Raw genomic sequence first — 115,343 nt, 5'->3', positions numbered from 1 at the left:
TCCGGCTCCGCCTCCGCCGGTGCGTCCAGCACCTCGGCGATGCGCTGCATGGCACTCAGCCCCCGCTGCAAGTTTCCGAGCGTCCACCCCAGTGCCACGGTGGGCCAGGCCAGGTATGCGAGATAGCCGTTGAAGGCGACGAAGGCCCCGAGCGTGATCCGGCCATCCACGACGGCCTTGCCGCCGAGCCAGAGGATGATGAGCGTGCCCATCCCCGAGATGAGCCCCATGAGCGGCCAGAAGCCCGCCTGCGTCCGCGCCAGGCGGGCGCTCCGGGTCAGGTACTCGCCGTTGAGCCGGCCGAAGCCCGCGATCTCGCGCTGCTCCATGGTATAGGCGCGGACCACGGCGATGCCCGCGAGGTTCTCCTGGACCTTGGCCGAGAGGGCGCCCAGCTGCTCCTGCACAGCCGTCGACTGCCGCTCCACGCTCCGGCTGAAGCGGCGGGCGGCCAGGATGAGCACCGGCGAGGGGGCCAGCGCGTACAGCGTGAGCCGGGGATCGATGCTCCACATGGCGACGAGCGTGCCCGCGAAGGCCAGTGACGTGGAGGTGAGCATGGTTGTGCCGAAGCCCGCCAGCGTGCGCACCGCCGAGATGTCGCTGGAGGCCCGCGACATCAGGTCTCCCGTGCGGTGGGAGTGGTAGAAGGTCGCCGGCAGCCGCAGCAGCCGGGCGTAGAGGTCGCGGCGAAGGTCATGCTCCACCCACTGCCCGGCGCCGATCATGGTGAAGCGCGACCCAAGCCGCGCCGCCCCATGGGCCACCGCCAGCGCGACGATGATGGCGGCGTAAGTCACCATGGCGTGAAGATCCCGGCTCGCCCCGAGCGCGTCCACGGCCGCCTTCACCGTCCAGGGGATGCCCAGCGAGAACACGGTGGCCAGCAGGAGACACACGGCGCCGCAGGCGTAGCGGAGCCGATAGCGGCGCAGGTAGCGGAGCAGCCGTCGAGCGGGCGACACGCCCCTCAGTATATCGCCCGCCGCTCCTCCACTACGGGGTCAGGTCTTGCAATCCGACACGCCGCCCGGCCCCACTTCGGTTGCGTTTCCGGCGGCACCGATCGCCAAGGCGCTGACCCCGATCCTATGGAGGTTCCCACGCCTGCCGATGTCGCAATGCAAGACCTGACCCCCGCTAGGGGGGGCCGTCGAGGTGGGGCCGGAGGGCGGCGTAGACGGCGAACAGCGTCGGCGTCGGCACCCCCAGCTGCTCGCCGAGCCGCACGGCATGGCCCTGCAGCGCCTCGAGCTCCAGCCGCTTGCCGCGGGTCAGATCGTGGTGGAGCGAGGAATAGAAGCCGCCCGGCTGGCTGTCCAGGAGACCCAGCACCGTGTCGACGATCCCGCTCTCGACCCCGGCGCCGGCCGCCCCGGCCACCCCCACCATCTCCTCCAGCAGCAGCCGGTACATGCGGCGTGTCTCGGGCAGCGCCCGGATGATGCCGGCGGGACAGCGCGTGACCGCCGTCATGCCCGAGTGGGCGACGATCATCACGTACTTCTCCCAGAGCGCCCGCCTGATGTTCGCGGAGATCTCCGCCGGGATGGAGGCGCGCCGGCACGCCTCGAGGAACGCGCGGGCCCGGGGTGTCTCGCGCCCGTCCATCTCGCCGAAGACGATGCGCCCCATCACCGTGTGGGCGATGACGCCGGGGGCCTCGATGGTCGCCAGCACCTGGGCGGCGCCGCCGAGCACGTGCCCCGGCCCGAGGATCCGCACCAGCCTCCCCTCGCTCTCCATCCCGTTCTGGATGGACAGCACGCCGGTCTCCGGCCCCACCACCGGCCGGATCGCCGCCGCCGCGGGCTCGGTGTCGAAGGCCTTCACGCAGAAGAGCACGAGGTCCGCCGGCGGCAACCCCTCCAGCCGCTCCACCGCGGGCGCCGTCACGGTCCACTCCCCCTCCATCGCCGAGCGGACCCGCAGGCCGCTGATCTGGATCGCCTCCAGGTGCTTCCCGCGGGCCACGAACGTGACGTCCTCCCCCGCGCGCGCCAGCTTGGCGCCGAAGTAGCCGCCGGTCCCGCCGCTGCCCATGACGACGATCCGCATCCGCGCCGGCGCCTCCCGGGGCGTCAGAGCCACTCGACCCGCTTGAAGTGGCGGTAGAGGCCGATGCAGGTCCCCAGCATGACGGCCATGATCGCCGGGTAGCCGAGCGTCCAGCCGAGCTCGGGCATGTGCTGGAAGTTCATCCCGTAGACGCCCGCGATCATGGTCGGCACTGCCAGGATCGCGGCCCACGCAGCCAGCTTCTTCATGGACTCGTTTTGCGCCACCGAGATCAGCGAGAGGTTGGCCTCGAAGGCCGTCGTCAGGAGCTCGCGCGCGGTATCCACCATCTCGTTGATCCGGATGCTGTGGTCGTACACATCGCGGAAGTACAGCCGCGTATCGTCCGGGACCAGCTCGTCCTCGAACCGCGTCAGGCGGTTGCAGACATCCACCAGCGGCGAGACCGCCCGCTTCACCTCCAGCAAATCGCGCTTCAGCCGATAGATCCGCGCAGTGGTGTCACGGTCGAACGGCCGACCGAAGATCCCCTCCTCGAGCCCGTCGAGGTCCTCCTCGAGCGCCTCCACGACGGGGAAGTACTGGTCCACGATGAAGTCCATGAGCGCGTAGAGGACGTAGCCGGGGCCCTTGCGGAGCTGCTGGGGGGCGGCCTCGCAGCGGCCCCGCACCTCCTCGTACGACAGCGACGCCCCGTGGCGCACCGACACCACGTAGCGGGGCCCCACGAAGATGTGCGTCTCGCCGAAGTCGGCCCGCCGGGACGCCGGGTTCATCCGGGCCGTCCGGAGCGCCACGAACAGCGAGTCGCCGTAGCGCTCGAGCTTGGGCCGCTGATGGGCCCGGTGGGCGTCCTCCACCGCCAGGTCATGCAGGCCGAACTCCTGCTGGACCTCCCGCAGCAGCGCCTCGTCGGGCTCGTGCAGGCCGATCCAGACGAAGCGGTCGGGCTGCTCGAGCGCCTCGCTGATGTCCGCGATCGCGACATCCGCCACCCGCTGTCCGTCGGCGTACGCCGCGCAGTCCTCCACGCCCTTCACACGACCTCCTTGATCTGGCGCGGGCACCCTGGCCGGGGCCGGCCCGCGCCCGCCGGATCTTCGCGCTGTCCGACGTCCATCGCCCGATCTCAGCCGCCGTCACTCTGCGGGGCGCGCGCGGTGGTTGTCAAGCCGCAGCCGTGTTAGGCTCAGCGCGATATGAGAGCATCGTTCCTCGGGGTCGCCGTCGAGGCGGCCAGGCGCGCGGGGGCCTTTCTCCTCGAGCACCGCGGCGCCGCCCTCAGCGTCACCACCAAGTCGAGTCCCATCAACCTCGTCACCGACATCGACCGCGGCGCCGAGGCCCTGGTGGTCGAGACGATCCATCAGCACTTTCCTGACCACTCGATCCTGGCCGAGGAGGGCGGCGCCGTGACGCGCTCGCGCAGCCACCGCTGGGTCATCGACCCGCTCGACGGCACCACCAACTTCGTCCATGGCCTGCCGCTCTTCGGCGTCTCCATCGCCCTCGAAGTGGACGGGCGGGCGCTGGTGGGCGTCGTCTTCGATCCGAACCGCGGCGAGTGCTTCACCGCCGAGCGCGGGCGAGGCGCCCGCGTCAACGGTGTGCCGCTCCGCGTCTCGCCCACGGCGGCGCTCGGCGAGAGTCTGCTGGCCACGGGCTTCCCCTACGACGTCCGCGCCGCCGCCGACAACAATCTCGCCGAGCACGCAGCCTTGACCCGCAGGAGCCGCATCGTGCGGGAGCTGGGCTCCGCGGCCCTGAGCCTCGCCTCGGTGGCGGCCGGCCGTCTCGACGGCTTCTGGGAGCTCGTCCTGGGCCCCTGGGATGTGGCCGCCGGCGCCCTACTCGTGGAGGAGGCCGGGGGGCGCGTCACGGATCTCGAGGGCGGCCCGCTGGACCCCGCCGCCCCCGCCGTGGTCGCGTCCAACGGGACGATCCACGACGAGATCATCCGAACCCTCAAGGAGGTCAGAGCCCAGTGAGTGACAAGACGCTGCCGCTCCAGGTGCGCACCATCCGGATGGAAGCCGTCGAGTCCGGTGACGACGAGCTCGTCGTCACCGGCTCGTTGCTGGACGAGCGCCCGCGGGGCGGCCCGAAGTGGTTCGGCGTTCCAGGACCGCGGGTGGTGCACGACATGCGGGTCGCTCTGCGCGTCCGCCATCCCGAGCTGGTGATCACATCCGTGGAAGGCGCCATGCACACCCAGCCGTACACGATCTGCCCCGAGGCCCTGCCGGCCCTCCAGCGGCTGGTCGGCGTCTCCGTCGCCCAGGGTTTCACCCGCGCCGTCAACGAGCGGCTCGGCCGCCAGCAGGGCTGCTCCCACCTGACCGCCCTCATCCAGGGCATGGGACCCGTGATCCGCCAGGCGGCGGGCGTCGCCTTCAGGGACCGGAACAGCGAGGCGGTCATGGGCGGCGACGGCGACCGCTGGTTCGTCAACACCTGCCGGTCGTGGCGGGAGCACGGGCCCTTGCACAACCTGCTCAAGCGGGGCGACGAGGCGGGGCTTCGCGCGATGTCCACGTACAAGGAGCACCGCGAGCCGGTCTCGTAGCGCGCCGTCTCGGAAAGGCGGAGACGAAGCGCCGGCCCATCCGGCGCCGCGTGTCCACGCATTGCTCAGCCAGGCCACTGGCCGACCCGCTCGCGAGGCGGCGGGCGCGCCGGCCCCGGAAAGATCCGGCTAGCCGGAGGCGACGCGGGGGATGATGTGGCGGCGCCCCCGGAGCAGGAGCGCGGCCTCGCCGGTGGTCTCGTCGGTCTCCATCGCCTGCAGGAGCTGCCAGGCGGCGGCGCGGCCCAGCCTGGCCTCGAAGCGCCCGCCCTTGACGCGGCAATAGGGCACCTCTCCCGGGCCGAGACGCAGGGTGTCGAGGGCCAGGGGCTCACGGCTGCCGTCGCTCAGCACCACCCCCGCCGGGTCCTGGTCGAGCTCGACTCGCACCACGACGAACGGGGCGTCCTCCACCTCCACTGGCACCCGGAGCGAGCCCACCAGGAGGTAATACCCGGCCGCATCCATCTGGAGGCGCGTCCACAGATCGTCCAGGATCCGCGCGTGGGTGATCGTCTCTCCCTCGTGGCGCCATTCGCCGTCACGGGTGATGGACAGGCGCGGCAGCCCCGGATGGGCGGGATGCCCCGCGGCCGTCATGAGAACGCGGCGGCGCAGAAGCTCACCGCCCCCTCGGGATCGGGCCACTGGCTGTAGCGGAGCAGCCGCCCCCGGGCCCCGGGCAGCGCCCGGAGGAAGGCGTAGATGGGCGACAGCCCGCAGATCCGCCGCGCGTCGCCGTCCCGCGCCACCTCCTCGAAGAAGGCGCCAGCGTCTCCCGCCGTCACGGTCGCGAGCATCGCGCGGTCCTGGGCCTCTACGTGGCGGAGGAACTCATCGGTGTTGAGCTCGGGATCGCCGAAGCGCGGCCCCACGTGGGCCAGGTCCACGCCCGCCACCAGACAGACCCGGCGTCCCGAGACGGCCAGCGTCTCGCCCAGCGCCTCGAGGAAGCGGGGCACGCGCGCGTCCGACTCGGGCGCGCTTGCGCGCCACACCGCCTCGTGAAGGAAGGAGGCGAGCAGCGGCACGATGGTGAAGGGCCGCCGCTCCCCGAGGAGATGCTGGAGCATCACGACCTGGAACTCCACGGAGTGCTCGACGCGGTGCGCACCCTCGGAGGCCAGGAGATCGTGGCCGTATCTCCGGCCCAGGGCATCCAGAAAGTCGCCATCGGCGGCCGCCCGACCAAGCGGCGTCTCATAGGCCTTGCCCGTAGCGGCGAAGGGATCTGCCATGCCGGCATGACAGGTGCCGAGGATCACGAAGAGGTCGGCGTCGGAGTGGGCCAGCTCGCGGTAGGCCCAGGCATAGGTCGGCCCGCCGCGGTGGAAGTCGATGTGCGGCGCGATCAGCCCGCGGATGCCGGGCGCGCCGCCGGCGGCACCGTCCAGCCCGAGACTCACGGGGCCCGGCGTGCCCGGACCGTCCGCGTGGGTGAAGAACGAGCGGATCTGTTCCTGGAGTGTCCCGGGCTCGCCCGCGTAGGCCGCTCCGGCGTGAGCCGGCGGACGCACCGGGCTCAGCCGGAAGCCCTCCTCGATGCGTCGCCGCCGCTCGGCGAAGCGCGGGCTGTCCAGGAAGCCCGCCGAATCCATCTGCTCCACGATGCCGCGGATCTGCTCGGCGCTGGGGGCTTGGCCGTGGCGGGCGAGGAAGATCTCCCGCATCTCTCCGATGGAGTGCTCCCCGTCGAAGAGCGACACCAGATCCAGCAACGGCAGCGCCAGCACCGCAACCTGATCGGTGAAGCCGGCAGGGTCCCTCAAGCCCACCGCACGATCGCCCTCCTGCTGCACCGGGAAGGCCTCGAGGGCCCTGAGCCTCGGCCGCTCGCTGCTCTCGCTCATCGCGTGCCCCTCCGCGCCCGCCCGCAGCTCATGGCGCCGCTTCGGCGGCCGGGGAGCCGATCGCCCCGAACGGCCGGCGGCGAACGCCACCAGCAACCCGGGGCCCCTCGTCCGCCCACCGGGCCCTGCCCCGATCCATCCGGCGATGACACACCAACCCATGCGGAATCGCAAGGTCCGGTTGGGGGTGCGCCTGTGACGCCGAGCGGACGCCCCGTCCCCGGCGGCGCCGCCCCCGGGCTCGCGAAGGCGCCGAGCCCGCCGGGACACCTCCCGGCCCCCCAGCCAAGTCTACCAAGTGGCATTGCTGGGCGCGTCGCCCCGCTGTCGGCTCTTCTTACAACGCCCACAATTCGCCAAGCCGGTCCATGCGAATCTGGCCGAAACCCCCGCGGAATGGCGTCGGGCATCTCGCTTGCAGCCAAGAACAGGGAATGCATGCGGAAGGATCTGTGCGGGACTCTGTCCGACATACTTGACCAGGAGGGCTTCAGCATGATCCGCCGTATCATGATAGCCGTCTTAGCGGTCCTAAGCGTGCTTCTCGGGGATCCGGTCTACGCGATCACCCTCGGCGGCGACTTCTCCGCGGATTACACGGCGACGAGCCTCGGGTCCGTCCCCGGCCTGCCCCCCCTGTACGGCGGGCTGACCTTCCTCGACGGCGACACCGTGATCATCGGGGGCAACGCCAACACCGCGGCAGGGCGGATCTACCAGGTCGACGTGGTCCGCGGAGGGAGCGGGCATGTCACCGGCTTCTCGGGGGCGGCGACGCTCTACCCGGGTGCCGGCTCCACGATGGGCGCCTTCAACGATGGCGGCGTCGTCTTCGGCCCCGGGGGCGTGCTCTTCCTCTCCCGCTGGCCCGTGAACGCCCTCGGGCAGGTGAAGCCAGGCAGCCTCTCGGAGGACAAGATCATCGATCTCGCAGCGGCCGGGGTGGCCAGCTCCCACGCGGCGATCAATTTCGTGCCCGCCGGCTTCGGGGGTGCCGGGGAGGTCAAGCTCGTTTCCTGGTCCGGCGGACAGTGGTACTCGGCGACCCTCACCCCCGACGGCTCGGGCACCTTCGATCTGGCGGGGCTGGCCCAGGTGGACCTCGACCCGGCGCTGGGCGGCATCCAGAACGTCCCGGGTGGCCCCGAGGGCTTCGTCTACATCGCCTCAGGCAACCCCGGGTTCGCGGTCGACAGCCTGCTGATCTCCGAGTTCAGCGCCGGCATGGTCGGCGCCTATGATCTCGACGCCGACGGCAACCCGCTCGTGGCGACGCGACGCACCTTCCTGTCGGATCTCTCGGGGGCCGAGGGGGCGGCCATCGATCCCCTCACCGGAGACTTCCTCTTCTCGACCTTCGGCGGGGGAAATCAGGTGGTGGTGGTGCAGGGCTTCCTCGCCCCGCCCCCTCCGCCTCCTCCGCCGCCACCGCCAACCGGAGTGGCAGAGCCCGCGTCGCTGATCCTGCTCGGCGGTGGAGTTGCGGGCTGGGCAGTGATGGCGTGGAGACGTCGCCGGCCATAGCCTGAGGATCCCGTTCCCTCGCCTCGGGGCGCCGGGCGGATCATGGCTCGGCGCCCTTGGTGTCTTGCGCGCGGGCGGCGCGCGGGAAAAAGGTGATCAGGCTTGAAGGTATCTGAGAGCCGAGGCAGCGTAAATCCTCGCCGCCTCGAGTAACTCTGCGACTTCGACGTATTCGTCCACCTGGTGGGGGATGAGCCGGTTCCCGGGACCGCAGGTGACGATGGGCAGGCCCAGCTCCATCCTGAGGATGGTGCCGTCGGTGGAACCAGGCACCCCGCCCCAGCGGGGAGGCCGCCCGGTGGCCTGCCTCACCGCCAGCGCCATGGCCCGGACGATGGCCTCGTCTCTGTCCACCCTGGTCGCCAGCCTGAACTCGTTGACGGGCTCCCACTCGACCTTCAAGCCCGGCTGGTCCGCCTCGGCGGCGCGGCACAGCGAGTCCAGCTCAGCGCCGAGCTCGGAGGCACCGATCCCCGGGGTGACCCGCACGTCGAGCGTCAACTCGCCCAGGGCCGGGATCACGTTGGACTGCGGCACGCCCACGCCCCTGGGCGGGGCCTGGACAATGGTCGGCGTCACGGTGGGGGGGCGCAGGTAGCGGCTCCGCTCGCAGCGCCTCCGCAGGCGCCTCTCCAGGGCCGGCGCCTGGCGGAGCAGCCTGCCGAGCGCGGCGATCGGATTGATCCCCGCCTCGGGCATCGCGCCGTGAGCCATGCGGCCGCGCACGCGAAAGCGCGCCCACACCACGCCCCGCTGCACCAGGCACAGCTCGTTCTCCTCCGGCTCGCAGATGATGGCGGCGTCCAGCTCCCGCCCCACCTGGGTGGTCACGAGGTGGCGGACGCCGAGCATCCTGTCCTCCTCGTCCACCAAGGCCCCCAGCACGAGCTTGCCTGCCGGCTCCACCGAGGCGCGCACAAAGGCCGCGGCGGCCACCATCGCCGCGGCCAGTCCCCCCTTCATGTCGGCGGCCCCGCGCCCGTAGATCCTCCCGCCCGAGAGCTCGGCACCGAAGGGCGGGAAGGACCACTGGCCCGGATCGCCTTCCGTCACCACATCCATGTGGCCCTCCAGGAGCAGGCTCCGCTGCCCCGTCCGCTTCTCCCCGAGCGAGCCGATGACGTTCGGGCGCCCCGGCGCCACGGACTGCACCGTGACCTCGAACCCCTCGCGCCTCAGCCAGGTCTCCACGAAGTCCGCCACCTGCTGCTCGGTGGCGCCGGGATCGTCGGGGCGGTAGACGCTGGGGATGCGGACCAGGGCCCGGGTGAGCGCCACGACCTCGTCCCCGTCGATGCGGGAGAGGAGGGCGTCGAGAGCCTTGCGGAAGGACGACAGGGGCGGCGGGGACAACCCGCGGGGCTCGCCGTTACTCCAGGGGAAAGGACAGGATCACGGCGTCCAGCCGGATGACCCGATGCTCCTCACCCCCGATGTAGAAGTAGTGCCCTTCCACCTCCTCGGGGTTTTCCTCGAAGGCGACGACGGAACGGATCGGCGGCATCTCGCGGAAGGCGTTGGCGCCCTCGTCGAACCCGTCGCCCCGGCCGACGACCTCGCCGTAGCGGATCGGCGAGCCCTTGGGGCAGTGTACCCGGACATCCGCGGGAGCCTCGGCCAGGAGTCGGACCAAGAGATTGATCCCGTAGACCTGGAACTGGATGTCTGTCATGCGGCTATCCTATCACACTCACTCGATGGGCTCGGGCTCGGAGTGCCTCACGATCCACACGGTGAGCGCGAGGGCCGCGCCGACGAGCGTGAGGCCGCGCCACGGGCGTCCGAGCAGAAGCGATCCCGTGCCGAAGAGCCCCAGATACACCACGGCGCAGCCGAGCAGCCACCTGCCGAGCCCGCCCCAGCCCGGCCCCTCCTCGTCCGCGCGACCCGCCACCTCCACCCAGCCGCGTCCGCCGGGACGCACGCGTTCGTAGAAGCGCCGCAGGTGCTCCACGGGCTCGGGCGGCGTGAGGTGGGTGACGGCGAGCCATACCAGCGTCGTGCCCGCCACGGTGAGGAGCATCAGCCAGGCGAAGCTCCGCGGCGTGGCAGGATCCAGCCCGGCGCCGAACTGGAGCGACAGCGAGAGCACCAGCGCCGCCGCCATGGCCGCCACCTCGCTCCACGCGTTGATCCGCCACCAGTACCAGCGGAGCAGATAGACGAGCCCGGTGCCGGCGCCGATGGCGAGGAGGAACTTCCACGCCCCTTCCACGGACTTGAGGTAGTAGGTGATGATCCCCGAGATCACCATCAGGCCGAGGGTGGCCCAGCGCCCCACCGCCACGTAGTGGCCCGGCGAGGCGTCGGGCCGGAGGTGGCGGCGGTAGACGTCGTTCAGGAGGTAGGAGGCGCCCCAGTTGAGGTGAGTCGAGATGGTGGACATGTACGCGGCGAAGAAGGCGGCCAGGAGAAAGCCGCGCCAGACGGGAGGCAGCTGGTCCACCATCACGCGCACGTAGCCTTCCTCAGGATTCGCGAGCCCCGGATACAGCAGCATCGAGCAGAGCGCCACCAGGATCCACGGCCACGGCCGCAGCACGTAGTGGGCCACGTTGAACCAGAGTGCGGCGAGGAAGGCGTGACGCTCGTCCTTCGTGGCGAGGATGCGCTGGGCGACATAGCCGCCGCCGCCAGGCTCGGCGCCGGGGTACCACGAGGCCCACCAGTTCACGGCGATGTACACGAAGAAGGTCAGCGCCGGCATCCACGCCTCGCCGAGATCCGGCAGGAGCGCCGTGGGCCCGGGGGCCGCGAACCTGGCCGCGAGCCCCGCCTGGAGCCCGCCCAGTCCACCCACGGCTCCCAGCGCGAACACCGCCAGCGCCACCGAGCCCGCCATGGCGAGGATGAACTGGAAGAAATCGGTGGCGACGACACCCCAGAGCCCGGAGAGCGTCGAGTACAGGGCCGTGATGGCGAGGAGCGCCACCGTGGCCTGCCACTTGTCGAGCCCCACGGAGAGCCCGAGGATCGTCGCCATGGCGTGGGTGACCCAGCCCATGATGATGCAGTTGATGGGGATCGCCAGGTAGCAGGCGCGGAAGGCCCGCAGGAAGGCCGCGGGCCGCCCGGCGTAGCGCAGCTCCGTGAGCTCGGCGTCCGTCATGACCCCGGCGCGGCGCCAGAGCCGCGCGTAGAAGAAGACCGTGAGCATGCCGCTCATCACGAAGGACCACCAGAACCAGTTCCCGGCGATCCCGTGCTTCACCGTGAGGCCCGTGACCGCCAGCGGCGTGTCGGCCGCGAAGGTCGTGGCCACCATCGAGGTGCCGGCCAGCCACCACGGCAGCTTGCGGCCCGAGAGGAAGAACTCCTCGGCGCTCTTCCCCGCCCGCCGCGCGAAGAGGAGCCCCACCGCGAGAGAGAGCGCGAAGTACAGCGCGATGACGACCCAGTCGAGCGCCGTGAGGATCACGCGGCCGGCTCCGGCAGCCCCGCCTGCTCCCCCTTGCGCTCGATGCCCTCGAGCTTGGCCTCGAAGCGGGAGAGGTCGCGGTCGGCGTCCGCGAACTGCTTCTGCGCATTGCCCAGATGCCCGCCCAGTTTCTGCATGTGCTCCCGCACCCGCTCGAGATCTCCCCCGAGGCGGATCAGGTCATTCTGGATCTCGCGGGCATTGGCCTCGATCCGCAAGCCCCGGAGCCCCAGCACGATCACCTGGAGATAGGCATACAGGCTATTGGGTGACACCGGGATCACGCGCCGGCCCAGCGCATAGGTCGCAATGGGCTCCTCCTCCGCGTCGTCTCCCTTGATGATGATCTCGTAGTAGACGTTCTCCGCGGGCACGTACATGAGGGCGAAGTCGAAGGTCTCCTCGTCCGGCAGGATGTACTTCTTCGCGATCTCGTCCACGCGCAGCTTCACGTCGCGGACGAAGGCGCGGCGGAAGGGTCGCCGGCGCTCCTCGTCCGGCTCCTGCAGCAGGCGGCGGAAGTTCTCCAGCGGGAACTTGGCGTCCACGGGGACCAGCCGCCCGCTGATGCGGATGGCGGCGTCCACCCGATCACCGCTCTTGAAGCCGTGCTGCAGGTCGTAGTGCTCGCGCGGCAGCATCTGCGCCAGGAGCTGCTCCAGCAGCGTCTCGCCGAGCCCCCCGCGGATCTTCGGCGACTTGAGCACCTGCTCGAGGCCGTGGATCTCCCGGCCCACCTCCACCACCCGCTGGGTGGCCTCGCCGAGCCTGCCGAGGCTGCCCTGGACGTCGCCGACCACCTTCGCCGCCCGGTCCAGCCGCTCCCCCATGGCGCCCTGGGCATCCTGGGCGAGCCGCATGCCCTCCTGAAGCTGACGGGTGACCTCTGCCGTGACCCCCTTGAGCTCCCCCGCCACGGCGAGCCTCAGCGCGGCGACCTCGTCCCGCACGTGCGCGCCGAGGTCCCCGACCTCCTGCCTGAGCCCTTCCTGCTGGCGACGCGTCGTCACGAGTCCCCAGGCGACGGCGGCCAGCACCACGAGCAGCGCCCCTGCGGCGACCAGCGCCAGCTCGCTCATCTATCCGCTCGGCTCGCCTGCGGCTGCGCCTCGCCCCCTCGCTCCGCGCGGGGGATCTCCGTATGCGCTCGGCTCGCCTGCGGCTGCGCCTCGCCAACCTTGCCAGTGGCGGCAGACGGGCTTGAGGTCGCACGGAGCGCAGACGACGGCGTCCCGCCGGTCGAGGCAGTCGCCGGACATGCGCTTGTGGCAGAGGGCGAAGTCGTACTTCACCGGATCCTCCGGGTCCAGCACGCGCAGGCGCGCCGTGATCTCCTCGACCATCTTCCAGTTGCGGCTCCGCCGCCGCGTGAGCCTCAGCGCGCGCGCCATGTGCTCCACGTGGGTGTCCACGGGCATGAGGAGCGCCGAGGGCGGGATGGCCGTCCAGAGGCCGAAGTCGGGGGCCTGGCGCCTCACCATCCAGCGGAGGAAGAGGTGCAGGCGCTTGCATGGGCCTCCGGTCGACGGCCGCGGGAAGAGATGGCGGAAGCCGCGGGAGAGCCGGTTGCGCGGGAACACCGCGGAGAGGTCCTGACCGAGGAAGCCGTCCACGAAGCGCTGCAGCGCCGGTCCCACGTCAGGATCCCCCGGCGAGTATCCCCTGGCGAAGAAGGCCCCCAGCGAGTCGTGAGCGAGGAGGATGCGCTGGGTCGCGAGGCAGAAGGCCGCGAGATCCCGCGGGCGGTTGAAGCGGTAGCGGAAGCCGTCGAAGCGGGCGCCGTCCTTCCTCGGGTCGAAGCCGAGGACGAAGCGCCGCGGCGACTCTCCCATCTGGCCGAGCGCCCAGTCCACCTGCGGGCCGAAGAGGTCCACCCGTCCGTATGCCAGGCATGCCGCGAGGAGCCCCGCCACCTCCCGGTCGCCCGGATCCGCGTAGCGGAGGGGATGGCGAATGGCGTCCTGCGGGGTGCGGCCGGCCCAGTCGAAGCCGCGGTGGAGCCGGTCCAGCGCCGCCTCGAGCGGCGGCGGCGACCGCACCAAGCGGCCTCTCGCGTCACTGCGTCTCGCGCGGCGGCGTCTCACCCGGGGGCCTCTGGCCCGGATTCTAGCACGGCGGTTGCCCGCTCACCCTCCGGTTGCTATGATGTGGCCGCTCTCGCAGTGAACGCCAACTCCTCGGAGGAGTCCCCATGCGCAAGGTCGTCTCCCTCGGCCTCCTGCTCGCCCTCGTGCTCGTCGCCGCGGCGTCTCTGCCCGCGGCCTATCCCGATCGGCCGGTGAAGCTCATCGTGCCGTGGGCTGCCGGCGGCGACACCGACAACATCTTCCGCCCCTTCGTGCCGGGGTTGCAGAAGGCGCTGGGCGGCACGGTGGTCATCGCCAACGTCGGCGGCGCCTCCGGGACCGTGGGCGCGCGCGAGGCGAAGAACTCGCCCCCGGACGGCTACACGATCTACGCCGTCCACGACTACATCCACTCCACCTACTACACCGGCGTCTCGGACGTGAAGTACACGGACTTCGAGCCGGTGTGCCTGCTGTCGTCGACTCCGTCCGTCCTCACGGCCAGCCCCAAGACCAAGTGGACCTCCTGGCAGGAGCTCCTGGGTGATGCCAAGGCGCGCCCCGGCCAGATCTCCGTCGGCGCGACTCTCGGCTCCACCAGCCACTTCTTCCCGGCGCTCGTCGAGAAGGCCGCGGGCATCAAGTTCAAGTACGTCTCCTACGAGGGGCTGGCGCCGCGCATGAACGCCATCCTGGGCGGCCACATCGACCTCACCGACTCCAACCTGACCCAGAAGGGCAAGGTGGACGCGGGGCAGCTCAAGTTCCTCGCCATCGCCACGGAGAAGCGCAGCCCCGAGATCCCGAGCGTGCCCACGCTCAAGGAGCTGGGGGTCAACGTGGTGTTCTCCGTGGAGCGCGGGCTCATGGTGCCCAAGGGCACCCCCGCCGACGTCGTGGCCAAGCTCGACTCGGCCTGCGCCCAGGCGAGCAAGGAGCCCGCCTTCGCCGAGTCCATGAAGAAGCAGGGCACCGAGGTGCGCTACCTCGGCCGGAAGGCGTACGCCGAGTACCAGAAGAAGCTCGACGACCTGAACCGGGACCTCGCCAAGGACCTCGGGCTGCTCAAGCGGTAGCGCCTCCGTGCTCGGGCGCGACGGCTGGGCGGGGCTCGTCTGCCTCGGGGGGAGCCTCGGGCTCCTGGCCCTCACCCGCGGCCTCCCCCAGCCCGCGCTCGTGCCCATCGGCCCTGGCTTCTACCCCCGCCTCGTCCTGGGCTCCACCGCCCTCCTGAGCGCGATGCTCGTCATCGCCGATCTCCTCGCCCGGCGGCGCGAAGGACGCACGCGACGGGGCAGGGCCCCTGGCCCCGGACCCGCCGCGCGCTCGCTCGTCCCGGCGGGCTGGGCGCTCGTCCTCACGACCTTCGGTCTCTTCGCCGCCTATGTCCTGCTCCTCCCCGGTCTCGGCTACCGACTCGGGACCTTCCTCTTCGTCGGCGCGCTCCAGACCGCGCTGGAGCCGCCCGGCAGGCGGCGCTGGCTCCTCATCGTCGTCGTGGCGGCGGCCACGGCCTGGGTGACACACCTGGTCTTCGAGAGCTATCTCTCCGTGCTCCTGCCGCGCGGGCGCTGGACCGCCTTCTAGCCATGCTGGAGCTCCTCGGCGCTGGCCTCCTCAACATCCTCCAGGCGAAGTACCTCCTCTCGCTCGTGATCGGGACGCTGGCCGGCGTGGTGGGCGGGGCGCTGCCCGGTGTCACGATCACCATGACCATCATCCTGATCCTGCCCTTCACCTTCGGGCTCGATCCGCTCCAGGGGCTGGCGGCCATGACCGGCGTCTACGTGGGAGGGTCGGCGGGCGGACTCGTCACCGCCTGCCTCATCGGGATCCCGGGCACGCCGTCGGCCATCGCCACCACCTTCGACGGTTTCCCCATGGCGAGGAAGGGCCAGCCCGGCCGCGCCGTGTGGCTCGGGGTCTGGGCCTCGTTCTGGGGCGGGCTCCTCGGCGGCGTCTTCCTCATCGCCACCACGGGCCCGCTGGCCGCCTTCGCGCTCGAGTTCGGCCCGTGGGAGTTCTTCTCCCTCTTCCTCTTCGCCCTGGCCATGGTGGCCGGGCTCACGGAGGCCTCGCTCCTCAAGGGCCTCATCTCGGGCGCCATCGGGCTCATGGCCACCATCATCGGCGCCGACCCGATCATGGGCGTGCCGCGCCTGACCCTGGGCTCGGAGTTCCTGCAGGGCGGCTTCCAGTTCCTGCCCATCCTCATCGGCGTCTTCGCCTTCGCCCAGATCATGACCGACATCGAGAAGATGGGCGGTCCGGCGCCGGCGGGCACGGTGGCCCGCGTCGCGCCGAGCCTGTCGGTCTCGCACCTCAAGGTCATCGCCGAGATCCTGGGCCGGCCCTTTCTCCTGCTCCGATCCACCGTGATCGGCATCCTCATCGGAGTGCTCCCCGCCATCGGCGGCAGCGCGGCGAACATCATGGCCTACGATCAGGCCAAGAAGTTCTCCCGGCACCCCGAGCGCTTCGGGACCGGCACCCCCGAGGGGATCATCGCCTCCGAGGCCTCGAACAACGCCAACGTGGGCGGCTCGCTCGTGACCATCATGGCCTTCGGCATCCCCGGCGATGCCGTCACCGCGGTGATGCTGGGCGCCATGATCATCCACGGCATCCAGCCGGGGCCGCTGTTCGTCAGCCAGGAGCCCCGTCTCGCCTACGGGATCTTCGCGGCCTATCTGCTCGCCCATCTGATCATGGTGCTCCTCGTGGGCGCCGGGGCGCGGCTCTTCCTGCGCATCGTCACGGTGCCCAAGCCCGTGCTGATCCCCGTGGTGCTCGTCTTCTGCGTCATCGGCGCCTACGCGCTCAACAACATCATCGAGAACGTCTACGTGCTCCTGCTCTTCGGGGTGCTCGGCTACGCCATGGTCAAGCTCGGATTCCCGCTGGCTCCGCTCATCCTCGGCGTCGTCCTGGGCGACCAGATCGAGGTCAACCTCGTGCGGGCCATCATGACCGACGCCAACCCGTGGCTCTTCCTCACCCGCCCCATCTCGGGCACGCTCATCGGGCTGTCGGTGGTCTCGGTGGCCTTCGCCGTCTGGCAGCACTACCGGACCCGGGCACGCCTGGCGGAGACCGCCGAGCCCGACGTCGACTTCTGAGGCGTCTTTCGCCGTATCCTGCTTCGGGGGGCCGTGTGATCAGGGTCGGGGTCGTGGGCATGGGAGTGATCGGGCGGGCGGTCGCCCGCGCCGTGACGGCGGGCATCCCGGGCATCGCGCTGGCCGGGGTCAGCGTGCGCGATCCGGCGAAGGCCGCCGGGTACCCCGCCCTGCCGCTGCCCGAGCTGATCCGCCGCGCCGATCTCGTCGTGGAGGCGGCCACTCAGGCGGCGCTGCGCGACTTCGGTCCCGACGTGCTCCGGGCTGGCAAGGATCTCATGATCCTCTCCGTCGGCGGCCTCGTCGGCGTGCTGGACGAGTGGGCCCGGCTCGCCTCCGCGCACCGGTGCCGGATCCTCGTGCCCTCCGGGGCCATCGCCGGCCTCGACGGAATGAAGGGCGCCCGCGAGGGCGCCATCACGTCGGTCACCATGGAGACCCGCAAGCCGCCCCGGGGGCTCGCGGGGGCGCCCTATGTCGAGCAGCACGGGATCGACCTCGACGCCATCACCCGCGAGACGCTCCTCTTCGAGGGATCGGCCACGGAGGCCGTGCGCGCCTTCCCCGCCAACGTCAACGTGGTGGCCGCGCTCTCGCTGGCCGGCGTGGGGCCCGAGCGCACCCGGATCAGGATCTTCGCCGTGCCCGGGCAGGAGCACAACCGGCACCGGGTCGTCATCGAGGGGGAGTTCGGGCGCCTCGCCGTCGAGATCGAGAACGTCCCCTCGGAGAACCCGCGCACCGGCAAGCTCTCCTATCTGTCCGCCATTGCCATGCTGAGGGAACTGGGTGCCTCCGTCCGCGTCGGGACCTGAGGAGCCAGGTGGAGGCAGCACCCCCCGGGCCGACGCCTGACGGCCGTCGCGCTAACGTCCCAGGCGCCCCGGGCCGGGAGGCCCGGATGGCGGACATCCACCGCGAGGCTCACACGAGCAGGAGCAGCGTCGGGCACGCCCTCCAGTATCCGGCCCGCTTGGCGGCCACGTCGAAGTGGGGAGAGCCCCAGTCCTCGACCAGCGCGGATCGAGCGTTCCAGCGGACTCTGCGGTCCAGTTCCTTGAGGTAGGCCTTGCAGCGCCGGCAGGCGACGATCGCGTAGCCCTGGTCGCGCTCCTCCAGCCCGAGACGGACCAAGTCCGCGCTCTCCTCGGTCCCGCAGTGCGGGCAGCGCAGCCTCCCGAACGTCCAGCCACCCCCGCACAGGTGGCATGCGAGCCGTCGCTTGCCGTCCTCGAGCACGTCGGAGAAGCCCGGAGGGCCTCCGCAGAACGGGCAGATGCCGAGAGCCCAGATGTGCTCGTCCAGGTGCGGCCGGCACCCCGCGAAGTAGGGCTCGAGCGCCGGCCGCAGGCTCCCGTAGGCGAGGAACGACAGCAGGTCAGCGGGCAGCCCCGACACTTCCTCGAGCGCGGGCGCCCCCACCCTCCCGGGTCCCGGGAACAGGGCGGCCGGGCCGATCTCCCCCCGGTCCCACGCCGCCGCCACCCGCCGCAAGCCCGGGGTCGCATCCTCCCTGGCCGCCGCGAGCCGCTCCATCACGCCGCCGAGAAGCTCCTCGAGGTCGTCGGCGCGGATCGTCGGGGGGGCCTCGGCGAGCAGGGGGACACCACGCTCCCACCGGGCGCGGCACTCCGCTGATCCCCAGCCGAGCCGCGCCGGGCGCTCCGCCGACCACTGTGCCCACTGGTCGACGATCTCCCCGTACGCTGTGAGCGCCGCGCCGAGCTCGGTGCGGCGCGCGAGCAGGTCCGCCCACTCTTCCCGGAGATCGATGGCCACGCGCGCAGGCTCCCCGGCCTCGGGACGCGACGCGAGGGGCCCGACGCCGGGCCCCTCGCCGGTCGGCACCGGGCGACCCGGTCAGGTCTGGACGGACATCACCACGACGTAACGCAGCACGAAGCCACCGACGAGCACCAGGACAGCCGCGATCGCCGCCACGGCCTTCACGCGCCGGCCGACCAGCTCGAGCAGGAGCGGGATGACGAGTCCCACCCCCACGAGCCCCCCCCAGAAGAGCGGCGCAAGGCGGCCCGTCGTGATCGGCTGGGCGGCGGACCCGAGCAGGCCCAGGAAGACCGCCAGCAGGACGAGCTCGATGATCATCGAGTACCGATCGGCCCGCTTCACCTTGGCCAAGCCCTCGCCGCCGGAGCCGCTGCCGAGCCACATCAGGAGCGAGATGGCCGCCAGGCCGGTCGACGCGCCGGAGGCCAGGAAGAGCGCGCCCATCAGCCGCGCGTCACTCCAGAACGGCAGCGCGGTGTTGCTGAGGAGCACGCCCGTGTAGGCGGCCAGGAAGAACCCGAAGATGCTGCCGACGAGGCTGCCCTTCCGGCGGAGCGCCAGCGCCCGCGCCGAGCTCGAGAAGCTCAGAACGGACGACCCGAGCGAGAAGAGCCCGAAGATGCCGATGCCCCACGCCCCGATGGACATCGGGTCCCAGAACTTGAACGTGCCCAGCATGTTGAGGAACCGCGTCGGCACCCCGAGGTCCACGATGAGCAGGATGCCGCAGGCGGCGGCCAGCGGGAGCGACAGGAGGTAGCCCACCTTGGCCACCGCCCGGTCACGGGCGCTCCCGAAGTTGTCGGCGATCGCCGCCGTGAAGTACGCCCCGCCGGCGATCCCGCCGAGGAAGAAGTACCAGACGATCAGCATCTCCCAGTGCGGGGCCTTAAGCATCGCCGCCTCCCTGCCCGCGGCCGCGGAACGCGAGCAACGCACCGAGCCCGACCAGGACCCCCGAGGCGATGGACAGGAGGGAGTCCGCGACGACATTCCGCTGCGGCACCTTCGGGCTGTCGGGCAGGTTGTAGGTAGAGGGCTTCGACAGGAGCAAGAAGAACGCGTTCAGGCCGCCGAGGAAGCCCTTCGAGTCGGCGCCGTAGAGCTGGGCGTCCCTGAAGCCCATGCCCTTGAGCGCCTCGACACGCTTCTGCGCCTTCGCGACGAGGTCGTCCCGGAAGCCGAACTGGATCGACTCGGTGGGGCACGCCTTCGCGCACGCCGGGCCAAGCCCGTTCTGGATCCGGTCGTTGCAGAACGTACACTTCTTCGCCGTGCCCGCGGTCTTGTCGAACGCCACCACGCCGAACGGGCACGAGGAGACGCAGTAGCGGCAGCCGTTGCAGACGTCCTGCTTGATGTCCACCGTTCCGTACTGCGTCCGGTAGATCGCGCCGGTCGGACAGGCCTCGAGACAGCCGGCCTGGGCGCAGTGCTTGCAGACGTCCGACATGAGCAGCCAGGCCAGCTCGCCCGTCGGCCGCGCCTCCTCGACGAAGCGCACGAGGCGGTAGGTCTGGTCGGTGAAGTGCGGCTGGTTCTGATAGGTGCCGGTCCACTGCGGCGTCTCCATGCCGAGCTCGTTCCACTGCTTGCACGCGACCTGGCAGGCGCGACAGCCGATGCACAGGGAGGTGTCCGTGAACATCGCCAGCGTGCGGGCCATGGCTAGACCACCCCCTTCTTCACGTTGCAGAGGAAGGCCTTGGACTCCTGGATGAAGACGTTGGGGTCTCCCACGTTGGCCGACAGGTCGTTGGTGATGTCTCCCTTGCTCCCGGGGAGTGCCGGGACGCCATTGTAGCCCCAGTGCCACGGGATGCCGATCTGGTGGACGGTCCTGCCGTCGATCGTGAAGGGCTTGAGCCGCTGGGTCACCATCGCCTTCACGTGGATCTTGCCCCGCGGCGTCATGACGGTCACCTTCTCGCCGTTCTGGATGCCGAGCTCCTTCGCGAGCTCCTGGCTCATCTCGACGAAGTGCGACTCGTACAGCTCCGCGAGCAAGGGCAGGTTGCGCGACATGACGCCCGAGAGGTGATGCTCGGTCAGCCGGTACGTCGTGATCACGTACGGGTACTCGGTCGACCCGACCCCCGCCAGCTCGTTCCGCTTCTCGCCCACCGTCCAGCGCTTGGCCGTCGGGTTGTTCTGCGTCTTGGAGAGGAGGTTCTTGACCGGCGACTCCATCGGCTCGTAGTGCTCGGGGAACGGCCCGTCGACCAGCGGGCCGAAGAACGCCCCCTTGCCGTCCGCCCGCATGATGTACGGGTTGTCGCCCCCCTTGGCGTCGGGCGCCAGGAAGGCGTTGAAGTCGGGCACGTCGAAGCCGACCCATCGGCCCTTCTTGTCGGGCACGTTGGACGGCGCCTCCGGGTCCCACCAGAGGAACTTCTTCTTCTCGCTCCACGGCCGGCCGTCGGGTGCCGCCGCGGCGCGGTTGTAGAGGATGCGCCGGTTGGCCGGCCACGCCCAGCCCCAGCCGTGGGCGAGGTAGTCCTTCTCGTCGGCCTTCTTCCTGCTCGCGGCGCGGTTGACGATCTTGCCCTCCGCGTCGGCGACCGTGACGCCCGTGTAGATCCAGATCCCCGACGCCGTGGTGCCGTCGTCCCGGAGGTCGGCGAAGGTCTTGAGCGGTTCGCCCTTCTTGTAGAGGACCTTTCCGTCCTTGTCCTTCAGCTCCTCGAGCGCGACGCCGTTCATCTCGACGAGCACCTTGAGGATGCTGGGATGCGTGTCGCCGTACTCCCAGGTCAGCGCGAGGATCCCCTGGTCACGCTTGGCCTTCGAGCCGGCATAGAGCGCCTTCAGCCGCCGCCCGAGCTGGTAGATGTGCTCGGCATCCGAGCGCACGTCCCCCGGCGGGTCGACGGCCTTGTCATGCCACTGGATGAGGCGCATCGTGTTGGTGAGGGTCCCGTCCTTCTCCGCCGCTGGCGCCGCCGGCAGGAAGAAGACCTCCGTCTTCACGTCCTTCGGGCTCACGGCCGCTCGCGAGGACGAGGCCGGGGCCTTCCAGACCTCGGCCGTCTCGGTCAGGAAGATGTCCTGGACGACCAGCCAGTCGAGCTTGTGCAGCGCCTCACGCACCACGCGGGTGTTCGAGCCGCCCACCGCGGGATTCTGGCCGATCACGAAGAACCCCTTGAGCTTGCCGTTGTACATGTCCACGAAGGTGTGCTGCTGGCTGTAGGCGTCCGCGGCCGCGCGCTTGGGGATCCAGTCGAAGCCGTAGTCGTTCTCCTTGGTGGCCCTATCCCCGTACCACGCCTTCAGCAACGAGACCACCCACTTCGGGCGGTTGACCACGAAGCCGGACTTCGGCGTGGTCTTCTCGAGGTAGGTCTTGAGGTCGGGGTGCGCGTCGCGGAGCGGCGTGGGGTGGTAGCCCGGCAAGTCCTGGTAGAGCACCGCCAGGTCGGTGGCGCCCTGGACGTTCGCGTGGCCGCGGAGGGCGACGACGCCGCCGCCGGGCCGTCCGGCGTTGCCGAGCAGGAGCTGGAGCATGCAGAGAGAACGGATGTTCTCGACCCCGTTCGTGTGCTGCGTGAGGTTGAGCGCGTAGGTGATGGTCCCCGTCTTCTCGGGGCCGCTCGCCTCGCAGAAGAGCTTGGCGGCCGCGATGAACTTCTCCTTCGGGATGCCGCACACACGCTCCACCATCTCGACGGTGTAGCGGTCGTACTGGCGCCGCATGAGCTGGAAGACGCTGTGCGGGTCCCGGAGCGTCAGGTCGCGCTTCGGGTTGCCCTCGGCGTCGAGCTGGTACTTCCAGGACTTCTGGTCGTAGGCCCGCTTCGCCTCGTCGAAGCCCGCGAAGAGCCCGGCGAGGTCCGTCGCCGTCTTGAACTCCGGGTCGATCAGGAACGACGCGTTCGTGTAGTGGACGACGTAGTCCTTGAAGTAGAGGTTGTTGTCGATCGCGTACTTGATCAGCCCCCCGAAGAACGCGATGTTCGTGCCGGAGCGGATCGCCAGGTGCATGTCGGCGGCGGCGCTCGTCCGGGTGAAGCGCGGGTCGACGTGGATGAGCTTGGCGCCGCGCTCCTTGGCCTTCATCACGAACTGGAAGCCGACCGGGTGGTTCTCCGCCATGTTGGACGTCGCGATGATGACATCCGCGTTCTGGATGTCGATGAGGTTCGTCGTCATCGCCCCGCGGCCGAACGTGGTCCCCAAAGCTGGGACCGTGGCGGAGTGTCAGACGCGGGACTGGTGCTCGAGGTAGACCACCCCCAGGGTCCGCATGAGCTTGGTGACGAGGTAGCACTCCTCGTTGTCGATGCACGCGGAGCCGAGGTTCGCGAGGCCCTCGGTCCGGTTCACGACGACGTCCTTGCCGTCCTTGCCCTTCTCGACCTCGACGAACGTCGCGTCCCGCGTGGCCTTGACGCGCTTGGCGATCTCGTCCCACATCCACTCGAGCGGCTTCTCCTCCCACCGGTCGGATCCCGGCGCGCGGTAGAGCGCCTTCGTCGGGCGGAGGGGGTTGTTGGACAGCTGGATGGTCGCAGCACCTTTCGGGCAAAGCCGCCCCAGCGTGTGGGGCGTATCCGGGTCGCCCTCGATGTCGATGATCCGGTTGTCCTTCGTGTAGATCAGCTGGGCGCAGCCGACGGCGCAGTACGGACAGACGCCGTGGACAGCCTTCGCCTCCGTGATCTTCAGCGTGGTTGCCGCGGCCTCGACCGGCGCCAGGTCGAGCCCGCGGCCGCCGCCGACGACGCCGGCGGTGGCGGCGCTCCCGACCTTCAGGAAGTCACGTCGCGACAGACTCATCGGGAACCTCCTTGCCGCCGACGGCGGCGTGGGAGCGCGCGGCCGGGTAAGGTCAGGGGCCCGCGCGCGGCCTGTCTAGAGCTCCGGACTCGTCAGCTCTTCCCAGACTCGACGGAGGACCACGACGCGCTGGGGCTGGCCGGGCGCCGACTCGACTCTGACGATGTCGCCCGGGTTCAGGGTGTGGAGGGTGGCGGCGGCCTCATCGTCGGCCACCACGACGGTCGCCTCGGAGCATGCGATGTCGGAGCAGGCCTCTGCCTCTCCCTTCACCCGGAGGCGCCCCGTGCGCGTGTCGACCTCGACGACCATCAGGCGGCTCTGCTGAAGCCAGTCGGTCAGGCTCTGCGTCATCGCGGGCCTCCTATGGGATGGGGCTTGCCGCACCGAGCCACCCGAGCACACCAGCCATTTCGCGCGCTTGCGCGTGGCCGGCCTGTTCGGGGCTCGTTAGAGGTCGCGGACGGGGTCTTGATGAGCGCGGATCGTATGGTGGTCGGACCAGCTTGTCAAGACGCGGCGCGCGAGAACACCCGGGGCAGCACGCGCGGCCGGCAGCCGCCTCCCGCGCCGGCCCCGCCCCTCAGTGACCGAGGCCCTGTGCCTCCAGCCAGCGCTCCGCCTCGAGGGCGGCCATGCAGCCCGTGCCGGCCGCGGTGACGGCCTGGCGATAGGTGAAGTCCTGCACGTCGCCGGCGGCGAAGACGCCGGGCACCGAGGTCTGGGTCGTGCCGGGCGTGACCTTGACGTACTCGTTCGCGTGCAGCTCGAGCTGGCCCTTGAACAGCGCCGTGTTGGGCTGGTGCCCGATGGCGACGAAGAGGCCGTCCACCGGCGTCTCCCACACCGCGCCGGTCTTGAGGTTGCGCAGCCGGACGGCTGTGACCTTGCCCTGGGCGGGATCCAGCACCTCGCTCACCGTGGCATCCCAGATGAACTTGATCTTGGAGTTCTTGAAGGCGCGCTCCTGCATGATCTTCGAGGCGCGCAGCGCGTCCCGGCGGTGCACCATCTCGACCTGCCGGCCGAGCCGGGCCAGGTACAGCGCCTCCTCGACGGCCGAGTCACCCCCGCCCACCACCATGATGTTCTGGTCCTTGAAGAAGAAGCCGTCACAGGTCGCGCAGGTCGAGACGCCGCGCCCCATGAGCGCGGATTCGCTCGGGAGCCCGAGGAGCTTCGCCGAGGCGCCCGTGGCGACGATGACCGTGTGGCCCTCGAGCTTGACGTCCCCTCCGGTGACCCTGAAGGGGCGCTGGCCGAAGTCCACCGCCGTCACGTCCTCCTCGATCATCTCCGTGCCGAAGCGCTCGGCCTGCTTCCGGAAGTTGTCCATGAGGGGCGGCCCATCGATCCCCTCGATGAAGCCCGGGTAGTTCTCCACCAACGTCGTCAGCATGAGCTGGCCGCCGGACTGCACGCCCGTGAACATCACCGGGGCGAGGTTGGCGCGGGCGGCGTAGATGGCGGCGGTGTAACCGGCCGGCCCGGACCCGATGATGATCACCTTGCGCGTCGCTCCCATGGCGCTCCTCTCCTCCCCGTCGTTCACAGCTCAGTATGCACGACCCCGCGCCCGGAGTCCGCGAGCGGCCCGCGGGGCGGCTCCCGGCGGGGCGGTTCAGCCGCCGACGATCCGACCCAGCTCCGCCAGATCCTGGATCTCGAACTCGGCCCGCGGGGCCCCCGCGGGCAGCGCCTCACGGGCGCGGTTGATCCACACCGCCTGCATCCCCACGCCGTGGGCTCCCGCCACGTCGATATCCGCCCGGTCTCCCACGAAGAGGGCGCGCCCCGGCGGCACGCCGAGCGCGCCGAGCGCGCTCTCGAAGATCACGGGCGTGGGCTTTCGCCAGCCCACCGCGTCCGAGATGACGATGGCCGCGAAGAGGGACGCGATGCCCTCGCGCTCGAGGACCAATCGCGTCGTGGGCGTGTAGTCGAAGTTGGAGACGACCGCGAGCCGGTGCCGCGCCCCCAGCGTGACGAGCACCTCGCGATGGTGGCCGGGGAACACTACGGCCTTCGCCAGGGCCTCCATGTGGGTCGCGAGGAGGATGGGCAGCGCCTCCCGCGCCATCGCCGCCGGGTCCAGGCCCAGACGGCCGAAGAGCAGGGCGAAGCGCTCCGCCGCCGGCACCTCCCGGTGGCTCTCGCCGCGGACACGCTCGGCCTCCTGCCAGCTCCAGAAGAGCGCCGAGACGAACTCCTCCAGCGACACGCCGGGGGCGAAGGGGCGAAAGACCTCGTGCATCTGCCCGGCGGTGGAGCGCAGCGCGCGCCCGTTCACGTGGATCTCGGGCAGCCGCTCCCGGTCGAAGAGCACCAGCGTGTCGAAGAGATCGAAGAGGAGCGCGTCCCACCTCCCGTACCTCATGGCAAGGGCTTCCGCTGGGCGTAGCCGTCGCTCATCCGATGCCAGAAGCGCACGGCGTCCTCGCCGTGCTTCCAGCAGAGGTTGACGGGCTCCTCCCCCGCCGCCTCGCGCACGAGCCCCGGGAAGTCCACGAGCCCCAGGTCGAGATCCTTCACCACGCCGCCCAGCTCGGTGATCGCCGTCACCGCCTCCCGTACCTCGATCGTGAGGCCGTCGAGCCGCTCGGCGCGCGCCTTCCACTCGCGCCGGTTCACCACTCCGCCGCCGGAGCGCCCGATCCGCTCCCGCTCGTCCTGCAGCATCCCGGCGAGCGCCGTCGCCTGGCGGTGGCGCTCCATCGCGGCACCCATGAGCTCGGTGAGCCGCGGGATGAGGGCGTCCACCTCGGCCGCGGTGAAGTGACGCTCCGTCACAGCGCCTCCACGAAGACGGCGTGCACGTCCTTCGGGCCGTGGACGCCGCGGGTCAGCGTCAGCTCGATGTCCGCCGTGCGCGAGGGGCCGGTGATGAAGTTGATCATCGCCCCGGTCATGTGGCGCGCCGGGTCGGCGTGCAGCGCCTCCAGCATGATGCCGACCTGCTCCAGCCGCTCGAGGAGCTGCCGCCTGCCGAACACGGCCACGTGGGTGTCCGGCAGGAGCGAGGTCGAGCGCGGCCGCCCCGCGCCCGAGACCAGGATCAGCGTGCCGGTCTCGGCCAGCGCCCAGTCCACGCCGGTCACCCCGATCTGGGCGCGCGCGGCGGCCTCGCGGTGGGCGAGCCGCGCCGCCTCCCCGCCCCCGGCCGGCGCCGCGGTCACGGCGAGGCCCGCCGCGCCGAGCGCCGGCCCGAGGTCGACACCGAGGGCGGCCGGCGCCCACGTCACCAGCTCCCGCGCGCCCATCGTCCGCGCCAGATCGGCGACGAGCCCGCTCACCGCCTCCAGGGCCGGCACGCGGTGGAAGACACCCGCCACGCCCTCGAGCTCCCGCTGGAAGCGCGCCAGCGCCCCGGGCCAGCGCTCGGCCAGCCCCCGCCGCAGGGCGGCCGCGGCCTCCTCGGGGCGCGCCGGCCGCGGCGCCGGCTCCGCCTCGAACAGCGCGGGGGCCCGCCGCACCTCACGGCGGACGCGATCGAGGAACTCGGCGCGCGTCGCCATCAGCGCCCCAGATCCGTCCAGCGCTCGCTGAAGGGGCTCGCGGCCACCGGCGGCAGGTCGCGGCTCCGCGTCCACCGTCCGAAGAGGAAGGGCAGGCGCCGCATGCGGCCGTTGCTGACGAAGGGCCGCTGCGCCAGACGCCCGATCCGCCCCGCAAGCCTGAAGAGCGTCGGCGAGCCGAGCACGCGGCCGAGCGCGCCGAAGAGCACCCGCTCGCCCCACGAGGCAATGCGGGCGCGATCCAGCTCTTCCCGCAGTCCGATCAGCATCCGGGGAATGTCGATGCGCACCGGGCACACCTCGTGGCAGGCCCCGCACAGCGACGAGGCATGCGCCAGCTCCTTCACGGACCGGTCGCCCTTGAGCATGGCCGTGAGCAGGATGCCGATCGGCCCCGGATAGGTGTGCCCGTAGGCGTGGCCCCCGATCTGCCGGTACACCGGACAGACGTTGAGGCAGGCGCCGCAGCGCAGGCAGTACAGCGCCTCGCGCAGGGGTCCGGCGATCTGCGCCGAGCGGCCGCTGTCCATGAGGACCAGGTGGAACTCCTCGGGCCCCTCGAGCTCTCCCGCATGTCGCGGGCCGCGGACCAGCGTCGTGTACACGGAGAGCTTCTGCCCGGTGGCGCTGCGCGCCAGGATCGCCAGGAACAGCATCAGGTCCGTCATCGAGGGGATGACCTTGTCGATCCCCATCACCGCCACGTGGATGCGCGGCAGCGAGGTCACCATGCGCCCGTTGCCCTCGTTGGTGACGAGCACGACGGTCCCCGTCTCGGCCACGGCGAAGTTGGCGCCCGTGATCCCCATGTCGGCCGCGAGGAACTTCTGGCGCAGCTCCTTCCGGGCCGCGGCGGTGAGCGCCTCCGGCTCGGCCGGGAAGCGCTGGCGCAGCTCGCGCGAGAAGAGGTCGGCCACCTGCGCCTTGGTCTTGTGAATCGCCGGGGCGATGATGTGGGAGGGCTTCTCGTGCGCGAGCTGGATGATGTACTCGCCGAGATCTGTCTCCACGGGCGTGACGCCGGCGGCCTCCAGCGCCGCGTTCAGCTCGATCTCCTCCGTCGCCATGGACTTGGACTTGACGGCGGTGCGCACGCCGCGCTCCCGGCAGAGACGGAGGATGATCTCGCGCGCCTCCTCCCCGCTGGCCGCCCAGTGCACGTGCCCGCCGAGACGCTCCACGCTGTCGGCGAGCTGCTCGAGATGAGCGTCGAGCCGCTGGAGCGTGGCCTCCTTCACGGCGCGCGCGCGGTCGCGCAGCGCCTCGCCCTCGGGGAAGCCGGCGAAGGACTCGCGCCTCAGCGCCATGAACTTGCTCGTCGCGATCGTGAGCGCTTCCTGCAGGTGCGCGTCGCCGAGCGCGGCGCCGGCCCGGGCTGCGAAGGGGGTGCGGAGCGCCTCGTCGCTCATCTGACCATGTTGCCTGAATGTGGATGACATCGGGCCGCGGTTAGGCCTCTTCGCCCTGACGGGCCTCTCTCCATCTCGCCTGAATGTGGATGACATCGGGCCGCGGTTGGGCCTCTTCGCCCTGACGGGCTCATCGGGACGTGCCGTCAGGGGAGAGGACCTGGGCCAGGTGCAGGGGCTGGACGCGCGAGCCCGCGCGGGAGAGGGCGCCCCCCATCTGCATGAGGCAGCCGGCGTCACAGGCCACGACACACCCGGCGCCGGTCTGCTCGAGGCACCGGACCTTCTTGCCGAGGATGGCGGCCGACACCTCGGGGAGTCGCACCGAGAAGGCGCCGCCGAATCCGCAGCACTCCTCCGCGCCATCGAGCTCCACCAGCTCGAGGCCTCTGACCCCGCGGAGCAGGCTCCGCGGCGCGGCGGCCTCCCCGAGCCCCCGGAGCAGGTGGCAGGAGTCGTGGTAGGTCACCCGGCCCTGGAAGCGCGAGCCGACATCCGTGACGCCCAGCACCTTCACCAGGAACTGCGACAGCTCCCATGTCCGCGCCGCGAGCGCCCGCGCCGCCTCCGCGGGGCCGCCGTGGCGCGCGAGCAGCGCCGGGTACTCCTGCTTGACGAGCCACGCGCAGGAGCCCGAGGGCACCACCACGTGCTCGGAGCCTTCGAAGAGGGACACGGTCCGCGCCGCGACCCGCGCGGCGGCTCGATGGTAGCCCGAGTTGAAGAGCGGGAGCCCGCAGCAGGTCTGTCTCGGCGGGAAGTCCACCGTCACGCCGAGCCGGCGCAGGAGCGTCACGATCGCGACCCCGACCTCGGGGAAGAGCATCTCCCCGAGGCAGGTGATCATGAGCGAGGCCTTCACCGGACCCTTCACCGCGCGCCTCCATGGCTGTCGAGCGCGCGGGCGAGGAGCGTCACGGGGTGCAGCACCTCCACCGGGAGCCCCAGGCCGCGGCACGCCTGCTCGATCTGCATGATGCAGCCCGGGTTCCCCGCGGCGACCAGGGAGACGCCGCTCTCGCGGATGCGCTCGACCTTGCGCCGGCCCAGCTCCGCCGCCATGCCGGGCTCCAGCAGGTTGTAGACGCCGGCGCTCCCGCAGCAGAGGTCGCTGTCGGCCATCTCCACGAGCCTCAGCCCGGGGATGCGCCCGAGCAGCAGCCGAGGCTCCGCGCGCACCTTCTGGCCATGGGCCAGGTGGCAGGCGTCCTGATAGGTGACCGTCACCGGCAGCGGACCCAGCGGCAGCTCGGCGTCCACGAGCACCTCGGAGATGTCCTTCACCTTCTGCGAGAAGGCTTCCGCCTCGGACCCCTCGAGCCAGCGGCCGTACTCCTTGAGCGCCGACCCGCACCCGGCGGCATTGGTCACGATCACGTCGACGTCGGCCGGGAAGGCGCGCATGAGCTGCCGCGCCAGCACGCGGAAGTCATCGAGGCGCCCGGAGTGAAGGTGCAGCGCCCCGCAGCACCCCTGCTCACGCGGCGCGACCACGTCGTACCCCGCCGCGGCGAGGAGACGCGCGGTCTGCGCATTGACGTCGGGGAAGAAGTGGCGCTGGACGCAGCCCACGAGGAGCCCCGCCCGCCCCCGCGCCTTGCCCCGGGCCGGCGTCACCTCCGGAAGCGCCACCGCGGCTGGCAGGCGCGGCAGCAGCGCCTCCATCGCGCGAAGACGCCTGAAGGGGGCAAGGAGGCCGAGGCCGCGTACCAGCCGCTGGAGCCCCGACGACTGGTAGAGACGGAGCCACGGCAGCAGGGCGCCCAGCCGGCCCGGGTACGGGAACCACTGCAGCAGCATGGAGAGGCCGCCGTGATCGCTCCCTGGGGCCCGGACGCCCTGCCGCTCGAGCTGGCTCCGGGTCGCCTCGAGCAGGGTGCCGAAGGGGACTCCCGAGGGACAGGCGCTCTCGCAGCCCCGGCAGCCGAGGCAGAGGTCCAGGTGGCGCGCAAGCGTCGGCGTGAGGCCGATGCGCCCCTCCGCCGCCGCGCGCATGAGATAGAGGCGCCCCCGGGGTGAGTCCATCTCCTCGCCCAGCACGCGGTAGGTCGGGCATTGCGGCAGGCAGATGCCGCAGTGTACGCAGGCCCGGAGCCCGTCCAGGGACGGGGCATCCGCGATGAAGGGAGCCGTGGCCCCGGGGCTCACGCCCCCCCCACGAAGCGGCCGGAGTTGAGGATGCCGGTGGGGTCGAACTCCCGCTTGATCCGCTTCATGATCGCAAGGGAATCCGCTTGGATAGGCCCCCATACATCGAGATGATCCTTAAGGCTGCGGGGCGCGCGCTCCACCACCAGGTTTCCGCCCTCACCCGAGAGCGCCTCGCGCAAGGTGCCGACGGCGCCGGCAAGCCAGCCGCCGTCAGCCGCGGCCCTGCCCAGCGACAGCCACAGCACACCGCTCCCCGCATCGCCAAGCGCCGAGACGGGCACCGAGGCCTCGCCCGCCAGACGCTCCACCTCCGCCAGCCAGTGGCATAGCCGCGCGGGCTCCCCCGAGAGCTTGAGCCTCACCGGGCCGGCGAGCGCCGCACCCAGCTCGAGCCACACATCCTCCGGGACATCGCTTACCATGGCTCCGTGCTCCCGCCCCATGCGGACGAGCTCGCTCCCCTGACTCCGCACTGCCTCGGCGATGCTCCCCACCGACACCGCCACCGCGGCCGGCGCCGCGGGCCGCGCGGCCGCCCTGAGCGCGCCCGCGTTGGCCACGACCAGCCGCTCCGGCTGGAGGGTGGAATCGAGCATCGCCCCGACGAAGGCCGCCGCCGCGCCGGGGGTGCGGAAGGACAGGAGCCAGGAGCCCGAGGCCGGCGGCATCGGATGCAGCCTGAGCGTCGCCTCGGCGATCACCCCCAGCGTGCCGAGCGAGCCCGCCAGGAGCTTGGGGACATCGTATCCTGTCACTGACTTGACCACCTTCGATCCGCCCCACGTGATGCTCCCATCGGCCTGGACGAAGCGCACCCCGAGCAGCAGGTCGCGGGCCTGGCCGTAGCGGAAACGCAGCGGGCCGCTGGCCCCGGTGGCCAGGACGCCGCCAACGCTGCGCGAGGCCCCACCCACGGGATCCACCGGGAAGCGCTGGCGGTGACGCCCCAGCGCCGCGCCGAGGGCCGCCAGCGAGAGGCCCGCTCCGACGCTGGCCACCATGTCCGCGGGGGTGTGCTCCACGATGGCGTCGAGCCGCCGGCAGTCGAGGAGCAGGTCCACGCGGGCCGGCGGCGCGCCGAGATCGAGGCAGGAGCCGCTGCCCCGCGGCACCACGCTCCACCGCTCGCTCGAGGCCAGCGCCAGGAGTCGGCTCATCTCCTCCACCGAGCCGGGGCGCGCGGCCCAGCGCGGCGTCGCGCCGTCCACCGCGAGCCCTTCCAGCGCCGCCGGCTCACTCACGACATGGGCGCTCCCGACGATCTCGGCCAGGGCGCCGCGAGCCGCCTGAACCGACACCACCACGGGCTAGACCCAGCTCCCGCCGGGCAGGGCCGCGGCCGGTCTGAATCCCTCTGCGCAAGCCGGGTGATCGGGCAGGAGCTTGCCGGGGTTCATGAGCGTGTCGGGGTCGAAGACGCGCCGCAGCCGCGCCATGAAGTTGAGATCCGCCGCGGCGAACTGGTAGGGCAGCTTCTCGGCCTTGTCCAGTCCCACGCCGTGCTCGCCGGTGACGCTGCCCCCCATGGCGAGGCAGGCGTGCATGAGCGCCTCGTTCGCCTGCTTGGCGCGCTCGAGCTCCCCCGGCACGCGGTCGTCGTAGCAGATGATGGGATGCAGGTTGCCGTCACCGGCGTGGAAGACATTGGCGAACACGAGCCGATGCCGGGCGGAGATGGCGAGCATCTCACGCATGATCTCCGGCAGCCGTGAGCGCGGCACGACGGCGTCCTGGAGCAGCCAGTTGGGGGTGAGCCGGCCGATGACGCCGGCGGCCTCCTTGCGCCCCTTCCAGAGCAGCGCGCGCTCGGCGTCGTTCTGCGACACGCGCAGCTCCAGCGCCAGGTGCGCGCGACAGATCTCCTCGATGCGCCGGGCCTGGGCCTCGATCTCGGCCCGGGGGCCGTCCAGCTCGATGAGGAGCACGGCGCTGGCCCCCTTCGGGTAGCCGGCGTGGATCCCCTCCTCGATGGCGCGGACCATCGCCTCGTCCAGCATCTCCAGCGCGGCGGGGATGATGCCGTCGGCGATGATGGCTGACACGGTCTCGGAGGCGTCCTCGATGCTGGAAAAGGAGGCGAGCAGCGTCTTCACCCCCTCCGGCACGTGGAAGAGCCGCACCATCACGGCCGTCACCACGCCGAAGGTGCCCTCGGCCCCCACCATCACTCCGGGGAGGTCATAGCCGGGCCGGTCGTGGGCCTTGCCGCCCACCCAGACGAGCTCCCCCGCCCCCGTGGCCATCTGCAACCCCAGCACGTGATTGACCGTGATGCCGTACTTGAGGCAATGCGGCCCGCCGGCATTGGTCGAGGCGTTGCCGCCGATGGAGGAGACCATCTGGCTCGACGGGTCGGGGGCGAAGAAGTAGCCGTGGGCGCGTGTGGCGTCGCTCAGCCACAGGTTGATGAGCCCGGGCTCCACCGTGGCGCAGCGGTTCGGGAGGTCCACCTCGAGGATGCGGTTCATGCGCGTCATGGCCACCATGACGCCGCCCCGCGGGGCCATCGCACCGCCGATGAGCCCCGTGCCCGAGCCGCGGGGCACGACGGGGACGCGCGCCTGACGGCAGAGCCGGACCACGGCCGCCGTCTCGGCCGCGGAGGTGGGAAGCACCACGACGTCGGGCGCCCCCTTGTAGAAGGTGTGCATGTCGCACTCGTAGGTGAGCCGGCCCTCGGGCGTGGCGACCACGCCGGCCCGCCCCACGATGCCCTCCAGCGCCGCGATCAGCCCCGCGTCCACACTCACGCCTCGAACTCCTCCCTGGGCACCCGGCTCTGACGGATGATCGAGACGAGGGTCCCGAGGGCAAGCTCCCGGTGATCCGGGACCGGCACCGTCACGGTTCCCTCCGGGGTCCTGCGCTGCATCACCATGTGACTTCCCCGCCCGCGGACTTCCGAGAACCCATGCCCTTCGAGAACGCGGCGAACTTCGCGTCCCGAGAGGATACGAAGCCTACCCATGCGTTGCTTCAAACCGCGTGACGAAGACCTCGCTGTGCAACCGCTGCTTGATCTCCTCGGGATCGGCGCACTCGAGGAAGAGCTCCACCGCCTCCTTCAGATTCGCCGTGGCCTCTTCCACGGTCGCGCCCTGACTCGCGACGTCGAGCTCGGGGCATAGCGCGACGTAGAGGCCGCCTTCCTTCTCCAGGATCGCAGTATAAGAACTCTTGGGCATTCGGTTACCTCCATCGCTACGGTATCAAAGAACCGCCGGCTCCTGGCTGGGAGCCGGCGGTCTCCACGCCGTCGGTCACACCCCTCACCCTGCACCCTCTCCCCGTGGACAGAGGGAGGGGTGAGGGGGCAGGACATCGGCGGCTACTTGATGGTCCAGGTCTCGCCGGAGCCGAGCAGGGCCGCGATGTCCCCGGGGCCCCGGTCGGCGACGGCCTTGCGCTCCTGGGCGAGCAGCGTGTCCTCGTAGACGGGCACCGTCTCGTCGCTGGTCATGACGCCCAGCGGGACGGGGTACTCCGGCGCCCAGAGCTGGGCCAGGACGAGGCCCGTGGCCCGGTCCCGCTCGTCGTGGACCCACAGCGCGCTCTCCGGCACGTCCTTGACGCGCACCACGCGGGGTTTCACGCCGTCCAGCACGAGCCCGCGCCGGTCGTCGGCCGGGCCGAAGACGAGGCGCTGGCCGTGCTCGAGGCGCAACTCGGCCAGCACCTTCGACTCACGGTCGTAGAGCACGTTCCACGCCAGGTCGTTGTAGACGTTGCAGTTCTGGAGGATCTCCACGAAGGCGGCGCCCCGGTGCCGGGCCGCGCGCCGGAGCACCTCCTCCATGTGGCCAACGTTCCGGTCCACGACGCGCGCCACGAAGGTGGCGCCCACGGCCAGCGCGAAGGAGCACGGGCTCACCGGGCGCTCGGCCGAGCCGAGCGGCGTCGACTTGGTCACCTTCCCCTGCTCGCTGGTGGGCGAGTACTGCCCCTTGGTGAGGCCGTAGATCCGGTTGTTGAAGAGCAGTACCGTCACGTCCACGTTGCGCCTGAGCACGTGCATCAGGTGGTTACCGCCGATGCTCAGCCCGTCCCCGTCGCCCGTGACGACGAAGACCTTGAGCTCGGGCCGGGCCAGCTTGAGCCCGGTGGCGATCGCCGGCGCCCGCCCGTGGATGGTGTGGAAGCCATACGTGTTCATGTAGTAGGGGAAGCGGCTCGAGCAGCCGATCCCCGAGATGAACACGATGTTCTCCCGCGGGATGCCGAGATCCGGCATGGTCTTCTGCACCGCGGCGAGGATCGCGTAGTCCCCGCAGCCGGGGCACCAGCGGACGTCCTGGTCCGACTCGAAATCCTTCTTCGTGTAGTGCGGACCGCCCTGGGCCGCCTTGCTCGCGCCCGCCATCGCGGTCACGGCCGGGCCTCCAGCAGCTGCGTGATGGCCTCGTAGATCTCCTGCGTCTGCAGCGGCATCCCGCGGACGCGGTGGAAGCCCACGGCGTCCACGAGGTACTCGGCGCGCAGGATGCGGATCAGCTGGCCGCTGTTGATCTCCGGCACGAGCACCCGGCGGTACTGGCGCAGGATCTGCCCGAGGTCGGGCGGCAGCGGGTTGAGGTGGCGGAGGTGGATGGAGGCCACGGCCTTGCCGGCGAGCTGCGCCTCCTCGGCGGCCGCCGTGATGGCTCCGTAGGTCCCGCCCCAGCCCACCACCAGCACATCGCCGCCGTGCGGGCCGTTGATGGAGGTCGGCGGGATCTCCTGGGCGACGCGCCGCACCTTCTCGGCGCGCATCCTCACCATGTGGTCGTGGTTCTCGGGCTCGTAGGAGATGTTGCCGGTCACGTCCTCCTTCTCGATGCCGCCGATCCGGTGCTCGAGCCCCGGCGTGCCCGGACGCACCCACGGCCGCGCCAGGGTCGCCGGGTCCCGCAGGTACGGGAAGAAACCCGCCGTCTCCGTCCGGAACTTGACGGGGATGTCCGGCAGGGTCGCCGGGTCCGGGATCAGCCAGGGCTCCGAGCCGTTGGCGAGGTACCCGTCGGAGAGCACGATCACCGGCACCATGTACCTCACGGCGATGCGGATCGCCTCGTAGGCGACGAAGAAGCAGTCGCCGGGGCTCGCCGGCGCCAGCACCACCACCGGCGCCTCGCTGTGGCGCCCGTACATGGCCTGCATGAGGTCGGCCTGCTCGGTCTTCGTCGGCAGCCCCGTGCTCGGCCCGCCGCGCTGCACGTCGAAGACCACCACCGGCAACTCGGCCATCACCGCCAGCCCGATGGCCTCGCCCTTGAGCGCGATGCCCGGGCCGCTACTGGCGGTGACCCCGATGGCTCCCCCGAAGGCCGCGCCGATGATCGCGCCCATGGCCGCGATCTCGTCCTCGGCCTGGAAGGTGCGGATGCGGAAGCGCTTGTGCAGCGCCAGCTCGTGGAGGACATCGCTGGCCGGCGTGATCGGGTAGGCGCCGAACACGACGGGCAGCTGGGTGCGCTGCGCCGCCGCCAGCACGCCCCAGGCGAGCGCGCGGTTTCCGGTCATGCTCCGGTAGACGCCCGGCGCCATCTCGGCCGGCTCGATCCCGTAGTGCTCGCCGAACATCTCGGCCGTCTCGCCGAAGGCATGCCCGGCCTTGAGCACCCGGATGTTGGCCTCGACGAATTGCGGGTTCCTCGCGAAACGCTTCCGGATGGCGTCCAGCGTGGGCTCCAGCGGGCGCGTGTAGATCCAGGACACCAGCCCCAGCGCGAAGAAGTTCCGGCAGCGGTCCTTCTCCTTCGCGTTGAGCGGCAGGTCCTCCAGCGCCTTCTTGGTGAGCCCCGTGATGTCCACCTGGTGGACGCGGTACTTCTCGGCGAGCCCCGGGTCCCCGAGCGCGCTCTTCTCGTAGCCGGCCTTGGCCAGGTTCCGCTCCTCGAAGGCCGCCGCGTTGACGACGAGGATGCCGCCGGGCTTGAGGTCGCCGAGGTGCACCTTGAGGGCCGCCGGGTTCATGGCCACCAGGGCGTCCAGCTGGTCCCCGGGGGTGTACACGCGCTGGCTGCCGAACTGGAGCTGGAAGGAGGAGACGCCGAAGAGGGTCCCGGCCGGGGCGCGGATCTCGGCCGGGAAGTTGGGCAGGGTCGCGATGTCGTTGCCCGCCCACGCCGCCTCGGTCGTGAACTGCTCGCCCGTGACCTGCATGCCGTCCCCCGAGTCCCCGGCGAAGCGGATCACCGCCCGCGTCAGCGTCCGTCGCGGCTTGGCCGCGACGGGGGCCGAGGCCGTCGTCTCGCTCATGCAGTCTGTCCTTTCCTGCTCTCCCGCTGCGCGCACTCCCTCGGGTCGCGCCGCGACCGGTCACACTCCGGGCAGGGGGAGCCGCGGATCAGTTTGCCATCGGAGAGCCCTGCGGGAGGCCACGAGAGCCCAAGGGCCATGCTACCCAAGCGGACCTGGATTCGCAACTTGGGGGTCAGGTCTTGCAATCCGACACGTGGCCCCGGCCGCGCCGCTGCAGCATGACCCATGCCCTGACGCATGTCGTAATGCAAGACCTGACCCCTAGGCGCCCCGCCGGGCCTCGTAGTGGATCACGGGGTTCGGCTCGCGGGCCACCTCGTCGAGATTGGCAATGCGTAGCTCGCCCCGCTCGAACAGATACTCGACGTGCGCCCCCGCCTCCTCCAGTGCCAGGATGCGGCTGTAGCCGGCCTGGTCGCCGAAGAGCGTCCGGGACACGCCCGCCAGCGAGCGGGGCTCGCCACAGATGTCGAGCACCCGGTCGAGCCGGCGACGGTGATGCGCCACGATCTCCTCGATGCGCCCGGCGAGGTCCTCGATGGGCGCCTCGTGGCCCGGGAGCGCCACCGTGACGCCCTCGATGCGCCGGATCCGCTCCAGCGAGCGGAGGTAGAGCTCGAGCCCGCAGAAGGGCGTGATGGAGGCGGGCGACTGGTGCGGCGTGATGCGCGCCAGCACGTGATCGGCGGTGAAGAGCAAGTCCTCCACCTCGAGGCAGATCTGCCCCGGGCAGTGTCCCGGGACGTGGTGCACCCGGTAGCCGTTGATGATCCGGTCGCCGTCACGCACCGGGTGTCGGATCTCCACCGACTTGAAGAAGTCCTTGGAGAAGCGGTACATCTCCTCCAGCGCCGCCCGCGCCTCGGGCTTGACGCCCGCCCGCTCCATGAACACGCGCAGGTCCTTGGAGGCCAGGACCAGCCGCTCCTCGAAGTTGTTGAGCACGCGGGCATCCAGCTCGTGCACGTACACCTCGGCCCCGCCCGGCCGGGCAAAGCGCCCCGCCCAGCCGAAGTGGTCCATGTGCGCGTGGCTGATGACCACGTGCTGCACCTGCTCGAGCGTCACGTCCTCGCGGAAGCGCTCCCGCACCTCGCCGATGCGGCGCTCGAGCCCCTCGTTGGACATCTCCAGGCCCGAGCCCACGTCGAGGAGCGTGACCTGGCCACCGTCCAGGATCAGGTAGATGTTGTTGACGTGGCCCGGAAAGGTCTCCACGGGCAAGAGGTAGGCGCGGATCCCCGAGGCGGAGACGAAGCGGGTGACGTCCATGCCCCTACGCTACCACGACCCATCGGCGGCGCGCTGCCCCGGAAGGCAGCACGCGTGCCCGTTCCCCTCGAGAGCCCGGGTACCGATCACGCGGAGGCAGAGACGTCGCCGGCCCGCTGCAGGGCCTCGATGAAGCGCGCCACGGCCGGCGTCAGCCGCCGGCCCCGCCGGTGGATGATGGCGATGGGGCGCACGAGCTCCGGGATGCCCAGCCGCACGGCGGCCAGGGTACGGATCTCCACCTCCTTGAGCACGGTGGGGCGCGGGAGGATGCTGAGCCCGGCGGCAATGCCGATGGCCTGCTTGATCGTCTCGACGTTGTCGAACTCCATGACGACGCGCACCCGGACCCCGTGCTGCTTCAGGGCGCGGTCGATGGCCCGGCGCACAGCCAGGTCGTGGTCAAAGGCGACGAAGGCCTCGCCGGTGAGGTCGGCCGGCGCCACGAGCCGCTTGCGCGCGAGGCGGTGGCTCGGGTGCGTGACCACCACCATGGGCTCCGAGCGCAGCGGCAGCACCTCCAGGGCGCGGGTCGCCGCCGGATAGGAGAGGACGCCCACATCCGCCTCGTCGTTGAGCACGGCCTCCACCACCTTGTGCGGGTGCAGGCACTCGAGCAGCACACGCGCCTGCGGGTGCGCGGCCATGAAGGGCTGCAGGTGGCGGCTCATGTCGTGGAGCCCCACCGAGTAGATCGCCGCCACCCGTACCGTCCCCTCCACCCGCTGGCGCGAGGCCGCCAGGTCGGCGCGCGCCTTGTCGAAGCCCTGGAGCAGCGTCCGGCAGGCCTCGTGGAACCCCCGTCCCTCCTCGGTGGGCAGCAGCGGCCGGCGCGAGCGGTCCACCAGCACGGCGCCCAGCTCCGCCTCCAGCTGCTGGATCGCCTGGCTGGCGGCCGACTGGGAGACGCCGTTGGTGGCGGCGCCCCGGGAGAAGGAGCGGAGCCGGACCACGTCGCAGAAGAGGCGCAGACCATCCAGGTTCATCGCCGTCAGGATACACTATCAGCATGCCTTATGGAATGTTGTCGTATATTGAGCCTTGGCTAATGCCCGGATCTGGTGTACCGTCTCTGCTCAACATGATGGAGGCGGCGCGATGACAACTCCCGGCTGGCCCGAGGCCCAGGGCCTCTACGACCCGCGCCACGAGCACGAGGCCTGCGGCGTCGGCTTCGTCGTGGACATGAAGGGGCGCCGCTCCCACGCCGTGGTGAGCCAGGCGCTCACGGTCCTCAAGAACCTGCTCCACCGCGGCGCCTGTGGCTGCGAGGTCAACACGGGCGATGGCGCCGGCATCCTGATCCAGATGCCGCATGCCTTCCTCGCGCGCGAGACGGAGCGCGCCGGCTTTCCCCTTCCCGAGCCCGGGCACTACGGCGCGGGGCTCGTCTTCCTGCCGCGCGATCCGGCCCAGGCCGACGCGTGCCGTCAGCTCCTCGCCGAGGTCGTCCGGGAGGAAGGGCAAACCCTGCTGGGCTGGCGCGAGGTGCCGACGGACTCCTCCCCGATGGGACCCTCGGCCCGCGCCGTGGAGCCTGTCTTCCAGCAGGTGTTCATCGCCCGCGCCGCCGGGGTGCCGGACCGGGCGGCCTTCGAGCGCAAGCTCTACGTGATCCGCAAGCGCGCCGAGCATGCCGTCCGGCGCTCGGGCCTCTCCGAGCGCGCCTTCTTCTACCTGCCGAGCCTCTCCGCCAACACGCTCATCTACAAGGGCATGCTCTCGGCCGACCAGATCGAGCCCATGTTCCCCGACGTGACGGACCCGCTGGTGGACTCGGCGCTGGCGCTGGTCCACCAGCGCTTCTCCACCAACACCTTCCCGTCCTGGCCGCTGGCGCACCCGTACCGGATGATCGCCCACAACGGCGAGATCAACACGCTGCGCGGCAACATCAACTGGATGCATGCCCGCGAGGCGCTCTGCCGCTCCACCGTCCTCGGGGACGACCTCGCCAGGATCCTCCCCGTCGTCGTGGAGGGCGGCAGCGACTCGGCCACCTTCGACAACGTCCTGGAGTTCCTCGTCATGGCCGGCCGCCCCCTGCCGCACGCCATCCTCATGATGATCCCCGAGGCGTGGAGCGGGCACGAGTCCATGAGCGAGGAGCGGAAGGCCTTCTACGAGTACCACGGCTGCCTCATGGAGCCCTGGGACGGCCCCGCCTCCATCGCCTTCACCGACGGCACCGTGATCGGCGCGGTGCTCGATCGCAACGGCCTCCGCCCCTCACGCTACTACGTGACCAAGGACGATCTGGTCGTCATGGCCTCCGAGGTCGGCGTGCTCGACATCCCGGCCGAGCGCGTGCTCCTCAAGGAGCGGCTGCACCCGGGCCGCATCTTCCTCGTGGACACAGCAGAAGGCCGCATCATCGATGACGCCGAGCTCAAGCACGCCTTCGCCAGCCAGCACCCCTACGGCGAGTGGCTCAAGACCCATCTCCGCCCGCTCGAGAGCCTGCCCGAACCGCCCCACGTCCATGAGCCGGACCACGACACGGTGCTGCACCGGCAGCTGGCCTTCGGCTACACCCACGAGGATCTGCGCATGCTGCTGGCCCCCATGGCCACAGCCGGCGAGGAGCCCATCGGCTCGATGGGCACGGACACCGCGCTGGCCGTGCTCTCGAACCGGCCGCGGCTCCTCTACGACTACTTCAAGCAGCTCTTCGCCCAGGTGACGAACCCGCCGCTGGACGGCATCCGCGAGGAGCTCGTCACCCAGATCGCCACCAGCATCGGCCCCGAGGGCAATCTGCTGGAGCCCACGCCCGAAGCCTGCCGTCAGATCAAGCTCAGGAGCCCGATCCTCGACAACGAGGAACTGGCGCGGATCCGGCACGTGGACCTCCCCGGCCTGCGGACGGCCACCGTGCCGATGCTCTTCCCCGTGGCGGAAGGGGTGGCGGGGCTGGCGCGGGCCGTGGAGGCCCTTTGCCGTCGGGCGAGCCAGGCCATCGCGGAGGGGCACAGCTACCTGATCCTCTCCGACCGCGGCGTCAACGTGGAGCTGGCGCCCATCCCGTCGCTCCTGGCCACCGCGGGGGTGCACCACCACCTGGTGCGCGAGGGCACTCGCTGCAAGGTGGGGCTCATCATCGAGTCGGGGGACGCGCGCGAGGTGCACCACGCCGCCCTCTTGCTCGGCTACGGCGCGGGCGCCATCAACCCCTACGTGGCCTTCGAGACGCTGGACGACATGGTCCGCCAGGGGATGCTCCCGGGGCTCGACCACAAGACGGCCGTCAAGAACTACATCAAGGCGCTGAACAAGGGGGTGCTCAAGGTCATCTCCAAGATGGGCATCTCCACCATCCAGTCCTATCGCGGGGCCCAGATCTTCGAGGCCATCGGGCTCGACCAGCCGCTCGTGGACCGCCACTTCACCTGGACTGCCTCGCGGATCGGCGGCGTCGGCATCGAGGTGATCGCCGAGGAGGCGCTCCGGCGCCACCGCCGCGCCTTCCCCGAGCGCCCCGTGGGCGAGCCCGAGCTGGACTGGGGCGGCGAGTACCAGTGGCGCCGCGACGGCGAGTATCACCTCTTCAACCCCGAGACGGTCGCCAAGCTCCAGCACGCCACGCGCGCCGGCGACTACCGGATCTTCAAGGAGTACACGGCGGCGGTGGACGACCAGAGCCGTCACCTGGCCACGCTGCGCGGCCTCTTCGAGTTCAAGGAGGCGGCGACGCCCCTCCCCCTCGAGGAGGTCGAGCCGGTGGAGTCGATCGTGCGGCGCTTCGCCACAGGAGCCATGTCCTACGGCTCGATCAGCCAGGAGGCGCACGAGACGCTGGCCATCGCCATGAACCGCCTGGGTGGCCGCTCCAACACGGGCGAGGGCGGAGAGGACCCGGCGCGCTTCGTGCGCGACCCCAGCGGCGACTGGCGCCGCAGCGCGGTCAAGCAGGTCGCGTCGGGCCGCTTCGGCGTCACCAGCGAGTACCTGGTCAACGCCGAGGAGCTACAGATCAAGATGGCCCAGGGCGCCAAGCCAGGCGAGGGCGGCCAGCTCCCCGGCCACAAGGTCTACCCCTGGATCGCCCGCGTGCGCTACGCGACCCCCGGCGTGGGGCTCATCTCCCCGCCGCCGCATCACGACATCTACTCCATCGAGGATCTCGCCCAGCTCATCCACGATCTCAAGAACGCCAACCCCCGGGCGCGGATCAGCGTGAAGCTCGTGGCCGAGGTGGGCGTGGGGACGGTGGCTGCCGGCGTCTCCAAGGCCCACGCCGACGTGGTCCTCATCTCGGGGCACGATGGCGGCACCGGCGCCTCCCCGCTCACCTCCATCAAGCACGGGGGGGTCCCCTGGGAGCTCGGGCTGGCCGAGACCCAGCAGGTGCTCGTGCTCAACAAGCTCCGCGACCGCATCATCGTGCAGGCCGACGGGCAGCTGAAGACCGGTCGCGACGTGGTGATCGCGGCCCTGCTGGGCGCCGAGGAGTACGGCTTCTCCACCGCTCCGCTGGTGGTGCTGGGTTGCGTGATGATGCGCGTCTGCCATCTCAACACCTGCCCCGTGGGCATCGCCACCCAGGACCCGAAGCTCCGCGCGCGGTTCACGGGTCGGCCGGAGCACGTGGAGACCTTCTTCCGCTTCCTCGCCCAGGAGGTGCGGGAGCACATGGCGCGCCTCGGCTTCCGCAGCGTGGAGGAGATGATCGGCCGCGTGGACCGGCTCGATGTCAGGCATGCGGTGGACCACTGGAAGGCGCGCGGGCTCGACTTCTCCTCGGTCCTCCACCGCGCGCCGGTGGGGCCCGAGGTCGCGGTCCGCAAAGTGGTGGAGCAGGAGCACGGACTCGACCGCTCGCTGGACCTGACGACCCTCCTGCCCCTGTGCCGCCCGGCGCTGGAGCGGGGCGAGACGGTGGACGTGCGCCTGCCCATCCGCAACGTGAACCGCACCGTGGGCACCATCCTCGGCTCCGAGATCACGCGGCGGCGCGGCGGCGAGGGGCTCCCCGACGACACCATCCGCCTGCACTTCACGGGGTCGGCGGGGCAATCCTTCGGCGCCTTCGTCCCGCGCGGCGTCACGCTGACGCTCGAGGGTGACAGCAACGACTACCTGGGCAAGGGGCTCTCCGGGGGCAAGATCGTCGTCTACCCGCCGCGCGAGGCCACCTTCGTCCCCGAGGCGAACATCCTCGTGGGCAACGTGGTGCTCTACGGCGCCACAGGCGGTGAAGCCTACTTCCGCGGCGTGGCCGGGGAGCGATTCGCGGTGCGCAACAGCGGCGCGCTGGCCGTGGTGGAAGGCGTCGGCGACCACGGCTGCGAGTACATGACGGGCGGGCGCGTGGTGGTGATCGGCGGCACCGGGCGCAACTTCGCCGCCGGCATGTCGGGGGGCATCGCCTACGTGCTGGACGGGGCCGGCGACTTCAAGCGGCGCTGCAACACCGGCATGGTGGACCTCGAGCCGCTCGTGGACGTGGAGGACGTCGAGACGGTCAAGGACCTCCTGGCCCGCCACATCCGCTACACGCAGAGCCCCGTCGCGGCCCGCTTCCTCGTCAACTGGGAGCAGAGCCAGCAGAAGTTCGTCAAGGTCATGCCGCGCGACTACAAGCGCGTGCTGGCGGCCATCAAGAAGGCGCAGGAAACCGGCATCCCGGTGGACGAGGCCGTGATGGCCAGCGCGCACAGCTAGGGGTCAGGTCTTGCAATCCAACATTTCCGGGATTGTGTCGTAATGCAAGACCTGACCCCGGCGTAGCATGGGCAAGGCGACCGGGTTTCTGGAGTTCACGCGGGACAAGCAGCCGTACCGCCCCGTGGCGGAGCGGGTGCGCGACTTCCGGCAGGTCATCCTCCCCTACCCCGAGGCGGCGCTCCGGAAGCAGGGCGCCCGCTGCATGGACTGCGGCATCCCCTTCTGCCATCAGGGCTGCCCGCTCGGCAACCTCATCCCCGACTGGAACGACCTCGTCTACCGGGAGCGCTGGCGGGAGGCCATCGACCGCCTCCACGCCACAAACAACTTCCCGGAGTTCACCGGTACCCTCTGCCCCGCCCCCTGCGAGGGGGCCTGCGTCCTCGGCGTCAACGACGACCCCGTGACCATCAAAGCCGTCGAGCTGGCCATCGTGGACCGGGCGTGGGAGGAAGGCTGGATCAGGCCCGAGCCCCCGGTGGTCCGCACCGGCAAGACCGTCGCCATCGTGGGCTCGGGTCCCGCCGGCCTGGCCGCCGCGCAGCAGCTGGCCCGGTCGGGTCATGCCGTCACCGTCTTCGAGCGCGACGACCGCCCCGGCGGCCTCCTCCGTTACGGCATCCCGGAGTTCAAGCTCGAGAAGCGCGTGCTCGACCGGAGGCTCCGCCAGCTGGAGGCCGAGGGCGTGGCCTTCGTCACGGGCGCGCACGTGGGCGTGACCGTGGAGGTGGCGCGGCTGCGCGCCGACTTCGACGCCCTCGTGCTCACGGGCGGGGCCTGCGCGCCGCGCGATCTGCCGGTTCCCGGCCGCGAGCTCGCGGGCATCCACGTCGCCATGGAGTACCTCACGCTCCAGAACCGGCGCTGCCAGGGCGAGGCCATCTCCGACGAGCGCTTCATCAGCGCGCGCGGCAAGCGCGTCGTCATCATCGGCGGCGGCGACACCGGCGCCGACTGTCTCGGCACCGCCCACCGGCAGGGCGCCCGATCGGTCCACCAGCTCGAGATCCTGCCGCGCCCGCCGGAGCACCGCGCCGCCGACAACCCCTGGCCGCAGTGGCCCAACGTCTTCCGCGTCTCCTCGGCCCATGCCGAGGGCGGCGAACGCCTCTTCGCCGTCTCCACCAAGCGCTTCCTGGGTGACGAGCAGGGGCACGTGGGCTCCCTCGAGGCCGTGGAGGTGGAGCTGGTCCGCGACGGCGGCCGCCTGACCTTCAAGGAGAGGAACGGCACCGAGTTCACGCTGGCCTGCGAGCTGGTGCTGCTGGCCATGGGCTTCGTCGGCCCCGAGCGCCCCGGCATGCTGGAGGCCCTCGGCGTGCGCCTCACCGAGCGCGGCACCGTGTGGCGCGACGCCCGCTGGATGACCAGCCTGCCCGGCATCTTCACGGCGGGCGACATGCAGCGCGGCCAGTCGCTCATCGTCTGGGCCATCGCGGAAGGGCGCAGCCTCGCCCGGGGCGTGGACCTCTACCTCATGGGCCGCTCCGACCTTCCCTCCCCCCTCTAGGGGGTCAGGTCTTGCAATCCAGCACGCCCGCCACGCGCCGCGATCCCCGACGGCTCCCGGCGGACCCTCCGGAGGTCGCCCCCGGGACTACAGCCGGTGATGCGCGGTGCTCGCCATGTTGGTGAACCAGAAGTAGGGGAACCAGTTCGTCTGCGGCCACGGCATCCCCTTGGCGCCGTACGCCTGGATGACCGCGTTGGTCTCGTCCATGCAGTTCTTGATGACCACGATGTAGCCCGAGCCCACGAAGGAGTCCGCCTTCGCGCGGGCGCCCTCGTAGTCCGGATCCAGCACCGCGATGCGCTTGACCTCGGTATACTGTGCGTCCTTGGTCCCTTCGCCCCAGCGCCGGAAGTAATCCGTCATCGCCTTCTCGGTGGGGAATTTCTCGATCCAGTGGTACCCGCGGTCGTCCTGCGAGGCGATGTAAGGCGCGATCCCTGTGCCGTCCACCGCGCCCGCGCGGAAGCTGCCGTCGGCCTGCTGATAGCCCCAGCCGACGTGGCCGGCGACCAGCGGCATGTTGGGGCGGAAGAAGGCGTAGGCGAACCCGAGCCGCCGGCCGACGAACCACTGCTGGTGCCGGGCCGCCGGCCACTTGCAATCCCAGAGCACGAGCCTCGCGCCGGCCGCCATATTTTCCTTCTCCACGTCGAGGCACCGGCCGTTGATCCCCTTGATGCGTCCGTCGCCGTCCGCCGCCCACCGCTGGTTGGCTCCTCCGGTGCAGTCCCAGAGCAAGATGGCGTCCCCGTTCCGGCCCTGGCCGCCGCGGGCGTCGACGCACTTCCCCTGGAACTTGAGCGCGCCGTCGACGAGCTCGAAGCGCTGGTCCGCCTGACCCGTGCACTCCACCAGCTGCAGCGCCGCGCCGCTGGTGGACCCCATCGGTCTCACGCACTTGTTGCTCGCCGCCCCGAGCAGGACGACGCCCTGGCCCAGGGTCTCCCGCGCGCCCTGGAGCACGGCCTGGGCGGTCTCGCGGGCGGCGAGCTCCACGGCCTTCCGCCCGATGCCGAGGGTATTCCAGTAGTACTGGCGGACCCCGGGCTTCCCCAGGTAGGTCGCGATCCCTTCTGCGCCGCCTCCTTCGCGCCCTGCCCGCAGATCCACCAGCGCCGTGCGGTAGGGCGGCTGCCCCTCGTCCACGAGATAGGCGACCAGCGCGGGCCGCGAGCGCACCTCGCTGGCGAAGGCCGCCGTCAGCGCCTCACGGACCGCCTCCCGCTCCTGCAGCGCGTACTGCTGCACGATGCCCAGCGCGCTCCAGTAGTAGTCGCGGACCCCGGGCTTCCGCAGATAGGCGGCGATCCCCGCGGCCCCGCCCCCCTCGCGCCCCGCCCGCAGATCCACCAGCGCCGTGCGGTAGGGCGGCTGGCTCGGGTCCAGCAGGTAGCCCATGAGGCCAGGGAACAACCTCACCTCGCGGTCGAATGCCCCCTGTAGCCCCGTCACCACCGCGTCGCGCTCGAGTGTGGCGACGCGGCTGCCCACGCCATGAGTCTGCCAGTAGCGCGCGCGCACCTCCTGGCGCGCGAGCCAGCGCCGGATCCCGTCCGGTCCGCCGCCCTCCTGGCCCGCCCGAAGGTCGGCCAGCGCTGCCTTGAGCGGCGGCCGCCGATCCTCGCGAAGATAGCTCGCCAGCGCCGGCCAGCGCGTCACCTCGGCCGCGAAGCTCGCCTCCAGCGCCGCGGCAGCCGCCTCCCGCTCGAGTCGCGGAAGATCGGCCACGTCCTGGCGCACCTGCGGGTGGGTCTTCAGCCACGTCGCCAGCCCGTTGATGCCCTGCACGGTGCCGCGGTCGACCTGCCCCCGGGCGAGCTTCCACGTCCGGCTCCCAGGATCCAGGAGGAAGGGGCCCAGCGACCCCTGTGACTTCAGCTCGGCCTCGAATGCCCTCTGGATGGCCCAGGTCACGGTGCGATCCCGCAGCTGCGCCCGCAACGATGACTCGTCCAGCTCCCCCCGCGCCATGGCCTCGGCATGCCGCTTGACCCAGACGTCGTCCGGCAGCCACTGCGGGATCTCCGCCCAGCCCTTGAAGACGATGCGGCCGTGACGGGGGTATCGCTTGTCGACCCGGTCGAACAGCTGCACGCTGGCGCGGACCGCGCCGTCGGTGCCAGCCCCGATGCTCCACGGTCCCCCCAACCCCACGTGGAAGTTGATCTCGTCCTGAGTGGGCTCCCGGTTGAGGACCTGCCGGTAGGTCGTCCGAACGCGCGCGGCGGCCTGCGTGGCCTTGCCCTGCAGTCGCTCGCGCCGCGCGCATTGCTCGACGCTCTCACCCTCGCGGCACTGCCGGGAGGGGCGGCCCGCCTCCGGCCGGGGCACCTCCGCCAGCAGCACCCCCACGGTCAGGACGGCAGCGGCGATCCTGGCGGCCGACAGTAGACCTGTCATGACTTCCTCCTCGGCGACCTTCCGCCCGTCACTCTGTGCATCCCTTCTGCGCGTACCGGGGCAGCCGCGGGTCGCAGGGCTTCCCGGCGGCGGCTCCCGCTGGCTCGGCGCGTGCGGGCGCGACGGCGTCTCTGGGCGCGGGCGCGCCACTGTCCCGGCGCGCGGCCGGGGCGGGCGCGTTCACCGTCAGCGCCACCGGCCCCGCTGGCGCGCGCAGATCGATCGTGCCCACCGGCCAGCGGTGCAGCCCGCTCGACACGTGCACCGTGTAGACATGCCCCGCCTCCACCGACCGGAACGAGGCAGCCACTGACCGCTTGCCATCCGTTCGTCCCAGCGCCTCGGGGCCCGTCGTCCCGCCGGCCGGGATCAGCGCGACGCTGTTGATCCAGCCCACCGACCCGTCCGACGCGGCGAAGCGGATCGTGAGCTCCACCGGCACCCGCGACGGGGCCGCCGCCGGCGGGGCCGGCGTCGCGGGGGGCGCCGCGACGGTCCGGGCCGGCGCGCCGGCCGGCGCATCGGCGCCGGTGCCGTCCTGACGGAGATAGGTGACGCGATGAGGCTGGCCGTTGTAGACGTACTCGAAGACGATCTGGTTGCCGGACTCCAGCCGCCCCGCGCCGCGGACGGTGGAGCCCGCGAGCAACACCTGGCTCCCGCGCAGCGTCCAGCTGCCCCGCGTGCTCGATTCCTCGTAGGTGCCGTCGGCGCGGAGGATGATCGGAGGGGAGGTGCGACAGCGCCCGCCGGCCCCACCCACGTTGAACATCCAGCAGCGGTAGGTCCCCGCCGCCGCGGCCAGCCCCGCCGGCGGTGCCGCCGGCCTCGGAGTCGCCACGGGCGGCCTCTCCGGCCTCGCGGCCAGCGGCGCCCCCTGGTCCGGAGAGGAGAACTCGGAGGCCGCCGGGACCACGATCTCCCCCGCGGCGCTCCCGCGAACCACAGCGAGGCGGCTGCGCTCGCCGCGCATCCGGTGGGCGAGCGCTGCGAGCATCTCCTCCGACGATCGGACACTCTGGCCGTTGATCCGCGTCACCACATCCCCGGGGCGCAGCCCGGCAACCGCGGCCGCACTGTCCGGAAACACCTCGCGCAGCACCGCACCCTCGCTGGCGCCCGTGCCCAGCGACCGCGCCGCCTCGGCGGTGAGGGTCTCGACCCGCACGCCCAGCCGGCCGGTCCGCGGCGCGAACTGCCTCGGGTCCGGCGCGCTTCCTGCCGAGGGCGATACCGGAGGGGTCGCGGGGACGGGTTCCGGCGGCATTGGCGAGGGGCCCTCAGCGGCCGGAGCCGGCGGGACCTCGGGCAGCGCTGGCGGCGCCGGGCTGCCGAGGATGGGCTCGGGTGGCGGACCGACCTCGCCGCCCGCGTCTTGCCGTCGTTCCGCCTTGCTGCCGGTGCTCGCGACGAGATCGGCGATGCTCTTGAGCGCGCCCAGCAGTGCGCCCAGACCATCCTGCGCGTCGGCGGCCTGCGGAGCCGCGCTGCCCGCGGCCCACGCTGGCGGCGGGGCCATCGGCGGCGCCTCTCCAGCTCCGGACGGCGGCAGGAGCGCCTCGCTGCCCGGGAGCTGCGACATGGGCCCAGGCAGACGCGGGCCCGCCGGGGGGTCCCCGAGGTGCGAGGACGGTCCCGCAGGAGCGGGCGCGCTCGAGCCTGCGTCCGGCGCAGCGCTGCCCGTCGCCACCATGGCTTCCAGGATCCGATCCGAGACGCCAGCCTGCTTCAGCGCGATCAGCGCGTCGGCGCGCAGGTCCAGCGCCGAATGCCCCGAGCGGAGCTTGGCGACGATCACCGACTCGGGAAGCCCGGCTCTTGTCATGGCCACCACCGACTCGTTGGTGATCACCTCCTGCGCCCGGGCCGGTCCTGCGCACAGCCCCGCCGCCAGGACCAGGACGGCCGCCATCAGCACCAGACGAGAGGCGAGCCTGCTTCCGCGTCGCAGCCGGATCGTCATCGGCGATTCCTCCCCGAAGCCATGGATCGTCACGGTGTCCCCCGCAGCCACCTCGGGACCATGAGGACCTGCACAGCAACCGCCTTGCCAAACCTCAGGCACCGTCCAAGTTGGCTTCAGAATTCACCGGAGCTTCGTCATCGTCGCCGGCGGTACCCGCATCTGTCGTGACAGCCTGGCACGGGCGTGGCACAACGCGGCCGCGTCCAAGGCGTGTCCGAGATCCCGCGGGCTCAGGCTCCGATCGGGAGCGGGCTGGTGGCCGCCCCGTCACTCCAGGTGCTCGCCACCCGTGACGCCGCGCGGTGTCCTGAGGAAGCTCGCCGCCACGGCGCAGGCGATCGGCAGGAGCGCCAGCAGCCGCAGCGTGGCCGCGGCGCTGCCCGTGAGGTCGAAGGCGAGCCCCACGGGTAAGGGCCCCAGCGCGGCCCCGAGGGCGCCGATCATCTGGCCCATGCCCTGGATGCTGCCGAGGTGCCGGCGGCCGAAGTAGCGCGGCCACATGTAGCCGAACATCGTCATCGTCGAGGCATTGTTGATCCCGAAGAGCATGCCGTAGAGCACGGCCGTGGCGACGTCGTGGACGAGCGTCACGCCGACGAGCGCGCCGGCGCTGACGAGCAGGCCCCCGGCGAAGACGTGCCGCGTGCGCCACCGATCGAAGAGGCGGCCGACGAAGGGCATGGCCAGCACCATCGTCAACGCCGACACCGGGAAGACCCGCGCGGCGATCTCCGCGGCCACCCCCTGCGCCCCCAGGATCGAGACCTGATAGAAGTGCAGGGTCGTCGCCATCATCGTGGTGGTGAAGAAGCCGGCCCCGACGATGTAGAAGGCGGGCGTCCCGAGCGCCGCGCGCAAGGTCAGTCCATTCGGGGCGGTCGTGGCGGGGCTGTCGGCCCCGGCGACTGCGGGCTCGGGCGGATCGCCGTCCGGTCGAAGCCCCTTGTCCTCCGGCCTGTCGTGCACGAGCAGGACGATCGGCGGCAGCAGCAGCACCCAGGTGAGAAGACCCAGGATGACCCAGGCCCGCCGCCATCCCAGCGTCTCGGCCAGGTACTGGCCCAGCGGCGGGTGAATCGCCATCGAGGCGGCGAAGCCGAGCGCCATCAGGCTCAGCGCGAGGCCACGGCGGCGGCTGAACCACTGCGAGACCAGGTTCGTGCAGGCGAGCATCAGCGCGCCCATGCCGAGGCACCGGAGCGCCGCGAAGCCGGCGGCGAGCCAGACGATGTTCGCGGCGCCGCCCAGAGCCAGGCAGGCGGCGCCGAACAGCAGCACCACCACGGCAATCGTACGGCGGGGCCCGAAGCGGTCCAGCAGCCGGCCCATGTACGGCAGACAGAGGGCCGCCACGAGGGTGGCGAGGCCGTACGCCGATCCGATCGCAGCCTTGGACAGGCCGAGGTCCCCGCCGATGGGCCCGCTGAAGACGCTGAAGATATGCGACTGGCCGGCGCCGCTGGCGAAGATGCCGAGACCGGCCACGGCCAGGACAGTCCAGCCGTAGAAGCACCGCCTGCTGATGGCGGCGAACAGCGCCGTCCTCACCCCGCCATCGGCCACGTCGGGCTCCCCGGGAAGCCGGTGCAACCTGCGCCTCTTCCCGGCCGCCAGTCTACCCGCGATGCGCCCCCGGGCGAAATGCCGAACGGAGGTCTTGCTCGTTCCTGTGCCATGTGGCTACAATGGCCACCAGGGAGGGGCGGCCATGGGCAGCGTCGGCGTCCGGGAGCTTAAGAACCGCCTCGCGGAGTACCTCCGTCGGACCAAGCGCGGCGAAGAGGTTATCGTCACCGAGAGGGGAAAGCCGATCGCCCTGCTCCAGCCCATCCTGTCGGCAGAGACCCCCGTGAGCCTGGAGGCGCGACTGGCGAAGCTGGCCGCACGGGGTGTGGTGACCTTGCCCACCCGGAAGTTGTTGAGGCGCGTCCGGCTGGTCCGGGTTCGCGGCAAGCCGCTCTCCAGGACGATCCTCGAAGACCGGAGATGAACTATCTCGATACCAGCGCGCTCATCAAGCGCTTCGTCGACGAGAGGGGAACCCCGCTCGTCCAGGCCATCCTGGCCCGAGAGGGACTGTTCGCGACGGCGAACATCGCCTACGCCGAGGTGTACGCCGGACTCACACGCCGTCACCGGGAGCGCGACCTCTCGCCTGCCGAGTACGCCGGGTCCTGTCGCCAGTTCGAGCACGACTGGCAGGGCTGTCTCCGCGTCGACCTCTCTGGCCCCGTCCTCGATGTCGCCCGCCAGCTCATCCAGCGTCACCCGCTGAAGGGGTTCGACGCCATTCACCTCGCCTCGGCGTGCCGCCTTCACACGGAGCTGGGCGAGCCCATCACCTTCGTCGCCGCCGACAATCGGCTCCTCCGGGCGGCGGAGGCCGAGGGCCTCACGGTCATCAACCCCGAAAGCCCAGCCGCGCACCGGCGTTAGCCGACACCCCCGCCGCGCAAAGGAGGACTCATGGACTTCGGCGCACACATCTTCGGCGTGGGACCCCTCGCCGAGCCCGAGACGCTGGCGCGCGTCGCGCGCCGGGCCGAGGAGCTGGGCTATCACTCGGTGTTCCTGGCCGATCACATCATCGTCCCGCGGCGCCTGGCCTCGACCTACCCGTATTCCCGGGACGGCAGCTTCCCGTACGACCCGGACCTGGACTGGCTCGATCCCATGGTCGCCCTCGGCTACCTCGCCGCCCACACCACGACGATCCGCCTCGGCACCAGCATCACGGTGGTGCCCATGCGGCACCCCATCGTCACCGCCAAGCAGATCGCCAGCGCCGACCACCTCTCGCGGGGGCGCGTCATCTTCGGGGCCGGCGTGGGCTGGATGGAAGAGGAGTTCACCCTCCTCGGGGCCTCGTTCCACGACCGTGGCCGCCGCATGGACGAGTACCTGCGGCTCATGAAGGTCCTCTGGACCGAGGAGCACCCGCGCTTCTCGGGTCAGTACTTCCAGGTCGAGGACTGTGGCTTCGCCCCCAAGCCCGCGCAGAAGCCGCACGTGCCTCTCTGGATCGGCGGCGAGAGTCCAGCGGCGCTCGGCCGCGCGGCGCGGCTCGGGGACGGATGGCACTCGGCCGCCACCTCGGCGGCCGACCTGCCCGGCAAGCTCCGCCTCCTCCGCGAGGCGCTGGACCGGGCCGGACGCACGGAGGCGGAGTTCGTCATCAGCGCCTCGCCCACGGATCGGCTCACGCTGGATCTTGCCCACCACTTCGCCGCCCAGGGCGTGCGGCACCTGCTCGCGCCGGTGTTCAGCCTCGATCGCGACAAGGTGCTCCAGCGCCTGGAGTCCATCGCCACCCACGTCATCGCGCCGTACCGGCGCGACGCCGGATGAGCCCGGGCTCCGCCGGCGGCGACCGTCGCTCATGCCCCGCGCATAGGATCGATAAGGATTTTTCGTTGGTGAGCTTTGCCTGCACGACCACGGACGACCGGAGATTCGGATGCGGCAGCAATACCCCGAGCACGGGGATTACGCTCGACTTGGCTACAGTGCCGGAGCCTTCGACGCTGATGTTGCTCATTTTGGGGTCCGGAGTGGTGCTCGGGTTCAGCGTGCACGCGCGGTGGCGCCGTGCGGGCATCTGACACAGGTGGGCCGTACGAGAATCCGCGGGCGTGAAGGTCCAGAGCTTGCTGGCCAGAGGACCGATCGGCTCGAAGCCCTCGAGGCTCAGCCCCAGACTGTCCCGGTCGGCAAGAGGACGGCGGAGGAGGTTCCATAGGAAGTGGTCCCGACTGGGACCGGTACAAGGGCAACCAGCCGTCCCTGCTCTGAGACCGCTACGCCGGCCGAAGGAGGGGCTGGAACACCCGCTCAAGGGCGACGCCCGTGATCGGCTTCGTCGCCTGCCAATCGAAGCGGGTTTCGCTCTGGGAACCCGTCGGGAATCCTTACAAGGTGACGAGCCCGGCATGCCGGCGATTCAGCCGTGGGTGGGATTCCATTCGTTGTTTCAACTGGATGGGTGACAGTGCCCGTGTCTGGCACGGCGTATGCTCGGTGGCCAGGTCGCGACAGATCTGCAGGTTGAATGTCGCTTGGCCCGCTTTGGGTTCGCTTGGGGAAACATCCTTCCCCGGGAGACCAGCCATGCAAGGACCACTGTCATTTCATCGCGCGGCGTTTTTCGCCACGGTGCTTTTCGCCTGCGCGCAAGTCGCGCCGGCGTCCGCCACGTCAGTGCCCGTTCCCGGCGGCAGCCGCGACTGTTCCAAAGACGTCTCCCTCGTGGAGCAGAATTTCGGCGGCGCGGCGAAAGAGTTCACCGTTCACATCACGGATGAGAAAGGCCGGGACATCGGGCAACGTGATCTTGGCGTCATCCCGGCCGGCGGCTCAAGGACGCTGTACATCAAGGCCGGCGAATTCAACAGAACGAATTGCGACGCCTTCAACACGACCAAGGCGCCGAACGCCGGCGGCGGCCCCGGGCCGAATCCGTTTGGCGGCGGGGGCGGCGGACCGCTGCCGGGCGGCGGCGGCAATCAGCCAGGCAACGGCGCCGGCGCGCTCCTGTGGATCGAATCCTTCTATTTCGACACGGGCAGCGCGGAATGGACTATCGAGAGCAATTCCGATTTCATTCACCAGAGCGTCGGCAATGACGTGCCCGTCCTCATCCCGGATTTGTGGGCGGTGGACAGTTTCTTCGACATCTTCACCGACGTGACGCTCTACAGCCTCGTCAATCTGGAGGAATTCATGGCCGCGCCGGGCGGCATCCCAAGCTTTGCCCCGAACCAGGTCTTCACCGTCCTCAATGGCCAGGTCGCCGCGCTGCCGGGCATGACCTTCAGCTGGGCGCCCTTTGCCTTCGACCCGTCCACGGGCTGGACGACGACCGGGCCGCTCTACGGCAGCGCCGAAGACGGCGCGCCGGAGGGACGGCTGGCGATGGCGCAGACGGATCATGAATTCACCGCGGTGCCCGAACCGGCGAGTCTCTTGCTGCTCGGGGCGGGTCTTGGCGGCCTGTTCGGGCTGCACCGGGCGCGCAGGCGCGGGTAACGAACACCGAAACGCCGGCTCGACGAGGCCGGAGGCTTTCAGGGCGTTCTGGAGGCCCGCTGCATGCGGCCGCGTGATGCGAACCGGCGTTAATCTTTCCTAGCGCGGCCTCGCGGCCGCAACCAGGCCGGGCGGCTCGGCTGCGCCGCTTCGCCTCGGACCGACCGGGCATCTCAGAACGTCCTCTGGGCCGAAGAGCACCCGCGGTCGCGGGTCAGTACTTCCAGGTCGAGGACTGTGGCGTCGCCCCCGAAGCCCACGCAGAAGCCGCACGTGCCTCTCTGGATCGGCGGCGGGAGCCCCGCGGCGCCTGGCCGCACGGCGCGGGCTTGGGGACGGATGGCACTCGGCCGCGACCTCGACAACCAGCCTGCCCGACAAGCCTCGCCTCCTCCGCGAGGCGCAGCGCCCCTCGGGATCTTGGGGAATCGAGCCGTCCATCATCCGGCTGTTCAGCTCCACGGAGCTCCTCCTGTCCGGTCGCGCCGCCGAGCGGCGCCCGGAAGTCCAGGGGCCACTCCCCCCGGCGTGCTCCGCAGTCTGGCACTCGGCGCCCCTCCATGGCATGCCCGTCCCGGGTGCAGCCTCCTCAGCCCCCTCAGCGCGGGGCACTTCCCCGCGACAGCCTCGCATGTCACGCTCCGCGGCGCACTGGACCCTGGCCGTCACCGTGATCACGATGTCACTCGTCTACGGCACCTGGTACGCCTACACGGTGTTCCTCGTGGCCTGGCTGCGCGACTTCGGCTGGAGCCGCTCTGCCCTGGCGGGCGCCTTCTCGGTGTTCACCCTGGTTCACGGCGCCATGAACCCCGTGCTCGGCGGGCTCTGCGACCGCCTCGGGCCCCGTCGCATCATCGCGGCCGGCGGCCTCCTCCTCGCCATCGGGCTCTGGGCCGACAGTCTGGTCAATACCCCCTGGCAGCTCTACCTGGCCTTCGGCGGTCTCACCGCCGCCGGCGTGGCCACGGCCGGCTGGACCCCGACGGTGGTGCTCGTGCAGCGCCACTTCAGCGAGCGGCTGGGGCTGGCGCTGGGCATCGCCGGCGCCGGGATCGGCCTCGGCATCTTCCTCGTCGTGCCGCTCTGCCAGGCGCTGATCGGCTCCTTCGGCTGGCGCTGGGCGTTTCGCGTGCTGAGCGCGCTCTCTGCGGTGTGGATCCTGCCCGCGACCTGGCTGCTCGTGCGGGAGGCGGCCGCCCCGCCCCTCGCCGAGCCACCCGCGGAACTGGCGAGCGCCCCTGGGGCGCCGGTGCCGGCCGCCGCCCCGTCGCTGGCGGCCGCCATGCTCACGCGGCCCTTCTGGGTATTGGCCTCCGCCACCTTCATGGGGAACCTCTGCTCCCAGAGCCTGCATGTCCACCAGGCCGCCTTCCTCGTCGATCACGACGCGACCCCGATGGTGGCCGCATCGGTGGTGAGCGTGGTCGGCGCATCGAGCATCATCGGGAAGACCGGCGGCGGCTGGCTCTCTGACTTCTTCCCGCGGGAGGCGGTGTACGTACTGGGCATGGCCTTGATGCTCGCCGGCGTCGGCGTGCTCCTGGGCATGACCGCGAGCCCGACTCCCTGGCTGCCGTACGCCTACGCCGTGCTGTTCGGCTCCGGCTACTCGGTCACCGCCTCCCTCATGCCCGCGATGGTCAGCGATCGGTTCCGGGGCCGGAACTTCGGCGCCATCTTCGGCGTCACCCAGATCGGCGGGGCCGCCGGCAGCGCCCTCGGGGCCTGGCAGGCGGGGCATCTCTTCGACGTCACGGGCAGCTACGTCCTGGCCTTCACCCTCGCCGGCGCCTCCGCCCTGGTCGCCACCATCGCCGTGTGGGCCGGGCGACTGCCCCGGCGTCCCCATCCCTGAGTGGAGGAGCATGCGCATGCGCGGCAAGCAGGTCCTCATGGACACCCTGGTGGCGCAAGGGGTGGAGTACATCTTCGGCAACCCGGGTACCACCGAGAGCCCGCTCATGGATGGCCTGGCCGGCCATCCCCGGCTCCGGTACATCGTCGCCCTGCACGAGGGCGTCGCCCTCGGAGCCGCCGCCTACTACGCCCATGCCAGCGGCCGCACCGCCTTCGTCAACCTGCACGTCGCGCCGGGCCTGGGCAATGCGCTGGGCATGCTCTACGCCGCCGCGAAGGCGGGGGCCCCGCTGGTGGTGACGGCCGGCCAGCAGGACACCCGCATGCGGCTGCGCGAGCCCCTGCTGGGCCATGACCTCGTCGCCATGGCCGCGCCCCTCACCAAGTGGAGCGTGCAGGCCGAGCGCGCCGACGAGCTCGCCCTCTGCCTCCACCGCGCCTTCAAGATCGCCAGCGACCCGCCGTCGGGCCCGGTGTTCGTGGCGCTGCCCATCGACGTCCTCGAGCAGGAGACGGAGCACGCGGCGATTCCGCCCGGCGGACTCTACCGCGCGACCCTGCCCGACCCGGCCGGCGTCGAGGAGGCCGCGGCACTCCTCGCCGGCAGCCGGAGCCCCGCCATCGTCCTCGGCGACATCGCGGGCAACGCCCGGGCGCAGGCCGAGCTGCTCGGGCTGGCCGAGGCCCTCGGCGCCGCCGTCTGGTACGAGGGGGTGCACCTCGGGATCGCCTTCCCCACCTCGCACCCGAACTGCCGGCTGCGCCTCGGCTTCGACGCCGCCTCCATCCGCCGGGCCCTCGACGGGTCCGACATCGTGCTGCTCGTCGGCGGCCGCTGCCTCGAGGAGGTGTGGTTCGCGCCGGGCTCACCCTTCCCCGACGGCGCGGCGCTGATCCAGATCGCCGATGCCCCCGAGCGGCTGGCCCGCAACTTCCCGGTGCAGGTCGGTCTCCTCGCGCACCCGGCCCAGGCCCTCGCCGCCCTGCGCGCGGCCATCGAGCGCGTCGCCGGGGCGGCCGGCCGGGAAGAGGCGGCGCGGCGCAACGCCGCGCTGCGCGCCCTCAAGGAGCAGGACGCGGAAAGCCAGCGCGCTCGCGCGGCCAGGCGCTGGGATCGCGAGCCCCTCTCCATGCCCCGCGTAATGGCCGAGCTGGCCGCGGCGCTGCCTGCCGACGCCATCGTCATCGACGAGGCCATCACGGCCGGACCCGACCTGGCGCGGACGATCCCGTTCACTCGACCGGGCGACTACTGGGGCGCCCGCGGGGGCGGCATCGGCCAGGCTCTGCCCGGCGGCCTCGGCGTCAAGCTCGCCGAGCCGCATCGGCCGGTCGTCGTGGTCTCGGGGGACGGCTCCGCCATGTACAGCATCCAGGCGCTCTGGACGGCGGCCCATCACGATCTCGCGGTGGTGTTCGTCATCCTCGACAACCGCGAGTACCGCATCCTCAAGCACAACATGGACACCTATCGCCAGCGCTTCGGCCTCGGCGCCGAGGGCCCGTACCTGCACATGGACCTGGAGCAGCCGCCGCTCGGCTTCACCGAGCTGGCCCAGGGCATGGGCGTCACCGCCGCCCGTGTCAGCCGTGGCGCCGACCTCCGCCCCGCCCTCGACGCCGCCCTCCGGGCGAAGCGCCCCTACCTCCTCGACGTCGCCGTAGAGGGCCGCCCCTGACTGGGGTCAGGTCTTGCAATCCAACACGGCCGCTGTGGTGCGCGGCGCCTCGCCCCGCGCCAACGCGCGGCTGACCGTCGCACAGTGGACGCCGAGAAACGCCGCGACCGCGTTCATCGTCTAGCCGTGGTCGCGGACCGCGCGGGCGCAGCGGGCATCTCGCTCGTCCCTCGTGATAGCGGGCGACCACGGAGGTGAGCGCGGCCAGCAAGCGCTCATGGTCGGTGTCATCGGCGAAGATGGGCTGGCGCCCGTTCCCACGGGCTGTCACGTGATAGAGCGCGCCCGGGAACTGCACGCGAAGCGGCCGTGCCATGCGCCGACGCTACCGCGGGCGCCACCTCCCACTCAAGACGTACGCTGGCAGATACACCCGGTCACTGACCGATGTCGGATTGCAAGACCTGACCCCCCTGCCAGAGGGCGTGACCGACGAAGAAGGGGCCCAGGCTCTGGATGTACTCTGAGGTCTGCGCCGTCTTCCGCATGGTCTGCACGAGGTGAGAGAGCGGGTGGAGGGCGCGCCCCACGAGCCCGATGAGGAAGTCATTGTCGTGGGTGTCGAGCCCGTGGCAGGCGAGGCGGATGTCGTGGCCGAGATCGGCCTCGCCATAGGCGCGGCCGAGCACGGCGTGCTCGCGCAGGATCGCGCTCTGCTCCTCCGGCGACAGCCGCGCGAAGGCCCCCACCCGGCGCAGCGGGTACCAGATGGCCCACGGCCAGGCGGGGTTGAGCACGGTGCGCCGCGGCCGGTGCAGGAGCCAGTCCTCGAGGTCTGCCTCGAATCCCGAGGAGTAGGATCGCCCGATCATGGTGAGGGCTGGCTTGAGCTCGAGCGCCGCGAAGGGCTCGCCGCCGAGCGTCTCGCGCAGGCGCGTCACGAAGAAGGCCGGGTCCTCGGCGAAGGCCAGCAGCCCTACCCCCCGCGGATCGCCCACCTCGGCGTACAGCACGGCCTCGATGCCGCCGGCCTCCAAGGCCCGCGCCAGCGGCTTGGGGTCGGCGCAGCCGCCGAATACCTGGAGCTGCATGAAGAGCCGGCGGCTCGAGGTCTGCCCGCGGGCGCCCCGCTCGAGGACGTCCACGCTCACCTCTCCCGGAGGCTTCCGTTCCTGCCCGTCAGGTCGTGTCGTCATGGCCCAAGCCTATCAGCGCCGCCCAGCGTTGACAACGCGCCCCGCCTGGCTGGCCGCGCACCCAGCGGGGGGGATGAGGCTCATCGCCCGCTCGGCCAGTGCGCAGATGGTGAGCGCCGGGTTGACGCCGGGATTGGCGGAGACGGCCGAGCCGTCGACGACGTAGAGCCCGTCGTAGCCGAAGACGCGGTGGCGGGCGTCGATGACTCCCGCCTCCGGGTTCTCGCCCATGCCGCAGCCACCGAGAAGATGGGGTGTGGTGGGAATACCCATGACGGTCTCGGTGACGAGGCTCATGGGCAGCCCGCCGATCTTCCGCGCCACGCGCTGCGCCAGCGCGGTGGCCTCGGGCCTGAAGGCGGTGGGGACGCGCCCCGCGCCCGGCACCGTGGTGAGCTCCCGGCGAAAGCCCCGCGCGGCGCGGCGGCCGAGACGGAGCCTCAGATACTCCTCGAGCGTGCGCATGTAGATGAGGACGATCGTCTGCCTGGCCTTTCGACCGACGGTCCGACCCCCCGTGAACCTCGCCCGCTTCGGCGGCGGGCGCCTTCAGCTCGCGCCGCGCACGCGAAATCCCTCGCGCTCGGCGGCCACGGCCTGCCGCTCGTCGAATGTGACGAACTCCAGCGCAGCGGGGTCGTCGCCGGCGGCGACGAGCGCCGCGCCGATCTGCAGCGCGTCGGCGGCCTGGATCGCATGGGTGTCCACCACCCGCTCCGCGTGGCGCCGAACGACCTCCACCGCGGTCACCTCGGACCAGCGCGGCCAGGCCGCCAGGATCTCGCGCTTGGCCCCCAGGAGCCGCCGCGCGGCGGCTGGCTCCTCGCGCCGCCGGCGCGCCAGCGCTGACAGCAGCTCGACACGGGTCAGGGCCCAGACCACAACGGCGGGGTCCTCACGGAGGAGGCGCTCCGCCAGCGTGGTGCCGCGCTCGGCCACCACCAGCGGGATGAGGGCCGAGGTGTCCCAGAACCTCACCAGCCGGCCCGTCGCTCGGCCAGCAGATCCCTGAGCACGCTGCCCCGCAGGCGGGGGGGCTTGCGCTTCCCGAGCCACTCGGGGAGACCTCCGGACCCGCGCCGGATCAGGCCCCGCCGCTCCAGCCGCGCCAGCCGCTCGTCGTGGCCGCGCGGCCCCCCGCTCGGGCCCACGAGGGGAACGATCTGCGCAACGGGCTGGTCCCGGTCCAGCACCAGCACCGACTCCCCGCTCCGGACGTGATCGAGGTAGCGGGACAGGTGGTTCTTGAGCTCGGCGATCTTGGCCTTCTTCATGTGGCCATGTTAGCCATGTCGGGAGCGCCGGTCAAGCGGACCCTGGCGCTTGGGAGCGATCTCCCTGAAGCTTGCACCGCCCTTGGATCCCCTCGTCGATCGGCTCCGCGCCATCGACAACCGGCACCTCGTCGAGGGGCCTCTCACCCGCCTGCCCCGGCACCTCATGACGCGCGTCGCCGAGGCCGTCCGCGACGTCCTCGGCCTGCCCGAGGCGTGGCCGAGCGCGAGCGACGCGGAGCGAGAAGGAGCACCCCCGCGCGCTTCCCCGGAATACGCCTCCTATCTGCCGAGCACCACGTCGATCCCGCCCAGCACCTGCGCGACGTGCTTTGGTGGCAGCCTCGCCACCCGCTCGGCGAGGAAGGCTCTATCGAGAGCAATGATCTGTGATGGATTGGCCACCGAATCCTTCGGGAGGCCCGCGACGTTGGCTGGGAGGAGGACGTTCCCGGGCGCCCGCGCCCAGGTCAGATTGCTCGTCAACGGAACACAGACCACCGTGGCGATCCGGCTTCGGTTCAGGGGATTGCCTTGCACGATCACCACGGGCCGTCGGAAACCGGGGCCAGAGCGAGCGGGGTCAGGCAGATCGGCCCACCAGATCTCGCCCTGCGACACCTCTACCACTCGCTGCGCTCCAGGATTCGCCGGGCAGCGGCCGTGACGAACGGGTCGGTGGTCTCATTCAGCTGGTCGACGACATGGTTCATCGCCTCGGTGACCTCGTCGGGCGCATGCCGCAGGAGGTACTCCGAGAGCGCCTCCGCGTAGAGCTGGCTTCGTGACTTCCGCGCCCGGCGCGCCTGCCGTTCGGCGGCCCGGAATACGTCCTCTGGAAGAGACACGGCTGTCTTCATACTCTTAGTATAACCGGTATCGTCTCCCGGGCGACCTTCGGTGCCGGCCCCCGGTTCAGGCTCGCCGCCGAGAGAGCCGCCGTGGACGCCCTCGGCGGCGGGCGAAGGCGTGGCTCAGGCGACGGTCGAGAGGCCCTCCCCGCCGCCCCGCTGCAATGCGGTCCGTCCTTGACCAATGTTGGAATGCAAGACCTGACCCCGTGCGACCTCGTGGGGAGAGCCCACGGCGGTGAAGAGGTCGCGGGCGCGGGCGAGATGCGTGGCGGCCTCGTCGAGCCGGCCGGCGGCCAGCGCCACCTCACCCAGCGCGCGCTCGCCCAGGCCCGTGCCGTAGGCGAACCGGGTGGTGCGGCACATCTCGAGGCCGGCAGCCACCGACCGCCTCGCCTCGTCCAGCCGGCCCAGCCCGAGGTAAGCCTGCCCGCGGAAGACCAGGAAGCGCCCCTCGACCCGCCTGTTCGTGAAGCGGCGGGCCTGCTCCACCGCCCCCTCGAGCCAGGGAATGGCGCCAGCCGGGTCATGGCGCTCGAGAAAGGCCAGCCCCAGCGTGCCCATGGCGCTGGCCCGCGTGAAGGGATCGCGCGCGCACTGAAGCGCCCGCTGGCAGGCGGCGCTGGCCGCCTCCCCGTCGCCGCGGGTGGCGAGGATCCACCCGGCGGCGGAGGCGGCAATGCTCTGGGTCCAGGCATCGCCCGAGGCGGCGCCCAGCGCCTCGGCCGCGCCAACCGCCTCCAGCGCTCCGTCGAAATCGCCGGCCCCGAACCGCGCGAGCCCCAATATGCGGCGGCTCCGGGCGAGCCAGTGAGTGTCGCCGACGCGCGTCAAGCACAGCACCGCGTGCCGCGCGTTCTCCATGGCCGCCCGGTACTGCCCCAGGGCCCAGTCGGCCACCGCCGACACGAATTGCGCCCGGCCGATGATCGGCTCGTCGCCGCAGCGCGCCGCCTCGTCCACGGCTCGCCGCCCGGCGGCGCGCGCGGCCTCAGGCTCGCCGAGGTAGGAGTGGGCAAGCGCGAGCTGGCAGTGGTAGAGGCCCGTGAGATGTGGCTCGTGCAGCCGCTCCACGCGCTCGCGCTCCGTGCCGAGCAGAGCCCGGGCCTCCCCGGCCTGGCCCAGCCACGCCAGCACGCCCGTCAGCCGGAGGAGCAGCTCCACGTGAGAGCGGTCCCGCTGCGAGCCAGGCAATCGCTGGGCGTGGCCGAGCGCCTCCGAAAGCGTCTCGGCGGCCTCGGACAGACCTGAGGCGCCCAGCAAGACCTCGGCGAAGCCCGTCAGGTGCTCGATGGCCTTCCGGGGGTCCCCCGCCCTCGCGTAGTGATAGGCGAGCTGCTCGCAGCCCCCCCCGCGCCGCGCCCCATAATGTGCCTCGAGTGCCTGACCGGCGGCCGCATGCAAGGCCTCGCGCTCGGGGAGGGGCAGGCCCTGATAGACCACCTCGCGGGCCAGGGAATGGCTGACGGCGTACTCGGGCGGCTCGGTGCCCGGCTCCTCCCGCGCGAAATCGAGCCTCTCCAGGGCGTCGAGCCGCTCCGCGAGTTCCGGGGTGTCGCCCGCCACCGCGGCCAGCACCGGCAGCGGCACGGAGCCCCTGAACACCGACAGGCACTGCAGGAGCCGCCTCGGCCCTTCGGCCAGTCTGTCCATGCGACCGACGATCACCTCGCGGATCGTCTGCGGAATGGACGCTCCGGGCTCGTCGGGACCGGACTGGCCCGCCGCCTGGGCCAGCTGCTGGAGGAAGAGCGGATTGCCCTGGGCCTGCTCGATGATCCGCTCCCTCAGGGGCTCGCCACGTGCCGGCGGCAGGATCGAGCCGAGCATGGCCAGGCTCTCCGCCCGCTCCAGCGGGGGCAGGGCGAGCTGGCTGGCGGAGTGAGCCGCAAGCCAGGCTGGCCGGTAGTCTGGCCTGTAGGTGCAGAGGAGCAGCACGCGCGAGGCGGGCAGGCCCCGGACGAGGAACTCCAGGAACTCCTCCGAGGTCTTGCCGAGCCAGTGGGCGTCGTCGAGGGCGAGGACGAAGGGCTGGCGACGGCTCCGCTCGACTGTGAGCCGGCGGAGGCTGTCGAAGATGCGCGCCTTGCGGGCCTCGGGCGACAGCGCCGCGAGCCCGCCGTCCCCTCCGGACATCCCCAGCAGCAGCAGAAGACTCGGCGCCCACTCCTGCGCAGACAGCCCCTTCGCGCCCAGCCCCTCCCGCACCTTCCCGACAACCGCCTCCGCGTCGTCCCCCTCGCCGATGCCATAGGCCTGCCGCAGCAGCTCGAGCATCGTGGACTGCAGCGTGGCCCGCCCGCCGGGGGCGCAGCGGCCCTCGTAGACGGGGATCCCGCAGGCGCTGAGACGCCGGCGCAACTCGTGCAGCAGCCGCGACTTGCCGATGCCTGGCTCGCCCATGACGCCGACCACCTGGCCGCGCCCCGCCTCGGCGCGCGCGACGAGATCGAGGAGCGTGTCCAGCTCCCGCCCCCGCCCCACGAAGGGGATCAGCCCTCCCGACTCGGGATCGCCCGCCTGCCGGCGCCCGAGGACGCGATGGGCGGCGCCTGGCGCAGCCTCGCCTCCACCCGCCACGGCAGGCTCGAGCCTGAAGTGCCGGGAGAGGAGCGGGGCCATCGCCCCGGAGACAACGATGGAGTTGGGGCCGGCAGCCTCGAGCAGGCCGCCCAGCACGGCCTCCATCCCCGGCCCGTCCTGGGCGCCGATCCGGGCCTCGCCGTTGTCACGCCTGACCATGGCCTCGGCCGTGTGCGCGGCGATCCTCACCGTGACACGCGCGCCCGCGTCGGCCCCCGCGGACTCGCCGAGCTTGACGATGGCGAGCCCGGCCAGGAGCGCCCGCAGAGCCGCGTGCTCGGCCGACCGAAGGCCGAAGGCTGCCACGAGCGTGGCGCCCTCGACCGACTCGACCCGGCCGCCGAAGGCGCGGGTCTTCTCCGCGACGATCTCCATCGCCCCCGCCAGCAGTCCCGGCTCGGAGGGCCCGGCGGCCGGGGAGAGGACGACGCCGAGCATGGTGACGGGGCGCAGCTCCCACTCCGGCGCCGAGGCCGGCCCCTGGCCGCCTGCCGCCGCAGCCCCGCCCGCAGGCCTACGGGCGGACCCCCGTCTCGGCCGGGACACCGGCCCCGGCGTCCTGGCCGCCGGAGCTTTGGCGGAGGCGGCGGGCTCCGCGGTCGAGGAGGTCGAGGAGGTCGAAGAGGACGAGACGTCGCGAATCGGCCGCGGCCTCCCCTGGGCGCCGGCGTCAGCCGGCGGGCGCAAGCGGAGCCTCCCGATGCGGTACCGGAGGGTGTTCCGCGGCACCCCGAGGCGCAAGGCCGCCAGGCTGACATTCCACCCCGACTCGCCCAGGGCTGAAAGCAGGCGATCGCGCTCGAAAAGATCCACCGAGGCTCGCAGAAGGTCCGGCCGGGTTCCGGCACCGCCTGCGGAGCCGGCCGGGACCCCTGCCGGAAGCCCGAGCCGATCCGCCGTGACGGCCGACCCCTCGGACAGGAGGATCACGCGCTCCATCAGGTTGGCCAGCTCGCGGACATTGCCCGGCCAGCCGTAGCCCAGCAGGGCCTCGCGCGCATCCGGCGCTAGGGTCCGCGCCGTCAGGCCATACTCGTGGCAGGCCCGCGCGAGGAAGTGCTCGGCCAGGAGCAGGATGTCCTCCCCCCGCTCCCTCAGGGGCGGCAGGCTCAGGGTGACCGCCGCCAGCCGGTGATAGAGGTCCTCCCTGAACCGACCCTCGTGGGTGGCCCGCGCGAGGTCCTCGTTGGTGGCGGCGATGATCCACACGTCCACCAGCTCGCTCCGCGTGCTTCCCAGCCGCCGGACGCCTCGCTGCTCCACCACTTTCAGGAGCTTGGCCTGCAGCGGCCGCGTCAGGAGCCCCACCTCGTCCAGGAGCACCGTGCCGCGATGAGCGGTCTGGAAGAGGCCCGCCTTGGCGTGGCGGGCATCCGTGAAGGCCCCGCGCTCGAAGCCGAACAGTTCTGATTCGAGGAGAGTCTCAGGAATGGCCGCGCAATCCACGTCCACGAATGGCTCGCTGGCCCTCAGACTCCCCGCGTGGATAGCCCGGGCGAGAAGCCCCTTCCCCGTGCCGGTCTCCCCCTGGATGAGGAGCGGTGGCAGGCGACTCCCCGGCACCTGATGCTCGAGGAGGCGCCCGACCTGCTGCTTGAGCCCGAGAAGCGCCGGGCTCTGCCCGACCAGACCAGTTCCGGCGTCGTCCAATCCATTTCCCTCCGCGACGAATCAGGGACGGGAACTCGCCATCGGCGCCAGCTCTCCGGCGACCGCAGCATAGAGCCTGGCACGCGGCGTGCCATCGGGGCGATGCGCCCGGTCCCGGCACTCAGTAGTTATTCCTAGGCGGGCGCCGGCGCTGGCAATTCATCGCTCTGCGGCATCACCGCTATCCCCGGCGATGTCGCAGCAGCTTGCGCATGTGTAAATCGTCGCGACAAGCTCCTAGTGCATCGCGGACCAACGGCTCAGCTCCTAACCCGCCGAGATCGCAGGACCACGCTTCCCCGCCGTCGAGGAACTTGACAGAATGTCGGTGGAAACACCTTTCGCGGCTGTCTTCAATCGGTCTCCGGCCGCGCGTTGCCTTCCCGCGAACCGTCCACCGCAACCAATTGCAGCGTCACGGCACCGGTCAATCACCCGGGTCACCATCCCTGAACATCCTGATATCCCCGCTGGGGCGAACCTGGCATGTCGCCGTAACTCCCACTCACATCGAACGCCCCGGGGCGGGACGATGCGCAAGCGCGACATCCCTCCGGGGTAAACCACGCACGCGCCGGGACTCCACCGCCGTGGCCCGCGGGCGATGCGAAGCGGGGCAAGTTCCCCGGCGGTCCAGTCGGCAAACTTTACGTTTCCAGGAGCATGCGCCGCGTCGCGGAGGGGCGCGCCCGGGCGGGGGGCTGGAACCGGACTTGCGTGGCTGATCACTCGCCTGCACCTCGGCACGCAAGCGCGATCACAGTGAAGGCCACATTCCGGTGAAGCGAAGGTCACAGGACGAGGGAGGACCGCCGCCGGCCCCGGAGCCCCGAGCCATGCCCGACGAGAGTGCCAAAACCCGGCTGGTCCTCATGGTCGAGGCCGATCCGGTCACGCAGCGCCATCTCGCGAGCCTCCTCGTCAACCGTGGCTACGAGCCCGTGCTCGCCGGCAGCGTGGACGAGGCTCTCGCCGCCCTGGCCCACAACCAATTCATCTTCAGCCTCCTCGACCTCAACCTCGACGGCGCCGACGGGGCCGAGCTGCTGCGCCGGCTCAGGATCCAGGGGGGCGCCCCGGGCCCCATCATCCTGCTGGCCAACGGCAATGGCGGCAGCGGCATGCAGCGCATGGCTGAGGCCACGGCGCTCGGGGCCGACGACTTCGTCCAGAAGCCCTTCACCCCAGAGGAGCTGGAGAACGCCATCAAGAGCGCGCTGGCCCGCCCGCGGCGCTCCTGGGGCCGGGCCCCGGAGGAGGAGCCGCGGGCCCGTCTGGCCCAGGAGCTCGACCTCTGGCGCAGCGCGCGGATGAAGGAGGCGCGGGACATCATCGACCAGGCCGCCCGCGTGGACGTCACCGTCCTCATCTCCGGCGAGACGGGGGCCGGCAAGGACCTGGTGGCCCGTGCCATTCACGACCACTCGGCGCGTCAGTCGGGGCCCTTCGTCAAGGTCAACTGCGCCGCGGTGCCGCGCGAGCTACTCGAATCCGAGCTCTTCGGCCACGAGCGCGGGGCCTTCACGGGGGCGCATGCCCTCAAGATGGGCAAGTTCGAGTCCGCCAACCACGGCACGATCTTCCTCGACGAGATCGGCGACCTCCACCCGGCGCTCCAGGGCAAGCTGCTCCACGTGCTCCAGGACGGCCAGTTCTCCCGCGTCGGCGGCCGCAACACCGTCAAGGTGGACGTGCGGGTGCTGGCCGCCACGAACCAGAACATCGAGCAGGCCGTGGCCGCCGGGCGCTTTCGCGAGGACCTCTTCTACCGCCTCAACGTGATCCAGATCGAGGTGCCGCCGCTCCGGGAGCGTCCGGAGGAGATCCCGCTCCTCGCCGAGTACTTCGTCCAGCGCTACGCCAAGCTCTATCAGCGGGATGGCTTCACGCTGCCGCCCGAGACCGTCGAGCGGCTCCACCACCACCGCTACCCCGGCAATGTCCGTGAGCTGGAGAACGTCATCAAGCGGATGATCGTGCTGGGCGATCCCGGGCTGACGCGAAGCCCCTTCCCCGGCGGCATGCCCAATGGCGAGGACCGCCCCGCCCCGCGCCCGGCCGCCCCCGCGCGCGTGTCGCTGAAGGACATCGGCAGGAAGGCCGCCCAGGCCGCCGAGCGCGAGGCCATCGTCCGCATGCTCGAGGAGACGCGCTGGAACCGGGTGAAGGCCGCGAGGGCGCTCAGCATCTCCTACCGGGCCCTCCTCTACAAGCTCAAGGACGCCGGGCTCCAGCCCGGGCGCCCGGCCAGCCAGCAGCCATGAGCGCCGAGCCGCGATCTCTCATGGAGGGCGAGGAGCCCGCCCAGCAGAAGGGCGCCGGTCTCGACCGGCTGCGCGCGGCCTGGAGCCGGCGCAAGTGGCTGGCCATCCTGGTCTTTGCGCTCCCCGCCACGGCAGCGGTGAGCGTCATCGCCGCGCTACCTGTCCTCCACCGCTCGACGGCCACCGTGCTCGTGGAGCGCCAGCAGGTGCCTGAAGCCTTCGTCCGCCCCACGGTGACGAGCGAGCTGGAGACCAGGCTTCACACCATCAGCCAGGAGATCCTGAGCCGCTCGCGGCTCGAAGGGCTCATCGCCCGCTTCGGCCTCTACCCCGATCTCCGCTCCCGGATGTCGGGCGAGGAGGTCATCGAGAGCATGCGCAAGGACATCCGCCTCGATCTGAGATCCACCGAGACCCGGGGCCGGGCCGGCGCCACCACGGCCTTCGCGCTGTCCTACCAGGGGCGGGACCCCCAGACGGTGGCGCTCGTCACCAACACGCTTGCCTCCTTCTATATCGAGGAGAACCTGAAGGTCCGCGAGCGGCAGGCCACGGGCACCGCCGAGTTCCTCAAGTCGCAGCTCGGCGAGACCAAGAAGCGGCTCGACGAGCAGGAGCAGCGGGTGAGCGACTTCCGCAAGCGCCACATGGGGGAACTGCCCCAGCAGATGCAGGCCAATCTGGCCACGCTGGAGGCGCTCCACACCCAGCTCCGCCTCAACAGCGACAACCAGGTGCGCGCCGCCGAGCGCCGCGAGGCCCTGCAGGGCCAGATGGCCGAGGCGGCCTCGCTGGTCCGCCTCCCCGCTCTGGGGGCGCCGCCCGGCATGGGCCCCGACGGCTTCACCGCGCGCGAGCACCCTGCGGCCCGGATGCTGAGGCTCCGCCAGGAGCTGGCCGCCGCCCGCGCCCGCTACACCGAGGAGCATCCCTTCGTGGCCCGGGTGCGCCAGGAGATCGCCGCGCTGAAGGAAGAGGTGCCGGAAGCGCTCGCCGACTACGAGTCGACATCGACCCAGGCCCAGCCGGCCAAACCGGGCCAGCCGGCCGCGCCACCCCCTCCGCCCAACCCCTATGCCCTCCGTGTGCGCGAGGCGCTCCAGGCCACGGAGGCGGAAGTCAAGATCCTCCAGGCCGAGGACAAGCGGCTCCGCGGCGCCGTCGCCGCCTACCAGGCGCGCGTCGAGAACACGCCACGTCGCGAGCAGGAATTCCTCGAGATGTCGCGCGACTACGACTCGACCAAGGAGCTCTACCACTCGCTGGTCAAGCGTCACGAGGAGGCACAGCTCGCCGAGAGCATGGAGCAGCGCCAGAAGGGCGAGCAGTTCCGCATCCTCGACCCGGCGGTGCCCTCGGCGACCCCGGTGGCGCCGAACCGGCTCCGGCTCCTCCTCGTGAGCCTCGGGCTCGCGGCCGGCCTCGCCGCCGGCGCCATCGTGCTGGCGGAGATGCTCGACACCTCCTTCCACTCGGTGGGCGAGCTGCGCGCCTTCACCAGCATGCCCGTGCTGGTCAGCATCCCCCGCATCGCCAGCGAGGACGACAGGCGGCGCCGGCGCCTCCGCTTCCGGCTCGCCGCCGCCTCCGCCACACTCGGCCTCGTCCTCGTGGCCGGCAGCTCCTATGTCGTCGCCCACGGCAATGAGTCCCTGGTGCGCCTCCTCGCGCAGGACGCCGCGACGAGGGCCACGCGGTGACCCTCGACTTCTTCGGCCTCGCCGAAAAGCCCTTCGGCCCCACGCCCGACCCCCGCTTCCTCCACCTCACGCCGGGGCACCGCGAGGCTCTGGCCCAGCTCGTCTATGGCGTCCAGGAGCGGAAGGGCTTCGTCCTCCTCACGGGAGAGGTGGGCACGGGCAAGACCACTCTGGTCCAGGCACTCCTGAGACGCCTCGACGGCACCACCGCTGTCGCCTATGTCGCCAACTCGCTCCTGCCCTTCGAGGGCATCCTCGAGTACGCCCTCGGAGACCTCGGCATCGCCAAGCCCGCGGAGTCCCATGCCCAGCGGCTCTTCGCGCTCCAGAACTTCCTCGTCGAGCGCAGCCGCGCCGGACAGAACACCGCCCTCATCCTGGACGAGGCCCAGAACCTCCAGCCCACGACCCTGGAGCAGATCCGGCTCCTCTCCAACTTCGAGACCACCTCGGAGAAAATTCTCCAGATCGTCCTCATCGGCCAGCCCGAGCTGCGCGACAGGCTGGACCTGCCGGAGCTCCGCCAGCTCAAGCAGCGCATCGGGCTGCGCACGACCCTGCCGCTCCTCACCGCCGAGGACACCGGGAGCTACATCCGCACCCGCCTCCGCGTGGCCGGCTGCCCCGACCTCGACCTCTTCTCCGCGGGCGCCGTCGCCGCCATCGCCGGGTACGCCGGCGGCATCCCGCGCATCATCAACATGGTGTGCGACCACTGCCTGGTCACGGCCTACGCCGACCAGCAGCGCCGGATCAGCCGGGAGGTCGCCGAGGAGGCCATCACCTATCTCGAGGGCGGCCCGCGGACCCGCCGCCCCGTCACACGACGGCGCCCCGTCGCGAGCGCGCCCCCCGTCTCGGCGTTGCCGCGCGGCCGGGCGCCCGTGCGGGGCGCCCAGACCCGCCCGCTGGCCCCGAGCGCCTGGGGGCTGGCCGCGATCGCCGGCCTGGCGGGAGTGGCGGGCCTCGCCTTCCTCGACCCCGGCCTCCTGCTCCATCTCCTCGATCAGGGCGCCGACCTCATCGAGCAGGCCATGCGCTCGGCCCGGGGGCTCCTCGGGCGATGAAGATCCTCATGCTCGCCCGCTGGCTGCCCGTCCCGCGCCGCGCCGAGGAGGCGCGGAGGGAGTACCGCTTCGCGCGGTGCCTCCTCCCGAGCCACCGCCTCACCCTCGCCTTCGTGACAGACCAGACCGACATCGCGGGCCCCGTGGCCGCGCTCCGGACCGAGTTCGGCGACATCGAGTTCGCCGTCCTGCCGCGGGGATGGCGGAACCTCTCCGCCGCGGTGCGCGTCGTCACCGGCCAGTCCCGATCCGTCACCTACTTTCGCTCCGAGGCTCTCCGCGCCCGGGTGGCCCAGCGGCTGACCGCGGAGCCCTTCGATCTCGTCTACGTCTCCTCCTCGAGCATGATGCCGTACGCGGCCGAGCTCGACCCGCGGATCCCCGTGGTGGCCGACTTCGGCCACGTGGACTCCGACTGGTGGGAGCGCCAGGCGGCGGCCCATGCCTTCCCCGCCGCCAACTTCTGCCGCACCGAGGCCGCGCGCCTGCGCCTCGCGGAGACGGCAGCCGTCAGGCGCGCTGCCCACTGCATCGCGGCGAGCCCGGCGGCGGCGCGCGCGTTGCTGGCCCGCGCCCCCGGGGCGGCCGTCACGGTCATCCTGGACGGCGTTGACGAGGCGCACTTCGCGCCTGTCACGCGCCTCTCCTCGAACGGTACCGTCGCCATCGTCGGGCGGCTCGACGACGCGGCGGGCGTCGAGGCCCTGGCCCGCTTCTGCCTGACCACGGTTCCCGCGGTCAAGGCCGCCCGCCCCGACGCCGGCTTCCTGGTCGCCAGCCTGAACCCGCCCGTCTCGGCGCGGCGCCTGGCCGACATCGCGGGGATCGAGTTCGTGACGCCTCCCGAGGACCTCCGCGGCGCGCTCCATCGCGCCACCCTGGCCGTGGCCCCGCTGCCGCCCGCACGCGGGCCAGCGGCGGGCATCGTCGAGGCGATGCTCACCGGCCTGCCGGTCGTCGCCACGTCCAGCGCCGCCGCCGGGCTCGGTGCCGTCCCCGACTGCGACCTCGTCATCGAGGACAACCCCACGGTGCTCGCCCGCCAGTTGCTCCATCTGCTGGCGAGCCCGATCCCCCGCGCGCAGCTCGCGGCCCGGGGGCTCGCCTTCGCCCGGACCCGTCACTCCTGGGAAGCCTCCGCCGGCCGCCTGGCGGCCCTGATCGAGGCGACGGTGCCCCTGCGCAAGCCCTCTCGGGCCATCGCGATACGACCCGCCGCCGTGGAACTGGCCCTCACCGCCAGCGGCGAGCCCCGGGCGATGCCGAGATGAGCAAGTTCTTCGAGGCCCTCGAGCAGGCGCAGCGCGACCGCCAGGCGCGAGGCGACGCCGCTGGCCACCGCCCGGACCCCGCGCCCGCTCAGACACAGGGCCAGGAGCCCCTGGATGCCGCCGAGAAGTCGAGCCACCCGCGGGCCGCCCCGGCGCCGGCCGAGATCCCGCAGGGCGTGGACGAGCATCTCGTGAGCCTCCTCACCCCCGCCGCATTCGAGGCCGAGCAGTACCGCGCCCTCCGCCACATCGTGGAGCAGCGCCACAGGGCGGGGGGCGTCCAGGTCCTCGCCGTGACCAGCGCCGCCGTCGGCGACGGCAAGACCACCACCGCCATCAACCTCGCCGGGGCGCTGGCCCAGGCCCCGGAGGCGCGCGTCCTCCTGGTGGACGCCGACCTGCGCCGTCCCGCCCTCGGCCACCTCCTCGGCCTCGAGGGCGTGCACGGCCGGTGCCTCGTCAACGCCATCGTGGACCCCGCCGTGGGGCTCGCCGAGGTCATCGAGGACCGGCCTCCGTTCAACCTCAGCGTGATCCGCGCCGGCCAGACCCCGCCGAGCCCCTACGAGCTGCTCAAGTCCCCGCGGCTCGGCGCCCTCCTGGACGAGGCGCGCAGCCGCTTCGACTACATCGTGGTGGACGCCCCGCCCCTGGTCCCGGTGCAGGATTGCCGCGTCATCGGCCGCTGGGTGGACGGCTTCCTCCTCGTGGTCCAGGCCCATCGGACGCCGCGCCGACTGGTAGAGGAGGCCCTCAACGTCATCGACCCCGCCAGGATGATCGGTCTCGTCTTCAACGGCGACGACCACGCGCTGTCGGGTTACTACTCCGGCTACTACGCAGGCTACACGTACAGCCCCGAGGCCGTTCCCAACGGGAATGGCGCAGGTCCCTGGAGGCGCACCGTCAAGCGCGTCAAGACGATTGCGGCCGCGCTCCGGCCGGGGCGGCCCAGGAGGCGCCGGCGATGACACCTGCCGCCTCCATCTTCTGGCTCTCCGGCTTTCTGGTGGTCTACACGTATCTCCTGTACCCCATCCTCCTCTTCGTCGCCTCGGCCCTCGTCCAGGCGGCGCGCGACTGGCGCTACATCAACTCCCGCCGCGACCGGCGCCGCGCGGCCCTCGCGCGCGAGGGAGCCCCCACGATCACCCTCATCGTCCCCGCCCACAACGAGGAGCGGCGGCTGCCCGACAAGATCGCCAATATCCGGGCGCTGGACTACCCCGCCCACAAGCTCCAGGTCGTCTTCGTCTCCGACGGCTCCACGGATGACACCAACGACATCCTCAGCGCAGCCAAGGACGAGAACATCCAGGTCATCCTGCTGCCCGACCGGAAAGGCAAGGCCAATGCGCTCAACGAGGCGGTGGCCCGCGCCAACTCCGACATCCTCGTCTTCTCGGACGCCGCCACCCTCTTCGCCCCCGCCGCCCTCCGGAACCTCGTCCGCCACTTCGCCCACCCCCGCGTCGGCGTCGTGTGCGGGGCCCTCCAGTTCCAGAGCAGCAGGGAATCGGACCAGACCGAGGGCATCTACTGGAAGTACGAGTGCATGCTCCGGCTCCTGGAATCCCGCCTCGACATCAACCTGCAGGCGAGCGGCGCCATCTATGCCCTGCGTCGCGAGTGCTACACGGTGCTCGACCCGACGGTGCTCCTGGACGACTTCGTCATCCCCATGCGGGCGCGCAGCCTCGGCTACCGCATCGTCCACGACCCGGAGGCCGTGGCCATCGACTTCGCCGCGCCCTCCGTCGAGGGCGAGTTCACCCGCCGCGTGCGCCTGGCCGTGGGGTCCTTCCGCGAGCTACGCCACTTCCTCGGCATGCGGCTGGATGCGGCCACTCACCTCGCCTTCTTCTCCCACAAGATCCTGCGTTGGGTGTTGCCGTTTTCCATGATCGGCCTCCTGGCCAGCAACTGGGCCCTCTCGGACAGCCCGTTCTACCAGGCCGCCCTGGTGGGCCAGCTCGCCTTTTACACCTGGGCGGCCGCTGGCCTCCTCCTCCACGACCAGGTGCGCGGCATCCGCTTCGCCCTCCTCGGCTACTACCTGGTGGCCATGCACCTGGCCTTCCTCGTGGGGCTCCTCAAGTACCTCTTCGCCCGCCAGGACGGCACATGGCAGCGAGTTGATGTGTCCTCCGCACCGCAACGAAGGGCATGAGCCCCACGTGGTAGACGAGGGCGACAGACAGATCCGCCTGATGGCACACAGCCGTGGCTTCGTCGTCTGGTTCACCGGCCTCCCCAGCGCCGGCAAGAGCACCCTCGCGCGGGCCCTGGAAAAGGAGCTGCTGCGTCGCGACCGTCCGGTGGAAGTGCTCGATGGCGACGAGGTTCGGCTCCGGCTCACGCGGGGCTTGGGTTTCAGCAAGGCCGACCGCGACGAGAACATTCGGCGGATCGCGTACGTGGCCAAGCTCCTCGCTGGTCACGGGGTCGTCGCGATAACGGCCGCCATCTCCCCCTATCGCGAGATCCGGAACGAGGCGCGCGCAGAGATCGGTGATTTCGTCGAGGTCTACGTCGACTGCCCGCTGGAGGAATGCATCCGCCGCGACGTGAAAGGGCTGTACAGGAAAGCCCTCTCGGGAGGCTTGCCGAACTTCACCGGCGTCTCCGACCCGTACGAGCCGCCGGTATCCCCCGAGGTCGCGGTCGAGACCGGACAGGAGAGCCTCGACGAGAGCGTCCAGAAGATCCTGGCCGCGCTGGACCGGCTCGGATACCTCGCACTGTAGCTTGGTTCAGAGAGGCAGATACTGCTGGTGACTCACGCGAAGAAGGTCCTCGTCCTCGGTCTGGATTGCGCCACGCCGCAGCTCGTGTTCGACCGCTGGCGCGATCGGCTTCCCACGCTCGGCAAGCTCATGCGCGAGGGCGTCTGGGGCGAACTCCGAAGCTGCGATCCACCGATCACCGTGCCCGCATGGTCTTCGATGATGACGAGCAAGAGCCCCGGCCGGCTCGGTTTCTATGGGTTCCGTAATCGCACCGACCACTCCTACAAGGGCCTGGCCCTCGCGAACTCGCTCGCCGTGAAGGAGCCGACGGTGTGGGATCACTGCTCGACGGCCGGGCGGCCCGTTGTCCTGATCGGTGTCCCCCAGACCTACCCGCCAAAGCCCGTTCACGGCCACATGGTGACGTGCTTCCTGACACCGAGCGACCAGGTCCAGTACACGTATCCCGCCTCGTTCAAGAGCGAGGTCGAGGGGCTAGTCGGCACGTACCGTTTCGATGTCGAGGGCTTCCGGAGCGACGACAAGCCGAACATCCTCCGCCAGATCTACGACATGACGGAGAAGAGGTTCCGACTCGCGCGTCACGCGCTCCGCACGAAACCTTGGGACTTCTTCATGATGGTCGAGATGGGCATCGACCGCATCCACCACGGCTTCTGGAAGTACATGGACCCCGACCATCCCAAGCACGTGCCGGGCAACCCGCTCGAGCACGCCATCCGTGACTACTACGTGTATCTCGACAGTCAGATCGCCGAGCTCCTCGCGCTGCTGGACGAGGACACCGCCGTGCTCGTGGTCTCCGACCACGGTGCGAAGGGCATGGCGGGCGGCATCTGTCTCAACGAGTGGCTTATCCGGGAGGGGTACCTCGTGCTCCGCGACCGTCCGGCCCAGCCGGCGCCGCTCAAGCCCGAGATGGTCGACTGGCCGCGGACCACCGCGTGGGGCGAGGGCGGCTATTACGGCCGGCTCTCGCTCAACGTGCGGGGGCGCGAGCCCGAGGGGCTCGTCCCGCCCGAGCGCTACGAGGCGGTCAGGGACGAGCTGCGCGCGAGACTCGGGGCGATTCCCGATCACCTGGGCCGGCCGCTCGAGACCCGCGTCGTGCGGCCGGAGGACGTGTACGCCGAGGTCAACGGCATCGCGCCGGACCTCATGATCTACTTCGACGATCTCCGCTGGCGCTCGGTGGGCAGCGTCGGGATCGGGCGGGTTCACACGTTCGACAACGACACCGGGCCCGACGACGCCAACCACGCGCAGCACGGCATCTTCATCCTCTGGAATGCCAACGGCCGGCAGGGGGGAAGGCGGATGGACGGACGCCAACTCATGGACGTCGCACCGACGCTGCTGACGCTGATGGGGCTCGAGGTGCCCGGAGAGATGGAAGGCGGGGTCTTCACGGGATGAGCCGCGGAGCCACTGTCGGGCAGTGAAGTCGCGAGCCACCGAGTTCCTTGTCTGTCCCCGTTGCACCGGCCAGCTCGACCTGGCCGAGGCGACGACGAACGGAACCGAGATCATGGATGGCATGCTCACGTGCCCGCCGTGTGACGCCCGGTATCCCATCCGCGGTGGTGTTCCCCGATTCGTCCAGAACGGCCGCTATGCGGAGAGCTTCGGCTACGAATGGAGCCTATTCAAGGCCGTCCAGCTCGACGCCGCTAACCGCACCTCGGAGTCGGAGGACGCGTTCCGCGAGCAGACCGGCTGGACGCGGCCCGACATCGAGGGCGCGCTGGTGCTGGATGCCGGTGTCGGCGCTGGAAGATACGCGGATGTGGTATCGCACTGGGGCGGCGAGGTCGTCGGCGTGGACCTTACGAGCGCGGTGGACAGCGCGTTCGAGAACGTCGGCCGCCGGGAGCGCGTTCACCTCGTCCAGGCGGACCTGTTCGCGATGCCGTTCCGCCCTGGGACGTTCCAGGTCGCCTTTTCAATCGGTGTCCTGCACCATACGCCCGATCCCGCGTTGGCCTTCAACAAGGTCGCCCAGACGATCAGGCGGGGCGGGCAGATGGCGATCTATGTGTACCCCGCGATCGGCCTGGCGCGCCACTCCTCGGACGTCATCCGGCGCGTGGCGACGCGGCTTCCGTTGCCCGTCATGTACTGGATGTCGGCGCTCGCGATACCCCTCTATTACCCCTATCGTCTGCCGGTCCTGGGCCGGGTCCTGCAGACGCTCCTGCCGGTCAGCCCGCATCCGAACTGGCGGTGGCGCTGGCTGAACACCTTCGACTGGTACACGCCGAAGTACCAGTTCAAGCTCACGTATCCCGAAGTCTTCCGCTGGTTCAAGACTGCCGGGTTCGTCGACATCGACGTTCTCGAGATCGCGATCTGCATGCGGGGGGTCAAGGCCTAGCGCCATGAACACATGGCTGCTTCCCCTCGCTGCCGCCGGCTTGCGCCCGCTGTCGCGCTGCGCGGGCTCCATCGCCGCGCAGGCTCCATGATGTGGCCCGGCAAGCACGTCGGCCGGTGGCTCGCTCCGTGCCTGCTCCAGGCGGTCACCCGCCGACCGCCCCGACCTCGAGATGGTCGCGCTGTCCACGTGCTCTTCTGCTTCGTCGATCACTTCGAGCCGACCCGACCGGAGCAGGTGGAGGCCTGGCTCGAGCGCTATCCAAAGCTAACCGCGCGCCACAGGGACTCTGACGGGGTGCCGCCCCAGCACACGTGGTTCTTCCCGGGCGAGCAATACCGGGCGGAGTATCTCGAGGCTCTGACGACGTTCGCCCGGCAGGGGCTCGGCGAGGTGGAGCTGCACCTGCATCACCACTACGACACCTCGGCGACGCTACGGGAGCGCATCCAGACGGCGGTCGAGAACTTCGGCAGACACGGGGCGCTCGTCACCCGCGGCGAGCCCGGCCTGGTCACCTACGGCTTCATCCACGGGAACATGGCGCTCGACAACTCCATGGGGGATCCGCGCTGGTGCGGCGTCGACAACGAGCTGGACGTCCTCCGGGAGACCGGGTGCTTCGCGGATTTCAGCATGCCGACGGCACCTGCGGTGAGCCAGACCCGCACGATCAATGCCATCTACTACGCCGTCGACGATCCCACGGCGCCCAGGTCACACGACCGGGGCGTGAGAGCCCGCGTAGGCATGACCGACCGGGAGGGCCTCCTGATCATCCAGGGACCACTAGCGCTCGACTGGCGGCGGAGAAGGTTCGGTCTCCTGCCCGGCGTCGACAACGCCGAAATCATGAGGCGCTACCCCGGCACGCCGGAGCGCGTGCGGCGCTGGGTCCGCCAGCACGTGCACGTGGCCGGGCGGCCGGAGTGGATCGTCGTGAAGGTCTCGTGTCACGGCGCCGAGGAGCGGCATTTCGGCGCGCTGCTCGGCGATGACGCCGAGCAGCTCCACGCCCACATCGAGGCGCGATTCCGCGACCGGCCAGGCTACCGCCTCCACTACGTCACCGCCCGCGAGCTCTACAACGTCGTCAAGGCGGCCGAGGCAGGCCACGACGGCGACCCGGGCCGGTTCAGGGACTTCCGGATCCCGCCGTACCTGAACCGCGAGGCGGTCGTGGTGCCAGGGCACGGTCATGACCGGTAGCGCTCCCGCCGCCGCGCACGCCGTCCGGGCGCCGGTGTCCCCGCAGACCGGCGGGGAGTTCGCCTTCCGCTGCCTGATGTTCTTCACCTTCGTCCTGCTCGTCACCCCGCAGGCCATCGTTCCCCAACTGGGGGAGCTGCGGCTGGCGTGGGTGTCCGGCGCGCTCGCGATCGTCTCCTACCGCGGCAATCGAGGGCCGCGGCAGCCGATCACGATCGTCACGCCGGAGATCCGCCTGGTGCTGTGGCTCGTCGCCCTGGCCGTGCTGTCGGTCCCCCTCTCCACGTGGCCGGGTGGCAGCCTCGCTCACGTCCTGGACAAGTACTCGAAGTCGGTGATCATCTTCCTGCTCTTGGCCAACACCCTCACCACGCCGTCGCGGCTCGGCCGGATCCTCCGGCTCATGATCGGCTGCTCGGTCGTCATCTCGATCACCGGCATCTACGCGTTCCTGTCCGGCCAGTTCCTGGAGGGCACGACCCGCATCGTCGGCTACACCTCTGGCCTCACCATGAACCCGAACGACTTCGCGCTGACGCTCAACCTGCTGCTGCCGCTCGCCCTCGGCCTCTTCCTGTGGTCGCGCTCGGTGGTCGCCCGGATCGTCCTGCTGCCGACGATGCTGCTGATGCTGTTCGGGATCATGGTCAGCTTCTCTCGCGCCGGGTTCCTCGATCTGGCGGCGATGGCGCTCGTGGCGACGGCGCGGCTCGTGAAGAGGGCGGGCGTCGGCGCAATGTTCGCGGTTGCCGCCGTCGCCGGCGTCGTGTTCGCCATCGCGCCCGCCGGGTACGCGAGCCGGATCTACGCGATCTTCGACGCGAGCGCCGACCTCAGCGGCTCGTCGACAGCGCGCTGGGAGGGGATGCAGAACGCGTTCCTGCTGATGTTCCAGCACCCTCTCCTCGGCGTCGGCGTCGGGATGAACGAGGTGGCCCTCGCGGAAGGGGGTTTCGGCTGGTCGCCCGTCCACGACATGTACCTGCAGGTCGGCTCCGAGTTGGGCGTCGCTGGCTTCGTCGTCTTCGTGCTCCTGTGCTGGAAGGTGGTGACCGGCCTCCGGCGCGCGCTCCGCGAGCTCGCCGGGATCCCCGAGGCGCGGGCGCTCGTCGGCCTCGGGTTGGGCATCGAGCTGTCCCTCTACGGCTTCCTCGTCGGTGGCATCTTCGCCCCGGTCGCCTACAACTTCTACCTCTACTACGTCGCCGGCTTCGCGGTGGCGTTCCAGCGCATCGCCCGGCGCGTCGTCGCGGCGACGGCGGCATCGGTATGAGCCGAGGCGCGTCGATCCGGGAGATGGTCCGGCACTGGGCCGTCTATAGCGCGGGGGCAATGGCCAGCCGCGTCGTCGGCTTCCTGTTGGTGCCCGTGTACACGCGCTACCTGACACCGGCGGACTACGGGGTCCTCGAGATGGTGACGACCACCATCCACCTCGTGGGCATCTTCGTGGGCTTTGGAATGAGCACGGCCGTCATCCGCCATTACCGGGACGAAGCCGGCGAGGCGCATCCCGAGGTCATCAGCACGGGCCTGTTCTTCTCCGCGGGGGTGACCGCGCTCGGCGCCGGCCTCGCCTTCACGGCGGCGGGACCGCTGGCGGCACTGACGTTCGGCAGCGGGGAGTTCGCGCACTACGTCAGGCTCGGCCTGGTCGGGCTCTTCCTGTCGAACTGCCTGGAGATCCCCCTGGCGTACTTCCGTGCCGTGAAGGCCCCTGCGGTCGTGGTGAAGGCTTCCCTCGTCGAGCTGGTCCTCACGGTCGTCTTGAACGTGGTGTTCATCGTCGGGCTCGGATGGGGCGTCGACGGTGTCCTCTGGGGCAACATCATCATCCGGGGGCTGCTCTTTGCCGTGCTCGGGGGCCGCACACTGCGCGCCGTCGGCGCCACCCTCGCGAGGGACGCTCTCGCCCGACTGGTACGTTATGGGGCGCCAACGCTGCCGGCGCTGGCGGGCTGGTTCGTCGTCAACCTCGCCGACCGGCTGTTCGTGGCGTGGTACGGCTCGCTCGCCGACGTTGGCATCTACTCGCTCGCCAGCCGTTTCGGGACCGTCATCCTGCTCCTTGTCGTCCAGCCACTGCGCCAGGTGTGGGAGCCGCTGCAGTTCGAGGTGGGCCGCGACGCACGCGCCGCCCGGCTCTTCCCGCGGATGTTCGAGGCGGTCGTCATCGTGCTGGTGCTCGCGGGCTTCACGCTCTGCCTCTTCGTCGGCGACGCGATCCGCGTGCTCACGCCTCCGGCGTTCTGGCCCGCCGCCGACATCGTTCCCCTCCTGGTGCTGTGCTACGTCCTCGCCGGCGTCGTCGAGCCGTTCAAGACAGCGATCCTCGTGACGAACCGAACCTGGCTCATGGGTCTGATCGCGGCCGCGCTCTGCGGACTGAACGTCGGCGCGAACCTCCTCCTCGTGCCGCGGCTCGGCGCCTCTGGCGCCGCGCTCGCCCGCGCGGCCACCGCCGCCGTCGAGGTGATCATGACCTACTGGGTATCGCAGCGCGTCCACAGGATCGACTTCAAGGCCCGGCGCCCACTGCGGCTCCTGGTGTACGCGGCTGCACTGCTCGTGGTCGCGCAGTGGGTTCCCAGGGAGCCCGCCATCGTCTCCCTGGCGCTCCGGATGGCGTTGCTCGCGGCCCTCGGTTTACTCGCGCTCCGCTCTCTCTCGCTTCCCGGCGGGTACGGGGACCGGATCGCGGCGCTCCGAGCGAGCATCGCCGGCCTGCGCGGGGCGTCGCGGGCCGCTACGCGAGGCGTGCCCGTCGTCGAGGGCCGCGCACTGGCTGCGGGGGCAGCGGAGGACCACTAGCCGTGCATTGGACAGACACCTGGTACGGTTACCTGGTGGCCAACTACGATCACACGGTGTTCGCGCGGGGCGCGCGCGTGCTGGATCTCGGCCTCGGCTCGGGCGACCAGATGCGGGCGCTGCGAACCCGGGGATGTTGGACGGTCGGCGTGGACATAGACCGGCGGGCGGTCGCGGCCGCCGCCGCCGCCGGCCTCGGCGCACTGGTCGCCCGCGGCGAGGAGCTCCCCTTCCGGACGGGCGCCTTCGACGGTGTCGTCAGCAAGGTAGTGCTCCCGTACACCGACGAGGCCCGGGCCGTAGCCGAGATCGCGCGCGTCCTGCGACCAGGCGGCGAGTGCGAGCTGTCGGTGCATGGGGCGGGGTACTACCTGGCGTACCTGGTCACGTCACCTTCACTTCGGCGGCGGATCTACGCGCTCCGCACTCTGCTCAACACCTGGCTGTACGCGTTGACGGGCACGCGCCGCGTGGGGGACACTATCTACCAGACACTGCCGCGCCTCCGGCGGTACTTCGCGTGCCAGGGCCTCGCCGTGGCCCGCGCGGTGCACGGGCCCCCGTTCCTGGGCGTGCCCGTGTTCGTGCACGTGCGGCTCCGGCGAACCTGATCATGTGCGGGATCTTCGGCGTCCTCATGGCCGACCGTACGCGCACACCCGACGCCGCCGTGCTCCGCGCGATGGGCGACGTCATCCGTCACCGCGGTCCCGACGACGAGGGCTTCTTCGTCAGCCGTGGCATCGGGCTCGGCATGCGGCGCCTCAGCATCATCGACCTCAAGACGGGCCACCAGCCGATCGGAAGCGAGGACGGCCGCCTGCAGGTGGTGTTCAACGGCGAGATCTACAACTACCGCCAGCTGACCCACGAGCTGCTCGACCGCGGCCACAGCTTCGCGACGACGTCGGACACGGAGGTCCTCGTCCACCTCTTCGAGGATCGCGGACGGCACTGTGTCGAGCGGCTTCGTGGGATGTTCGCCTTCGCGCTGTGGGATGCGCGGGCCGGACGCTTGGTCCTCGCCCGCGACCGCCTCGGGATCAAGCCCCTCTACTACGCCGAGACGCCCGCCGGCCTCGTGTTCGGCTCCGAGCTGAAGTCCATCCTCCGCGTTCCGGGCTTCGAGCGGACGGTCGACGTCGAGGCGCTCTGCGCCTACCTGCGCTACGGCTACGTGCCCGACCCGCTCTCGATCTTCCGGCGTGTCAGGAAGCTGCCGCCTGGCCACGTGCTCGTGGCGGCGCCGGGGACCGCGCCGGAGGTCCACGCTTACTGGGACCCGGTGCCGTTCTTCGAGGCCTCACGTCAAGCGCCTGGAGCCTGGCGGCCCGAAGAGCTGCGCGAGCGCCTGGCCGACAGCGTGCGGAGCCATCTCGTCAGCGACGTGCCTCTTGGCGCCTTCCTCTCGGGCGGCATCGACTCGAGCGCCGTCGTCGCGCTGATGGCCGCCGAGCTGGGCCGGTCCGTCAAGACCTTCTCGATCGGCTTCGCGGAACCGTCATTCAACGAGCTTCCGTGGGCTCGTCTCGTCTCGGCGCGCTTCGCCACCGAGCATCACGAGCTCGTCGTCGAGCCGCAGAGCCTCGACCTGCTGGCGCGCATCGTCGAGCACTTCGACGAGCCGTTCGCCGACCCCTCCGCCATCCCGACCTACTTCGTCTCGCGGCTCGCCCGCGAGCACGTCAAGGTCGTGCTCTCGGGTGACGGCGGCGACGAGCTGTTCGCGGGCTACGACCGCTACGTTGTTGATCGCCGCCGTCGCGGCTGGGATGCCCTCTCCCGCGTTGGCGCGGGCAGCCTCGTGCGGCGGCTGAGCGATACCCTCCCCGAGGGGACGCGCGGCAAGAACTACCTCTTTAACGTCTCGCTGCCGCGGACCGAGCGCTACCTGGACAGCGTGTCCCATTTCCGTCCGGCGGCCGTGCGCCGGCTCGTGTCGACGGACGTCCTCGGCGGGCTCCCCGAGGTCGAGGACGCGCTCGCGCCCCACGTCGCGCGCGGCGCCACCCTCGGCTTCCCGTCGCGCCTGCAGTATCTCGATCTCAAGAGCTACCTTCCCGGAGACATCCTCACCAAGGTCGACCGGATGAGCATGGCGCATTCGATCGAGGCTCGCGTGCCCCTGCTCGACCACGAGCTGGTCGAGTTCGCGGCGGCACTGCCTCCGGGCCAGCGCCTGCGCGGGACCGCGACGAAGTACCTCCTGAAGCGTGCCCTCACCGATCTCGTGCCCCGCGAGGTGCTGTTCCGCAGCAAGCAGGGGTTCGCCGTGCCGATCGCCGCGTGGTTCCGCGATGGGCTCGGCGGCTACCTTCACGACCACCTTCTCGCCGACGGCGCGCTCGCGCACGGTCTCCTCCGCCGTCCCGCGGTGGAGTCGCTGTTCGCGCTCTACCGTGAGACCGCGCGGCCCGAGTACCTGCAGCGGCTCTGGTGCCTGCTCGTCTTCGAGCTGTGGCACCGCGCCTTCGTGGCGACGCGACCCTAGCATGCGGGTGGTCCACGTCATTGACAACCTAGCGCCGGGGGGGACCGAGAAGCAGTGTCTGGAGCTGGCGCGGGGGCTGGTCGCCCTCGGCGCGGACAGCCGTGTCCTGTACCTACAGGGGGGACCGTTGCTAGCTGAGCTCGAGGCCTCGGGCCTGGCCGCCCATGCCGTGCCGGTCGGGAGCTTTCGGTCCCCCCGATTCCCGCGGAATCTCGCGCGCCTGGCCGGCGCGATCCGCCATCTCGGTCCCGACGTCGTCCAGACGTACGGCTTCTACAGCAACCTGCCCGGACTCCTGGCCGCATGGCTCGCCCGCGTGCCGGTGCGCGTCGGCGGCCGGCGCGACCTCGGTGCGCACCTGCGTCCCGTGCAGCGGCGTGCCGACCGCGCGGGCTGGCGGCTCGCGGACCGCGTCGTGGTCAACTCCGAGTCCGTCCGGCGGGACCTCGTCGTGCACGGGGTGACGCCCGCGAAGCTCGTCGTCGTGCGGAACGGGGTGAATCTCGCCCTCTGGCCGGCGCCCGTACCACCCGCCGTCGAGGGTGACGCCACCGTCGGGATGGTGGCGCACTTCCGCGAGCAGAAGGATCACGTGACGTTCCTGCGCGCGGCGGCCGAGGTGATCCGGCGCGTCCCAGCGATCCGCTTCGTCCTGGTCGGCTCCGGCCCCCTGGAGGCGGCGATGCGGAAGCGCGCGCGCGAGATGGGGATCGCCGACCGCGTGGAGTTCCTCGGGCGCCTCGAGGGCGAGGCGCTGCGGGCCGCGGTCAGGCGGCTGCGGGTGTCCGTCCTCACGTCGAAGAACAACGAGGGACTGCCGAACGCGGTGCTCGAGTCCATGGCGGCAGGACTGCCGGTCGTCGCCACGCCGATCGGGGGGACGCCCGAGGTGGTCGAGGACGGCCTGACGGGGTTCCTCGTCCCGCCGGGCGACCCGGCCGCGCTCGCCGAGCGCATCGTGCTTCTCCTCAAGGATCCGTCAATGGCGCGGGCCATGGGGGAGAAGGGACGGCGGCGGATCGCGCGTGAGTTCCCCGTCCAGCGAATGGTCAGCGAGTTCCACGTGCTCTACCAGCAGCTTCTCCAGCGAAAGCGGGGTTGAACGGCGCATGGCGAACGGTACCCACGGAGCATCCAGGCCGGACGTCGTCCTCCTGACGATCGACTGCCTCCGGGCCGACCGGCTCGGCTCGGCCGGCTACCGCCGGCCGACGACCCCGAACCTCGATCGGCTGGCCGGGCGCGCGCTGAGCCTGCGCCAGGCCATCTCCTGCGGCCCGGACACGCAGGCGTCCTTCCCGGCGATCCACACCTCGAGCTATCCGCTGATGTACTGTGACCCTCAGGGCTACGACTGGGTGTCGGCCCGGCGCACGACGCTGGCCGAGGTGCTCTCGCGGGCGGGCTACGCGACGTGCGGCATCACCGCCAACCCGTTCCTGTCCCGGGTCTTCGGCTACGACCGCGGCTTCGATCGGTTCGTGGACTTCCAGGCGGCGGCCGGTGCGGGCCCCGAGGAACGCTTGGTCGGCTCGATCAAGCGTGTCGTGTCCCCGAAGAGGTTCGGGTACGCCTACCTCCGCCGGCTCCGCCACATGGTCCAGGTGTTCGGCGGGCGGCGACCCTATCAACCGGCCGACCTCCTGATCGCGCGCGCGCTGGAATGGATGAGGGCCGCGCCCCGCCCGTTCTTCCTCTGGATCCACTTCATGGACCTCCACTACCCCCAGCTCCCGCGGCCCGCGTCGCTCCGGCGATTCCGCCCGGACGGGCTCCGCCGAACGGCGCACGTGGCGCTGCTCTCGCGGTTGCTCGACCGGAGCACGGAGCTGGGCCCTGCGGATGCCGAGCTCGTGTCCAACCTGTACGACGCGCAGATCCATTTCATTGACCAGCAGCTCGAGCCGCTCCTCAGCGCGCTTGGACGGTCGCGCGCGGTCGTCGCCGTCACGTCGGATCACGGCGAGCTGCTCGGTGAGAAGGGGCGCTTCGGCCACGGGTTCACGGACCTGCCGGAGGCGCTGCTGCGCGTGCCGATGCTCCTCGCCCATCCCGATCACAAGACGGCCCGCGAGTCGGCCTCGCTCGTGAGCCTCCTCGACCTCGCGCCGACGCTCGCCTCACTGGCAGGCGCCGCGCCGCCCGACAACTGGCACGGGGTGAGCTTCGCCAGGCTCCTCGGGGACCCGGCCGCGACGGTGCGGACCGACGCCATCGCCCAGCGGGGGCTCTCGAGAAGTTTCGTCTGCGCGCGGCGAAACACGCGATGGAAGTTCGTGGCCAACTACGACGCCGGCGCGCGCGCGCTTTACGACATCGTCGTGGACCCGGCAGAGGCCCGCAACCTCGTGGAGGAGCGGCCGGACGTCGCCAGGGAGCACGAGCTCGAGCTGCGGGCGCATTTCCAGCAGCACGGCGAGCTGTACGCGCTGCGGCTCGAGCAGCGGGGCGACCTCGAGACGCGCCTCAAGACGGGACTGGAGACCCGCGGGTACACGGAGGAGGAGGAGCGCCGGATGCTCGAGCACCTGAGTGACCTCGGCTATGTCGACTAGGGCGCCGATGTCCACCAGCGACGTGGCGCAATGGGCGCCGGAACGGGCGGCGGATCGTGCCGCTGCCCCGGCCGCGACCCCTGCGGTGGTGCTCGCCGGCTACTATCCGCCGCCGTTCGGCGGCGAGTCGGTTCACGTCAGCAGCCTGGTGCACTGCCTCCGCGACGCTGGGTTCCGCGTGGAAGTCCTCAACCTCAGACGCGGGGCACCGCCGAGCCCGGAGTACCGCACGACGTCCGTGCCGTTCGACCTCCTGCGCGCGCTCGCCGCGTGCCTAGATCGCGGCACCGTCCTCCACCTGCACACCAACGGTCACAGCGCCCGGAGCTGGGGGGTCGTCCTGCTGGCCGCATGCGCGGTCCGCGCCAGGCGCGCCACCGGAATCCTGACGCTCCACTCCGGCATGGCGCCCGATTACCTTGCCGGGCTCGGTGCCGCCGGCCGCGCCGCCGCTCGCGTCGCCGCCGGCGCCTTCGCCGAGATCGTCTGTGTCAACGAAAGGATCCGGGAGGCGCTGTCCGCCCTCGGCGTGGACGCCGCGCGCCTGTCGGTGATCCCGGCCTACCTCGGACTCGACGATCCCGCGCCCCTCTCCGCCGAGGACCGCGAGCGCGTCGCGGGCTGTGCGCCGCTCGTCGTCACGGCTGGCGGCCCCGACCCAGAATACGGCTTGCCGGTGCTCGTGCAGGCGCTGCCGGCGCTCCGGTCCGGGTTCCCGCGGCTGGGCTGCGTGGTGGTGGGCTCCGGCGGCAACGAGGACCTCACGCGGCTTGTCGATCGGCTCGGTCTCCGCGACTGCGTGCACTGCGTCGGCGAGGTGGCGCGCGAGCGCTACCTGGCGCTCCTGGCCCGCGCCGACGTATTCGTGCGACCCACCTACGCCGACGGCGACGCGCTCTCGGTCCGCGAGGCGCTCGCCCTCGGCGTCCCTGTCCTGGCCAGCGACACCGACTGCCGGCCCCCGGGCGTCACGCTCTTCCGCCGGGGTGCCGCCGCCGACCTCGCCGCCAAGCTCTCCTCCATGCTCGCCGGCAGCGCGCGAGGTGCGCCCCGTTCAGCGGCGGCGCCCCCGGCAGCCGCGGCCAAGCTGCTCGCCCTCTACGCGCGGCTCGGACGCAGCGGGCCGTCAAGGAGAGGCTCCGCATGAGGATCCTGGGGATCAACGACGGACACAACGCCGCCGCCTGTGTGTACGAGGACGGCCAGGTGCTCGCGGCCATCCAGGAGGAGCGCCTGCGCCGGGTGAAGAACTGGGCGGGCATGCCCACCGAGGCGATCGCCACCGTGCTCCGCGTCGCCGGGCTCTCGGCCGGCGACATCGACCGCGTGGCGATGAACGGCCACCACGCGGCGTTCCCGATGACGCGCGAGCAGCTCATGGAGGACTACCGGACGATCAACGATCCGGGCGTCACCCTGCGGCGCTCGCTGCAGCGGACGGTCCGGGCGGCCGTGCGCCCGACGCCGCTGTTCCGCCTTCACCGCGAGCGCCGCCAGCGCGCGCGTGTGCGACCGCTGGTCGAGATGGGCGTCTCGCCGTCTCGCATCGTGTTCGTCGAGCACCACACCGCTCACGCCGCGGCCGCGTACTACGGCTGGGGCAGGTTCGATGAGGACATCCTCGTCCTCACGTGCGACGGCGCCGGCGACGGCGTGTGCGCGACCGTGAGCATCGGCCGCAACGGCCGCCTCGAGCGACTCTGCCACGTCCCGCAGTCCGAGTCCCTCGGCAACGTGTACGCCATGATCACGTTCCTGCTGGGCATGGTGCCGCTCGAGCACGAGTACAAGCTCATGGGCCTCGCCCCCTACGCCGATTCGCAGGGCACGGAGCGCGTCTTCGAGGAGCTCAGGGCCCTGGTCCGGTTCCGTCCGGCCGAGCCGCTGACCTGGGAGCGCGTCGGCGCCTGCCCCGAGACCTACTGCTCCTATCGCTTCTTCAAGAGGCTCCTCGAGCGCAGACGGTTCGACTGGGTGGCGGGCGGGGTCCAGAAGTTCGTCGAGGTGGTGCTCGCGGAGTGGGTGCGACGCTGCGTGACGCAGACCAGCATCCGCCGCGTGGCGCTGGGCGGCGGCATCTTCATGAACGTGAAGGCGAACAAGGTCATCATGGACCTCCCCGAGGTCGAGGAGTTGTTCGTCTACCCGTCCTGCGGTGACGAGACGAACGCCATCGGCGCGGCCTACTCCACCTACGCGGACACGGCCGGGGTCGCGAAGATCGCGCCTCTCCGCGACGTCTACTGGGGCCCGCGGTTCACGGACGAGGAGGTCGGGCAGATCCTGCGGCGGCACCACTTCGCGCACCCGGTCCGCTTCGAGCGGGTGACGCCGATAGAGCCGCTGGTGGCCCGCCTGCTCGCGGCCGGCACGGTGGTGGCACGCTTCAAGGGGCGCGAGGAGTTCGGGGCGCGCGCACTCGGCAACCGCTCGATCCTCGCCAACCCCTCCGACCCCGCCCTGGTGCGGGTCATCAACGAGGCGATCAAGGCGCGCGACTTCTGGATGCCCTTCTGCCCCTCGATCCTGGGCGACCGGACCGCCGACTACCTCGTCAACCCGAAGGGGGTGCGCTCGCCGTACATGATCCTGTCATTCGACACCACGGCGCGCTGGAAGAACATCGCGGCGGCGGTACACCCCTTCGACCACACAGCCCGCCCCCAGGAGGTGTACCGGGAGTGGAACCCGGCGTACCACGCGCTGCTCGGGGAGTTCGAGCGGCTGACGGGCGTGGGCGCACTCCTCAACACCTCCTTCAACCTCCACGGCTACCCGGTCGTGAGCCGCCCCGAAGACGCGCTCGACGTCCTCGACCGCTCCGGTCTCACGCACCTCGCCATCGAGAACTGGCTGGTGGAGAAGCGGTGACGGCGCCATCCCGAACGACGCAGCGTCCCGCCCGTGCGGCGTTCCGGTGGGCGGCCGACGCGCTCCGGCGCGAGCTCGTCGCCTTTCGCTTCGACTATCCCGTCGAGGTCGTCCCGGGCGCTGCGCACGCCGGCTCGCTCCACTACCACGTGCGCAGCGCCGGCCTCTTCGCCGACGCCATGCAGCTCGACTCGGCCGGCGTTCCCCTCCACCGCGCCCGGACCTTCACGACGTACAACGCCGCATACGTCGCGTGGTATGGCCTCGCCCGCCTCGACCGCTTCCTTGCCGGCCACGAGCCCGATGGACGGGAGGCGTTCCTCCGGCAGGTGCGATGGCTGGCCGCCCACGCCGTCCGACGCGACGACGGCGCGGTCATGTGGCCGCTCACGATCGACTGGCAGGAGGGCGCCTGCCGGCTGGTGCCCCCGTGGATCTCCGCGATGTCCCAGGGGCTGGCGATCAGCGCGCTCGTGCGCGCGCACCGGCTCAGCGGCGATCCCCTCCTCCTCACCGTCGCGCGGGATGCCAGCGCCGTCTTCGACAAGAGCGTCGAGGACGGTGGGCTCCGCACCCTCGTGGCCGGCCACGCGCTCTACGAGGAGTATCCCGCCTATCCGCTGCCGCGCGTCCTCGACGGCTTCCTGTTCGGGCTGCTCGGCCTGTACGACCTCTCGGTGTCCGGCGACGCCCGCGCTGGCCAGCTCTTCGCCGACGGCGTCGCCGGGCTCGTCCGCACGGTACCGTTCTGGGACTACCGCGGCGCGTGGAGCTGGTACGGCGCCCACGGCTACCTGTGCCCGCCCCACTACCACCGGCTCAACACCGCCCTGCTCGCCGTGGTCGGAGCGCTCGCGGGCGAGTCTGCGCTCCTGCGGCGGGCGCGGGCGTGGGGGGCGGCGCCCCGGTCAGCCCGCGAGCGCGCGGAGATCTTCCTGGTGTTCGTGCTCACCAAGAACTGGGCGCGGCTGCGCTTCGCCTGGCAGAGGACGCGGGGACGATGAAGACCCGCACGCTCCGGATCACCGTCTGCCCCGCGTGCTTGGGCCCCCTCCGGCTGGCCGCCAGCGAGGTGGTGGAGGATGAGATCCGTGCGGGAACGCTGACGTGCGCCCGCTGTGGGGCCGTCTTCCTCATCGTGCGCGGCGTCCCGCGCTTCGTCACCCAGCTCGGCGACCGTCAGCAGATCGCCGAGAGCTTCGGCTTTCAGTGGCACGTCCGCGGGCAGGGGCGGTTCGAGACCGGCACGCTCTACGGCCTGTCCGAGGACGACGAGCGCGACGGCTTCTTCCACGCCCTCGACCGCGGCCCCCTCGACCTCGAGGGCAAGACGATCCTCGAGGCGGGCTGCGGTGACGGCTTCCTCCTCCGCATCCTGTCGAAGCTCCCCGTCGACATCGTCGGCATCGACATCAACACGTCCATCGATCGGACTGCGGATGCCTGTCGTGGCTTCGCCAACGTCTCGGTCCTCCAAGCGGACCTCCTCCGGGCGCCCTTCGCCCCGGGGACCTTCGACATCGTCTGGTCGGAGGGGGTGATCGTCTGCACGGCCGACCCGCGCGAGGCGTTCGGGTCACTCGCGAGCCTCGTGAAGCCTGGCGGGACGCTGTACGTCTGGGTTTATCCGTCCGAGCGGCTCAGCGTCTACCAGCGGATGCGGGACCTGCTCGTCGCCCCCTATCGACTGCCGAGGCCGGTCCTCCTCTACCTCTGTTATCTGCTTGCCGTGCCAATCTACCTCCTCGCCCGGCCGTACGCGGCTTGGCAGCGGCGGCGGGGTGTGCCCGTCGACGCCAAGCCCTCGATCGGGAGCGTGGCTTTCAGCCTCTTCGACAACCTCTCGCCGCGCTACCAGTCGCGGCACACCACCGCCGAGGTGCGGGGCTGGTTCGAGGCGTTTGGCTTCGCCGACGTGAAGCAGACCGGACTCATCGGCATGACCGGGAGGAAGGCGGGCTAGCGATGTGCGGGATCTGCGGCGTCGTGCGGCTGCGAACGCCCGAGCAGGTGGACGTGACGCTGCTCAGGCGGATGCGGGACGCGATGCGTCACCGCGGCCCCGACGACGAGGGCCTGTTCGTCGACGACAACGTGGGGCTCGGCCACCGCCGGCTGGCCATCATCGACCTTGCGAGCGGCCACCAGCCGATGGCGAGCGACGACGGCCGCGTGCGCATCGTCTACAACGGAGAGATTTACAACTTTGACAACGTCCGGGCCGAGCTCGAAGCCCACGGGTGGACGTTCAGGACAAAGTCGGACACCGAGGTCATTCTCCGCGCCTACGAGGCGTTCGGACCCGCGTGCGTCGAGCGGCTGCGCGGCATGTTCGCCTTCGCCATCTGGGACGCGGGCCGGCGTCGCCTCCTCCTGGCGCGTGACCGTCTCGGCATCAAGCCGCTCTACTACACGTTCGCCGGTGCGAGCCTGCTCTTCGCCTCGGAGATCAAGGCCCTGCTCCACTGGCCCGGCGTCGCGCGCGAGCTTGATCCGGCCGCCCTCGGCCAGTACTTGCGGCTCCGCTACGTTCCCGCGCCCCGTACGATGTTCCGCGGCATCTCCAAGCTGCCGCCGGGTCACGTGTTGCTGGTCGAGAGGGGGGCGGTGACGGTGCGGCGGTACTGGGACTTGCCCCTCGACGTGGAGCCCGTCGACGAGCCTGGGGCGGCCGAGGAGCTCCGGGACCTCCTGGCGGAGTGCGTCCGGGCGCATCTCGTGAGCGACGTTCCACTCGGCGCCTTCCTGAGCGGCGGCATCGACTCGACGGCGGTGACGGGCATCATGGCGGGGCTCCTGCCCGACGCGGTCCGGACCTTCACGGTCGGCTACCCTGACGGCACCGGGAGCGACGAGACCGCGTATGCGCGCCTCGCGGCGGAACGCTTTCACACCGAGCATCGGGAGCTCATCCTCGACCGCGCGCGGTTCTGGGAGTTCCTCCCGCGGCTCGTGTGGTTCCTCGACGAGCCCGTGGCGGATCCGGCCGCCGTGCCGCTCCATTTCCTCTCGCGGTTCGCGCGCGACTTCGTCACCGTGGCGATATCGGGCGAAGGTGCCGACGAGGCGCTCGGCGGCTATGCGATCTACGCGACAATGCTGCGCCTCGAGCCGCTGCGTCGCCTGCCGGGGATCGGGCTGCTGCGGCCGCTCGCCCGGGGCCGCAGGTTCGCGCGTTACCTGGAGCGCGCCGCCCATCCGATCGAGCGGAGCTATCGCGGCGTCTCGGCGGTGTTCGGCGAGGGCGAGGGCGAGCGCATGCTTGTCCCGGGCCTGACGGCGCCCGACGATGAGTTCGCCGCCGCCTGCTTCGACCGCACACGACACCTCGACCCTCTGCGCCGCATGCTCTACTTCGACCTGAAGGTGTGGCTGCCCGACGATCTCCTCGTGAAGGCCGACAAGATGACGATGGCGTCGTCGCTGGAGCTGCGGGTGCCGTTCCTCGACCACCGACTGGTCGAGTGGGCGTGGCGGGTGCCATCGCACCTCAAGGTTCAGGGTGGCAGGGGCAAGCGCGTGCTGGGAGAGGCGATGCGAGGGCTCGTGCCGCGCGAGATCGTCGAGCGCCCGAAGCAGGGCTTCACGATCCCCGTGCGGGAGTGGTTCCGCACGGGGCTCGGTGAGGCGGCGCGCGAGCTCTTCGCCGGTTGCCCCCTCCTGGACCGCGGCACGGTCGAGGGCCTGATCGCGCGCCATGCGCGGGGGCGGGAGGACCTGAGCGAGCCCCTGTTCACCCTCGCCGTCCTGGCCGCCTGGCACCGAGTCTTCATCGAGGCCCGGGCGACCGAGGCCCCCGCCGTTCCCGGGAGCCGCCAAGATGCTTGAGGGCCGCTCCATCATCTGCTTCGCGCACGACTGGAGCGGCGACCCCACGAGCAAGACGCACATCATGCGTATCCTCGCCGAGAGGAACCGCATCCTGTGGGTGAACTCCATCGGGATGCGTCGCCCGGCGCCTTCCGGGCGCGACCTCCGCCGCCTCGGGACGAAGCTCAGGCGCGGGCTCGAGGGGTGCATGCGCGTCGGCGAGCACCTGCACGCGTGGAGCCCGCTCGTGCTGCCCCTGCCCGGTGTCGCGGGGATCGATCGCCTCAACACGCTGATCCTGACGATGTCCCTCCGCTCGCTCGCCCGGCGGCTCGGGCTCGTCGAACCGATTCTCTGGACCTTCCTGCCCAACGTCAACCGCCTGGTTGGACGGCTCGGCGAGCGCCTGGTGATCTACCACTGTGTCGACGAGTACACGGCCTTCTCGGGCGTGCCGCGCGAGGCCCTCGCGCGCATGGAGCGCGACCTCCTCGCGAAGGCGGACCTCGTCTTCACGTCGTCCGAGCAGCTCTGCCGCGAGCGGCAGCGCCACAACCCGCGGACCTTCTTCGTCTCGCACGGCGTGGAGGTCGATCACTTCGCGCGCGCCCTGGAACCCGCGACCGTCGTGCCCGACGACGTCAAGGGCCTGCCGCCGCCGGTGGTCGGCTTCTTCGGCCTGATTGCAGACTGGGTGGATCTCGCACTGATCCGCGAGCTGGCGCTAGCCCGCCCGCAGTGGTCCTTCGTGCTCGTCGGCAAGGCGACCACCGCCCTCGATCCCGTTGCGGGACTCCTGAACGTCCACGTGCTCGGCCAGAAGCCGTACGCGGCGCTCCCCGGCTACTGCAAGGGCTTCGACGTCGGCCTCGTGCCCTTCCGGATCAACGAGCTCACGCTCAAGGCCAACCCGCTCAAGCTGCGTGAGTACCTCGCCGCCGGACTCCCGGTGGTGGCGACGGACCTGCCCGAGGTCAACCGCTACCGGGGCGTCGTGCGCGTGGCGTCGGATGCGGCCGGCTTCCTGGCCGGCATCGAGGCCGCCTGCGCCGACCGCTCGCCGGTCACCGACCGCCGGCGTGTCGACGCGATGGCGCGCGAGAGCTGGCACGCGCGCGTCGAGGAGCTCTCCCGGCTCATCGAGTCCGCAGAACGCCCCCGATGCTGATTCTCGCTCCGCTGCTCTGTACGGCGACTGATCGTCGCCCACGACGAGGAGCGCGTCATAGCGTGCAGGCTCAAGCCGGAGATCGAGGAGCTAGGTGGAACACAAAGATTATGAAGCCCTGAAGCGGAAGATCGTCCCCGGGCTGCGCTTCAACCAGGCGATCTACGAAGAGGTCGTGACCGAGCACGTCACCGAGCAGACGGTGTGGCTCGATGCTGGCTGTGGCTGGCATGTCTTTCCGGCCTGGCGTGCCGAGACGGAGAAGGAAGTCGCGATGGGGGCGCGCCTCGCGATCGGCTGCGATGTCGACCTGGCGTCTCTGCGCCAGCACCGCACCCTCTCCCGCCTGGTCCTGGCGAGTCTCGAGGCCCTACCGTTCCGATCGGAGTCCGTGAGCCTGATTACCTGCAACATGGTGGCCGAGCACCTCGATCGCCCGCTCGAGGTCTTCGCGGAGTTCGCGCGCATTCTCCCCCCCGGCGGGCGCGTGATCGTGCATACGCCGAATATCTACTCGCTGTTCGTCATCGCCTCGCGCTTGATGCCCCGCTCCCTCAAGCTCCGTCTCGTCGAGCGGCTGGACGGCCGCTCGGCGGGGGATGTCTTCCCCACCAGATACCGCGCGAACACGCCGAGAACGCTCCGGTGCCTGATGGCGCGCGTCGGTCTCGAGCAGGAGCGATGCTCGATGCTCACGAGTGACGCGGCGCTCGCCACCGCCCACCCGCTGCTCGCGGCCGCGAACCTCCTCTACATCCGGCTCACGCTTACCCGGGCACTCAGATACCTGCGCTCGACGATGCTCGGGTGCTTCGTGAAGCCCGCGCGGAGAGCCGCGTGAATGGCAACGGCCGCGTGTACGCGCAGCAGGCCGTCGCGCCGCTCGCGACGCCAGACTGGGACGCTGTCGCCCGCGGCTATCGCAGCAAGTACCTCTTCCACGAGCGCTGCTGGCTCCGCTTCCTCGAGCAGTCCCAGCGCGCAACGGTGCGCGCCCGGAAGCTCCTGGGCGACGACGGTAGCGCCCTCGGCTACCTCTGCGCGGCCGAGGTCCGCAAGGGGCCCTTCCGCCTGCTCGGGAGCCCGCTCCAGGGCTGGACAACCAACTTCATGGGGCCCCTGGTGGACGACGTTGACGTCGAGAGCCTGCTCGCGGCGCTCGACCGCTGCTGCCGGGACCTCGGGGTCGATTACTTCGAGCTGTCCAACCCGGCCCTGCCGGCCGCAGCGATGCGGGCGGCCGGCTACGAGCTCGACGCCGACATGACGTTCCTCGTGCCCATCGACGACGAGGAGGCGATGTGGGGGCGGCTCAAGAGCGAATGCCGCAACCGCGTCCGTCGGGGCACGAAGAACGGGCTGTGCGTGGAGCCCACGACCGACCCGGCGTTCGTGGGGGAGTACTATGCGCAGCTCCAAGACGTGTTCCTCCGCCAGGGCCGCGTGCCGACCTACGGGCGGGAACGGGTCCAGGCGCTCTGGGACTGCCTGATGCCGGAGGGCAAGCTGCTCGCCCTGCGGGTCCGTCACGGCGAGCGGCTCGTCGCGACGGGTCTCTTCCCCCACGACGAGCGGGCGATCTACTTCTGGGGTGGCGCAGCCTGGACGCGCGATTACTCGCTCTACCCGAACGAGCTGCTCCACTGGACGGCTATGCGCGTCGCCCTCGAGCGGGGTATCCCCCAGTACAACATGTGCGGCGGCGGTAGCTTCAAGCCGAAGTTCGGCGGCATGCCGGTCGTCACCGAGCGGTGGTTCAAGGCGCTCTCGCCACTCGCCCGCGTCGGGCGCCTGGCTCTCAAGCACTACATGAGTGCTCGGCAACGCGCGTTGGGACGGCTTCGCCTGACGCTGGCCGGCCGGCACGCGGCGGCCCCGGGCCAGCCATGAACCGGCGGCGGTTCCCGGGCGGCAAGCGCTTCGCCTTCACGGTGTTCGACGACTGCGACAACGCCACGGTGGCGAACACGCGGCCGTTCTACCGCCTGCTCGAGCACCTCGGGATGCGGACGACGAAGACGGTGTGGAGCCTCGGGGCCGAGGACGTGCACCCGAACTGGGTCGGCTCCAGCACCCTCGAGGACCCGGAGTACCGCGACTTCGCGCGCGAGCTCCAGGCACACGGCTTCGAGATCGCGTCGCACGGCGTGTCCATGATGAGCGCGACGCGGTCCCGGACGCTGCGTGGAATCGAGCTCTTCGCGGGGACGTTCGGCCACCCCCCGCGCACCCACGCAAACCACGGCGACAATCGCGACAACCTCTACTGGCTCGACGGCCGGTTCCGGTCGCGCCTCCTCGGACTGCTGTACCGGTATCGCGCCGTGCGGAACGGCCAGTCGAGCGAGGGGCACGTGCCCCGCTCACCGTACTTCTGGGGTGACCTGGGCCACAAGCACATCGACTACGTCCGCGGGTTCACGTTCCCGGCAACCGACCTGCTGTCCGTGCATCCCCGTCCCCTCTACGCGGACGCCGCGACGCCCTTCGTCAACTTCTGGTTCTCGGCGTGTCATGCCCCGAGCGTCGCCGCGTTCAACGCGCTCCTCAGGCCGGAGCGGCAGGAGCGGCTCGTCCGTGCGGGCGGCATCTCGATCGTCGCGACCCACGTCGCCGCCGGGTTCGTCGAGCACGGCGAGGTGAGGAGCGACACGCGCGCCCTGCTCGAGGCGCTCGCCGCTCGCGACGGCTGGTTCGTCCCCGTGGCGACGCTGCTCGACCACCTGCGTGCCGGGGGCCTGGGCGGGCCGCTGCCCGCCGCGGAGCGGCGTCGTGTCGAGCTGCGATGGCTGTTCAGCGCCGCTCGCCGCGGCGCGGGGAGCTGAGAGGAGGGACCGCCATGGAGGAGCGGACGGCACCGCCAGCGCGGGAAGCGGCGATGCTTCTCGAGATCGAGCGTGCGAGCGCCCAGAACCAGGACGCGCTGGCCGGGCTGTTCGACGTGGTGCCTCCGCTCGCCGTGGCGGCGGCCGAGCTGACGCGCTTCCACCGGGCGCTGGCAAGGCAGTGCGCGGCGGGGATTGCCACGATCACACTCTTGGGCTTCCACGACGGAAGACCGGTCGGCTACACGTTCGCGCTCACCGACCGGTCGCGGTTCTTCCTGGCGCTCGCCCGGCGCCATCCGTGGCTCTTCCTCAGGCACCTCGGCGGTCACACGATCCGCGCGATCGCGGGAAGGCTGTTCGCGCGCGCGCGCCACACGACGAACATGCCGCTCCTGTCGGCGTCCATGCCGGAGCGCGCAGTGTACATGCAGACGACGGGGACGCGCCCCGATCTGAGGGGACTCGGGATCGGAAGCCGCCTCAAAGCGGCGATGGTCGAGACGGCGAAGGCTGAGCGCTACACTATGCTCTACAGCCAGATGCAGCCGGAGAAGGGCGCGTGGGCCAGAGCCGCCAACCGCGACGGCTGGCGCATGGAGCGCCAGCCGGACGGAACGTTCATGGGGGTGTACGTGATCAGGCGGGAGGGTGAGTCATGAGCCTCGCTCGTGCGCTCCTCGGATTCGTGATGCTCGGGCTGGCGTTCGCGACCACCCCAGGCGCGGCCCCGCCGGCGACGGTACAGATCACGCTGGCCTCGCACGCGGTCAGTGGAACGATCGCCCTCGCAGTGGCCGTGACCGGTCCGGACCGCCCCGTGGCCGTCCAGTACCTCCTCGATGGCTATCCGATCGAGGCGCCCGCCACTACGGGGCCGGCGTACGAGGCGCCCTGGAGCACCGCGCTCGCGTCCCCGGGATGGCACCTGCTGTCCGCGGAGGCGCGGTTCGGCTCCGGCACTACTGTCACGTCCGCCCCGGCCCAGGTCATGGTCGAGCGTCCGCCGGCGGCCCGCACGCTCCACGTCGATGCCGAGAAGGGGCACGACAGCGACCCGGGAACCCCGAATCGGCCGTGGAAGACGCTCGACCGCATGACACGAGCGCTCCAGCCCGGTGACACGGCTGTGCTCCGAGGCACCTTTGCCGACCAGTGGCTCCGCATCCTCCGGGGCGGCACCGCGGACAGGCCGATCACGATCCGGGCGGTGCAGGACGGGGCCGCCCGGATCACGGGCGGGAGGTACGGCGCGGGGATCGTCCTCGAACGTGGCGCGGCCTACGTGGTGATCGAGGGGCTCGGAGTGAGCCACGCCGGCATCGGGCTCCAGCTCTCCGGGGTGCATCACGTGGCGCTCAGGAATCTCGACGTCACGGACAACGCCAAGGGCTGCGTCCTGTTCCTCCACGTCGACGACAGCGTGCTCGAGCGGAGCCACATCGCGCGCTGCGGAGACGTCTCCCGGAACGCCGGCGAAGGCGTGCAGATCACGGTCGGGAGGCGCAACCGCGTCGTTCACAACCACGTCGCGGACGGCGGTCACTCGGCCGTCATCCTCCTCGGGACCCCGAACATCGACGGCGAGACAGTCGACACCGTGGTCGCCCACAACGTCATCGCCAATTCGTGGGCGACCGGCTTCGGCATGACGGGCTGGAAGGTCGAGCGCGCGCTCGTGGAGCACAACGTAATCCGCGACTCCGGGACGGCGGGGCTGGTCAATTGCCGGCTCCCTGACGGTAGCCGCGGTCCCTGCCCCGGCGGTGGGCCGGCAGTGCGGCCGGGAATCCAGACGCAGGGAAGCACGAGCGTCATCCGCTACAACGTCATCGCGAATAACAGCGGAAGCGGCATCGAGATCGGCGCCTATCCCTACGGGAACGTGAAGCAGGAGCCACGCGGTAACCAGGTCTACAACAACACCTTCTACGGCAACGGCGGCGCGGGCCTCTACGTGTTCGAGAAGCGCGGGGCACGGGTCACCGAGACCCTGATCGCCAACAACATCTTCTACCGGAATGGGGGCGCCCCCCCGGGCCCCGCCGGGGGCTCGTACACGTGGCTCATCGATCAGTACCACACCCCGGCCGAGTACTTCTGGCCGGAGGGCAGTCTCAACGGCAACCGGATCACGAACAACCTCGTCCTGCGCGAGCCTGGCAGAACCGGGGAGCTTGCCGTCGGACGAACGCGATCCGCCGAGCTACGCGGCGGGTGGCTCAGCTACACCCTCCGTGACTTCGAGCGCCGATACGGGGAGGCGACCGGGAACTTCAAAGCGGACCCGGGCTTCGTGGACGAGGCCGGGGGAAACTTCCACCTGAGGCCGGACAGTCCGGCCCTCGGTCGCGCCATCGAGGTTCCGGGCGCGCCCGGCTCCGGGGCGTTCGTCGGCGCGCTGGGCGTCGAGCCGACGGGTAGGTAGGCGACCGTGACGGCGGCCTCCTGGGGCGACTGGCTGCACCGGATCCGGTCTCGCGAGATCGAGCTGATCTTCGCCCGGTGTCCAGAGGCAGCCTTCGGCAAGGGTCTCGAGCTGGGGGCGGGCGACGGATTTCAGAGCCGGCTCTTGTCGAGCTACGTCAAGGACCTCGTCTGCACCGATTTCAGCGAGTCGATCCTCGCCGCCGGCGACCACCCGGCGTCCGTGGCCTTCGCCGTTTGCGACGCCGAGCGGGTGGACGAGGTCTTCGCCGCCGCCACCTTCGACCTCGTGTACTCGTCGAATCTGCTCGAGCACCTGCCGCGCCCCGACGCCGCGCTCCGGGGCATGCACCGAGTGCTCAAGCGCGAGGGCCTCGCGATCCACGTGGTCCCGAATCCGGTGTGGAAGCTCTCGCAGCTCGTGTTCTTCTACCCCGACCTCGCCGTGAGGATCAGCCGGCGTCTGCTGACGACGCTGGGGCTGCCGCCGGCGCGCCGGCGGCCCGCGTCGGCGCCCGACCCGGCGAGGCGCGGGGGCGTCGCCATCGAGAACAATCCGAAAGCGTCGCGGCGCCCCGAACGCCACTTCTGGCCTACGCCCCACGGGGCGTACGAATCGAACCTCGTCGAGCTCTACGCGTACAGCCGCCGGCGGTGGCTCGGGACGTTCGCCGACGCCGGGTTCCGGGTCCTGCGCGTGTTGCGAGGCCCCGCAGCCTCGGGATACGGATTTGGCCTGGAACGGGCGAGGCGCGTGCTGGAGCGTGCGGGCGTGTCGACCGAATCCGTGTACGTTGCGGCCAAGGACGGGCATGAGTCTCCGTTAGCCCGGTTCTTCTGAGGTGCAGCGGTCCCGCTCGGCACCCTGTCGGCAGCCGGGGCCTCGCCGGGCGCCCCCATTCGGTGTTCGCCTTGGACATGACACCCCTCGTCATCGCCGAAGGCAGGAGACCCAGTAACCAGCCGGGAAGAGCCGTTGCCCTGATTGCCGACGCCTCGATCTGGCAGCACCACCTCGGAATGACTGCGGCCAGCGCGGACGACAGGGATGCGGCCGTGGTCGGTGCGCTAGCCGAAGAGCCCAAGCCCGCGCGAGATCACCAATTCATGGGAATCAGACGCGCCACGCCGACTTCGACCGTCACCGAACCGCTGCCGGTCACGGCGCCAGTGCCCTCGACGAGTGACAGGGGGCGCCCCCACACGGGGCTACGATGCGCACAACCGAATCGCCGCCCTCGGCGGGAGCGAGCGCGAACACCCGCCCGCCCCCGCCCCGGCGTGCCGATCAGACGGCGCGGCGGTTGCGCCAGCGGCGTACGGCGGCAAGCCCCACCGCCGTCGTGCCCCAGAGCAGCAGCGTGGTCGGCTCGGGCACCGGGGCTGCGGCCTCGAAGTCGTAGATCGTCTCGCTCCCGCTGACGGCGATGACGAACTTGTCCACGTTGCCGTCGAAGACATCCGGCGCCGACGCGAACCCTGTCACCAAGCGCACCGCGCCCAATGCGGTGGTCGAGAGCATGGCTCCGGACTCTACCGCCAGGTAATCGCCGAGTGACTTGACACCCGTGCCCGGGGTGGCCCCCGCGATGCTGTTCAAGGACCACCAGCCGCCCGACAAGGCGTCCCACGTCTGCCAGACTCCTGTTGAAGCCGTGCCTTGATTCGGCAGAGCGGGGTTCCCGTCCACGGGATTCTGATACGCGGGCTCGAAGAACAGAAGATCATCCACGCTGCCGTTGGCGTCGAGGTCAACGTTGAGGATGATGTACGGCGCCTGCTGCCCATTCCAGCTCGTGACATGGGTGCTGTAGGCCAGCTGCGTCAGGCTGCTCAAGGACACGCCGTTGTAGGTGGGGGTCCGGATCTGCGCGGAGTCGTCGCCGTGTGTCCCCGTGAACAACCGCGCACTGCCGGATCCCAGTGGCGGAGTGCCGGGACCCCCGACGAAGGCCCCGATCCCATCGGCCGATGTTACCTGGAAAGCCCATCCATTCGGGTTGAGGGGATCCACCACGACCGTCGCAGCGTGCGAGTAGCCGCTGGACACGCCGAGCAACACGGCAGCTACTACGCCCACCAAGACTCGCCTAGTCATTGCCGGTCTCTCCATCGTCTTCTCCCTCTTGGGCCGCGAGATTCGATGCTGCGATCACCCAGAGCAAGCACGTACCACCGCTGGACTGGTCAACTTGCCGATGGAATCTCGGTCACTTGAATCAGCCCCGAGCGAGCGCGCATGCAACGCGCTGCGTAGTCGCACGGGGAGCTTGCGGGCAGGTGCAGAGAGGTGCATTGACACGTCAGACGAAGCTACGATGCAGCCAACCGAATCGCCTCCCTTCGGCAGGAGCGAGCGCGAACACCCGCCCGCCCCCGCCCCGGCGCGCCGATCAGACGGCGCGGCGGTTGCGCCAGCGACGAACGACAGCCAGCCCCAGCGCGCTGGTGCCCCACAGCAGCAGCGTGGTCGGCTCGGGGGTGACGACGTAGCCCTCGGCCATGTTGCCCGTCAGACCGCCTCCGGGCCCCCCGGGCAGGCCAAAGTCGTACCCCCCGAAGAAGTCGGCCACCCAGACGCCTGGGGTGCTAGAGCTACCCGCCGTGTACTTGCTGCCGTCCACCACGAACTGCCAGACTCCATCCCACGTGCCGCCCGGACCTAGCGTGAAGTTGACGGTGAAAAGCGAGCCGTCGTCCACGGCCGTGACGAGGTTGCAGCCCGTCTCGGCAGAGGAGGTGCAGGTGCCGGTGAACGTGCCCGGCGGATCAAACTTGTAGCTCTCGAACGTATTCGCGGGCTTGTCCATGATCATGTAGAGGGGATTCGCCGTGCAGGCGGGATCCTCTGCCCCGCATGCGTCCCAGAACCAGACGTGGTTTGAGGGTGTGTACGGAGCCGCGCCGAACGCTCCGTTGGGTGCGTCCACTCCCCAGCCCGTCTGTGTGGTCGCTCCACTGTCGATCGTGTACACCCCCGTGCCCCCGACCACGGGCATGGCGCGAACCGCCCACAGCCCCCACTGGTTGGTGGCGTCGTTCAGCGGGGCGCCAGCCGCAGCCATGGCGGTCTTGACGTCGGACGCGGTGAACGAGAAAGAGGCCGCCTCGAGATACCCGGCCGAGCCCGCGATCAGCACCGCAGCTAGCACGGCCATCAAGACTCGCCTATTCATCGCCGGTCTCCTCTCTTGCTACGGTGCGTCGATCACACCGGGAGCAGCATTGCCGCGAAGATCATGGCTCGCTTCACCAGCCTCCCCCTGCGGGGTTGCAGGGCGAAATGCCAGAATGGTGTGGAGCAAGGCCTGTACCAGCGTGGCGCTGGGCAATCTGCCACTGGAATATCCGTCGCTTGGATCAGCCTTGAGCGAGTGTGCATGCAACGCGTTACATGGCCGCACGGGGGGATTGCAGGCAGGTGCACGGCTTGTTACACGCGAAACATTCGCGCGCCGACCGTCATGCCTGCGCCGGCGCGCAATTCCGACTGCCATGCTTCCTCGATGGCCAACGCGGTCACCTGTCCCCACCGGGCGTCTCGAGGTGACCACCAGCCGGGCATGGGGCCCGCCGAGGGTGTGAACGCCAGATCAGGCTATGTGCAATTTGGCGGCGAGTATGTGCACGCCGCTTCTACGCGGTCACCTTCCCGCTGCAGTCGCTGGCCGCCCAGCAGGCGGCCTGGGCGCTCGATCTCCTGGACGTGCCCGTCATCCTGGACGGCAACGTGATCCACCTGAGCCAGCTCATCCTCGGAGTGACGGAGGCGTGCAGCGGCACCCGCTCGCTGATCTCGCTCCTCGGAGGTGCCGTGGCCTGGGCCTACCTGGCGCTGCCGGGAGGCTGGATGATGCTGCTCTTCGTGGCCTCCACCGCCCCCATCACCATCCTCGCCAATGCGGGGCGCGTGATCTCGACGGGGCTCATCGGCCAGTGGTTCGGGGTGGAGTACGCCTCGGGCTTCTTCCACACCTTTCTCGGGCTGGGCGGTGTTCGTCTTCGCCTTCATCGGCCTCTTCGCCGTCCACGGGCTGCTGCGCTGGGCCCGGGGGCGGCTCGCGAGGAGGCGGGCGTGAGGACCCCCGCGCGCGCCTCATGCGCGCTGCTCCTTGCCGCGCTCGGGCTCCTCCACCTGCGGTCGCAGGGGGAGGCGGTGCCCATCCGCAAGTCCTTCGACGACTTCCCCGCGGCGATCGGCGAGTGGCAGGGGCGCAGCAACTACCTCATGCGGCGCTACACGGACCCGTCGGGGCGGAGCCTGTGGCTGTACATCGGCTACTGGGCGCTCGCCCTGGCCCAGATGGCCAAGCAGGGGGCGCGCGGGGTGTACCAGCGGGCGCTGGCGCTGCTGCTGGAAGGTGCGGTGCGGCTGCCGGACAACGCGGAACTGCAGTACCACCTGGGGATGGCCGCGGCCAGGACGGGGGACAAGGACCTGGCGCGGAAGGCCCTGGCCTTCGCGGCGGCCTCGCCGGCGGCCTTCAAGGGCAAGGACGAGGCGAGGAAGGCGCTGGCCGAGCTGAGGTGAGGGGGCCCTCCTGCTCCGCACGACCCCAGGGGGCCGTAACTGGCTGCGCCGGGCGGCCTTCGGGGCTGGCGGCGGCCGCGGTGTGAACGCACGATCAGGCTATGCGCAGCCGCGCGCCGGGTTTGTGCACCACCCTTCACAGGCGGGCAGCAAGGTGAATCTCGCGCGAGCCGGCCCTTGGCGGGACCGGGACCGAGGGCCCGCCCGCTCCTGCCCCAACGTGCTGATCACGCCGCGCGGGCCTTCTTCCGCCAGCGGCGCACGGCGGCGAGCCCCACCGCCGTGGTGCCCCAGAGCAGGAACGTCGTCGGCCTGCTCCTGCGTTGTGCCGCTGAGCGCGGCGCTCGAGGCGTGCATGAAGGCATGGAGGTCAACGCCACCGCCACGCCGGCCCCGCCCCACGCCTAGGCGCTCGCCCGCTGGCTGGCCCTTGCGGGCCCCCGCGCCCGCGGCGGCCTCGCGTGCCGCAACGAAGCGCCCACGCCCCTCCGGCCAGGGATAGGCGCCGTCCCCTGCCACCTCCCGTGGCGAGAGCCCAGGCCCGAGGGGTTCAAGACCCCGTCCAGATGCGCCTCCATCTTGACACCCACGACCCGCCCGTTATGATGCACACATGAACGTAGTGTCGAGAGGAGATTCCCCATGGCACGGCGCAGGCCCATCACGATCTCCCTTCCGCCCGCGCTCCTGAGGCGGGCGGAACAGATCGCCCGCGAGGAAAGCCGGACGAAGTCCGAGTTGCTCCGCGAAGCCCTCCGCTTCTATGCGGACGCGCGTGGCATCCACAGGGAAGCCTTGCGCAACCGGGTCATCGCCCTCATGGACCGGATCCAGGGCCGCACCCGGGGGGTGCGCCCCGGGGACATCCGCCGGACCGTACGCGAGGCCGTCGAGGCCGCACGCCTCGGCACCCGGCGCGCAAGCGCTTGAGGGTGGTCCTCGACACAAATGTCATCGTATCCGCAACCCTCATCCGCGGCGGAATGAGGACCGGATCCTCCGCGCCTGGCACCGGGGCGCCTTCGAGCTGGTGCTCTCGCCGCCGATTCTGAAGGAAATCGCCCGCGCTCTGTCCTACGAGAAGCTTCGGCGCGCCCGCCGGATGACCGATGCCGAGGTCGCCGACCTGCTCCAAGCGATGGCGAGGGCGAGCATTCTCGTGCCCGGGGCAGTCACGGCGAGAGCAAGCAGGATCCCGAGGACGACAAGTTCCTTGCCGCCGCGGCGGAGGGAGGGGCCCGGTTCGTCGTGACTGGCGACCGGGACCTGCTCGACATCGGGACCTACCGGGGAGTACGCGTCGTGAGGCCGACGCGGTTTCTCGACACTCTTCGCGGGATCGAACCCCCAGCACCACCGGCCGGCGAGTGACGGAGGCTCCTGTGTTGTGCCGCTGAGCGCGGCGCTCGAGGCGTGGATGAAGGCGATGAGGTTCCGCTCATCGAGGATGCCGCCGCGTCCCTAGCAGGATGCGGAAAAACTCTGCGGGCTGCTCAAAAAGGCCCAGATGCGAGGCAGCGCCCGACGGCCGCACGCGAGGCGTACTTTCTGTACGTTGAGCGTGCGGCCGAGGGCGCCAACGAAGCAGATGGGCCTTTTTCAGCAGCCTGCTAGGCGCCACCCACCAGGGGCGCCACACCGGCACCATGTGTTCAGGCGAGCGTCCAGGCGGCGTTGCCTGCTACGCACGCCTGAAGAACGGCCTCATCTTGGCTTCGTCCAGTTCGTGCACCACGTCGGCCGCCTGCACGAGCTCCCAGGAGCGGCCGCGGGGCAGCGTGGCAAGTTCAACATGCCTGCCCAGCTCCTTCACGGCCTTGATGGCCTCGGCCAGGTCGCCATCGCCGCTCACCAGAACCGGCACATCGACAAGCCCCTTGGACGTGAGCGAGAGCATGTCCACACCGATGCGCATGTCGACCCCCACCAAGCCCTCCGTGGGGTCAGCCATGGAAAAGAAGGCGCAGAGGCGGTCGGGGTCGAAAAAACAGTGCAGGGGGTCCGCGCTCGGACCCCCTGGGGTTGCATTACCCACCCTGCGTTCCTGAAGACACCGCGCGGGCGGGGGCTTGATTGACATTCACGTTACCGAGGCGCGGCCGAGCTGTCAAGGATCAAGTCCTAGCCCTTCTCCCTCTCCCTGATAGCACCGGGCGCAGGCTCGCGACAATGCCGCGGTCTGGATACACCGGGGCTCCCCGGGCGACGCGTGGTCGCGGGAGAGCCGCCGCTTATCCCCGTGGCTGCGGGCGCCAAATCCATCTCTCGCCGCCTCACATGGGCGGCGCGGGCTGGCCTTTGTCCACGAGGCCGTGCGCACCAACTGGAGCGCCCCTGTGGGCCCCGACCTGGAGGCTTTCGAGCGGGAGATCTGCCGCCTCCACGTCTTGGTGGACAGCGAGCCCCGCGCCTGGAACATGGACCCGGACCTGGTGGAATCCGTCCTGCTCCTGGCCGAGCTCGACATCCAGGCGGGGGCGCTCCAGCCGGCCATCGACGCGCTCGAGGCGCTGGCGGCGCGGCAGCCGCGGGCGGTGCCCGCCTGGATGCTCCTGGGGTCGGCCCATGTTGTTGACGGTCACCTGACAGAACTCGTCCAAGATCTTCTGCTTCTCCGGGCGCCGGGCGCCCCGATACCGGTGATAGATCACCTGCACGTACTCTTGCTTGGCTCGCACACCCACGATGGTCGTCTCCATAGGCTGCGGAGAGTAACATCGCAAATGGCGCGATGATTCCCGCTCGGTAACATTCTAGAGGGCGCGATACGTGGACTTGACGCGCGGAAATGTGGAGGCATAAGATGACCGCACATTGATTAATCAATTCTCTCCCGCCGCCGAGGGAACCTGATGCCGAGAACAAAGCGATCTATGACCACCGCTGTTCCCGCCTATGTCGCTCGGACCCAGCTTGGCTCCCTTCTCAAGGAAGTGAGCCAGAAGAAGTCCCGGTTCATCATCACCAAGAGCGGCAAGCCGACCGCCGTCCTCCTGAACGCCCAGGACTTCGATGACATTCTTGAAGAGCTCGATCCCGCCTTCCAGAAGAGCCTAAAGGCCGCCTCGAAACAGCATCGTGCTGGTAAGAGCGTAACCCTCAAGGACTACCTGAAGGAGCGCCTCACTCGCCGAGCCGGCTGACCTCGATGCCGGCACGCTTCACAGTTCACCTCACCCCGAGCTTCCGGAGGGACCTGGAGGGTCTCCCTGTAGCGGTCCAGCGGAAGCTCCTCGACGCGCTGAAGCGTCTCGATGAAAATGCGTTTGGGCCCCCATCGAAGATCAAGAAGCTCAAGGGCCAGGGTATCGGCCAGTGGCGACTTGAGGTGTGGCCGTACCGCGTCCGGTACGACGTGAAGGGCGCGGACGTCATTCTCTACCGCGTGAGACATCGGAAGGATATCTATCGCCAGTAGCAGGGGAGCAGCGTCCTCCCCCTGGATGAGCGCGAATAAGAGGCCGAGGGGACCCCGCGAGGCTGGAGGCCACTGCCCATTACCCGGCAGTGAACCTGAGACCCGAAACACACGGAGAGACACGACGACTTGACACCGCCAGCCGCTTCAAAGAAGCCATCATTAGCGGGGCCCCGGCGGCCGGGTCCGCGGACGGCCGACGCCGGGCGTGGCGTGGACCTGAAATGAGGGCCCCACTCGGACGCGGCGCCTGGGCCGCCGACCCCTGGGGCCCCAGCGGGCGGCTCCCGGCGGCAAGAGCGGGCGGGGTGTGAACGAACAATCAGCCTGTGTGCACTCGCGTGCCGTGTATATACACATCGCTTCACAGGCTGACTGCGCAGCCGGCCTTGCGCCTCCCGGGTTATCGGCGAGAGCCAGGCTGAGCGCCCTCCGGCTCCCGCCCCTCCTGCGCGCTGATCAGGCTGCGCGCCCCCTCCTCCGCCAGCGGCGGACGGCAGCCAGCCCCACCGCAGTCGTGCCCCGGCACACTTGGCGATGCCGCTGCTGGTGCCTGTGACTGCCCCGGGGTCAGGTCTTGCAATCCAGCACGCCCGCTTCAGGGACGGGGTCACCCTCTGACCCTATCCCGGGAGCGAACCGGAGCAGATAGATGCGCGCGACCATGCGCTCGCCCCGTCACCAATGTCGTAATGCAAGACCTGACCCTGCTGATGGTGCTGGTGGCGGTGATCCGGGCGCTGGCGGCGGGGTACGCGCGCTCGCCCGAGGCCCGGAAGGCGCGCCATCTCGAGCGCGGCGACCGCTACGTCAAGGCGGAGAAGTACCGGGATGCCATCATCGAGTACCGGAACGTGCTCCGCATCGAGGTCACCAACGCCGCGGCCATCCGCCAGCTCGGGCTCGCCCACTTCCAGCTCGGCGAGATGGGGCAGGCCTTCCGGTTCCTCCTGCGGGCGCAGGAGCTGGAGCCGGACAACGCGGAGGTTCGGCTCAAGCTGGCGAGCATCTATCTCCTGGGCGGAAAGCCGGACGAGGCCCGCGCGCAGGCCGAGGCGGTGCTGTGTCCTCGGGGGTCAGGTCTTGAAATATCAGTATCCGGTTCGGGCTTCGACGCCGCCGGCGGTCGTGACCTGAGAGGCATTCTGGACGTTGATGCCGAACATGGTGAACGCGGGCCCTGGGCCGTTCACGATGACGTTGTCGGTGAACGACACGACAGGGCTCCCGCGTGCCAGCTCCGGCGCGGCGCAGCACCGAGTCGATCCGCGCCGACCCGCACCAACTGGGTCGCCGCCGTCAGCCCCGCCCTCGAGAGGCCTGCCCCCGCCTGCGTTTCGCTACGCTACGGTTCCACCCACGGCGGTACATCGAGGGCGTCGAGCCACTGCCGCACCTCCTCGTAGGCTGCACGACGGATGAGGTCACGGGCCTCGGGGTCGGTCACCGCTTCGAAGTCGGCGACGAGGCGAGGCCCGATGTGCTCGACGGATTGGAAGTGACGACGGATCTTCCCGAAGCCCTCCCGAACCAGCCCGTGGCTCAGATGGGGTCGGCAGACCTGGACGAGGCCCGGGATCCCGCCAGGGTAGTTCCGCACGCAGTAGACGATGTCGTAGGCGTCCTTCTCCTTGATCCGCTCAGCCAGGGCCATGCCCTTCATCACGAGCCAGGGAACGACGCCGGCCACCCGGACGGTCACCCGATCGCGGCCGCCACCAGGGAGCTCCCCTTCGACCTCCACCGGCACCGGGGCGTCGAAAACCAGGTCCGCACCGCGCGCCTTTCGCGCACGCGCATCCTGCACGGGCTGGGTCCGATGGCCGCCGCCCGTGCCCCCGTACTCGCCCGCGAGGAGATCAACCTCCACCGTGATCGGTCGACGGCCGACGTTCGGCACGTCACGAAAGAAGCGAAACGGCTGGCCGGCGTCCTGGCGGTATCCCCTGCGGAGCAGCACCTCGAGGAGAGTCTGGTACGTCTCGGCAGGCATCCGGCTGAAGTCGAGCGCCACGTCGATGTCGAGCGTTCCGGCGTGCACCTCCGCCGCCCCTCGCAGGAGAAGGCTGGGGACCCAGCCCCCGACGACGACCATGTGGTCCCGGAACTCGCCGAGCGCGTGGACCAACTCGATGAGGACGGATTCGCAGGCGCGCACCGCGTCCTCCGTGTACGTGGTTCGGGTCACCATCGCGGGCGGAGCCGTTGTTCGAGGATGGCCGTGGCGGCCTCTTCGCCCCGGCCCTTGAAGCTCGCCAGGTCGAGAAACAGCTGGACGTCGCTGACCACCGGATCGCCATCCACTTGCTGGGTTCCGTACCACACTCCCTCGTCGAAGGGGACGAGCAGCGTGAAGTTCGCGCCGCTCGGGACCGGCGTCCAGCCGAGGCTGCGCGCGACCGCAGCCGGATCCGCGGCCACATAGGCAAACCCGCGCTGAGAGCGAGCAACCGGGGCGAGTCGCGCCGCACCCGAGAAGAGGGCAAGCCCGTAGCGAACCGGGCGCGCTCGGCAATACTCGCCCAGAGCCCGCTCCGCCGCGGCCTGGTCCCCCGAGGCATAGCAGTCCAGGGCCGCGCTCTTGAGGTAGACGTAGCTCGCGCTCCACGCGCGGAGCAGCTCTTCGGGCCTGCTCAGCCGGATCCCCGCGGCATCCTGGGCGGCGTACTCCAGATCGAGCAGCCGCTGCTTGACCTTGAAGGCGAGCCCCAGGCTCACACGGGCCTCGAGCGCCAGAGCCTGCAGCCGCCACCTCCGCCGGGGCGCAGCGAGCAGAACCCGGAGCGCCCGCCCGGCCTTCGGAGAGAAGAGGGACCTCAGGGCGCGCCGCTCGACGGCCGGCTTGGGACTCCCCAGGCGCTCGATGAAGACCTGGTCGAAGACGAGCCGGCAATTGCCAGCCAGGTCGAGAAATCCCACCCTCGCCTCCCGGCAGATCTGCTGGCTCATCGGCCCCAGGTGGGGCGCCGCGAGGACCCCGTACGCCCGTCCGGACTTCGGGACGCGGGCGGTGAGGGACTGGATCCCGGCGCGGACCATCCGCGGTTCCCCGCTCGACGTCGCCTGAACGAGGAGACGCCAGGGGCGCCCGCCGGCAAAGAGCTCAATCCCCAGGTCTGGCTGGGCAGCCGACCCACGAGCGGGGACCCGCCCGCGGGTCGTCTCCCAGCGCAGGATGCGAACCGACGGCACCTGCGAGAGCAGGGCGTTCAGGGCCTCCTTCACCTGTTTCATCGTATCAACCATTTTCACCGGGTGGTGAAACGCTACCCCAACATGAAATACAAGTCAACCGGCACGCTGGCGAGCCCTTCCCCCTCCTTCAGCCGACGCCGGTCCGCGCTTGCTGTTCATGCGGGTCCTCGCCACATCCCGGATCGCACCGCCCCTACCGCTCGCCGCCGCACAGATGCGGCCGCGAGCTGGAGCCCCCGTCTCGTGGAGTCCACCCTGCTCCTGGCCGAGCTCGACATCCAGGCGGGGGCGCTTCAGCCGGCCATCGAGAGGCTCGAGGGGCTGGTGGCGCGGCAGCCCCGGGGCGGTGCCCGCGTGGGTGCTGCTGGGCTCGGCCCATGTCGCCAGGGGGGACGGGGCGCGGGGGGTGGAGGCCTACCGCAAGATCCCGGCGCTGGCGCCGCAGGACCCGCGGGGACCTCATCTGCTGGCGCTGGCGCTGCGGGCGCAGGGCAAGGCGGCCGAGGCGCGGAGGTCCTTCGAGGCGGCGCTGGCGCTGAGGCCGGGCTGTGTCGAGCCCCTGGGCCAGATCGCGGCCATGGCGCTGGCCGACAGGCAGCCGGATGCGGCGCTGGCCCGCGTCAGGCAGCAGCTCGTGCTGGAGCCACGCTCGGCGCCGATGCACGCCCTGCTGGGGCGCGTCCACCTGGCGCGGCGCGAGATGGACAGGGCCGAGCCCGCCTTCCTCGATGCGCTCCAGCTCGAGCCCCGGTTGATCGAGGGCTACGTGGAGCTCGGGCGGCTCTATGGCTCCGCCCGCAAGCACGACGAGGCCCTGACCAAGCTCGACGCGGATCTCGCCGTCAACCCGAAGAACGTGGTGATGCTGATGGCCAACAACCTGGCCTGGATCCACTCCGAGCACGGGGGGGAATGCTCTCGGGAAATCACAAGCCGGTCAAGGACAGGGCGCTGGCTCTCGCCCAGATGGCCAAGCAGGTGGCGCGCGGGGTGTACCAGCGGGCCCTGGCGCTGCTGCGCGAGGGCGCGGTGCGGCTGCCGACAACGCGGAACTCCAGTACCACCTGGGGATGGCGGCGGCCAGGACGGGCGACAAGGACCTCGCGCGGAAGGCCCTGGCCGTCGCGGCGGCCTCGCCGGCGGCTTTCAAGGGCAAGGACGAGGCGAGGAAGACGCTGGCCGAGCTGAGGTAGCGATCTCCTCCCCCGGAGCAGGCCGACCGCTGCCGAGGCCCGTGTCGTGATTCAAGACCTGGCTCCACCCGTGACCACCCGTCATGTCAGTCCTGCCCCTGCACCGGCAGGCTCAAGGCGAGAAGGCTGGCCTCCGCATCCGATAGGAAGGCCTGCACGGCCTCTCGGTGCGCCTCCAGGAGTCCCGCGATAGCATCCGTCCCCGCGTTCCCGGCGTTGAGCCAGATCGCCTTCGGCGGATGGCCTCTCAGGAAGCTGAGCTGGCGGAAGTCATTGTCCTTGGAGACGAGGGTCGCGCCCCGCCGGGCAGCATACTCCCACAACTCGAGGTCGGACTGCCCCCTGAGCCCGGCAAGTTCGACGTGTTCGCTCTGAGGATACGTGGCTTCGAGGAGGCGGATCAGGCGGGGACTGAGATTCTCATCGAACAGGAGGCTCACTCGGTGGTGGGAGAGCCGGCGAGCCGGCGTTCACGAGCGGCAGCAAAGGCCAAGGCAGCCCCGATATCCTCGCGGGTCAGGGAGGGGAAGTCGGCGAGGATCTCGGCCTCGGTCATGCCACCAGCAAGGTACTCGAGGATGTCGTAGACGGTGATCCGCGTGCCCCTGATGCAGGGCTTGCCACCGCGCACCCCGGGCGTAATCGTGATCCGGTCTTCCCAGCGCATGGCCTCAGATTAGGCCCGTCGGGCCACGACCGCAAGTTCTGGGGATCGGGAACGGACTGCCACTGCGTTCCGACCGCGGCGGGGCACGCTGGTCGACACCGCTGGTTCGGGTCACCATCGCGGGCGGAGCCGTTGTTCGAGGATGGCCGTGGCGGCCTCTCCGCCCCGGCCCTTGAAGCTCGCCAGGCCCAGAAACAGCTGGACGTCGCTGACCACGGGATCGCCATCCACTTGCTGGGTTCCGTACCACACTCCCTCGTCGAAGGGGACGAGCTGCGCGAAGTTCGCGCCGCTCGGGACCGGTGTCCAGCCGAGGCTGCTCGCGACCGCAGCCGGATCCGCGGCCACATAGGCAAACCCGCGCTGAGAACGAGCAACCGGGGCGAGTCGCGCCGCCCCCGAGAACAGCGCAAGGCCGTAGCGAACCGGGCGCGCTCACCAACACTCGCCCAGAGCCCGCTCCGCCGCAGCCTGGTCCCCCGAGGCATAGCAGTCCAGGGCCGCGCTCTTGAGTGTTGCGCGACATGAGAAAGCGCGGAAATGGTGGCCGGTCGCCTTGGGGTCAGGTCTTGCAATCCTACTCGCCAACCTCGGGCCCGAGCCTGCCGGGCTTCAACCGGGAAGGATGGTGTCAGCCCGGGTCCAGGGTACGAGGCAAGACCCGCCCCCCTACCGGACGACGGCCCAGGCGGCCAGGAAGAGCATCCCGAAGATGAACGTGCCAACAGCGCCTCCACTCCGAAGGCGGGAGCCTCGACCTCCGGCAGAGTCGGGGTCACGAGCCCCCGCGCGCCAGCAGGACTGGGCGCGGGCCGGGCGTGGAGTTTCCCCGCTTCCGTGAAGGGTGAACTGCTTTCCGGCTCATACAGGCGTTGGCCAAGCCGGCCGCCGGGCTCGCCGTCAACCCGATGAACGTGGTGACGCTGATGCTCGTGGGCGTCATCCGCCAGCAGCGGGGCGACATCCCGCAGGCCCAGGCCGCCTACGCGAAAGGCTGCCGGCAATCTCCGGAAGCACGGCGTCGATTTCGCGGACGCGGCGACCGTGCTCCACGACGACCTGGCGATCACCATCCCGGATGCCCCCTCTGACGAGGAGGAACGGGTCATCACGCTCGGGATGGACGCGCTCGGCCGGGTTCTCGTGGTCGTCTACACCTGGAGCGAGGATCGCCCCCGGCTCATCTCGGCGAGACGGGCGACACCGCGCGAGCGACGCCAGTACGAGGAGGCGGGATGAAGAAGCAGTACGACTTCAGATCCGGTCGGCGCGGTGCTGTCCTGCGGGCTCCGTCCGGCAAGACGCGCATCACTATTCGGATCGACGACGACGTCCTGCAGTGGTTCCAGTACCACCTGGGGGCGGCCGCAGCCAGGACGGGCGACAAGGACCCGGCGCGGAAGGCCCTGGCCTTTGCGGCGGGGTCGCCGTCGACGTTCATGGGGAAGGACAAGGCGACGAGGATGCTGGCGGAGCTGAGGTGACGCTCCCTGTTACCTCCCCGTCCTGTGCCTGCAAGGGCCTTCCGCTTGTCTGCAATGGGCTACACGTCCAGGCGCCGCCGGCTCGTTCCAAGTGCCCGACTTTCCGGCGACGGCGCGGCCCGAGGCATCTGGCATCACCCGTGCTTGTGGGGCCAAGGCTCTCGTATGCGGACGTCGAGGGAAGCGTTGTCGTTCGGAAGTTGGCTCCTCGTGTCCGTCGCCCTGGCGGCGCCGGTCACGGCCGGGACAGCCAGCGCCGCTTCGATCGGTCTCCAGCAGGCCACCGCCACGTTCTCTCAGACGGGCTTCCCCGTGGGCCAGGCGATCGACGGGCTCCTGCCCACGATCTCCTCCTACAACGGCTGGGCCATCCATCCCAATGAGGGGAACCAGACGGCGGCCTTCGAGAGCGTGGCGGACACGCCGACCTTCGCGGGCGGGACGGCGCTGACCTTCACGCTCAACCACACGTTCTTCAACCCACTCGGGATGCCGAGCCCGGGGCCGAGCGAACACGCGCTGGGCCGGTTCCGGCTGTCGGTCACGACAGCGGGTCGCTCGACCTTCGCCGACGGGCTGGCGACGGGGGGCGATGTCACCCCCGACACCGGGTGGACCGTGCTCGACCCGTCGAGCTACTCGTCGGCTAACGCCCAGGTCATCACGAAGCTCGCCGACAAGTCGCTCCTCGTCACCGAGAACGACACCCTGCACGACGTCTATACGGTGCTGGCCTACACCGCGCTCACGGGCCTCACCGGGTTCAGGCTCGAGGTGATGGCCGACCCGAGCCTCCCCCACGGCGGCCCAGGCCTCCAGGACTCTAACGGCAACTTCGTCCTGGCCGAGTTCTCGGTGGACGCGGCGCCCGTGCCCGAGCCGACGACGCTGCTCCTCTGGGGCACGACGGCGGTGGGTCTCGCCGCGGTTCGCCGGCTCAGGCAGCGCCGCGCAGCGTAGCGGCCTCCCTGCACCTGCGGGCGCGAGCGCCGGTCGCCCGCGGGCGGCGCGTCCCCGACCCTCATCCCGCCAACCCTCGACGATCGCTCCGGCCCTGGACGCGCGCCACCGGGCGGGGCGAGGCCGTCGGCCACGAGCACCTCGTAGCCGAAGAAGGCCGGGGACGCCGCGCCCAGGGAGAACCCACTTCCCTCATGGGGGGGGCCCCGTCTGAACGCACGCAGCCCCCGATGAGCCTCGCGCGACCACGTCCAGCATCTCGAGCATCAGGTCGAAGGGATCCGTGGGGCAGTCAGACGCCTGAGGGGGCTTGAGGCGAGAGAGGCTGTTGGCACCTGCCGTCGCGGCCCCGTCCTGCCTGGCGCGGCCATTACATCTCTACCACCTCAGTCCACCCTACGCTCGCGATGACCACCACTGACAATGCCGCCGCCGTGCTGAAGCCGGACGCCCTCGCCCCGGGCGCCGCGTCCTGGGCACGCCTGGCCTGGCTCGCGCCGCTCATGTCGCTGCTCGTGAGCGCCCTCTACGGGCAGATACTGGCGGACCTCGGGCGGCAGTGGTGGAACGATGCGAACTACACCCACGGCTTCCTGGTGCCGCTCTTCTCGGGCTACCTCGTCTGGCGCCAGCGGGCACGGCTGGGGGCGCTCCTGCCGCGAGGGAGTGCGCTCGGGCTGCCTGTGCTGCTGGCGGGCCTTGGCGCGCTCCTCCTCGGGGACATCGCGGCAGAGCTCTTCCTCACGCGCTCGTCGCTGATCGTGGTGGTGGCGGGCCTCGTCCTCTTCCACCTGGGCCGGGCGGCATTCCGTGTGGCGCTCTTCCCGCTCGCCTTCCTCTTCTTCATGGTGCCGCTGCCGGCCATCCTCTTCTACGCGGTCACCTTCCCGCTGCAGTCGCTGGCCGCCCAGCAGGCGGCCTGGGCGCTCGATCTCCTGGGCGTGCCGGTCATCCTGGACGGCAACGTGATCCACCTGAGCCA

Annotated in this window: 102 protein-coding genes and 1 pseudogene (1 of these 103 running past the window's edge); 54 read left to right on the top strand and 49 right to left on the bottom strand. The window is 70.7% G+C overall.

Annotated elements, in window-relative coordinates; all coding sequences use genetic code 11:
- From HYV93_02205 to corA, 3 genes are all read right to left on the bottom strand, one after another.
- On the bottom strand, nt 1–965 hold the 5' portion of the coding sequence (locus HYV93_02205) for an ABC transporter ATP-binding protein (GenBank protein ID MBI2524773.1). 784 nt of this gene lie to the left of the window's left edge; 965 of the gene's 1,749 nt are visible here — the first part of the coding sequence; the start codon lies at nt 963–965; its stop codon lies beyond the left edge, outside the window.
- Between the two features lie 175 nt (nt 966–1,140).
- Nucleotides 1,141–2,058 (bottom strand): 2-dehydropantoate 2-reductase, encoded by a 918-nt coding sequence (locus tag HYV93_02200; GenBank protein ID MBI2524772.1) that lies wholly within the window; start codon nt 2,056–2,058, stop codon nt 1,141–1,143.
- A gap of 23 nt (nt 2,059–2,081) precedes the next feature.
- The gene (corA, locus tag HYV93_02195) at nt 2,082–3,059 is read right to left on the bottom strand and encodes a magnesium/cobalt transporter CorA (protein MBI2524771.1); all 978 of its coding nucleotides are present in this window, start codon (nt 3,057–3,059) and stop codon (nt 2,082–2,084) included.
- A gap of 159 nt (nt 3,060–3,218) precedes the next feature.
- On the opposite strand from corA, the gene HYV93_02190 reads away from it, so the two are divergent.
- Both HYV93_02190 and HYV93_02185 read left to right on the top strand, forming a co-directional pair.
- On the top strand, nt 3,219–4,007 hold the full coding sequence (locus HYV93_02190; GenBank protein ID MBI2524770.1) for an inositol monophosphatase: 789 nt from the start codon (nt 3,219–3,221) through the stop codon (nt 4,005–4,007).
- Complete coding sequence (locus HYV93_02185; protein ID MBI2524769.1) at nt 4,004–4,585, top strand: DUF2889 domain-containing protein; 582 nt, start codon at nt 4,004–4,006, stop codon at nt 4,583–4,585. Before HYV93_02190 ends, HYV93_02185 begins: the two co-directional genes overlap by 4 nt.
- Before the next feature lie 129 nt (nt 4,586–4,714).
- On the opposite strand, the gene HYV93_02180 is transcribed toward HYV93_02185, so the two are convergent.
- Together HYV93_02180 and amrB are read right to left on the bottom strand one after the other, a co-directional pair.
- Nucleotides 4,715–5,185, bottom strand: coding sequence for a DUF1285 domain-containing protein (locus HYV93_02180; GenBank protein ID MBI2524768.1), 471 nt, complete (start codon nt 5,183–5,185; stop codon nt 4,715–4,717).
- Nucleotides 5,182–6,183: an AmmeMemoRadiSam system protein B gene (gene amrB / locus HYV93_02175; GenBank protein MBI2524767.1), complete on the bottom strand. Its 1,002-nt coding sequence runs from the start codon at nt 6,181–6,183 to the stop codon at nt 5,182–5,184. The genes HYV93_02180 and amrB overlap by 4 nt, the downstream gene beginning before the upstream one ends.
- Before the next feature lie 762 nt (nt 6,184–6,945).
- On the opposite strand from amrB, the gene HYV93_02170 reads away from it, so the two are divergent.
- Nucleotides 6,946–7,959 carry a PEP-CTERM sorting domain-containing protein gene (locus HYV93_02170; protein ID MBI2524766.1) on the top strand — a complete coding sequence of 338 codons (1,014 nt, stop codon included), beginning with the start codon at nt 6,946–6,948 and terminating at the stop codon, nt 7,957–7,959.
- A gap of 96 nt (nt 7,960–8,055) precedes the next feature.
- Here HYV93_02170 and HYV93_02165 read toward each other — a convergent pair whose 3' ends face one another.
- From HYV93_02165 to HYV93_02145, 5 genes are all read right to left on the bottom strand, one after another.
- Nucleotides 8,056–9,255, bottom strand: coding sequence for a M20 family metallopeptidase (locus HYV93_02165; GenBank protein MBI2524765.1), 1,200 nt, complete (start codon nt 9,253–9,255; stop codon nt 8,056–8,058).
- Between the two features lie 73 nt (nt 9,256–9,328).
- Nucleotides 9,329–9,631 (bottom strand): hypothetical protein, encoded by a 303-nt coding sequence (locus HYV93_02160; protein MBI2524764.1) that lies wholly within the window; start codon nt 9,629–9,631, stop codon nt 9,329–9,331.
- 18 nt (nt 9,632–9,649) lie between these two features.
- Nucleotides 9,650–11,377 carry a Na+:solute symporter gene (locus tag HYV93_02155; protein MBI2524763.1) on the bottom strand — a complete coding sequence of 576 codons (1,728 nt, stop codon included), beginning with the start codon at nt 11,375–11,377 and terminating at the stop codon, nt 9,650–9,652.
- Nucleotides 11,374–12,456, bottom strand: coding sequence for a DNA recombination protein RmuC (locus tag HYV93_02150; GenBank protein MBI2524762.1), 1,083 nt, complete (start codon nt 12,454–12,456; stop codon nt 11,374–11,376). The genes HYV93_02155 and HYV93_02150 overlap by 4 nt, the downstream gene beginning before the upstream one ends.
- The gene (locus tag HYV93_02145; GenBank protein ID MBI2524761.1) at nt 12,457–13,416 is read right to left on the bottom strand and encodes a TIGR02757 family protein; all 960 of its coding nucleotides are present in this window, start codon (nt 13,414–13,416) and stop codon (nt 12,457–12,459) included.
- A 152-nt stretch (nt 13,417–13,568) separates the two neighbouring features.
- On the opposite strand from HYV93_02145, the gene HYV93_02140 reads away from it, so the two are divergent.
- Genes HYV93_02140 through HYV93_02125 form a run of 4 tightly spaced genes read left to right on the top strand, consistent with a single transcriptional unit; the run spans nt 13,569 to nt 17,377 of the window.
- Nucleotides 13,569–14,519, top strand: coding sequence for a tripartite tricarboxylate transporter substrate binding protein (locus HYV93_02140; GenBank protein MBI2524760.1), 951 nt, complete (start codon nt 13,569–13,571; stop codon nt 14,517–14,519).
- Between the two features lie 7 nt (nt 14,520–14,526).
- A complete protein-coding gene (locus HYV93_02135) occupies nt 14,527–15,030 on the top strand; it encodes a tripartite tricarboxylate transporter TctB family protein (GenBank protein ID MBI2524759.1) in 504 nt (167 codons plus the stop codon).
- Between the two features lie 2 nt (nt 15,031–15,032).
- A complete protein-coding gene (locus HYV93_02130; GenBank protein ID MBI2524758.1) occupies nt 15,033–16,562 on the top strand; it encodes a tripartite tricarboxylate transporter permease in 1,530 nt (509 codons plus the stop codon).
- A 35-nt stretch (nt 16,563–16,597) separates the two neighbouring features.
- On the top strand, nt 16,598–17,377 hold the full coding sequence (locus HYV93_02125; GenBank protein ID MBI2524757.1) for an aspartate dehydrogenase: 780 nt from the start codon (nt 16,598–16,600) through the stop codon (nt 17,375–17,377).
- Between the two features lie 109 nt (nt 17,378–17,486).
- Here HYV93_02125 and HYV93_02120 read toward each other — a convergent pair whose 3' ends face one another.
- The 20 genes from HYV93_02120 to HYV93_02025 all read right to left on the bottom strand — a co-directional run bounded on the left by HYV93_02120 (nt 17,487) and on the right by HYV93_02025 (nt 38,702).
- Nucleotides 17,487–18,341: a formate dehydrogenase accessory protein FdhE gene (locus HYV93_02120; GenBank protein ID MBI2524756.1), complete on the bottom strand. Its 855-nt coding sequence runs from the start codon at nt 18,339–18,341 to the stop codon at nt 17,487–17,489.
- An 81-nt stretch (nt 18,342–18,422) separates the two neighbouring features.
- Entirely contained in the window at nt 18,423–19,247 is an 825-nt protein-coding gene (gene nrfD, locus HYV93_02115) for a polysulfide reductase NrfD (GenBank protein MBI2524755.1), read from the bottom strand.
- Nucleotides 19,240–20,016 (bottom strand): 4Fe-4S dicluster domain-containing protein, encoded by a 777-nt coding sequence (locus tag HYV93_02110; protein MBI2524754.1) that lies wholly within the window; start codon nt 20,014–20,016, stop codon nt 19,240–19,242. Before HYV93_02110 ends, nrfD begins: the two co-directional genes overlap by 8 nt.
- Before the next feature lie 2 nt (nt 20,017–20,018).
- Complete coding sequence (gene fdnG / locus HYV93_02105; GenBank protein MBI2524753.1) at nt 20,019–23,129, bottom strand: formate dehydrogenase-N subunit alpha; 3,111 nt, start codon at nt 23,127–23,129, stop codon at nt 20,019–20,021.
- A gap of 75 nt (nt 23,130–23,204) precedes the next feature.
- Nucleotides 23,205–23,483: a hypothetical protein gene (locus HYV93_02100; GenBank protein MBI2524752.1), complete on the bottom strand. Its 279-nt coding sequence runs from the start codon at nt 23,481–23,483 to the stop codon at nt 23,205–23,207.
- A gap of 229 nt (nt 23,484–23,712) precedes the next feature.
- Nucleotides 23,713–24,654 carry a thioredoxin-disulfide reductase gene (gene trxB / locus HYV93_02095; protein MBI2524751.1) on the bottom strand — a complete coding sequence of 314 codons (942 nt, stop codon included), beginning with the start codon at nt 24,652–24,654 and terminating at the stop codon, nt 23,713–23,715.
- 96 nt (nt 24,655–24,750) lie between these two features.
- Nucleotides 24,751–25,506 (bottom strand): HAD family hydrolase, encoded by a 756-nt coding sequence (locus HYV93_02090; protein ID MBI2524750.1) that lies wholly within the window; start codon nt 25,504–25,506, stop codon nt 24,751–24,753.
- Nucleotides 25,503–25,919 (bottom strand): DUF2203 domain-containing protein, encoded by a 417-nt coding sequence (locus HYV93_02085; protein MBI2524749.1) that lies wholly within the window; start codon nt 25,917–25,919, stop codon nt 25,503–25,505. Before HYV93_02085 ends, HYV93_02090 begins: the two co-directional genes overlap by 4 nt.
- A complete protein-coding gene (locus HYV93_02080; GenBank protein ID MBI2524748.1) occupies nt 25,916–26,644 on the bottom strand; it encodes a lactate utilization protein in 729 nt (242 codons plus the stop codon). The genes HYV93_02085 and HYV93_02080 overlap by 4 nt, the downstream gene beginning before the upstream one ends.
- Nucleotides 26,644–28,053, bottom strand: coding sequence for an iron-sulfur cluster-binding protein (locus HYV93_02075; protein ID MBI2524747.1), 1,410 nt, complete (start codon nt 28,051–28,053; stop codon nt 26,644–26,646). Before HYV93_02075 ends, HYV93_02080 begins: the two co-directional genes overlap by 1 nt.
- A 130-nt stretch (nt 28,054–28,183) precedes the next feature.
- Entirely contained in the window at nt 28,184–28,915 is a 732-nt protein-coding gene (locus HYV93_02070) for a (Fe-S)-binding protein (protein MBI2524746.1), read from the bottom strand.
- An 8-nt stretch (nt 28,916–28,923) separates the two neighbouring features.
- A complete protein-coding gene (locus tag HYV93_02065) occupies nt 28,924–30,201 on the bottom strand; it encodes a (Fe-S)-binding protein (protein MBI2524745.1) in 1,278 nt (425 codons plus the stop codon).
- Complete coding sequence (locus tag HYV93_02060; protein ID MBI2524744.1) at nt 30,198–31,508, bottom strand: FAD-binding oxidoreductase; 1,311 nt, start codon at nt 31,506–31,508, stop codon at nt 30,198–30,200. Before HYV93_02060 ends, HYV93_02065 begins: the two co-directional genes overlap by 4 nt.
- A gap of 3 nt (nt 31,509–31,511) precedes the next feature.
- Nucleotides 31,512–32,855, bottom strand: a complete 1,344-nt coding sequence (locus HYV93_02055) for an FAD-binding protein (protein ID MBI2524743.1) — start codon at nt 32,853–32,855, stop codon at nt 31,512–31,514.
- A 95-nt stretch (nt 32,856–32,950) separates the two neighbouring features.
- On the bottom strand, nt 32,951–33,172 hold the full coding sequence (locus HYV93_02050; GenBank protein MBI2524742.1) for a type II toxin-antitoxin system HicA family toxin: 222 nt from the start codon (nt 33,170–33,172) through the stop codon (nt 32,951–32,953).
- Nucleotides 33,165–33,389, bottom strand: a complete 225-nt coding sequence (locus HYV93_02045) for a type II toxin-antitoxin system HicB family antitoxin (GenBank protein ID MBI2524741.1) — start codon at nt 33,387–33,389, stop codon at nt 33,165–33,167. The genes HYV93_02050 and HYV93_02045 overlap by 8 nt, the downstream gene beginning before the upstream one ends.
- 143 nt (nt 33,390–33,532) lie before the next feature.
- A complete protein-coding gene (locus HYV93_02040) occupies nt 33,533–34,564 on the bottom strand; it encodes a 2-oxoacid:ferredoxin oxidoreductase subunit beta (protein MBI2524740.1) in 1,032 nt (343 codons plus the stop codon).
- Between the two features lie 5 nt (nt 34,565–34,569).
- On the bottom strand, nt 34,570–36,441 hold the full coding sequence (locus HYV93_02035) for a 2-oxoacid:acceptor oxidoreductase subunit alpha (protein ID MBI2524739.1): 1,872 nt from the start codon (nt 36,439–36,441) through the stop codon (nt 34,570–34,572).
- A 264-nt stretch (nt 36,442–36,705) separates the two neighbouring features.
- The gene (locus HYV93_02030) at nt 36,706–37,716 is read right to left on the bottom strand and encodes an MBL fold metallo-hydrolase (protein MBI2524738.1); all 1,011 of its coding nucleotides are present in this window, start codon (nt 37,714–37,716) and stop codon (nt 36,706–36,708) included.
- 86 nt (nt 37,717–37,802) lie between these two features.
- Nucleotides 37,803–38,702 carry a LysR family transcriptional regulator gene (locus HYV93_02025; protein ID MBI2524737.1) on the bottom strand — a complete coding sequence of 300 codons (900 nt, stop codon included), beginning with the start codon at nt 38,700–38,702 and terminating at the stop codon, nt 37,803–37,805.
- 112 nt (nt 38,703–38,814) lie between these two features.
- On the opposite strand from HYV93_02025, the gene gltB reads away from it, so the two are divergent.
- Both gltB and HYV93_02015 read left to right on the top strand, forming a co-directional pair.
- Nucleotides 38,815–43,380, top strand: coding sequence for a glutamate synthase large subunit (gltB, locus tag HYV93_02020; protein MBI2524736.1), 4,566 nt, complete (start codon nt 38,815–38,817; stop codon nt 43,378–43,380).
- Between the two features lie 67 nt (nt 43,381–43,447).
- Nucleotides 43,448–44,893 (top strand): glutamate synthase subunit beta, encoded by a 1,446-nt coding sequence (locus tag HYV93_02015; protein ID MBI2524735.1) that lies wholly within the window; start codon nt 43,448–43,450, stop codon nt 44,891–44,893.
- A gap of 87 nt (nt 44,894–44,980) precedes the next feature.
- Here HYV93_02015 and HYV93_02010 read toward each other — a convergent pair whose 3' ends face one another.
- The 3 genes from HYV93_02010 to HYV93_02000 form a co-directional block, all read right to left on the bottom strand.
- Entirely contained in the window at nt 44,981–47,296 is a 2,316-nt protein-coding gene (locus tag HYV93_02010) for a ricin-type beta-trefoil lectin domain protein (protein MBI2524734.1), read from the bottom strand.
- A 28-nt stretch (nt 47,297–47,324) separates the two neighbouring features.
- On the bottom strand, nt 47,325–49,259 hold the full coding sequence (locus HYV93_02005; GenBank protein MBI2524733.1) for a PDZ domain-containing protein: 1,935 nt from the start codon (nt 49,257–49,259) through the stop codon (nt 47,325–47,327).
- Nucleotides 49,260–49,529: 270 nt separating this feature from the next.
- On the bottom strand, nt 49,530–50,810 hold the full coding sequence (locus HYV93_02000; protein MBI2524732.1) for an MFS transporter: 1,281 nt from the start codon (nt 50,808–50,810) through the stop codon (nt 49,530–49,532).
- Nucleotides 50,811–50,970: 160 nt separating this feature from the next.
- Between HYV93_02000 and HYV93_01995 the strand changes: the two genes are divergently transcribed.
- From HYV93_01995 to HYV93_01965, 7 genes are all read left to right on the top strand, one after another.
- On the top strand, nt 50,971–51,252 hold the full coding sequence (locus tag HYV93_01995) for a type II toxin-antitoxin system prevent-host-death family antitoxin (protein MBI2524731.1): 282 nt from the start codon (nt 50,971–50,973) through the stop codon (nt 51,250–51,252).
- The gene (locus tag HYV93_01990) at nt 51,249–51,698 is read left to right on the top strand and encodes a type II toxin-antitoxin system VapC family toxin (protein ID MBI2524730.1); all 450 of its coding nucleotides are present in this window, start codon (nt 51,249–51,251) and stop codon (nt 51,696–51,698) included. The genes HYV93_01995 and HYV93_01990 overlap by 4 nt, the downstream gene beginning before the upstream one ends.
- A gap of 30 nt (nt 51,699–51,728) precedes the next feature.
- Nucleotides 51,729–52,610: an LLM class F420-dependent oxidoreductase gene (locus tag HYV93_01985; protein MBI2524729.1), complete on the top strand. Its 882-nt coding sequence runs from the start codon at nt 51,729–51,731 to the stop codon at nt 52,608–52,610.
- A gap of 68 nt (nt 52,611–52,678) precedes the next feature.
- Nucleotides 52,679–52,864, top strand: coding sequence for a PEP-CTERM sorting domain-containing protein (locus HYV93_01980; GenBank protein MBI2524728.1), 186 nt, complete (start codon nt 52,679–52,681; stop codon nt 52,862–52,864).
- A gap of 505 nt (nt 52,865–53,369) precedes the next feature.
- Nucleotides 53,370–54,287: a PEP-CTERM sorting domain-containing protein gene (locus HYV93_01975; GenBank protein ID MBI2524727.1), complete on the top strand. Its 918-nt coding sequence runs from the start codon at nt 53,370–53,372 to the stop codon at nt 54,285–54,287.
- A 631-nt stretch (nt 54,288–54,918) separates the two neighbouring features.
- Nucleotides 54,919–56,145: an MFS transporter gene (locus HYV93_01970; protein ID MBI2524726.1), complete on the top strand. Its 1,227-nt coding sequence runs from the start codon at nt 54,919–54,921 to the stop codon at nt 56,143–56,145.
- Between the two features lie 16 nt (nt 56,146–56,161).
- Nucleotides 56,162–57,826: a thiamine pyrophosphate-binding protein gene (locus HYV93_01965; GenBank protein MBI2524725.1), complete on the top strand. Its 1,665-nt coding sequence runs from the start codon at nt 56,162–56,164 to the stop codon at nt 57,824–57,826.
- A gap of 377 nt (nt 57,827–58,203) precedes the next feature.
- On the opposite strand, the gene HYV93_01960 is transcribed toward HYV93_01965, so the two are convergent.
- The 7 genes from HYV93_01960 to HYV93_01930 all read right to left on the bottom strand — a co-directional run bounded on the left by HYV93_01960 (nt 58,204) and on the right by HYV93_01930 (nt 65,320).
- Nucleotides 58,204–58,962, bottom strand: coding sequence for a chlorite dismutase family protein (locus HYV93_01960; protein MBI2524724.1), 759 nt, complete (start codon nt 58,960–58,962; stop codon nt 58,204–58,206).
- Nucleotides 58,963–58,974: 12 nt separating this feature from the next.
- On the bottom strand, nt 58,975–59,427 hold the full coding sequence (locus tag HYV93_01955) for a GMC family oxidoreductase (protein ID MBI2524723.1): 453 nt from the start codon (nt 59,425–59,427) through the stop codon (nt 58,975–58,977).
- Between the two features lie 84 nt (nt 59,428–59,511).
- Complete coding sequence (locus HYV93_01950; GenBank protein ID MBI2524722.1) at nt 59,512–59,940, bottom strand: type II toxin-antitoxin system VapC family toxin; 429 nt, start codon at nt 59,938–59,940, stop codon at nt 59,512–59,514.
- Nucleotides 59,937–60,236: a type II toxin-antitoxin system Phd/YefM family antitoxin gene (locus HYV93_01945; protein ID MBI2524721.1), complete on the bottom strand. Its 300-nt coding sequence runs from the start codon at nt 60,234–60,236 to the stop codon at nt 59,937–59,939. Before HYV93_01945 ends, HYV93_01950 begins: the two co-directional genes overlap by 4 nt.
- Nucleotides 60,237–60,518: 282 nt before the next feature.
- Complete coding sequence (locus HYV93_01940; protein ID MBI2524720.1) at nt 60,519–60,857, bottom strand: type II toxin-antitoxin system PemK/MazF family toxin; 339 nt, start codon at nt 60,855–60,857, stop codon at nt 60,519–60,521.
- A gap of 2 nt (nt 60,858–60,859) precedes the next feature.
- Nucleotides 60,860–61,096 (bottom strand): hypothetical protein, encoded by a 237-nt coding sequence (locus tag HYV93_01935; protein MBI2524719.1) that lies wholly within the window; start codon nt 61,094–61,096, stop codon nt 60,860–60,862.
- 114 nt (nt 61,097–61,210) lie between these two features.
- Nucleotides 61,211–65,320, bottom strand: a complete 4,110-nt coding sequence (locus tag HYV93_01930) for a sigma 54-interacting transcriptional regulator (GenBank protein MBI2524718.1) — start codon at nt 65,318–65,320, stop codon at nt 61,211–61,213.
- A gap of 836 nt (nt 65,321–66,156) precedes the next feature.
- Here HYV93_01930 and HYV93_01925 point away from each other — a divergent pair.
- The 28 genes from HYV93_01925 to HYV93_01790 all read left to right on the top strand — a co-directional run bounded on the left by HYV93_01925 (nt 66,157) and on the right by HYV93_01790 (nt 99,754).
- Nucleotides 66,157–67,584: a sigma-54-dependent Fis family transcriptional regulator gene (locus tag HYV93_01925; GenBank protein MBI2524717.1), complete on the top strand. Its 1,428-nt coding sequence runs from the start codon at nt 66,157–66,159 to the stop codon at nt 67,582–67,584.
- Nucleotides 67,581–69,284: a hypothetical protein gene (locus HYV93_01920; protein ID MBI2524716.1), complete on the top strand. Its 1,704-nt coding sequence runs from the start codon at nt 67,581–67,583 to the stop codon at nt 69,282–69,284. Before HYV93_01925 ends, HYV93_01920 begins: the two co-directional genes overlap by 4 nt.
- Nucleotides 69,281–70,351, top strand: coding sequence for an AAA family ATPase (locus tag HYV93_01915; GenBank protein ID MBI2524715.1), 1,071 nt, complete (start codon nt 69,281–69,283; stop codon nt 70,349–70,351). The genes HYV93_01920 and HYV93_01915 overlap by 4 nt, the downstream gene beginning before the upstream one ends.
- Entirely contained in the window at nt 70,348–71,622 is a 1,275-nt protein-coding gene (locus HYV93_01910; protein ID MBI2524714.1) for a glycosyltransferase, read from the top strand. Before HYV93_01915 ends, HYV93_01910 begins: the two co-directional genes overlap by 4 nt.
- On the top strand, nt 71,619–72,593 hold the full coding sequence (locus HYV93_01905) for a CpsD/CapB family tyrosine-protein kinase (protein ID MBI2524713.1): 975 nt from the start codon (nt 71,619–71,621) through the stop codon (nt 72,591–72,593). The genes HYV93_01910 and HYV93_01905 overlap by 4 nt, the downstream gene beginning before the upstream one ends.
- Entirely contained in the window at nt 72,590–73,792 is a 1,203-nt protein-coding gene (locus tag HYV93_01900) for a glycosyltransferase family 2 protein (protein ID MBI2524712.1), read from the top strand. Before HYV93_01905 ends, HYV93_01900 begins: the two co-directional genes overlap by 4 nt.
- Nucleotides 73,761–74,369 carry an adenylyl-sulfate kinase gene (gene cysC, locus HYV93_01895; protein ID MBI2524711.1) on the top strand — a complete coding sequence of 203 codons (609 nt, stop codon included), beginning with the start codon at nt 73,761–73,763 and terminating at the stop codon, nt 74,367–74,369. Before HYV93_01900 ends, cysC begins: the two co-directional genes overlap by 32 nt.
- Before the next feature lie 27 nt (nt 74,370–74,396).
- The gene (locus HYV93_01890; protein ID MBI2524710.1) at nt 74,397–75,788 is read left to right on the top strand and encodes an alkaline phosphatase family protein; all 1,392 of its coding nucleotides are present in this window, start codon (nt 74,397–74,399) and stop codon (nt 75,786–75,788) included.
- A 22-nt stretch (nt 75,789–75,810) separates the two neighbouring features.
- Nucleotides 75,811–76,746 (top strand): methyltransferase domain-containing protein, encoded by a 936-nt coding sequence (locus HYV93_01885; protein MBI2524709.1) that lies wholly within the window; start codon nt 75,811–75,813, stop codon nt 76,744–76,746.
- 87 nt (nt 76,747–76,833) lie between these two features.
- Nucleotides 76,834–77,955 (top strand): hypothetical protein, encoded by a 1,122-nt coding sequence (locus tag HYV93_01880; GenBank protein MBI2524708.1) that lies wholly within the window; start codon nt 76,834–76,836, stop codon nt 77,953–77,955.
- Complete coding sequence (locus HYV93_01875) at nt 77,945–79,228, top strand: O-antigen ligase family protein (GenBank protein MBI2524707.1); 1,284 nt, start codon at nt 77,945–77,947, stop codon at nt 79,226–79,228. Before HYV93_01880 ends, HYV93_01875 begins: the two co-directional genes overlap by 11 nt.
- Complete coding sequence (locus HYV93_01870; protein ID MBI2524706.1) at nt 79,225–80,766, top strand: oligosaccharide flippase family protein; 1,542 nt, start codon at nt 79,225–79,227, stop codon at nt 80,764–80,766. Before HYV93_01875 ends, HYV93_01870 begins: the two co-directional genes overlap by 4 nt.
- A gap of 2 nt (nt 80,767–80,768) precedes the next feature.
- The gene (locus tag HYV93_01865; protein ID MBI2524705.1) at nt 80,769–81,377 is read left to right on the top strand and encodes a class I SAM-dependent methyltransferase; all 609 of its coding nucleotides are present in this window, start codon (nt 80,769–80,771) and stop codon (nt 81,375–81,377) included.
- 2 nt (nt 81,378–81,379) lie between these two features.
- Nucleotides 81,380–83,257 carry an asparagine synthase (glutamine-hydrolyzing) gene (gene asnB / locus HYV93_01860; GenBank protein MBI2524704.1) on the top strand — a complete coding sequence of 626 codons (1,878 nt, stop codon included), beginning with the start codon at nt 81,380–81,382 and terminating at the stop codon, nt 83,255–83,257.
- A 1-nt stretch (nt 83,258) separates the two neighbouring features.
- Nucleotides 83,259–84,359 carry a glycosyltransferase gene (locus HYV93_01855; protein ID MBI2524703.1) on the top strand — a complete coding sequence of 367 codons (1,101 nt, stop codon included), beginning with the start codon at nt 83,259–83,261 and terminating at the stop codon, nt 84,357–84,359.
- A gap of 7 nt (nt 84,360–84,366) precedes the next feature.
- A complete protein-coding gene (locus tag HYV93_01850) occupies nt 84,367–85,812 on the top strand; it encodes a sulfatase (protein ID MBI2524702.1) in 1,446 nt (481 codons plus the stop codon).
- A 7-nt stretch (nt 85,813–85,819) separates the two neighbouring features.
- Nucleotides 85,820–86,959 carry a glycosyltransferase gene (locus HYV93_01845; protein ID MBI2524701.1) on the top strand — a complete coding sequence of 380 codons (1,140 nt, stop codon included), beginning with the start codon at nt 85,820–85,822 and terminating at the stop codon, nt 86,957–86,959.
- On the top strand, nt 86,956–88,683 hold the full coding sequence (locus HYV93_01840) for a hypothetical protein (GenBank protein ID MBI2524700.1): 1,728 nt from the start codon (nt 86,956–86,958) through the stop codon (nt 88,681–88,683). The genes HYV93_01845 and HYV93_01840 overlap by 4 nt, the downstream gene beginning before the upstream one ends.
- On the top strand, nt 88,680–89,687 hold the full coding sequence (locus tag HYV93_01835) for a hypothetical protein (GenBank protein ID MBI2524699.1): 1,008 nt from the start codon (nt 88,680–88,682) through the stop codon (nt 89,685–89,687). The genes HYV93_01840 and HYV93_01835 overlap by 4 nt, the downstream gene beginning before the upstream one ends.
- Entirely contained in the window at nt 89,684–90,646 is a 963-nt protein-coding gene (locus tag HYV93_01830; GenBank protein MBI2524698.1) for a methyltransferase domain-containing protein, read from the top strand. The genes HYV93_01835 and HYV93_01830 overlap by 4 nt, the downstream gene beginning before the upstream one ends.
- Before the next feature lie 2 nt (nt 90,647–90,648).
- Nucleotides 90,649–92,511, top strand: coding sequence for an asparagine synthase (glutamine-hydrolyzing) (gene asnB / locus HYV93_01825; GenBank protein ID MBI2524697.1), 1,863 nt, complete (start codon nt 90,649–90,651; stop codon nt 92,509–92,511).
- Nucleotides 92,504–93,661, top strand: coding sequence for a glycosyltransferase (locus HYV93_01820; GenBank protein ID MBI2524696.1), 1,158 nt, complete (start codon nt 92,504–92,506; stop codon nt 93,659–93,661). Before asnB (HYV93_01825) ends, HYV93_01820 begins: the two co-directional genes overlap by 8 nt.
- Nucleotides 93,662–93,755: 94 nt before the next feature.
- Nucleotides 93,756–94,502: a class I SAM-dependent methyltransferase gene (locus HYV93_01815; protein ID MBI2524695.1), complete on the top strand. Its 747-nt coding sequence runs from the start codon at nt 93,756–93,758 to the stop codon at nt 94,500–94,502.
- Entirely contained in the window at nt 94,469–95,551 is a 1,083-nt protein-coding gene (locus tag HYV93_01810) for a GNAT family N-acetyltransferase (protein ID MBI2524694.1), read from the top strand. The genes HYV93_01815 and HYV93_01810 overlap by 34 nt, the downstream gene beginning before the upstream one ends.
- On the top strand, nt 95,548–96,486 hold the full coding sequence (locus tag HYV93_01805; protein ID MBI2524693.1) for a hypothetical protein: 939 nt from the start codon (nt 95,548–95,550) through the stop codon (nt 96,484–96,486). The genes HYV93_01810 and HYV93_01805 overlap by 4 nt, the downstream gene beginning before the upstream one ends.
- Before the next feature lie 14 nt (nt 96,487–96,500).
- The gene (locus tag HYV93_01800; protein ID MBI2524692.1) at nt 96,501–97,148 is read left to right on the top strand and encodes a hypothetical protein; all 648 of its coding nucleotides are present in this window, start codon (nt 96,501–96,503) and stop codon (nt 97,146–97,148) included.
- Entirely contained in the window at nt 97,145–98,914 is a 1,770-nt protein-coding gene (locus HYV93_01795) for a right-handed parallel beta-helix repeat-containing protein (protein ID MBI2524691.1), read from the top strand. Before HYV93_01800 ends, HYV93_01795 begins: the two co-directional genes overlap by 4 nt.
- A 6-nt stretch (nt 98,915–98,920) precedes the next feature.
- Nucleotides 98,921–99,754: a class I SAM-dependent methyltransferase gene (locus HYV93_01790; GenBank protein ID MBI2524690.1), complete on the top strand. Its 834-nt coding sequence runs from the start codon at nt 98,921–98,923 to the stop codon at nt 99,752–99,754.
- A gap of 447 nt (nt 99,755–100,201) precedes the next feature.
- On the opposite strand, the gene HYV93_01785 is transcribed toward HYV93_01790, so the two are convergent.
- Both HYV93_01785 and HYV93_01780 read right to left on the bottom strand, forming a co-directional pair.
- On the bottom strand, nt 100,202–100,975 hold the full coding sequence (locus tag HYV93_01785) for a PEP-CTERM sorting domain-containing protein (GenBank protein MBI2524689.1): 774 nt from the start codon (nt 100,973–100,975) through the stop codon (nt 100,202–100,204).
- Between the two features lie 331 nt (nt 100,976–101,306).
- The gene (locus HYV93_01780; protein ID MBI2524688.1) at nt 101,307–102,089 is read right to left on the bottom strand and encodes a PEP-CTERM sorting domain-containing protein; all 783 of its coding nucleotides are present in this window, start codon (nt 102,087–102,089) and stop codon (nt 101,307–101,309) included.
- A gap of 530 nt (nt 102,090–102,619) precedes the next feature.
- Here HYV93_01780 and HYV93_01775 point away from each other — a divergent pair.
- Together HYV93_01775 and HYV93_01770 are read left to right on the top strand one after the other, a co-directional pair.
- On the top strand, nt 102,620–103,444 hold the full coding sequence (locus HYV93_01775) for an exosortase-associated EpsI family protein (protein MBI2524687.1): 825 nt from the start codon (nt 102,620–102,622) through the stop codon (nt 103,442–103,444).
- A gap of 642 nt (nt 103,445–104,086) precedes the next feature.
- Complete coding sequence (locus tag HYV93_01770; protein ID MBI2524686.1) at nt 104,087–104,374, top strand: ribbon-helix-helix protein, CopG family; 288 nt, start codon at nt 104,087–104,089, stop codon at nt 104,372–104,374.
- 751 nt (nt 104,375–105,125) lie between these two features.
- On the opposite strand, the gene HYV93_01765 is transcribed toward HYV93_01770, so the two are convergent.
- Nucleotides 105,126–105,371 (bottom strand): NYN domain-containing protein, encoded by a 246-nt coding sequence (locus HYV93_01765; GenBank protein ID MBI2524685.1) that lies wholly within the window; start codon nt 105,369–105,371, stop codon nt 105,126–105,128.
- A gap of 346 nt (nt 105,372–105,717) precedes the next feature.
- Nucleotides 105,718–106,128 carry a hypothetical protein gene (locus HYV93_01760; GenBank protein ID MBI2524684.1) on the bottom strand — a complete coding sequence of 137 codons (411 nt, stop codon included), beginning with the start codon at nt 106,126–106,128 and terminating at the stop codon, nt 105,718–105,720.
- A 189-nt stretch (nt 106,129–106,317) separates the two neighbouring features.
- Here HYV93_01760 and HYV93_01755 point away from each other — a divergent pair, with 189 nt between their 5' ends.
- The 3 genes from HYV93_01755 (at nt 106,318) to HYV93_01745 (ending at nt 108,268) form a co-directional block, all read left to right on the top strand.
- A complete protein-coding gene (locus HYV93_01755) occupies nt 106,318–106,587 on the top strand; it encodes a type II toxin-antitoxin system Phd/YefM family antitoxin (GenBank protein MBI2524683.1) in 270 nt (89 codons plus the stop codon).
- A gap of 5 nt (nt 106,588–106,592) precedes the next feature.
- The gene (locus HYV93_01750; GenBank protein ID MBI2524682.1) at nt 106,593–106,862 is read left to right on the top strand and encodes a type II toxin-antitoxin system RelE/ParE family toxin; all 270 of its coding nucleotides are present in this window, start codon (nt 106,593–106,595) and stop codon (nt 106,860–106,862) included.
- Nucleotides 106,863–107,554: 692 nt separating this feature from the next.
- Nucleotides 107,555–108,268 carry a tetratricopeptide repeat protein gene (locus HYV93_01745; protein MBI2524681.1) on the top strand — a complete coding sequence of 238 codons (714 nt, stop codon included), beginning with the start codon at nt 107,555–107,557 and terminating at the stop codon, nt 108,266–108,268.
- On the opposite strand, the gene HYV93_01740 is transcribed toward HYV93_01745, so the two are convergent.
- The gene (locus HYV93_01740; protein MBI2524680.1) at nt 108,208–109,053 is read right to left on the bottom strand and encodes a hypothetical protein; all 846 of its coding nucleotides are present in this window, start codon (nt 109,051–109,053) and stop codon (nt 108,208–108,210) included. The two genes, HYV93_01745 and HYV93_01740, sit on opposite strands and share 61 nt — an antisense overlap.
- Nucleotides 109,047–110,096: a hypothetical protein gene (locus HYV93_01735; protein ID MBI2524679.1), complete on the bottom strand. Its 1,050-nt coding sequence runs from the start codon at nt 110,094–110,096 to the stop codon at nt 109,047–109,049. The genes HYV93_01740 and HYV93_01735 overlap by 7 nt, the downstream gene beginning before the upstream one ends.
- A 307-nt stretch (nt 110,097–110,403) precedes the next feature.
- Here HYV93_01735 and HYV93_01730 point away from each other — a divergent pair, with 307 nt between their 5' ends.
- Nucleotides 110,404–111,300, top strand: a complete 897-nt coding sequence (locus HYV93_01730) for a tetratricopeptide repeat protein (protein MBI2524678.1) — start codon at nt 110,404–110,406, stop codon at nt 111,298–111,300.
- Nucleotides 111,301–111,336: 36 nt separating this feature from the next.
- On the opposite strand, the gene HYV93_01725 is transcribed toward HYV93_01730, so the two are convergent.
- The 3 genes from HYV93_01725 to HYV93_01715 all read right to left on the bottom strand — a co-directional run bounded on the left by HYV93_01725 (nt 111,337) and on the right by HYV93_01715 (nt 112,265).
- The gene (locus HYV93_01725; GenBank protein MBI2524677.1) at nt 111,337–111,690 is read right to left on the bottom strand and encodes a DUF5615 family PIN-like protein; all 354 of its coding nucleotides are present in this window, start codon (nt 111,688–111,690) and stop codon (nt 111,337–111,339) included.
- Nucleotides 111,687–111,917, bottom strand: a complete 231-nt coding sequence (locus tag HYV93_01720; protein MBI2524676.1) for a DUF433 domain-containing protein — start codon at nt 111,915–111,917, stop codon at nt 111,687–111,689. The genes HYV93_01725 and HYV93_01720 overlap by 4 nt, the downstream gene beginning before the upstream one ends.
- 111 nt (nt 111,918–112,028) lie before the next feature.
- Nucleotides 112,029–112,265, bottom strand: a complete 237-nt coding sequence (locus HYV93_01715) for a hypothetical protein (GenBank protein ID MBI2524675.1) — start codon at nt 112,263–112,265, stop codon at nt 112,029–112,031.
- 642 nt (nt 112,266–112,907) lie between these two features.
- Here HYV93_01715 and HYV93_01710 point away from each other — a divergent pair.
- The 4 genes and pseudogenes from HYV93_01710 to xrt form a co-directional block, all read left to right on the top strand.
- Nucleotides 112,908–113,156, top strand: a pseudogene (locus HYV93_01710) (BrnT family toxin).
- A complete protein-coding gene (locus tag HYV93_01705; GenBank protein ID MBI2524674.1) occupies nt 113,153–113,401 on the top strand; it encodes a hypothetical protein in 249 nt (82 codons plus the stop codon). Before HYV93_01710 ends, HYV93_01705 begins: the two are co-directional and overlap by 4 nt.
- Before the next feature lie 186 nt (nt 113,402–113,587).
- Complete coding sequence (locus HYV93_01700) at nt 113,588–114,361, top strand: PEP-CTERM sorting domain-containing protein (GenBank protein MBI2524673.1); 774 nt, start codon at nt 113,588–113,590, stop codon at nt 114,359–114,361.
- Between the two features lie 407 nt (nt 114,362–114,768).
- On the top strand, nt 114,769–115,343 hold a 575-nt coding region (gene xrt / locus HYV93_01695), incomplete at its 3' end, for an exosortase (protein ID MBI2524672.1).

Source organism: Candidatus Rokuibacteriota bacterium, assembly GCA_016188005.1.
GTDB lineage: Bacteria > Methylomirabilota > Methylomirabilia > Rokubacteriales > CSP1-6 > UBA12499.
Note: the sequence above shows the minus strand (reverse complement) of the source record. Positions and strands in the feature narration are given on the sequence as shown.

Bases quoted from the DNA above. Each gene is read 5' to 3' on its own strand.
- HYV93_02015 (MBI2524735.1), top strand. From the start codon at position 43,448: ATGGGCAAGGCGACCGGGTTTCTGGAGTTCACGCGGGACAAGCAGCCG.
- HYV93_01855 (MBI2524703.1), top strand. From the start codon at position 83,259: ATGCGGGTGGTCCACGTCATTGACAACCTAGCGCCGGGGGGGACCGAG.
- HYV93_02160 (MBI2524764.1), bottom strand. From the start codon at position 9,631: ATGACAGACATCCAGTTCCAGGTCTACGGGATCAATCTCTTGGTCCGA.
- nrfD (MBI2524755.1), bottom strand. From the start codon at position 19,247: ATGCTTAAGGCCCCGCACTGGGAGATGCTGATCGTCTGGTACTTCTTC.
- HYV93_02035 (MBI2524739.1), bottom strand. From the start codon at position 36,441: ATGAGCGAGACGACGGCCTCGGCCCCCGTCGCGGCCAAGCCGCGACGG.
- HYV93_02110 (MBI2524754.1), bottom strand. From the start codon at position 20,016: ATGGCCCGCACGCTGGCGATGTTCACGGACACCTCCCTGTGCATCGGC.
- HYV93_01800 (MBI2524692.1), top strand. From the start codon at position 96,501: ATGGAGGAGCGGACGGCACCGCCAGCGCGGGAAGCGGCGATGCTTCTC.
- HYV93_02100 (MBI2524752.1), bottom strand. From the start codon at position 23,483: ATGACGCAGAGCCTGACCGACTGGCTTCAGCAGAGCCGCCTGATGGTC.
- HYV93_01910 (MBI2524714.1), top strand. From the start codon at position 70,348: ATGAAGATCCTCATGCTCGCCCGCTGGCTGCCCGTCCCGCGCCGCGCC.
- HYV93_01770 (MBI2524686.1), top strand. From the start codon at position 104,087: ATGGCACGGCGCAGGCCCATCACGATCTCCCTTCCGCCCGCGCTCCTG.
- HYV93_01945 (MBI2524721.1), bottom strand. From the start codon at position 60,236: ATGAAGAAGGCCAAGATCGCCGAGCTCAAGAACCACCTGTCCCGCTAC.
- HYV93_02010 (MBI2524734.1), bottom strand. From the start codon at position 47,296: ATGACAGGTCTACTGTCGGCCGCCAGGATCGCCGCTGCCGTCCTGACC.
- asnB (MBI2524697.1), top strand. From the start codon at position 90,649: ATGTGCGGGATCTGCGGCGTCGTGCGGCTGCGAACGCCCGAGCAGGTG.
- HYV93_02040 (MBI2524740.1), bottom strand. From the start codon at position 34,564: ATGGCGGGCGCGAGCAAGGCGGCCCAGGGCGGTCCGCACTACACGAAG.
- HYV93_01805 (MBI2524693.1), top strand. From the start codon at position 95,548: ATGAACCGGCGGCGGTTCCCGGGCGGCAAGCGCTTCGCCTTCACGGTG.
- amrB (MBI2524767.1), bottom strand. From the start codon at position 6,183: ATGGATTCGGCGGGCTTCCTGGACAGCCCGCGCTTCGCCGAGCGGCGG.
- HYV93_01850 (MBI2524702.1), top strand. From the start codon at position 84,367: ATGGCGAACGGTACCCACGGAGCATCCAGGCCGGACGTCGTCCTCCTG.
- HYV93_01735 (MBI2524679.1), bottom strand. From the start codon at position 110,096: ATGAAACAGGTGAAGGAGGCCCTGAACGCCCTGCTCTCGCAGGTGCCG.
- HYV93_02170 (MBI2524766.1), top strand. From the start codon at position 6,946: ATGATAGCCGTCTTAGCGGTCCTAAGCGTGCTTCTCGGGGATCCGGTC.
- HYV93_01840 (MBI2524700.1), top strand. From the start codon at position 86,956: ATGAGGATCCTGGGGATCAACGACGGACACAACGCCGCCGCCTGTGTG.
- HYV93_01845 (MBI2524701.1), top strand. From the start codon at position 85,820: ATGTCCACCAGCGACGTGGCGCAATGGGCGCCGGAACGGGCGGCGGAT.
- HYV93_01740 (MBI2524680.1), bottom strand. From the start codon at position 109,053: ATGGTGACCCGAACCACGTACACGGAGGACGCGGTGCGCGCCTGCGAA.
- HYV93_01965 (MBI2524725.1), top strand. From the start codon at position 56,162: ATGCGCGGCAAGCAGGTCCTCATGGACACCCTGGTGGCGCAAGGGGTG.
- HYV93_01795 (MBI2524691.1), top strand. From the start codon at position 97,145: ATGAGCCTCGCTCGTGCGCTCCTCGGATTCGTGATGCTCGGGCTGGCG.
- HYV93_01875 (MBI2524707.1), top strand. From the start codon at position 77,945: ATGACCGGTAGCGCTCCCGCCGCCGCGCACGCCGTCCGGGCGCCGGTG.
- HYV93_02200 (MBI2524772.1), bottom strand. From the start codon at position 2,058: ATGCGGATCGTCGTCATGGGCAGCGGCGGGACCGGCGGCTACTTCGGC.
- HYV93_01755 (MBI2524683.1), top strand. From the start codon at position 106,318: ATGACCACCGCTGTTCCCGCCTATGTCGCTCGGACCCAGCTTGGCTCC.
- HYV93_01745 (MBI2524681.1), top strand. From the start codon at position 107,555: ATGCAAGACCTGACCCTGCTGATGGTGCTGGTGGCGGTGATCCGGGCG.
- HYV93_01830 (MBI2524698.1), top strand. From the start codon at position 89,684: ATGAAGACCCGCACGCTCCGGATCACCGTCTGCCCCGCGTGCTTGGGC.
- HYV93_01970 (MBI2524726.1), top strand. From the start codon at position 54,919: ATGTCACGCTCCGCGGCGCACTGGACCCTGGCCGTCACCGTGATCACG.
- HYV93_01900 (MBI2524712.1), top strand. From the start codon at position 72,590: ATGACACCTGCCGCCTCCATCTTCTGGCTCTCCGGCTTTCTGGTGGTC.
- HYV93_01955 (MBI2524723.1), bottom strand. From the start codon at position 59,427: ATGCGCACGCTCGAGGAGTATCTGAGGCTCCGTCTCGGCCGCCGCGCC.
- HYV93_01990 (MBI2524730.1), top strand. From the start codon at position 51,249: ATGAACTATCTCGATACCAGCGCGCTCATCAAGCGCTTCGTCGACGAG.
- HYV93_01905 (MBI2524713.1), top strand. From the start codon at position 71,619: ATGAGCAAGTTCTTCGAGGCCCTCGAGCAGGCGCAGCGCGACCGCCAG.
- HYV93_01985 (MBI2524729.1), top strand. From the start codon at position 51,729: ATGGACTTCGGCGCACACATCTTCGGCGTGGGACCCCTCGCCGAGCCC.
- HYV93_01935 (MBI2524719.1), bottom strand. From the start codon at position 61,096: ATGAAGACAGCCGTGTCTCTTCCAGAGGACGTATTCCGGGCCGCCGAA.
- HYV93_02180 (MBI2524768.1), bottom strand. From the start codon at position 5,185: ATGACGGCCGCGGGGCATCCCGCCCATCCGGGGCTGCCGCGCCTGTCC.
- HYV93_01960 (MBI2524724.1), bottom strand. From the start codon at position 58,962: ATGACGACACGACCTGACGGGCAGGAACGGAAGCCTCCGGGAGAGGTG.
- HYV93_01870 (MBI2524706.1), top strand. From the start codon at position 79,225: ATGAGCCGAGGCGCGTCGATCCGGGAGATGGTCCGGCACTGGGCCGTC.
- HYV93_02130 (MBI2524758.1), top strand. From the start codon at position 15,033: ATGCTGGAGCTCCTCGGCGCTGGCCTCCTCAACATCCTCCAGGCGAAG.
- HYV93_01880 (MBI2524708.1), top strand. From the start codon at position 76,834: ATGATGTGGCCCGGCAAGCACGTCGGCCGGTGGCTCGCTCCGTGCCTG.
- HYV93_01750 (MBI2524682.1), top strand. From the start codon at position 106,593: ATGCCGGCACGCTTCACAGTTCACCTCACCCCGAGCTTCCGGAGGGAC.
- HYV93_02075 (MBI2524747.1), bottom strand. From the start codon at position 28,053: ATGAGCGACGAGGCGCTCCGCACCCCCTTCGCAGCCCGGGCCGGCGCC.
- HYV93_02030 (MBI2524738.1), bottom strand. From the start codon at position 37,716: ATGGACGTCACCCGCTTCGTCTCCGCCTCGGGGATCCGCGCCTACCTC.
- HYV93_02140 (MBI2524760.1), top strand. From the start codon at position 13,569: ATGCGCAAGGTCGTCTCCCTCGGCCTCCTGCTCGCCCTCGTGCTCGTC.
- HYV93_02150 (MBI2524762.1), bottom strand. From the start codon at position 12,456: ATGAGCGAGCTGGCGCTGGTCGCCGCAGGGGCGCTGCTCGTGGTGCTG.
- HYV93_01780 (MBI2524688.1), bottom strand. From the start codon at position 102,089: ATGAATAGGCGAGTCTTGATGGCCGTGCTAGCTGCGGTGCTGATCGCG.
- gltB (MBI2524736.1), top strand. From the start codon at position 38,815: ATGACAACTCCCGGCTGGCCCGAGGCCCAGGGCCTCTACGACCCGCGC.
- trxB (MBI2524751.1), bottom strand. From the start codon at position 24,654: ATGGGAGCGACGCGCAAGGTGATCATCATCGGGTCCGGGCCGGCCGGT.
- HYV93_01720 (MBI2524676.1), bottom strand. From the start codon at position 111,917: ATGCGCTGGGAAGACCGGATCACGATTACGCCCGGGGTGCGCGGTGGC.
- HYV93_02005 (MBI2524733.1), bottom strand. From the start codon at position 49,259: ATGACGATCCGGCTGCGACGCGGAAGCAGGCTCGCCTCTCGTCTGGTG.
- HYV93_01705 (MBI2524674.1), top strand. From the start codon at position 113,153: ATGAAGAAGCAGTACGACTTCAGATCCGGTCGGCGCGGTGCTGTCCTG.
- HYV93_01975 (MBI2524727.1), top strand. From the start codon at position 53,370: ATGCAAGGACCACTGTCATTTCATCGCGCGGCGTTTTTCGCCACGGTG.
- cysC (MBI2524711.1), top strand. From the start codon at position 73,761: ATGTGTCCTCCGCACCGCAACGAAGGGCATGAGCCCCACGTGGTAGAC.
- HYV93_02080 (MBI2524748.1), bottom strand. From the start codon at position 26,644: ATGGCGACGCGCGCCGAGTTCCTCGATCGCGTCCGCCGTGAGGTGCGG.
- HYV93_01920 (MBI2524716.1), top strand. From the start codon at position 67,581: ATGAGCGCCGAGCCGCGATCTCTCATGGAGGGCGAGGAGCCCGCCCAG.
- HYV93_01995 (MBI2524731.1), top strand. From the start codon at position 50,971: ATGGGCAGCGTCGGCGTCCGGGAGCTTAAGAACCGCCTCGCGGAGTAC.
- HYV93_01925 (MBI2524717.1), top strand. From the start codon at position 66,157: ATGCCCGACGAGAGTGCCAAAACCCGGCTGGTCCTCATGGTCGAGGCC.
- HYV93_02090 (MBI2524750.1), bottom strand. From the start codon at position 25,506: ATGAGGTACGGGAGGTGGGACGCGCTCCTCTTCGATCTCTTCGACACG.
- HYV93_02045 (MBI2524741.1), bottom strand. From the start codon at position 33,389: ATGCCCAAGAGTTCTTATACTGCGATCCTGGAGAAGGAAGGCGGCCTC.
- HYV93_02025 (MBI2524737.1), bottom strand. From the start codon at position 38,702: ATGAACCTGGATGGTCTGCGCCTCTTCTGCGACGTGGTCCGGCTCCGC.
- HYV93_02050 (MBI2524742.1), bottom strand. From the start codon at position 33,172: ATGGGTAGGCTTCGTATCCTCTCGGGACGCGAAGTTCGCCGCGTTCTC.
- HYV93_02190 (MBI2524770.1), top strand. From the start codon at position 3,219: ATGAGAGCATCGTTCCTCGGGGTCGCCGTCGAGGCGGCCAGGCGCGCG.
- asnB (MBI2524704.1), top strand. From the start codon at position 81,380: ATGTGCGGGATCTTCGGCGTCCTCATGGCCGACCGTACGCGCACACCC.
- HYV93_01820 (MBI2524696.1), top strand. From the start codon at position 92,504: ATGCTTGAGGGCCGCTCCATCATCTGCTTCGCGCACGACTGGAGCGGC.
- HYV93_02055 (MBI2524743.1), bottom strand. From the start codon at position 32,855: ATGCACACCTTCTACAAGGGGGCGCCCGACGTCGTGGTGCTTCCCACC.